Source organism: Streptomyces sp. NPDC007095, assembly GCF_040634475.1.
Taxonomy (GTDB): Bacteria; Actinomycetota; Actinomycetes; order Streptomycetales; family Streptomycetaceae; genus Streptomyces.
The window spans coordinates 1-106,978 of record NZ_JBEYFS010000008.1; the positions used below are offsets into that span (position 1 = coordinate 1).

Consider the following 106,978-nt stretch of genomic DNA (forward strand, 5'->3'; position numbering starts at 1 on the left):
CGTGGAGCCGGTCGGCTTCGCGGGCGGTGTTCCAGACCAGGTCGGCCAGTTCGCCCAGTGCGGTGCCGCGTTCCTGCCGCTGGTGGCCGAGGAGCTGGTAACCGTCCTCGCCGAGGGCCCTCCGGAGGGCCGCTGCTCCTGGTGACAGGCCGGTCTCAGCCAGCGGGTCTGGTTCCGAACGGGCTGGCGCGGCGGGAGCGTTAGCGCGAGGGGCGGTGCTTTGGATGCGGCTGGAGGTACGGGTCATGGTGATACGGGTCCTTCCCGTTGCGCGGATGAGGTGGAGGTCAGAGGGTTTCGCCGTAGCGGCAGGTGCTGGTGTGGCCCTGATCGTGGGTGAAGGTGTCCGGCAGCGTGTCCGTGTGCGGGAGGTCCTCGGGCGTCAGCGGCGCGCGGGCCAGGTGAGTGCCGAGGTCGGCCAGGTGCCGGATGGCGGCGAGCGGAACCTGGCCGGAGCATTCGGGGCACGGGCCGAGGAGTTCGAAGGCTTCGTCGTCGTAGATCGGGAAGCGGGCGAGGGAGACGTACTTTTCGCTGGTGTCGGGGCAGGTGGCGGTGGCCAGGACCGGTTCGCCCGGGGTGGTGCGGCGGCGCAGCCAGTCCGGGGCGGTGGTGATCTGGTCCAGCCCGAGGCCGAGGGCGGCGGCCAGCCGTACCGCCGTGCGGGCGTGTTCCTCGCCCCGGTAGCGGCCGTGCGGGCTGACGGCGGTGTTGTGGCGGGTGAACACGGCGGCGGCGTGGGCGCGTTCGGCGAGCGAGGTCATGGGAATCGGTCTCCTTCGCGGTGGAGGTCGGGTGCGGCGGGGGTGCCGCCCCGAGCGGTGCCGGGGCGGCGCGGGGGGTCAGGGGGTGGTGGTGGCCAGGGCGGCAGCGGCGGCCTTGCCGATCGCGGCGGCGACCTGGGCCGGGTCGGTGAGTTCGAGCACGGTGGCGCCTGGCAGGGGGTGGGGCTCGGGGGCGAAGGCGAGCCAGAGCACCGCGCATCCCGCCGCGCGCAGGGCGGCGATGCGTTCGGCGGCGGGGGCGGCTTCCTCGGGCCGGTAGTAGCCGTCGGAGGCGATCACCAGCAGGCGGCCCGCGCCCGGTGTCGTGAGTCCGAGCCCTGCGCTCAGGGCGTCGATGGCGTCGGCGAGACTGTGGCCGCCGCCGTCCGCGTCGAACTCGGTCACCCTCGCGGGGACCCTGCCGGGCACGGTGATCGCGGTCAGGGCCCGGCGGTAGGCGATCGTGGCGCTGTGGGAGTCGGGGTCGGTGAGGGCCGCGGCTTTGGCGACGATCCAGGCGGCCGAGGCGATCGGTTGGGCGGCGGCGCGCATCGAGCCGGACACGTCCACCGCGATGCCGACGCGCAGCGGCGGGGTGGGGCTCTGGCGGCGCTGGGTGCGGATCCAGGGCTGGGCGGTGGGCGTGGCACCCGCCGCCTTCTGCGCGTCCCGGGCGAGGGCGCCGCGCAAGTTCAGGCGTCCGGGCGGGGCAGCCGAGGCCGTGACGGTGACCGTACGTTCCCGGTAGGCCGCTGCCCGCAATGCCCGCGCGAGGTGCCCTGCCGCCGTCTTCTCGGCGGGCGTGGGCGCCCGCGTGCCGGTCACCGGTGAGGCGGCCCGGCGGCCCCTGCCCCGCTGGCTCTGGGGGGTGAACGGCCGCGCCCCGGGCGCGAAGACCTTCTCGGCCGTCTTCTCCGCCTCCCGCTGCTGGGCGGCCCGGTCGGCCTTGGCGCGGGACCGGGCGGAGCGGGCCGCATCGACCCGTGCCTGCGCCGCCCGGTGTCCGGCCTCGTTCGCCCTCACCGTGGCGGCGACCGTGCCGATGGCCTCGGCCAGTTCGCCTGTACGCCCGGCTCGGGGGTCCGGGGCTGGTTCGGGCTGATCGGGTGGGGCTCCGAGTGCCTGGCACCATGCGCGGGCGTGTTCCAGCATCGCCTGCCCGTCCTCGTCGGTGGTGGTGTGAGCGGCCGTCCAGATCTGGGCGAGGGTTTCCAGCAGGTCCTTGCCGAGGATGCTGGTCACGGTGTGTTCCAGGGGCTGGGTCTCGTCCGGGTCGAGGATTCCGGCGTCCCGGCGGGCGAGGATCAGAGCTGCGGCGTACGCAGCCTGCCACCGGTCACTCGGTGTCTGGGCGGTGAAGTCCCCGAGGACCAGGGCGTGTACGGCGCTGCGCAGAAACGTGCGGTCGGCGGGGCGGCGGGAGAGGTGGGCGTGTTCGGCGCGGGATTCCTCCAGCATCTGGGCCGCCGCATCCAGGGCCGTGCCGCGCAGCGGGGGCGGGGTGGTCCAGCGGCTGTGCGCGGCGTGAGCGGCCTCGTGGGTGAAGGCGCCCCAGGCTACCGGGTAGTTCTCCTCGTCGCCGGGCCGGGTGGGGTCGATGGTGGCCGGGTTCAGCGGGGCGAAGAGGGCGGCGTCGATCTCCAGTTGCACGGTGACCGGGTAGAAGGCCGCCGGGGCGCCGGAGCGGGTGCCGTGCTCGCAGGTGACGATCACGTCCTCCCGTCCGGCGAGTTCGGGCAGCCGTTCCCCCAGGGCGGCAGCGATGCGCAGCCACTGCCCGGCCTGCGGGCCGGGCCGCGGTTCGTATGCGGGGCCGCCGTCGTCCTCCCAGCGGGTCAGTGCCTGTTCGGCTTCGGTCAGTGCGGGCGAGGCGGGCAGGAGGTGGGCGGGTGCGGGCATGGCGGTTCGATCCCTTCCAGGAGGAGGTGGGGGTGGGGGTGGGGTGTCGGCCAGGGCCGGAATAAGGGGGAGGCGCGGCGGGGTGCCGGGGGTGAGGGTCAGAGCTGGCGGCCCAGGGTCAGGGCCGTGACCGGTCGGCCGATCGCCTTGGTCACGATCTCGGCCACCGTGTCCCGGTCCTCCAAGGGGGCTACGCCGACCAGGTTGGCGAAGGCCGCCTCGGTGCCGAGCACATCGGCGATCTTCTGGAAGGCGATCAACTCCCGTAGCTGCGGCGCCCACCCGACCTCTCCGGCCTGCTGGCTGACGGCGAGATGGCGGGCGATCCGTACGGCCGTCCGGTTGATCTTCAAGGAGGCGGCGAGGTCGTAGTCCGAGCCGACCTGGACCTGCACACTGAACCGGCTCGCGAGGGCCTCGGTGAGGACCGCCCCGTGCACGCCCGGGTTGTGCCCGGCGATCACGTAGAAACCATCGGCGGCGCTGATCGCTTCGCCCTTGTGCGCCTTGACCTGGATCTGCCTGCGCCCGTCCATCGCCGGATACAGGGCGGCCAGCACCTTCGGAGAGATCAGGGTGGCGTCGTCGAGGAGCAGGGCCCGGCCTTCCTGCATCGCCGTGACGAGCGGCCCGTAGACGAACTCGTACCCGCCGTTCGTGTCCTGCGTGTACTCGCCGATCAGGTCGCCGACCGTGGTGTCGCCGTCCCCGGCGACCGTGATCAGGTCCGGGAAGGCCGCCTCGATCAGGGAGGTCTTCCCGGTGCCCGGCGGCCCGTACAACAACACCGCCACCTGCGCCTCCCGCAGGCGCCGCAGCGCCTCGACGTCCGGCAACTGCGCCAGCGCCCTGGGGTGGTACTGCTGCCCGTTCGGGCGGGTGACCGGACCGGGCCGCCCGGTCGGCGGAGGAGCCGCAGGCGCCTGCGGGGCTGCCGGTCGCGGCACCAAGGGCGTGCAGCTCGGGGCGGGCGGCAGCGGTACAGCATGCTGCGCTGCGGTGGCCGTCGCCGAAGTCGACCGATACATACGCGGTTTGGAACCGGACCGCTCCGCCTCACCCCGGCACACCAGCGTCTCGCAGGCATTGCCGACCGCCCCGCCCGAATGCCCCAGCCTCCTCGCCAGCTCCGTCACGGTGAACTGCGCGCCCGGGCTCGCGACCAGGATCTGCGCGATCCTCGCGCGCAACTCCCCCGGGCGCGCCTTGGCGCCCATGCTGGACGGAGCCCCTGCCGTCGCCGTCGCCGCTGCCGCTGCCGCTGCCGGGGAATTCGGCAGATTGGCGGCGGACTGCTGCGGCGCGGAGCCGGGAGGCGGAGGCGTGGCGGTATTCGTCATCACAGGAGCCCTTTCACCGATTACCAGAGGCCGACATATTCGAATTCGAAAGTGGCCACTTTTGGACACACTCCACCCGTCATTCTTTTCCGAGTGGACCCCGTGGGCAGGTTTTCCATTCCTACCCCTTCCGGGAACAATTCAAATATAGCTCGACCCGCACCCCACCTGAAGCGATATTCCGGCTTGATAATGCTGGAATTCTCGCGAATTCACGACGGGAATTCAGGAGAATTACGGAATGCGCGACGCCTTGCGTCGTGCGCCGCCGCCCGCACGACCGATCCCCAGGCGCCCGCACCTGCTGACATCCCCGAAATTCGAGTGCGCGCGCGAATGCACGGCCCCAGGCACGGCGCCCGGCGCCCTCGGCTGCGCCGGGGTGCCGCCACGCCTCAGGCGTGAACCCAGGCCAGGGCCTCGGGCCGGGGCCGGCTGGCCTGGGAGTGAAGGCTTGTAAGGAAAAGGAAGGAAGGAGAGGAAGAGCTTGTCAGCCGTAGACGCGAGAGGCTGGGGAAACACCACATGCAGGCAGGTACACGGAAACAGGGCCGGGCCATGACGGTGGGCAGATCGGGACAGGTTCGCGTACCGATATGCAGGCTGGCCCGTTCCGCGATGGCGGATCGGGCCGTGACCTGTGCCTACGTACTCCCCAGGGTGCTCCTGTGCAAGCAGGACAGCGGGGTGGATCCCCGTGGTGGGAGGGCAGTCTGGACGGGTGGGAGGACTTCAGCGTCTGGCGGCCTGGCCGCGTCCCGGTGCCCGGTGTGCCGGTTGACGGCTCTCGTGCAGGAGGGCAAGCGTTGCGGGCTCGGGTTCGGCGTCGATACCGGCGAGGCGCTCGGTGAGCAGGCCGAGGGTGCGGTGGGCTGCGTCGTCGCGGCCCAGGGCGAGCTGGAGCTGGATGATGCGCCGGTAGACGCGTTCGTTTTCGGGGTCGAGGTCGGCGGCCCGGTTGAGGAGTGCGAGGGCCGGTTCGGGGTCTGCGGAGTGCTGCGCCGTGTGCTCGGCGAGCAGCATCAGCGCGTCCAGGGCGCGGCGGTGCAGCGCTGTACGGAGGCCGTGTGCCCACAGGTAGTCGGCGCCGTCGCACAGCGGCCCGGCGTAGACGTCCGTCGCGTGTTGGAGTGCCTCTGCTCGCGCGTATGGGGAGTCGGCCGAGGTGGCTTGCTTGAGGGCGTCGGTGAGGGCGGCGACGTCAGTGGAGATGTATTGCGGGTCAAGGCGGTGCACCTGTCCTCTGAGGGCCACGAAGGCCACTTCCTTTTTTCCTGTCGCCCCGCGGAAGACGCGGCGGGCAGCGCGCCGCAGGTTCTCGATTTCCCCCTTCGCCTCGTCCGGGTCGTCGGCCAGTTGCATTTTCTCGGCGATTTCCTCACCACGTAGTCCGTCCCGGTGTGCGGCGAGCAGAGCAATAAATTCCCTGGTCTCCTCTTTCCTCGTGTCGGCGAGTGTGCATTCTTCGCCATCGACAAAAATTCTAAATCCGTCGAAAAGGCGGATATGCACCGTGCGGGTCGGTGCGGCCCCTCCCGGCTCGGCCTTGGCCGTGTGCGTCGACGGGCTTTCGCAACTCGGCGTGGGCGCAGGCGCGGGTTCCGGCTCCTCTGGTTCATCCCCGGATTCCGGAGGCGCGGGTTGGCGCCCGTGGGCCGCGTGCAGGGTGTCCAGAATCTCGGAGGCCGCCTCGGGCGCGAGGAGGAACATGATGCCCCTCGGGAGGGCGGCGAGGCTGCCGGTGGCGGTACCGTCGGCCGCGACGGTCAGCCGGTGCCCAGAGGCACGGCTTGGGCCGAGGGTGACAACGGCGAGCTGGCCGGAGGTGGCCCGTGCCGCGAGCGCCTGGAGGCGGACGGGATCCTCGTCTGCCCCGTCGACCAGAAGGACGTGGAGGGCGGGCATGCCGTGCGCCAACGGCTCGGTGTCCAGGTGCTGTTCGTGGCGAGCGTGCTCCAGCAGGGCGTGCTCAGCCGTCTCCAGAGCCTCGGAGGCGGACTCGGTAACCCTCCAGGCTGGGGTGAACTCGTCTGCCCCGGGCAGCAGCCGGTGCAAGGTGGCCTGCGGGACGACCAGTCGTACGGACGGCGGAGCGGGACGAAGGCGCTGCGCGGCGCCGGCGATGGCCATTGCCAGGTGGCGCGCGGCGCTCTCAGCACCCGGGCCGGCCAGCTGCACTCCCCCGGGTACGGCGAGGGCGTCGATGCGTACTTCGCGGCCGGCGTGCTCGGCGACGGTGACCGTGCCCGGCTGCCCGGGTTCTGCAGGGGCCGTACGCCTGGGCAGGTCCTCGGGGTTGTGATGCCGAGCGGCACGGGTGGCGAGGTGGGCCTGGTTGCTGCGGTGGAGGGCATCGCCCAGCAGCAGGTCGTCGTCCTCAAGGGGTGCGGCGAGAGCGTCGACACGCGGCGTACGGCGGCGGGCAGCGTGCCACCGGGCGAAGCCAATGGCCGCCGCGATGCCCGCCGCGGTGGTGACACCGATCGTGGACGCGATCCCCAGTCCGATGGCCACCGGGCGCTGCTCCTGCCCCCGGCGGCCATCCTGCTGCTGAGGGTCTGTCTGCCGCTGCTTGTTATCGCTTTCGCCGCGGCCGGAGGGCTGATGCCCCTCCGGCTCAGGAGCCGGAATCGACGGGTGTGGAGGCCGAGCAGGGGTTTCGACCGACGGCTGCGGCGGGCGAGGTGCGGGCGCTTCGTACACGGGCAGGTGCAGCCGCCAGCCAGGCATGATCAGGTCCGGGTCGGACAGCAGCCTGCCGTCGGATTGCCGGACGGCGCAGCTGAGTTGGTAGATCTTCGGCCAGAGCAGGGGGTCGCCGAGGTGCTGCTCGGCAATGTCCCACAGCGTGTCACCGGGTTGCACGATGTAGGTGACGTGCTCGGGCTCGGCGGCTCGCGCGGGGGGCACGTGCAGGGGCGCAACGGCCGCGACCGGCTCAGCAGCGGGGTTCGTGGCAGGCACAGTGGCGTGCGCGACGGGCAGACGCCACAGGCCGATCAGGGCGATGAGCAGGGTGCCGACGAGGAGTGCGGCGGCGGCCCGGTGGGCGGGCAGCGTCGCGGTGCGGCGCCGAAGAAGTGATGTATCCCGTACGAGTGCGGGCAGGCGCCGCAGCAGCCAGAGTGCCTCGCGCAGCATGGTGGCTGTGAAGTACGTCCAGCAGGCCCAGCCCACCAGCGCGAGGACCTGGAGAACGAAGGGGTCGCTGATCGGCTGCCCGAGGCGCCCGGCCAGGTCGTCGAACGAGGTGACCTGGCCGGGCCAGGGCACGCCGACGGCGACGACGAGGACGTACGGGATACCGGCCACGGCGGCGGCGAGTGCGCTGCCGCAGGTGAGGAAACGTACGGCAGCAGTCAGCCGACGGCCGGTGCGGCGAGCCGCATACCGTCTTGGCATCAGCGGCCGCCTTCCGCGTCTTCGCCCCAGGGGGTGGTGGCGCCGAGTTCGATGTGCGCGGTCGCGGACGCGGTGGTCGTCAGCCGCCCAAGGCCGATCAACGAGAGAACCTGGGTCTTCTGGATGTGGGTGACGCTGACCTGTACCTGGTCCTCGCGGACCTGCACGCGGGCAGCGTCGCCGACCGCAGCGACACGCCCGCGAGCGACTGCGGCGGCCGTCGCGGCGTTGAGCCGCATGCGGTGGGTGGCACGAAGGTAAGCGAGGTCGACCTCCTGGCAGGCGGCACGGGCAGCCTCCTGCGCGGTGTCGGCGGCGCGCACCTTGCCCGCCAGGGCGAGGCCGCCGTCAATGACCAGCCCGGCGAACAGGAACAGCCCGGCCACTGACACCACCACGACCGCGGTGACCTGCCCCGAGTCGCCGCGCAGCGCGTCCCGTCGGCTCTTGCGTCTCATGGCTCCACTCCCCGGTACAGGTCCACTACGGAGGCGGCCGACGCCGTAACATCCACGCTGCGCAGGCCCGGTACGTCGAGGGCGGCGCGGCAGGTCACCGTCACCCGCACCACACCCCCGGGGACGAAGTTGCCCAGCGCAGGATTGACCCGGGGGCCGGTGCACGAGGATCCGGCCCCGGCCAGGCTGCGCGTGGCCGCCCCGCCGGCCTCGGCCCGTGCCTCGTCGGCGGAGCGCGCCAGTGAGGCGGCGCGGGCCGCCTGGTGCGCGGCTTCGTCGGCGTCCAGGCGCGCGCCGACGAGCTTGCCGAAGGCGACGGCGACCAGGGCAAGCAGAATCAACAGCGGTGTCACCAGGACGAGTTCGGTCGTAGCCGACCCGGCGTCCTGTGATCTGCACGGCTGAGTGGGCAGGCGCATCCGGTCACCCCGCAGTCCATCTCTCGGTCGGTCCCACGGCGTGCCCGGCCACGCGCAGATGCAGGCCCGGTACGACCACGAGGACCTCGCCCTCCACATCCGCCACAACATTCGCGGCGCCGCGACTGACCTTCGCCGTTGGGTGCTTGAGCACCCGGCCGCCGAGCAGGCGCAGCGTGGCCGCTGCCCGCGCGTCTCCGGCCGCCGCAGTGGAGTCCTGAGCGCGGGCGGCCGCCAAGGCCCGGGAGGCGGCCGTCTGCGCGATGTGCTGGGCGTGCAGCGCGAGCGCGAACTGCACGATGAACAGCAGCAGGATCATCAGCAACGGCACCACGAGCACCAGCTCGGTGCTCACAGCCCCGCGGTCCGCCAGCCGCTTCGTACGCCGTCGGTATCGTCCTCTAGCCAAGGTCGATTCCGCTCGCCTTGGCGGTCACCTTGCCGACGATGATGCCGATGACCGCGATGCCCATGATGACGAGCAGGGCGGTGACGATGACGGTCTCCGTGGAGTACCCGGCGTCCTGGGCCATCCTCCTTCTGAGTCGCCGCCCCCAGCGGCGGGTCCGGGCGGCGATCGAGCGGACGTTCACAGCAAGCTCCGTTCCGTAGTGGGGATGTGTGGCCTACAGCCCGGCGAGCACGTTCTGCAGGGCGGGATAGCCGATGAAGACGAGGAAGCCCGCGAAGAGGACGACAACGGGCAGCGACATCCGTTCGGTCGCGGACTGCGCGGCGCCGTCGGACTCGGCCAGGCTCCGGGTGCGCATCGCGGCGGCCTTGGCCTCCAGCGAGATACGGACCTTGGCGCCTTCGCTGCCGGCGAGTGAGACCGCGGCCGCGAGTTCCGCCAGTTCCTGCACCCCGGTGCGTGCGCCGAGTTCGCCCAGCTCGTGCCAGACGTTCGTCCGCCCGACCTCCGCTGCGGTCAGGGCACGGCGCAGCTGGGCCGCGCCCCATCCGTGCGGATTGGCTCCGGCGTCGGCCAGGGCCTGGTGGATTCCGGCGCCGCCCGCCAGGGCGATGACGACGAGGTTGAGGAACACGGACAGGGTGTGGCGCAGTTCCTTGCGGCGCTGTCGGGCGGTGGCCCGTACCGACAGGTCCGGGGTGAAGAACAGCACCGCCCCGGTCATGAGAGAGCCGACGGCCGTCAGCTGCACGCCCAGCCCGCTCCCGGTCAGCGCCCACCACAGCAGCGAGGCGACGCTCGGCGCGAGGAACCCGGCGAGAAAGGCGGCGGCCTTCTCCGCCAGGAACCGCTCGACAGGCACCTCGGCGACCGCCAGATCCCGGCGCAGACTCCGGGTGGGCAGGCCAAGGGCCTTCAGCGTCGGCACAGCCCGCTGCCCGAGCCGAGACGCCCAGCCCTCGCCCTGTCCTGCCCCGGTCGCCGGCGAGGATACGGCGGGAGACCTGCCAAGGAGCGCAAGGGTGTCGGCAAGTGACGCACGGGGCGGATTGATGCCGTACACCGTCAGTGCCAGGAAACCGCCGAGCCCGAGCCCGAGGAGAATCACCGTCATCGGACCACCACCTCCCCGGCCGTGGGGCGTACGCCTTTGAGGACCCGGGGTTCCTCCTCCATGGTGGCGATCTTCATCAGCCACCAGAAGGCGACCGTGAACAGGCCGCCCACCAGCGCCAGCACAAGCTGCCCCTCGGCGCTCCCGTACGGGTCCAGGTAGGCGCGGTTGAGGACGACCAGCCCTGCGGCCATGCCCAGGGTCGTGCACGTGATGACGCGCACCGAGGTTCGCACCCGACCGCGCCCGGCCTCGGTCTTCAGCCGCATGGTCACCTGTTCCCGAGTGGATGCCGCCAGCTGTCCGAGCAGTGCGGCGAGTTGGCGGGCCTGCCGTTCGGCGGCCATGACCAGCGCGGCGGTGACCATGTCGCAGGTCGCGTCGTCCACCTCGTCGGCGAAGACGCGCAGTGCCTCGCCCAGCGGCTGCCCGTCGTCGATTCGGGCCGAGAGGCGGGCGGTCTCCTCCCGCAGGGCGGGCGGGGTGACGGGCGCGGTGGCGAGGATCGCCTGCTCCAGTCCGGCCGCCGCCGACAGGGTGTCGCGCAGCATCTCCGCCCAGACCGCGACGGCTTCCAGCTTGGCCGTACGTGCCGCCGCCTGCCGGTCTTGTCCCAGCAGCCGCGGCAGCGTCAGCACGCCCACCAGCGCGAGCAGCCCGGCAACCGGCCAGCCGGTGACCGTCCCGGCCAGGAGGGCGGCCACCGCCGCGGCCAACCACTGCCGCCCGCTCGCTTGGAGGGGCAGCCGCCACTGCCGCACGGCGCGCCGGGCGTGCGTGCGCGGCAGAGCGCCGTACACGATGAGCCAAACCGAGAGCGCGAGCCCCGCTCCCAGCAACAGGCCGATGAGCGCACCGTGAGTCATGGAGTCCTCCACCGCTCGCCACGCAGCAGCGCCACGTCCAGTCCGGCATCGACCAGCTCGTCGAAGGTCTCGGTACGCACCGGCGCCCCCGGCACAGCCCGCCCGTCGGGTCCGGGCTTGTAGACCTCGTTGGAGACGATCTGCGTACCGTCCGCGTCCACGACCTCCCGGATGGAGTCGATGGCGCGCCGCCCCTCCGCGTCCCAGCCCACGTGCACCACGAAGTGCACGGCCGAGGCGACCAGCAGGTTCGTCGCCTCCAGCGACAGCCGCTCCGGCGACTGGGCGGCGTACGCGGCAAGCTTCGTGAACACCCCGCGCGAGGTAGAGGCGTGGATGGTGGAGAGGGAGCCGTCGTTGCCCTGGCTCATGGCGTTGCACATCGGCACCACCTCCGGCCCCCGGATCTCCCCGACGATCACCCGGTCCGGAGACATCCGCAGCCCCCAGCGCACCAGCTCCGCCTGATCGACGACGCCCTCGCCCTCCAGGTTCGCCTCACGGGCCTGCAATGCCATGACATTCGGGTGCGCCACCGTGTCCTCGTGCAGGCCGAGTTCGAAGGTGTCCTCGATGGTCACCAGCCGCTCGTAGGTCGGGATCACCGAGGCCAGGCCACGGGCGAGGGTGGTCTTGCCGACGTTGGTGCCGCCCCCGATGATGATGTTCTTCCGGGCCAGCACCAGCGCGGTCAGAAACGCCGCCAGCCGCCGGTCGCACACGCCGAGGCGGTCGACCAGGTCGTCCATGGACACGCGCTTGAAGCGATGCCGACGGATCGTCAGGCCCACCCTGTGCGAAAGCGCCATCACCGCGAACAGCCTTGAACCGTCCGGCAGACAGACATTCAGGCTCGGCGAGCCCCGGTCGAAGCGCCGTTCCTCCAGACCCGAACGGGCCGCGATCTGCCGTACGAGATCGACCAGTTCACCATCGGAGGCAGCCACCGGACCGCGCTGCTCCTCAGTACCGTCGGCATAGCGGACGAAGACCTGGTCCGCGCCGTTGATCTGGATATTCTCGATCCGCTCGTCCCCCAGCAGCTCCTGCAGCGGACCGAGCCCGAACAACGCCTCCATCACCAAGCGCTCGATGGCCTCCCGTTCGTCGTCACTCAAGGCGGGCTTGCCCACCCGGAGCCGGCCCTGGTTGTGGGAGGCGATCTCATCGGCGAGCAGCTTCCTCGCCAGCGTGCGCCGTTCACCGCTGCTCTGCACCGGCAGTCCGGCCTCGCTACGGGAGTGCGCGAAGCCCGTCAGATTCGCCGCGATGTTCTCCCGGAACTTCTCGGCGGCCATGCCCTGGTCCATCACCGCGTCCCACCCTTCTCCAAGGACCGCAGCGCCCCGGACCGGCCGAGCAGCGGCCTGGGCAGGGCGCGTGAGCCGAGCTGTGCCAACTCGCCGCACAGCCCCCCGCGCGATACGCCGCTGTCCGCCCCAGCCAGCTGCCGGGCCAGGACGAACACGGCCCTGGCCAGCGGCGAACGGCGCCAACGCCCTTCGGCCACACGCGCGGCTCCGGCGAAGGCGTCTGCGGCCCGGACGTCCCAGGGCAGCAGATGGATCTGATCCCGCTCCATCTCCAGCGCCTGGGCGATGTCGGACTCGGAGTAGCGGCACGGCCCCACCACGGCCAGCTCCGGCCGGGCCCCTTCCAGCCATTCGGGGCGAGCGGCCACATGAGCCAGCGCGTCCGCGCTGCCCCGGGCCACCAGCACCAGACGGTCCGCCGCCCGCGCCAGCTCCCGCGACGCAGCGGAACCGAGGTGCCCCAGATCGAGCAGCACCATCCCCTCACTCCCGGCATCACCCCGCAGCGCAGACGGGCACGCCGCGACCTCCGCGACGCTCGCCACGGCCTGATCCGCTCCGGTCGGAGCCACTACCACCCGCAGCCCGCCGGCGACCTCCTGCGTACAGCCGTCCAGGTCCCTCTCCGGCCCGCCCTGCCGAGCCCCGGCCGCCAGCGCGAGCAGCCCCACCATGTCCGACAACCCGAACCGCACAGCGAGATCGCCACCAGACGCATCCGCCTCCACCACCACCGGCCGCGCCCCGCCGTCCACAGGCCACGCCGCGGCCAACGCCAGAGCCAGCGTGCTCGCCCCCGCCGCTCCCTTGAGTGAACCCAGCGCCACGATCTGTCGCATCAGGAAACCGCCTTCACCGACGCGCTGAGCACCGCGACCCTCGGGTCACTCATCTCCGCCACCCGGCGCACCGCCCCGGCATCCACGAGCACAGTCACCGCGCCCTTGCCGGACGCCGACTCCGGCCGCCCCACCGCGTTCACCACACCCAGCACCGGATCCGGCGCCTGCGCATCCGCGTCACCCGCCGTACGCCCACCCGGCGGGACGCCGGGCACCAAGGCAACCCGCTGCCCGGCCGCCAAGCCCGCGGGCAGCATCCCCGGCTCCACACCAACGACGACCAGCGCCTGCCCATTCGGCGGGAACCCAGCCGCGTCCCCCACCAGCCCGGGCGCGAGCAACTGCCCAGACACCAACGGCACTACGGCCCGCCGCCCGATCACCGCATCCCGCTGCCCAGCCCGCACGACCTGCGTGGCGTCATCCACACCCAGCCGTACGACGCCCACATCGCGCGCCTCGATCACCTCACCCGCAGCAACCGGACGCACCACGGACAGCACCGGCTGCCGCTCCCCGGCGCTGCCCACCGTCCACGCGACACCGCCCGCACACGCGATGGCCCCGGCGACACCGAGCGCGACCAGCCCCGGCCGCCACCGCCGCGGCGCCCCCACCGGCCCGCCACCCGCAGGAGGACCCTCGGCCGACTGCCGGGGCGGCCGCAGCCGCGCCCACGCGCCATTCGCACCCGCCGGCCTGGAAGAAGACAAAGAGGTACCCACACTCCACCTCACTCGATCAAAAAGAACTCGCCCGGCGCCGCTCCCCGGCGCCCCTTACGCCCACCCCGCCCGGCGTTCAGGCCACAACCAGCGCCTGCGCCTCAGCCACCCGCAACGGCATCTCGGCCTGGGTCTGCAGCCCCGGAATGAGCCCCTGCTGACCACCGTCGTGCCACTCCACATCCCAGGCCACCGTCACCGACACGGTGTACGCGTCCTCCGGCTGCCGCACCGACGAGCGCACGTAGGTATGCCCGCAGTCCGGAGACCTCGAATCCGCCGCGTACTTGCGTGAGTACGGCGTCCCAGCGCCCTCACACACCACGCTCTGGCCATCACCCATGAGCCACGTCGCCGTACGCGGTATCGCCGTGGCCGTCACCGTCACCCCAGGCACCGTCGCGGTCTTCGACACCGGCCGCCACATCGCCCGGTCCAGCCACATCCACGTCGGCACCCGCACCAACTGCGCATGCCTCTCATCGGGATTGGTACGGATCACCGGGTCGGGGAGCACCAACTCCCTCACCACCTGCTGCGCGACAACCGCAGGATCCGGCTTCGCCGCTTTGTCACCGTCCTGCGCCTTCGGCTTCGTGCCGTCGAAGCGAGGGAGGATACCCATCCCGTTGCCGAGGTCGTACTCCCAGCCGTCCGATTCGACCGTCGGGGGCCCCTTCGGGCCACCGCCCCCACCGCCTGCCGCAATCCCGTGCGGGGAGGAACCCTTCGGTCTCCCGGCGCCCGCCGGACGCGCGTCGCTTTTCGCGCCGACGCCGCACTTTCCGTGCCGACACTTCACACCCGTGGTGACATCCAGGTACGAACCTCCGTCGTCCGCCCGGCTCGAACCAGGGGACAACCCGACAAGTAACGCCACCGTCACGGCAACAGCCTTGGGAAGCGATGGAAGGCCGGACCTCAGTCCAGGCATGATCCCGCCTCCCCGGTGTACAGCTCGGAGACCCACCACTTGCCCGAGGCGAAGACGACCGTGGCCGTCGTGCGGTAGTGCCCACCAGGCATGCCACCAGCGGATCCGCTCGGCTTGAGCTGCACCCACTTGGACCCGTCGACGCAATCCGTCAGTTCGACCTTGGTCCTGCTCAATTTCACGACCGTGGGAGCTACGCTCGCCGCTCCCTTACCCGTCACACCGTTCTTGCGATTCTGCTCCATCATGTACTGCAACAGACTCAGAGCATCGCCCTTGGCGTGATCATCGAGACGGGGGTGCTTCGGGTCCGAGGTACGGGAGGCCTCGGCGGCGTCCATCCACATTGCCCGGTATGCAGCGACCGCCTCGCTCTCCGCCTCACCTGTCGAGGAAGGCGACGGCGAGGTCAGGTCCTTCGAAGCCTGCGAGCCCTTCTCACCCGCCGCACGAGGCGCACTCTGCGTGCACGCACCCACCCCGAACGCCAGGACTACGGCGGTGGAGATGGCTGCCGCCCTGCCTACTCGATCCGTTCTCACATCTCCCCCGCTCCCACCTGCCACGCGTCACGCAGTGTGGTCGATCCGTCACTGGCTCACCCGTCATGCCCCAGGATTCTGGCGAGATAAACCGGATCCGGAAGATTCGCATCCCTTTCACTCGTACGGTGCGAATACCGTCGCAATCTCAACGCTTGGCGTCACACCAATTCACCCGCACGAGGGCCGAGTTAGGGGTGTCAGAGCACCCACAGCGGGGCAAGGCGGCCTGCCGCCAGTTCAACGGATCGACGGACAACGACGCCCAGCCGCTGCGCAACGCGCCTCGAAGTCCGGAGGCAGCCAGCCTCCGGAGAGCAGTCGAGGGTATGCAGCAAAGGCTGCATGCGCAGCGAGGGCGAACATCAACGACGCCCAGGGGTTTGAAGGCGCACGGCAAAGTACCCACCGCCGTACTTCTCCTGGAACGAGCACTCAAAGACATCCGGCGCGAAACAGGTCCACCGAGTCCAGCCCGGTCCACCCCAGATCCAGCTTCCCCCCGGTGCCTCCGAAGAAGGCCCCTCTGTCGGTAACTGTCACCTCACCGGGCCCCTCGGGGACCCATCGCGGCTGTGCATCCGTGATGGCCCAGCGCCTCCGGGCGGCGTTGCCCATGGCCGAGCCGACGAGGCTCCCGATCACGAGCGCCGGTCCGCCGAGGGCCAGCACATTGTTGTGCGCGTACGTTCCGTCGCCGAACGGACGTCAGGTTAAGCGGACCGCATGCCCTACAGCCAAAGGCACTTCCCCCAGCCCGAGTCTGGCCGTAGTGGGGATCGGCGGGCGATCTCCAAGTCGGCCCACGACCAAGTCGTAGACAACGTGACAGGCGTAGAGCAGGTGGTCGTCAGCCACGGTCCAAGCGACCGGCTCCCCAGCGCGCGGGCGCACCGCGTACGGATTGGCGTCCACGACTCCTCCTACGACTCGACCGTGTCAAGGATCCACATCGTAGGAACGATCAACGGACTCCAGTGCTTCGTCGCGACCACCGTCATCCGACCGCGTTACGGTCGCCGTACGGAGCAGCGGCGCGTTCGCCGGGATAACCATCCACGCGGTCTTCGTACTTCTTGTACCCCTGGTGAACCCCCATGCGCCCTTGGTGAGTTCATGGACGATGTGCAGACCGCGCCCGCGTTCGGCCAGCAGCGCGCACAACGCCTCCAGGCCACCCCCGCGATGCTTCTCCGCCGGGGAATACGGCCGGGCCGCCGGGAACGCGGAAAGCTTCGGGATACGCGGATCGTGATCCTCGATTTCACAAATGACCTCGGCGACGGTACGGCGCAACCGCATCTCGTACGGCCCCACCGCATGCTCGGTGGCATTGGCGACAAGCTCCGACACGGCCAGCACCACGTCGCTGATCACCTCGCCGTCGTAGCCGAGCTGGTCGAGGGCACAACGGAGAGCCACCCGAGCCTGCGCCGGGGCGTCAGGGGTGCAGTTCGTCCAGCGCCATAGGACGCTTGAAGCGGCGTCCGAGGCGCGGTGCGCGGTCATCGCCGCCCTCCCCGAGCCGCGTGGCGTCCCCGTACGACGCGTCGGTGACGGCCACGCCCGGGACGTACGCAATCACGCGCTTCGAAGAGCGCGAACGGGCCGGCCGTAGGCACGAACGGCAGCAACAACACGGCGGTGAACAGAATCGGCGCCACGACAGGGACCTCCCGGCGATCGCGATTGGGACGCGACCACCACACCGTGGATCCCCGAAGAGCGGACCACCCCTCTCACCAGGAATTTCAAGCACTTCCCGCCGCTCCGAACAGCCTCTCCTAGCGCGAAACCTGGCCAGCTGAGGCCAATGTTCGAGCGTATCGGCGGCGCCTGAATCGTGGCTCTGGAACTGGGAGCGGTCCAGGACCACTTTTCAGCCGTCGCCGACATCCGAGGTGGTCGAGGGTCGCAACGCCTTCGATCCCGGCGAGCGATGGGCAACTGAATGGTGGCGGTCGTCCCTCCGGGTAGCCGAAAGTCTGCAACCGCGCTGCCGTCCGCACCAAATAGCGGCCGTCCTCCGGCAGACCGCAGGATCGATGGCGCATAGGTGACCTTGACCAAGCTCTATGAGGCTGGTCCGCTTGGTTAGTTCGGATGTCTTTCTGGGGGTTGCCTACGTGTTCAGGTCGGCTCTGCATGCGCTGTTCCGGTCCAATGGCCGGAGAGCGGGGCTCTTTGGGTATTGCGCAGCCGACCTGGTGACACGCTCGTGAGAACTAGGCGCGACGCAACGATCGCCGTCGTCGCCGGCGGTGGCGCGGTAACCACGATGCTCGTCGGCCTGGTCACGAACGCAGTGTCCGCGCAGTCACATTGGCCCTCCTGGCTGGCCTGGTTACAGAAGCACCCCTGGTTGTCGTTCGTCATGCTAGGGGTGGTCACGGCCGGGCTGACGACGTTGCTCGCTGCGTTGGACGATCGCCGGGCACCAGGGCAAAGCCCGGAGCCGACGGTCCGTCCGGACGACGGGTCGGGTCCGCCCGGGGCTGCGCTGGTGTTGCGGTCGCTGCCGCGCGACACCGCGGCGTTTACCGACCGGTCGGCCGAGCTGGAGTCTCTGGTGGGCTCGGTGCGTACCGCGCAGGAGACCGGGGAGGCCCTGCTGGTCCACGTGATCGACGGGATGCCCGGGGTTGGAAAGACGACCTTTGCGGTGCATGCGGGGCATGTGCTTGCCGAGCGGTTCCCCGACGGGCAGCTCTTCGTGAACCTGAACGGGCACACAACGGGGCGTAGCCCGGTGCAGGCGACCGAGGCTCTGGGCTCGCTCCTCGCGGCCACCGGCGTTCCGACGCAGCAGATACCCGTCGGTGACGACGCCAGCGCGATCATCGAGGCACGGGCCGCCATGTGGCGGAGTCAGCTGGCGGGCAAGAAGGCGCTGCTCATCCTCGACAACGCCGCCAGTTACCGGCAGTTGGAACCTCTACTGCCCGGCGGGACCGGCTGTCTCGTGCTGGTGACCAGTCGTAAGCGGCTGGCCGCGCACGAGGAAGTGGTGCTGGCGGTGGAGGCGTTGCCGCCCGATCACGCGGTTACCCTGTTCGTACGGCTCAGCGGGCGGTCGGCGGACTCGCTCGACCGGGAGGTACTCGCGGAGCTGGTGCGGCTGTGCGGATACCTGCCGTTGGGCGTGTCACTGCTCGCCGCGCGAATACGGCACCATCCGTCCTGGAGCGCCGAGGACCTGCACGAGCGGTTGGTGGCAGCCCGGGACCGGCTGGGAGAACTGCGCGCTGGGGAGCGTGCGGTCGCCGCGACGTTCGATCTGTCGTATCGGGACCTCGCGCCGGAGCGCCAGCGCTTCTTCCGGTGCCTCGGTTTCTATCCGGGTACGGAACTCGATGCGTATGTCGGGGCCGCGCTTGGCTCGGTTTCGGTGACGGTGGCTCGCCGGCAGCTCGACGCGCTCTACGACGACCATCTGATCGACGAACACCCGGGGAGCCGTTACCGGCTTCACGATCTCCTACGCGACTATGCCCGCGGTCTCGCTGACGAGGGAGACAGCATGGACCACGTACAGGCTGTTCAGCGTGTGTGCACCTACTACCTGGCCGCTCTGGCCGTCACGAACGAGCACATCGTCCGTGGCGGCGCCATAGTGCCGCCTCCACCGGACGACGCGGAGCGCATGGAAACTCCGGTCATGGAATCCCGTACGGCGGCCCTGAGTTGGCTGGAGAACGAGCGGCCCAACGTCCTGGCCTGCATCCGGCAGGCGAACGGGCTCGCCCTGCACGACCTCGTAATCCGTCTGGCCGCGGCCATGGCACCCTTCCTGCGGCAGGCCGGGCCCTGGGACCAGGCCGTCGGACTCCACCGGACGGCCGCCGAGGCCGCCCGGCACACCGGCGACCAGCAGGCGCTGGCTGGCGCGCTGGCCGAACTCGGTGTCGTACGGCGCTTCATGGCCTCCTACCGCGAAGCGACCGAGGCCCTGAACGAAGCGGTGACGCAGTACGACGCGGCCGGGGACCGGCGAGGCAAGGCGGACGCCCTGAACCAGGTGGGCATCGTCTGGTACCTGACCGCGGACAACGAAGCCTCGGCCCGCGCCCAGAGCGAGGCGCTCGCCCTCTACCGCGAGCTCGGGGACCGGCTCGGCCAGGCCAACGCCCTCGCCGACCTCGGCATGGTGCGCCGCCAGACCAGCAACTTCGACACGGCCGTGGAGGCACAGTCCGAAGCACTGTCGATCTACCGTGAGCTCGGCGACCGGTACGGGGAGGCCAACTCACTGCGGGACCTCGGCATCGTGCACTGCCTGATGGGCGAGTACACCCTGGCCGCGCAGCAGCAGCGTGAAGCGTTCAACATCTACAAGGCGCTGGACGACCGGGTCCACCAGGCGTACGCCCTCAACGAGTTGGGCGTGGTGCAGCGACTCACCGGCGATCCCGACGGTGCTCGCGATGCCCACACCCAGGCGCTGGAGCACTACACCGAGCTCGGCGACCGCTTCGGCCGCGCGAACAGCATCCGCCATCTCGGGGTGCTGGACCGCCTGTCCGGCGACGTGCCGATGGCAATCCGTGTGCTTGAGGAGGCTCTGGAGGCGTATCGCGATCTCGGCAGCCGTGGCGGAGAGGCTGCCTCGTTGAGCGAGCTGGGGGTCGCCCGCGGGATCGCCAGTGAGCAGGACGGTGCTGTGGACGCGTTCAGGCAGAGCCTGGAGATCCTGCGCGATCTCGGCGATCGATGTGGCGAGGCGGGAGTGCTGAACCACTGGGGAGCGCTGCTGCGTACCTCTGGTAACCCGGCCGCGGGACGCGGGCGCTTCGAGCAGGCGCTGGGGCTGGCCCGGGGCATCCGCTGCCCGCTGGAGGAGGCACGGGCACTGGAGGGAATCGGCCGCTGCGACCGGGTGATCGACGGCCCCGCCCGGGCCGAGGGCAGGCTGCGTGAAGCGCTCACCATGTACAGGCAGTTGGGCGTGAGCGCGCTGGCCGACGACATCGAACGGCTCCTGGTGTCGCAGGCCGGATGAGCCGGATACGTGACCAGTTTCCGTATGTCGCGGTAAGTGGCCACTCTGCTACGTTCCGAGCCAACTGTCGCTTCAACCACCACCGTCGCACCGTGCCGGTCCCCGGCACGTCCATCACGAGGAGCGTTGAATGCCGCCCAGCACGACTGTTTTCTCCCCTTCGGCCTCCGGTCCAGACACCACGGAGTCCGCGCCCCGCCCCGAAGTCCTGGACCGTGTCGCCGCCCGCGTGCAGCGCCGTCTGGCGGCTGAGCGGGCCGCCTCGAACAGCATCGGGGACGGCGCCCACGCCGCCTCGCTGATCTGGCCGTGGCCGCTGTAGTCGCTGCTGCTTGATGACGCCGACACCTCCTCCTACGCCGTTCCACACCTTCATCCTCAAAGTCGCCAATCGATGCAACATCGATTGCGACTACTGCTATGTCTTCAACTCCAAGGACCAGGCGTGGCGGAGCCTGCCCGCGCGGATGAGCACGGACGTGGCTCAGGCGGCGGCTCGGAGGATCGCCGAGCACGTAGCGACGTACGGGCTGCGGACCGTCCACGTCGTGCTGCACGGTGGCGAGCCACTGCTCGCCGGACCCCGGCACTTGGGGGAGCTTCTCCGCGTACTTAAGGACGGCCTCCCGCCCGACGTCGAGGTCCGTTTCGAGCTGCAGACCAACGGGACGCTCGTGTCGGAGGCGTGGCTCGACCTGTTCGAGCAGTATGCGGTGGCGGTGGGCGTCAGCCTCGACGGGCCGCCAGCCGCCAACGACCGGCACCGGCTCACGCGTACCTCCCGGTCGAGCGCGGCCTCGGCAGTGCGGGGCATCGAGCTGCTGCGGTCCCGGCCTGGGCTCTTCGCTGGGCTCCTCGCCGTGGTGGACCTGGCGAACGATCCCGTGGAGGTGCACGACTACCTGGCGTCGTTCGAGCCTCCGGTAATCGACTTCGGGCTGCCGCACGGGACCCACGATGCCCCGCCGGATCGGAATCATCCCGCCGTCCCGGAGTACGGAGTGTGGATGAGCCGCGTCTACGACGCCTGGCTTGCCCAGCCCCAGTACCAGCACAGCGTGCGCATGCTGGAGGACATCGTGGCGCTCAGCTCCGACGTGCGCGGCGCGGTGGAGACCCTCGGGCTTGCCCCGCCCGCCAGCATCGTGATCGAGTCCGACGGTTCCGTCGAGGGCGTGGACACCCTGCGCTCGGTGGAGGAGGGCGAGTCCTGGCTCGGGCTCGACGTCTTCGGCGACTCCTTCGACGCGGCCATCCACCACCCCAAGCTGCTGCACCGGCAGGAGAGCGGGACGGCCGCCCTCGCCGAGGAGTGCCAACGCTGTCCGCTGGTGACCATATGCGGCGGTGGATACCTGCCGCACCGTTTCAGCGCGGCACGCGGGTACCGAAACCCGTCCGTCTACTGCGCGGACCTGGCGTATCTCATTCGGCATGTCCAGGGTTCTCTACAACGGCACGGCTGGGCGCTGGGGACTGTTGCCGCCGGGTCGCCGTAGCCAGCATGAACAACCTCACAATCGACAGGAGTTGTCCGCCGATGACCGTGACGATCCGGCCAGCCGAGAAGAGCGATGTCCGGGGACTGGCCGAGCTGATCGAGGAGATCGAGCGGTTCTACGGCACAACCCAGGCCGAGATCCAGCCTTTCGACGAGCGCCAGGACCAGGTCGAGGAAGCCCTCTTCGGCTCACCCCCGCTCGCCTCCGCCCTGCTCATCGAGGACGAGGCCGGGAACATCGTCGGGCTCGCCGCGTATTCGTTCCTGTGGCCGTCGGCTGGGTCGACCCACTCCCTCTTCCTCAAGGAGCTGTACGTCCGTGACACGCTCCGCCGGCAAGGAGTCGGCGAACGCCTCATGAACGAGCTGCGCGCCATCGCTGCAGCGCGTCCCGGGTGCAGCCGGGTCGAGTGGATGACGGACCGCGTCAACCCCGGCGCGCGTGCCTTCTACAAGTCGCTCGGTTTCGCGGAGTTCGACGGGAAGATCGTCTACAGGGTCGACATCAGTAACGACCTTGGGGGAAATAGTGATCGTCCCGGTCGGGCCGTGACATGAGAAGGACCGCACGGGTTGGGTGAGTTATAAAGCTGACCTGAGCCCGTGCGGCCTGTTCCCATCCTGCCTTGTCCGGTGTCTCCCGCGCACATTTCGGCGAGTTGTTCGCCGACCTCGCCGGAGCGTGGGAAGCTGCCCGCCAGTCCGCGTGCGGCACGGGGTGGCCCGCGCCGACGGATGGAAGGGGCTGGGCGCAAGCCGAAGCTGGTCTTTATTGACCGGCTGCTGATCACCCTGGTCCATCTGCGCCACCAGTTGCCGCACGCGGTCCTCGCCGAGCTTTTCGCCGTAGACCGCTCCACCGTCTCCGAGGCCACCCGTCAGGCGCCCTCGGCGAGGCCGCCAACGCCGCCACCCGCACCGAGCCCTTCCTCGGCGCCCGCTACTGGCGCATCGTCAAACGCCGTGGCCACGCCAAAGCCCTGGTCGTCCTCGCCCGCTCGATCACTTTCGCTGCCGCGGAGCACATATCCCGACTCCGTGGACCATCGACTCGGCAGCCGGGACCGACTGACCGCAGGGCAATACACGTGGAGAGCCGGATGCGTGGAGACACACACGTCCGGTTCGGGTCGGCGGCTCGGGGAAACGGAACGACGGCAACGTCGTCACCGCGCCCCGAGCCGACCGCTCAAGGTCAGGAGGTCGTACGGCCGGAATGCCAGGACCGAGGAGACCTATTCTGGCATGAGCGCCAACTCCCGAGCCTGCTTCCATGCGCGCGAGTACGACGACGCGGCTATGACGTCGCCCCGCTCGCTAGCAGAGAGCCGACCGTCCTTCACTGTGTCGAGCTCCTTCAGGTGCTCGCGGAGCATCCGCACCAGCGGAGACGGTATCGGCACGATGCGCACCTCACGTGCCGCTCGCTGCTTCAGACCGACGCTCGCGGTGACCCAGCCGTCACCGACCTCGACCCCGGACACCGCATCCAGGTATCCGCGCCCGCGCTCAAAGGAACGGGGTCCGGCCAGCGTCTTGAGGTTCGCCTCGGTGATGCCGCGCATGGTCTTTTCCGCCTTGCTCTGGTCGTGCGTGCGACGGCGCCGGCCTAGGGGTGCCGCGGGGATACAGGCCCACGACTTCGGAGGGCCTGACCGCCAGCTCACCAGGTTCCAAGAGCGGTCGGCCGGTCAGTCACGGGCCAGGTCCACGCGCGTGGTGTGCGGGGGTCAAGCCTGGCTGACCGACAAGTGGATGCAGAGTCCCACCGGTCGGCACCGGACCGGGTCACCCGCGTCGAAGGAACCACTGCGCAGCGGAGGGTGGTCGGCTCAAGGCAGCGGGGTCAGAATCCCCCGGCGCTGCAATTCCCGGATGTGTTCGGCTGCCCTCTGCGGAGCAGTGCCGCCTGTGACGAGCACTCCCGCCTCCAGATTCCTGCGTACCCCGGATTCCGTGAGGTTGGCGCTGCCCACCAGCAGGATGCGGCGATCAGCGACGGCCAGTTTGGCGTGCTGCCGGGCATGCTCGTGCTCGCGTGCCGCGGGGGCCCAGTGCCAGAGTCTCAGGCCAGGCACCGAGGCGAATGCCGCGGCCGGCTCGGGTCCGCCGAGCAGTCCGGCCGCGCCTTCCCGGGTCTCGACGACGACATGCACGTCGACGCCGCGCGCGACGGCTTCACGCAGGGCGGATATCAGTGGGGGGTAGCGGCGGGCCGCGTAGGTCATGGCCAGGAGTTCGGAGCGGGCCCCACCGACGACCTCGGTAAGGACGCGTGCGGTCGCGCGTACCGGCACGCCCGGTGTGGCCGGTCCGCTCCACACCGTGCGCACTTCGGCTTCGTCCCTGCGCCGGGACCACCCCGCCACGAACCCACGAAGGTAGGCGGCGGCCTCGGCCGACGGGACGTGATTGCTCTGGGCTGCCTCGTACAGCGCCCGGATCGCGTCGCCGACGGCCGGGGCCTGGACCAGGAGCAGTGCATGCTCCAGGCCCCGGCCGCGAGCGAATACCCCCGCCAGGTCCTTGGCCCGGGATGGCCCTAGCAGGACGACGGCCTGCTCTGCCGCCGCCTCGAAGTCCCGGCGGCTCACGGCCGCAGGTTCACCGGTGTCAGCACCTGATCGGTGTCGTCGCCGAGTGGGACGAGGAAACGGCGGTCCAGGAAGCGGTTGCCGCGTTCGCAAGTCGTCTCGGAGACGAAGAGGCAGACGTGGCACGCCGCGCCGTGCAGGTAGTCCGCGGGGTCCTTCGGCAGCCGTTCGGCGCACAGCGGGTCGGAGGAGCAGCGGGCCGCGTCCTCCAGGGCCCTGCGCACGATCCGTTCGAAGTGGGTGTCCTCGGTGAGCGAGACGAGCCCGCCCAGGGTGCCCTCGGAGTCGGGGACGGCGGTGTAGATGAGGATGCCGGTACGGGTGTTCTCCTCGTCTCCGGCGTAGATACGTTCGCCGAGGCTCGCCGAGCTGTAGCCGCATTCGAGGGCGATGGTGCGGATCAGCAGGTGGGACAGGGTGTGCAGAGCTATGTAGCGTTCGCCGGGCCAGCCGCGCATGGGGTCGAAGGGGCCCGTGATGCGGTCCGACTTCCGGTTGCTGCGGAACCGGCCGAAGGCTTCCCGGTGCGCCGCCATCTGCGGCGACTTCTGCATCCGGTCCTCCCACTCGGCCATCAGGTCCTCGCGCACCCGCAGGAAGATGCCCTCACCACGGACCTCGCTGGCCGGCACCCAGTTCTGTGAGGTGCGGGAGAGCCGTACGAGGGTGGCGATCTCGTCCGACTCGGGGTCGGGGGCATCGAGCCGGGTGAAGCCGACCAGCGCGCGGGCCTCCCGAAGCCGCTGCACCTGGCGGACGTCCGCGAACAGTCCGTCAAGGGTCGTGGGGACGGTGACGCTCTCCATCGCGAAGTCGTCAGTGGGGTCGGGTATGTGCGGCGCGGCAAGGACGTCCCATTCGGGGCTGAGCAGGTCGGCCGCCACCTCGGTGGCCTGGTTCTGCTGTCCGGTGGCGCCATGCCTGCGGGCCTCGACGGCGGCGATCAGCGCGTCCGGGTCGTACTCCTTGAGGTAGGTGAACTGCGGCATGGCGGATAGGGCGTCGTAGACGGGACGGGAGGTGACGTTCTGCAATTCCACCCAGCGTTCCTCGACGAGTTCGGTCAGGTCCTGATTCCTGCTCGGCGGCAGGGCGAGGGCGCTGAGCGTCATCGGGAACCACTGGTTGGAGGCGCCCGCCACCATCAGGGTGGCCTCGCGGTCGCAGCCGTCACTCTCGAAGGCGGACAGGTGCGGGTGGCGGCCGCGGCAGGCGGGCAGCTCGGCGCGGCCCCGCTCCCCCATCGCGTCGCGGATGTTGCGCTTCTCGCCGCAGGCGACGCATTCGAGGGTGACGTTCGCCGCCTGGTTGCCGCCGTGGTCCTTCATTCGCATCAGCGGTCGGGGGCTCTTCGCGCACAGATTGCCGCGGTGGACGAACATCGCGTACGGGAATTCGTCCAGGTGCCCGTTCGTGCAGACCAGGGTGAAGCGGGCGGTCACGGCGAGCGGCCGGCCGAACTTGCAGTCGCTGTGTGCGAACTTCGCCTCGTGCGGGGTGCGCGGATTGTTGTTGAGGAAGGTGAAGGCGTCGGCGTCGATGGGGGCGAGGAGGTTGCACGCGGTGCAGCGCAGCCACTGCGGGAACGGCGTGACGGGGACACCGATGCCCTGTGCGGCCCAGTCCTTGGGAGCGCCGTCCGCCCCCTCCATCCAGGGGGCGGAGCGCAGTTCGCTGATCTGGGCCCGTCCGTAGAGCTGGAGGGCCCGGTTGACGGCGGTGCGCAGCCGGGGTTCCTCGATGAGGTAGTCGTCCGGAAGGAGCCCGGTGTGGCTCCAGGATTCCAGTCCCTTGACGAGGACGGAGAAGTTGGGCAGGTCGACGAGCGCGCCCACGCCGGCCGTGTACATGAGGTGGCTGGGGCGTGCCGCGCCCACCCGCCGGTAATAGTTGCCGCTCATCGCCGTCCCTTTCCTGCCGCCTCGGCAGCGTCCCCGTACTCGTCGGCGTCGACCTGCGCGCCGCCATCGCCACCCGTGCCCTCGGGGTCCTTGCCGCCGGCGGCTCCGAAGTGCCAAGCGGGACCACCGTTGGTGGGCTGGTCCACGAAGTTGCCGCCGCCCGGCAGCAGCAGGTTGAGTTCGTTCTCGGTCTCCCGCATGGACATGGGCACGGTGAGTTCGTCCCAGCGTGAGCCATCGGCCCGGTGAAGAAGCCCGGTGACCAGGGTGTCCTTCTTCTTCTCCTTGCGGTAGCCCAGGACGCCGCCGCTTTCGCGCCGTTCCTCCCATCGGTCCTTCAGCGCTTCGATGCGCTCCGTCAGGTAGTCCTGGGCGCGCTGCCCGCCGACGCGGTCCGCCCGTTCCAACAGCCGCTGTTCGACCTGCTGGGCGAGTTCGCCGTAGAGGTCCACGTGCTGGGCGTCGGTGTTGCGGGAGTGCTCGTACGCGGCCTGGCGCAGCGCCGCGATGTACGTCGGCGCCGTGCCCCGATCAAGTGCGCGGCGCGTGAATGGCGTGACCGACAGGGCTTCGACCTGGCGGTAGAAGGTCGCGTGGTAGTGCGCGAAGTCCTCGAAGTGCGCCAGGTCGCGCGGACGGGACCAGTTGTAGAGGGTGACGACCAGTCCGGGGCGGCGCGCGTCCCGGCCGACGCGGGAGGACGCCTGGATGTACTCGGCGGTGTTCTTGGGCTGACCGACGACGAGCATCAGGCCGAACCGGGAGACGTCGACGCCGACCTGGAGCATGGAGGTAGCCAGAACGACATCCACGGCCCGCTCCTGCACGGGCGTCATACGGGCACGCGGCTCGCGCTTGTCCCGCCGGGCCGCCACGTATTCGGCGGCGAAGGCCTTGCGGCGCTTCGACGTGTCCCGTTCCGGGTCGAAGGGGGACTCCAGCCGCTTGAGGGTGGCGCTGATGTCTGCCGAGGAGATGCGGGAGGTCAGTTCCTGGATGGTGAGCATCCCGGACTTGGTGGGAATGCGGTCCGCGATCGTGTCGTGCCCCTTGCGGCCGCCGTTGGCGCGGACGCGGGTGGCAATGTCGTCGTCGAGGTAGCGGCGCATGCCGGCGAGTTCGCGGGTGGCGTTGAAGTAGCCGACTAGCGTCATGTACGGGTCGGCGGCGGCCCCGTAGGTGTCGAACTGCTCCTGTCCGGCGAGCAGCAGGATCTCGGCGACCCGGATCTCGGCGGCCTTGAGCCGGGTCCCGTGCGCGCACACGCCGAGGTAGCGGCGGCCGGGGTTGTCCCGGGCGAGTTCCACCTGCCGGGAGAAGAAGGTGTCGCCCACGTCGAGGACCTGTGGTGGGAAGACGGCGACCTGTCGGGCGAAGACGCCGCGCACCTGCTCGGCGGCGCGCTTGGTGGTGGCCGTGGACGCGACAATCTTCGGGCCGACGTCGTGTCGTGCGCCGCCATCGTCGGTGTACGACCAGCTGCACAGCTGGTCGATGGCGGCTTCGAAGAGCCCGACGGTGGTGCCGAGCGCGCCGGAGATCAGGTGCAGCTCGTCCTGGATGATCAGGTCCGGGGGCCGTAGCCGGGTGACGGGCTGGGCCGTCACCGCCTCAAGAGCCGTTCCCTTGCGGGTGTGGCGGCTGCGGCAGCCGGTGCGCTCGTCGAGGTCGTCGTGGCGGTAGCCGTGGCGCGGGCACCACTCGGTGACGCGGCCGAACAGCAGCCCGGCGTAACCGTTCCACGGCAGCTGGGCGAACTTGTCGACGGTCGCGATGACCATGGCGGGTGCGAGGCGGTAGATCTCCTCGTCGACGGTGAGCACGGGGATGCCCTCGCCCGGCGAGCCGAGCCGGGAGAAGGGGCAGCGGTCCTCGCCCTCGCCGCGCGGGCAGTACAGCAGCACGCGGCGCCGGTCGGGGTCGTAGTCCATGTTGGAGTGGGCGGTCAGGCCCTGCCCGCACCAGGGGCAGCTGAGGACCTGGATCACCCGCGCGTGCTTGTCGTTGGCGCTCTCCCGGGCCCCGGCGATCTGCTCCTGCGCCTCTCCGAACCAGTTGGGGGACACCGAGGTCCCCACCCACAGTCCGATACGGAACGGGGTCGCGCCCCAGCGCCGGTCGCGCTCGAACTCCTCGCGACGCAGCACTTCGCAGGCGCTGATCAGGGCGGCTGCCCGCTGGAACTGCTGGGCCGTAAGCAGCCTCAGGGTGTAGCGCATGAGGACGGCGACGCCCGCACTGCCGTCGCGGGCCTCGGCCGCGCTGCCCACGATGCCCTGGAGCCTGCGCAGGGCGAAGGTGTACGCGGCGAGGCCCAGGTAGGCCTCGGTCTTGCCGCCACCGGTGGGGAAGAACAGCAGGTCGACGAGGGCCTCGCGCCCGGTGCCGCGGTGCGGGTGGCCTGGCGCGCTCAACGAGGCGAGGTTGAGCAGGACGAAGGCGAGCTGGAAGGGCCGCCAGGCGGCCGCCTCCTTGCCCTTCTCGTCCACTTCCTGGTGGGCCCGCCGGTAGGAGGCGGGATCGTCCTCGTGTCCGGCGCGCCGGGCGGCGATGGCGGAGTTCCGCCGCTGGAGGGCCATCGCCCGGTTGGCGAACCGGAACGCTTTGAGCGCGTCGTCGTCGGTGGACAGGACGTCGATGCCGAAGGCGATGCGGTGGCACACGTCCTCGGCCTGGTCGATGGCTGCCTCGGCGGCTTTGCGCAGGTCCTCGGGGAGGGTTACAGCCTGCTCGCGCTGTGTCTGGAGCCAGGTGCCGTAGCCGTCGGCGAGCGGAGCCAGGGCGGCGCTCAGTTCCGCTCGGCGTCCGGGCACGGCGAGCTCCGCGAGCTCGTCCATGCCGAGTTCCAGCCCAGCCAGCAGCGGCTGTTCGGAGACCTTGGGGGCGGTGGTGGCGCGCACGTCGTACTCGGGCAGCCAGGTGGTGACCAGCCGGTGGGCCCGCCGCTCCCCGTGGCGGACGGCGGCCGTGACGGCGACGTTGCGGCCGACGGTGTAGCGGAGGCTGTCGCGGTAGAGCAGCCGCAGCCGCCGCTCCTCCGGCTCCTCTGAGGCCCCGGCGGACCTGGGATCCAGCGGGTCGTCAATGGGCAGGAAAACGGCCGCCCGGTCATCAGGGAATGCAGTCACCTCAAGGCCGGTCTGAAACAGCCACTGGGTGTCCCTGCGGTCGGCGGTGCTCTCGGGGAGCCGGTTGACGAGGGCGACCTCCACGACACGCAGGTCCTCGCCCGCCGCCCCGGCCGGGCGTTCACGGACCTGTACGTCTAGGTGGATGCCGTGGGTGTCATCCCCCTCCAGGACGCGGCGCTGGTCGCCGGCCCGGGTGACCTCGATGTCGATGGGATGGTGTTTCACGGGCTCGCGGCCCCATACGCGCACCGGATTCGGGCTGGTGTCGACGATCCTGTCGGTCAGCGAGTACCGCCCCCAGCCAGCGGTGACGCTGAGCGTGCCGATCGACGCCGGAACCACGAAGGACAGCCCCATGGAGGAGGCCCAGATACGGCCCGCGGCCTGCGGCGTGAGGCGCTCGGGCAGTTCGCCGCCCTCGGCACCCTGCCCGTCGTCGCTGCCGGGTTCGTCGTCGCCGGTCTGCGCGGCGCTGCGGGCCATCTGCCGGGCGTTGTCACCGCCGTCCGGGCGGGGGCCGAGCATGCCCACGAGGTAGCGGTCGCGCGGCCCCGCCGACCGGTGCGGCAGTTCCTCGGTCTCCCCGTCCCAGGGGCCGAGGAGGTCCCGCCGGATGTACTTCACCAGCCCGTCGCGTACGTCGTACGAGTCGCCGGGGAGGAAGGTCTGCGGCACCTCGTTCAGCGGATGCGGCACGCCGGGTGCGGCGGGGGGCTGGGACGGCATGGTGATCGGGCCCTTTCTGGCATGACTGAGCCAACTGGGTGAGGCTACCGCGCGCAGTGCGGAGCAACACCGACATGAAGCATGTCGATTATTGACTCAGTTCACAATCGAATTGGAAAAGATCCTCAGAACAGGGTGTCGCTTCTGGGGAACAGCCCACCGTCGACGGAGTCATCCCACGCATCGTCCGCGTCCTCGGCCGAGGACTCCCCCCGCTCCCCAGCCGCCTGCCCGCCCGTCTCCGGCGCGATGAGGACCGCGAGCCTACGCGGGTCGGCCCCCGTCATCGCGTCCAGCACCCGCAGCGCCTTGCCGCGCATGGCCTCACGCAGAGCCGTGGGCATGGGCACGCTGACGACCCGCAGCACCCGGAACCCGCCGCCCGAGTCCCGCACCAGAAACCCGAGCCGGGCCCTCCCTGCCCGCGCCAGCACCAGCAGCTCGCACATCTCGTGTGGGTCCTCGACGTCGTACCGGAACCGCATGATCAGGTTCTGGGCGTGAGGGTCGTCCGGCGGGAGGCCGACGAGCATGTCGTGCGGATCGTCGAGCGTCCGGTGCCCGATCCGGACCTGCCCGTCATGCTTGAACCTCATGGCGGCGGCCGACTCGATGCCGCTTTCGGCGACATAGAGCCACCAGGGCTGGGACCCGACCGTGCCGCTCCAGCCGAACTGGGCGTCCTCCGAGTACACCTTGGCCACCATCGCCATCCACTCCGGGGCGACGGCCCGGGGGCGCTCGGCCGGCTTCAGCGGGGCGTAGTCCTCCTCGGTGAAGACCGGGGTCGGCAGCGTCCCGGACTCCGGGGCGCACCAGATGTCCGCGTACTGCCGCAGATACGCCTCGCAGCGCGCCGCATCCGCCGCACCGAGGGCGAGGTGCGCCCGCTCCAGCGGAGTCAGCCGTTCGGTGAACTCCCCGTCGAGCCATGCCAGGTACGCCTTTCCGGTGTCCTGGATGGACCGCAGGACGGCACGCAGGTCGGCAGGGAGTTCATCGCCGCCTTGCTCCAGGTTCCCTGCGGCGACCGCGGTCAGCGCGTCCGCGAGCGCCCGCTCCCGGTGGACCAGGTCGAGATGGGGTACGGCGGCGAGCTCGTCGGCCTTCTCGGAGGCGAACGCCTCGATCTCCTTGGCCAGCGACGGCCACCGGGTGACGAGCATCCGCGCGTACGCCGCTTCCTGACCCGAGGCGACGGCCTCCAGATGGTCGAATAAGCCGCGCCAGTCGCCGTCCGGCCCCTCGGCGGGCATCAGACCGCGCCGCCAGATGCCGTCGCTGTCCAGCGACCAGCGCTCCCGCAGCTCCTGATGGACGCGCGTCCAGCCCACCTCCTCGGCCCGGATCTCCGCCCAATGCGCGAGCAGCCCCTCACCGAGCGGCTCCCGCCACCACGAGCGCAGGAGCGGCACGGTCGGCTCACGCAGGGCGGTCCACAGTTCCTCGACCTCTTCCACCCGCTCGGGCGCGCGCACCCCCTTCGCTCCCGCCAGGCGCACCAGGTCACCGGTGACGAAGGCGATCTCCTGGCACTCCGTGTCCGCCTGTGCCACGCGGGCGAGTACCGTCGCGGAGACGAGATTTCGCGGCCCCAGGTCTTTCGGGACAGCGTCCGCCACGGCGGGCGACAGATCCTCCAGAAGCCATGCGAGTTCTTCCGCGATCTCGTCGAACCAGGCTCTGCGTAAGGTGCGGAACCGGGACATGTCTTCTCCCCCACTGGTGTCATCGGTCATTGGTTGCGCGCGGATCACTGCGGCACCGGCTCGACCGGCGTGCTCCCCGGCAGCCGCGCGCGTGAGTCCCTGCAACTCCCATGCGTACGCGCAGTGTTGATCGGGACGACTCGAACAGTACAAGGGCCGGAGAAAGCCATGCTGGTCACCATGGATGATCAGGCGAGAAAGTTCATGACGAGTCCGGGAGAGGACGTCGCCAGAGCAGCACGGCGAGCGGCCGTCGCCGCTTCCCGGCCGAACTGGCGACACAGGCCCCCTGGCACTCGCCCTCACGCACCGAACCCCTAAATCGATTGACTTAGTTCACACAAGAGTCCACCCTGGTGCGCGTCGCGTCGACCCCGAGGGCCCAACTCCCGGGCGCCGAGGCGGCATTGAGAGTACATCTCGACACACGATCAAGCGGAGGAAGTTGTGCCGGGCATGGGTGCGGACGAGGATCAGGCGAAGCAGTTCATGGCGGTCCCGAGGCAGGACGTCATCGCGTGGCTGGAACGGCAGGGGTGGACACGGCCGGCCGACGAGAACAGCAGCTCGGTCTGGACCGTCCGGGGCGGCGATCAGGACAAACTCTGCTACGTGTGCGACGACTTCGACGGCTACGGCCGGGATACGTACTGCGCCGAACACGAGGCCCCGGTGGCCGCCCTGGTGTACCCGGTGCGGGACCGCCGGGGCGCGGACGCCACCCTGCGCACCATCTGCGCCCAGGAGCGGATGACGGCCGATGAGCTCTTGCACGTCCTCACCCTGCGGGGCCGGCACGAGGCCCACCTGTACTTCACAGGCTCGCTGTTCCGGTTCCCGGCCGACATCGAGAACCTCTGGAGGGCGCTGGCCGACCTCACGGAGATCATGAGGGTCAGTTATGACGCCGCGGGTGCAGCAGACGCGAATGGTTCGGCGTACAGCCATGCCTCGTTGGTCGCGCCCGATCACGTGGTGTTCGGCTACGGGTACGGGGACGAGGAGGAGGACGAAGAAGAAGACCCGAAGGACCGTAACGGGGCATCGGAGCCCGAAGGGCGGTTCCGGGCTCCGGCCCGCAGGGCGGCGGAGATGCTCCGGACCACCCTGAGCCTGCTCCACCCGTCGCCACGGGCGACCTCGGTCGTCAGGCGGTACGCCACGGGCGAGCTGACGATGGTCGAGGTCGTGGGCCCAGAAGACTTCATGCCTGGGGCGGGCCCGGAACGCGAACTCTGGGACATGCTCGACAACTTCCGGCATGAGCACGCGTCATTCAAACACTGGCGGTTCGACTGGGGGCTCGACGGTCGTCAGGGCTGACCGGCAGGGCTCCGGTCAGGCCTCCGCCACCGTTCGACGATGCGTACGCGACGAGTTCGCGGGGGTAAGAGGAGGCCTGGCCGGCCTTGTCGCGGTAGTCCCCCCTGGCGTAACGGTCGTGCGTGACAGTGTCCAGGGTGGGCGGCGAGCACGGCTCAGAACTTGCCGGCCAGGTTGGACGCCGCTTCGATGCTCACCTGCAACAGGCCTTCCGCCGTGGCCAGGACCAGATCTCCGTCGACATGGGCGGCATCGTGTATGCGAAGCCCCAGGGGAATCCTCAGCGCCTCGGCTCCCGTCTCACAGTCCCAGAACCGGACGGTCCCGTCGCCATCACCCGTGGCAAGCATGGCTTCGTGGCCCGGGATCCGGCACGACTCCACGGCGGTCACACCGGGATGGGCGAACGGCTCCCCCACCGCCTGGCCGGTCATGACGTTCCACAGTCGCACGACCCCGTCCTCACCGCACGTGGCGAGGAGGGACTGCCCACCGAGTCCGACGAACGCCGACAGCGCCCGCACACCACCGGCGTGATCCGTCACCACCTCACCGGTCTTCGCACCGGTAACCGGATCCCACAACCGCACCACTCCGTCCTCACCACCCGTGGCCAGAAACGACCGCCCACCGAGTCCGACGAACGCCGACAGCGCCCGCACACCACCGGCGTGATCCGTCACCACCTCACCGGTCATCGCGCCGGTACCCGGATCCCACAACCGCACCACTCCGTCCTCACCACCCGTGGCGAAGACAAGCCCTTCATCGTCGTCCTGGACGACTCGGATCGCGGTCACCGCGAGGACGTCACCGTCGTGTTCGGTCCCTAGCTCGTCGACCTGCTCGCCCTCGGCCGGGTCGAACACGCGCAGCACCGCGTCGGCGTCCACGGCGGCGATCAGGGTCTGTTCCTCCTCGCCGCTGAAGGACGTCACCGTCCGCGTGATCGTCGCAGGTTCGTGGAAAGGCACGCCTGCCGGTCGGCCGCTGAGCGGTGCCCAGATCCGTAGGGTGTAGTCGTCGCCGCCGGTGGCCAGCAGGGGGTAAGCGCCGGACAGGGGCGGCACCGGCGACACGGCCCTGACCCAGTTCTCGTGGCCTGCCAGAGGCGCTGTCACCGGCTGGCCGCCGGCCGGATCCCACAGTCGTACGCTGTTGTCCGCGCCGGCGGTGACGAGCAGGGTCCGTGCACCGTCCTCGGCTGCCTCGACCAGGGTTCCCACCGCGAGGACCGGTTCCTCGTGGCCGGTGAGAGGCGCCATGGTCTGTCTGCCGGTGTCCGGATTCCAGATCCGTACCGTCCCGTCCTCACCTCCCGACGCCAGCAGCGTCTGTCCTCCCCGCCCCTCGAACGCCGCGACGGAGAAGACGGCTCCTTCGTGACCGGTCAGGGGATCGGTGGTTTCCTCCCCCGTGACCGGGTCCCAGAGCCGTACCGTCCCGTCGTTGCCCGCGGTGGCCAGGAGCACGTGCCTGTTCTGGTCGTCCGGGCCGGCGAACGCCACCACGGAGTAGACGTCGCCGACGTGGCCGGTCTCCACAAGCACTTCGGTCTCCTGGCGGGTGTCCGGGTCCCAGTCCGTCCCGTACTCGTCCAGGCCTCCCACCGCCAGTTCCTTGCCGGTCAGCGGCTCCCAGACGCGTAGCGTCCCGTCTCCTCCTCCCGTGGCCAGCAGCGTCTGCCCGTCGGCGTCCTCGAACGCCGCCACGGAGTGGACCCAGTCGTCGTGACCGGTCAGTGGCTCCCCCACTGTCTCTCCCCTGACGGGGTCCCAGATGCGTACCGTGCCGTCCGCGCCTCCGGTGGCCAGCAGCGTCCGCCCCCTCGGGCCCGCGAATGCCGCGATCGACTGGACGGCGCCGTCGTGCAGCGTCACCGGGTCCCCCACGGCTTCCCCCCGTGCCGGGTCCCAGATCCGCACTGTCCCGTCGTCACTGCCCGACGCCAGCAGCAGTCTCTGGGAGGCGTCCTTGAACGACACGACGGTCTGCACCGAGCCTGTGTGTCCGGTAAGACGCAAGTGCGGTGCGTGGCGCTTCAGCTGCCCCCAGCGCACGGACCAGGCCGAATCAGGGTCGGAAGACCTTCTGCCGAAGCGCTGCACGACGGTCTCCGGTGTGCAGCGAAGGCTCGCCAGCTCCCGCAGTCCTCGCCGGTCCCGGGGGTCCGCGGCGGCGAGCTGCTCCCACGCGAGCAGGACCCCCGCCACCGCCGGAGGCAACTCGAACCGCCCGAGGGCTCTGAGCATGACGCTGGCGACGACCGCCGAGGGGCTCAGCCGGTCGAGCAGTTGGGGGCGGTCAGCCAGGACCTGCCATCCGTCCGGTCCGGCGAGACCGGCATGGGTGGGCAGATGGTGCACGACATAGGGGTTGGGTCGTTGGCCCAAGACCAGGCCGTTCGGGGGTCCCGCCAGGTACCCGGTGATACGGCGATGCCGGTCGTCGTGCGCCGAAGGCGGAACCGTCCGAGTGAAGTGCTCGGAGAAGGTCCGGTGCGCCAGGCGGTACACGCTCTGGCTCGATTCCGTGTCCAGCATGAGGTACGGCGCGGCCGTGTCCCTCAGCTCCGTGATGTCGTCATCGGTGACGGCGACGTCAGGGCTGTCGGCGAGGGCCGTGGCGACGCCTGCCCACACGCCGTCGGCGATGGGCAGGCCGCGCCCTTGCGCCAGGGCGAGCGCTTCGAGCAGGAGGCGATTGCAGGGGGCCTGTTCACTCAGCCGCTCGACGGCTCGGGTGAAGAGCTGTCGGTGGTCGCAGGCGAGGAGGGGGGTCGGGTCAGCGGCCAGCTCGGGGTTGCTGATGACCTCGTGCACGGCGAGGCGACCGTAGAGGAATTCCTGGTCAAGATTGCTGAGGGCTTCCGCGGTGCTGTCGATCTGCGCAGGTTCGACGCCCAACCGGGCCCGTGCCGCGTGCAGTCGATTGCGTATGTACTGGCGCATGGCCGCGGGGTCGCGGGTGACGCTCAGTGTCTCGCGGTTGCCGTTCCGATCCGCTCCCAGTGCCTCCATGAGGTCGGCGTCCTCCGATGCCGGCAGATCGGGGCCTTCGGCCGTGGACCGGCGTGTGCCGACGACGACACGAACCCCGGGCAGGTCCGCCAGGGGGCTGAGTATCCGCTCCGCGATCAGCAGAGGCAGGTGTGCCTCGTCGAGCGCGTCGACCAGTAGCGTGAAGCGGACGCCGGCGCCGACCCTGGGGGTCTGTCCGCCGACCCCTCTGTCGACCGTGCGAAAGCAATCGACCAGCCAGGCGCACTGTTCGCCGATCGCCGCGTCGGGCGGAGTGCCGAGCCCGGCCGATTCGGCGATCCGCTGCACCACGCTCCGGGGCGTCGCCCCCGTCAGGTGAAGCACCGAATCGAAGACGTCGTAGGGAGGGACGCTGCCCTCGGGAAGAGGCACCAGCTTCTGATGCTCGATCAGGATGTCGGCGACCTTGCGCCGGGAGTGCACCACGACATGGCCCAGAAGCGCCGACTTCCCGGACCCCGCCGCTCCGGTGACGACGAGCATGCCCCGTTCCGCACTGTCGAGCCACGCGAGGATCCGGCGGCGCTCGTCCTCCCGGCCTTCGAAGTACCAGTTCTGTTCGCCGAGTTCTGCACCACTGGCCTTGGGGACGAAGTGGAGACGTTCGTCGTCCGTGAGTGTGTCGAGGACCTTCTCGATGTCGGTCACAGTGTCCAGGGAGGCCTGCATGCGGCCCGCCAGAGTGGGGAAGGTGCGGTGCAAAGCGGCACTGCCGTCGTCCAGACGCATGTGGATGGAACAGCCGTTCAGGTTCCGCTGGAGCTCCCCGACGAGTTCGTAGAAGCTGATCGTGTCCCTGGTGCGGAATGTACCGGTCAGCACGGTGGTCAGCACCCTGCGGAAGGCGCCGAGGGCGGTGCTCCCCTCCGCGGCCGTCGCGACCAGTAGGTAGTTGCGTGCCTCCCCGTCGTCCAGGGCCTTGGATTGCATCCGGTCCACGAAGTCACTGGAGGAGCACGCGTCGATGATCACGATGGCCCAGCCGGCGTCGACCTGACACTGCCGTGCCTTGAGCGACTGCAGCAGGTCCTCGGGCCCGATGCCGTTCTGAGTCAGCTCCGCGGGGCTGAGGGCGTGGGCGAGCAACGTCGTGGAGCCCCCGTTGCTCCACCCATGGCCGACCCAGTACAGAAATGTGTCACCGGTGACGTGGGGGGCCGACCACTCTTCAAGGCGTTGTCTGACAGCACCGACATCTCGCTCCTCCGCGGGGACCGGCCAGGGGTCGACGCGGGCGCCGAACGGTTCCAGCAGCGCGGCGACGGCCGCCACCTCGGGCTCCGTCTCCCGGTCGTCGTGGTGAACGTAGACACCGATGTCGACGGGAAAGAACTGCAGCGACCCCGAGGCATTCCCACCGTCCGAAACAGTCATCATCGGTCGCGTCTCAGTCGTCCTCGGGATCGACTGCCAGAACGAGCTGTGTGACGGGTGCGTTGCCTCCGGATTTGGCCTTGATCCGGTACAGACCGGGTGCGGGAAGGGTGACTTGAGCGCCGAGCTCACCGTCGTTGCGGCGGAGAGTCGCCCTCGCGATCTGCCGGTCGGTTGCCGCGTCGTGGACGGTGCACCGGGTCCCGGCGCTCGCGGGCCGTCCCGAGTCCGGCGCGGAACGCACCCGCAGCGGCCAAGGGCTGCCCGCCACAACGTAGTCGGGAACATCCAGGCCGATGAGGCCGTCTCCCAGCGCAGGACCGAGATTGTGGTCGTACTCGGTGAGCACGGCTCGCACGTACTCGATGGCGGCGCTGTCCTTGGCCAGGCCGCCGTGCTGCAAGGGGAGCCCTATGGGCTCGTTCGAGGCGAGGTGGGCCGCGTCCCGGTAGACGGTGCCGTCGCCTGCCCGGTCACGGCGGATGGGGTTGCGGTCACTGTCGCGGGCCAGTTCGCCGTCTCCGTTCCGCTCGAACGCGACGTACTGCTTGTGCACCACCCCGGCGTCGAGGCGCAGACTCTGCACCGTCGGCTGCGCGACACCGACGATCGCACGGTGTCCTGGGAGCGCGGGCGCCTGTTCACGCATGCGCAGCTGAAACAGTTGGGCTTCACGGGCGAGTTCCGCGTCGCCGCCCACGGCCACCACGTCGGCCGGACCGAGGCGGTGCACGTCCGCACCCACGTCGACGCAGCGGTAGTCCGGCAGCAGGTCGTGTACGCCGGGCAGTGTCGCCGAGAGGGCCTGCATCCGGCGTCGCAGCCGGGCGGGCAGCCGGCTGGAGCGGTCGCCGTTGAGGATGACTGCGGCCTTGACCGAGCCGAGGAACGGCGTGCCGAGGGTGACCACGGCCCTGGTCTCGGGGGCCAGGTCACTGCCCTGCGATGCGGCGTGGGCGAAGGCGGCCCGGGTGACCAGGCCGCCCATGGAATGGGCGACGAACACCAGGCGGGCCTCCCGCCCGTCCGGATGCCGGCGACGTTCCCGATCATGCTCGTCACTGGCGCGCCACTGAGCCAGATGACGGTGAGCGGCTTCCGCCAGCAGTTCTCCGTTGACGGCGACGGGCAGCCGCCAGTCGTACGGGAACTCGAGTACGGCCTTCGAGTCGGCGACCGTCCGCTCGACGGCGGCGAGCAGGGCGCTGTAGGGCTCCAGCCCTTTCAGGGACGGTGCCCAGGCGGGGAAGCGCGGAAAGCGCAGCAACTCGGTGGCTTCCACCCGGCCGTACTTACCGGCTCGCTCGTCCTCGTCCAGGTGCAGCGGATGCATACCGTCGTCGCGCAGCCAGGCGCCCAGCCACCGAGGATCACGCAGGCCCCACACCAAGCGCCCGGTGGTCGTGTCGCGCAGCGCGCTGCCCATGATTCCCGGCACCACGACCACGGCGTCATGCGTGACATCAGGTGACACGCCGGTGCGCTCGTTCCCCCCATACGTCATGCAGGAACGATATCCGGCAGACGCGTGCGGAGGACAGGAAAGCCGAGGACCACCACCGCCGACGATAGGCAGCGGCGGCGCATGGCCCAACATGGTTGTCAGAGCCAGCAGTTCCCCTTCCCATCACAGGCCGCCACGATGTCGTCAGCCATGACGGAGCGACCGGTCGACCTCGGCCCACAGCGTCTTGGTGTGGGGGTTCCGGGGTCCCGTGCCCCAGCGGTCGGCGAGGGCTTCCACGAGGAGCAGGCCGCGCCCCGACTCCTCCGCAGGTCCCGGCAGTTGGGGCACCCTCCCGGGTGCCGGAGGGAGCCTGTCCGGCCTGCTGTCGGTGACCTCGATGCGCACCGACTCCGACGTCAGCGTCAGGCGCAGCGCAAAGTCCCGTCCGGGCGTGCGGCCGTGCGTGGCGGCGTTGGCGGCGAACTCCACGACGACGGCCGCCACGGTGGACGCCGTACCGCCGTCGCGGGGGATCCCCCAGTCGTCGAGCTGCTGCACAGCGAGCAGCCGGGCGAGCCGGGCCCCTCGCCGGGTCGAGCTGAGCTGCACGCGGTACGAGGCGGCGGGGGCCTGGGTGTGGGGTGCGCATGCCGGGGTATCAATTTCTGGCTTCACACCGTAACCGTCCTGTCACGCACATACGCTGGCCAGGGCGAAGGCGCGTACCTGACCACGCTGTACGGGTCGGGTACGGATTGGTACGGGTCGCGGCCCGTGACCCGCGGCTCGGGAGCCGCGTTGGTCCGCGAAGGCACGGCGAAGCGTGGGGACGTGACGCACATGGCGAACAACAGCCACACAAGACGACGCGACCGGGACGACGACCGCCCTGCCATCTGGGTCGGCTACGGAAAGCTGGTCAAGCTCTTCCGCGAGCGGGCCAAGCTGACGCAGATGGAACTCGCCTCAGCGGTCGGCTATTCGTACGAGCAGGTGGCCTCCATCGAGCAGGGGCGACGGCCGGCGAAGGCGGAGTTCACGGAGGCGGCAGAGGAGGTGTTGGAGGCCGGTGGGGCGCTGAGGGTGTTGCAGGAGCAAGTGGACTTGGCCAAGTTGCCGTCCTTTTTTCAGGACTTCGCCCTCATCGAGACGGAGGCGGTCAGCCGGTTCGAGTGTGAACCGCTCCTGATTCCTGGGTTGTTGCAGACCGAGACATACGCGCGAGCCCTGTTCTCTCGTCATTGTCCGCAGCTGAGCGCTGAGACAATCGATCAGCACGCCGAGGCCCGCCTGAATCGGCAGAAGCTGCTGACGCGCACTCCGACGGCGGAGCTCTCCTTCATCATTGGTGAAACCGCGCTCACCAATCATGTCGGTGGGAGTGACGTCATGCGGCCGCAGCTGGACCACCTTCTACAAGCCGGGGCCATGCCGAACGTCGAGATCCAGGTCATGCCCGCGAACCAGGGCTTCTGCGCAGCGCTCAACGGTGCGTTCATCTACCTCGAAACTCTGGAGCACCGTCACTACGGCTACGTCGAGTCACAAGAGGTTGGCGTCGTGGTCAGTGAGCCGACAAAGGTGAGCGCCTTCGGCCTTCGGTATGGCAAGCTGCGCTCGCAGGCCCTGAACGTCACAGAGTCTGAGCGTCTCATCGAGCGTTTGGCGGGAGAAGCATGACGGCAGAGCTTGACGCACGCGAGCCGGTCGGGCTGAAGTGGTACAAGAGCAGCTACAGCGGCTCAGGGGGCGGGAACTGCGTCGAGGCAGCCGTCGCACCCGGCACTGTCCACGTCCGTGACTCGAAGGACCAGTCAGGTCCGATACTCAGCTTCCCTGTCACCCAGTGGACGGCGTTCACCAACTACGCGCGCGTCACTTCGATCTGAGACGGCGGCAAGTCAGAGCCAGCCAACCTCCTTGAGAGTCGGCACAATGTGTGTCACCACATAGAGCGAGACCGGCCCTGCTTCAGCCCCAGGATCAATCAGAGCACACAGCCGATGCCGCCTCCTGCCTCCCTGTTCAGGAACGGCACGGTTGATCGCTGTTTACCGAGCAAGAGGGAAAGCGGCTTGGGCATGGGCGGCACTTGCGGAGGCTTCGCGGTTACGATGTCACGTTCCCCGTTGCCACACTGCTGTCGTGAATCAAAAAATCGGGGCGCCCTTGAACCGCGAGCTTCCATTCTGCCCGATCGCCATGCGATTCCTCCTTCGATGGGGTCTCCCCATAGATTCCCGCAACTCCAGTAACACGAGCGAGAGTTAGAGACGCACCAAACCCAAATCCCATTACACACCTCCACTATCAAAGCTCACACCAGGATTCGAGACCGATCAAGAATCGGCCGACACCACGAACAAAATCCATACCGTTTGAGAACACATAATCCCTTTTCACGCCCACAGGTACTCCTCAAGTCCGAGCTGAGCCAAGGAACCGAGATCCTCGGTGCCGGGGATGTCTGTCAGCCGAACCAACAAACGGTCGTCGTCAGGCATGCAGTCGACGAAGGGAAGCGTGCGGGTGAGGACGTCACTCAGTGCGCTGCATGTTGCGGCCACATCGACGCCCGGCATGGCCACCAACAGATGGGTCTTGCCGTCTCGGGCGTCGAACTCGACGTCGATACGGCCGTCGATCGAGGCTGCGGCCTCACCGCACCAGTTCAGCACTTCCCGTACCGCGCCCAACTGCACTGGCAGAAGGTTCGGTTCCTCATCCATTAGTTCGTCGTTGAGCCGCACTGGGGTGGCCCGCGCCTGCTCCTGCCACCACCGGGCTATGACATCACGAAGGGTGCCCGTCTCCGGCTGGCTCATGGCCCGTCGTACGGCCGTCGCCGCGAACGTCGTCGCGATGGCCGAACTGTCGCCACCCGTCAGCCGTTCGGCCCGGGCGAGTGCCGAGCCGGTTCCCTTGCGCGCGTCACGCAATGCCGATCTGTAGAAACTTGCGATGCCCTCACGCGCATACTCAGGCACCGGGCCGACGAGCTGTTCGACCTCTCGTGTCCACGCGACGAAGGAGTCGATGTCCCCCGTGGTCAACAAAGCCACGCCGAGATCGCCTCTGGCTGCGGCCTTCGTACGCGTTCGGGCCTTGAGCGTAGACATGGCTCTCATCTGCGCCGTCAGCAGGAAACGTAGCACCTCGCGCTCGGAGGCGCTCCACTGGAGTTCTTCAACCGACAGGGAAGCGTCGAGGACGTCCAGGAGCTCTTGAGATGCGAGGAGCTTCGCCCGCGTCTTGTTCGAGCCGCCGTCCGCACCCCGCCAACGCAAGGTGCGGTCCCCCTGGCGCAGGATCAAGGTGCACCAGAAGCTACGTTCGTGATGTGCTCCGGTCTCGCTGTACTGCTCCTCGATGTGGACGCTGTAGGCCGAACAGAGAGCCTGAAGCTGGGTATGCGGATCTTGTGCGTTGTCGAGCGCGCCCAGCCAATGGTCCAGGACCTCCGGACGCCGCAGGAGCATGCGGGAGCCGTGCGTCCGCCAAGCCACGGCAGCCACCGCCTGTGCAGGGTTCTCGACGCTCTCAGCCGCTACCCCTGAGGTTTCTCCCCGGCCAAGCAGGTATCCCGTGCGCAGGAACAGGGCCTGTCCCAGTGCCCTGCAATCGGCGTTCGCCGGTGTGACGATCCGAGCTTCGTCATCCTCGGGGCTGAGCGTCCGGCTGAGGACAGCACGGGCTCTCGCTTCGGCCGCAAGGAAATTGAAGACGAATGAGCCATAGTTGGCCAGGAGCGCGTTGTCCCGCTGGCGGGCCGCCTCGACCTCGGCCTTGTGCTCGTAGGCGTACGAGGAGTGGGTGAGGGCTTGGGCCAGCCAGGGACGGCTTGCCGACGGAAGCTCGAACATCGTCTCGAGATCGGCCACCGCCTCGTCATGCTCCCTGTCGGCGGACCGGTAGGTGGAGGGATTCGGCTGGCGCACGGAACCCTCTGCGGAGGAGTCGCGCCACTGGGGCTCGTACATGTCGAGGAAGCTCTCCGCGGCAGCGCTCCGGGCCTTCTTCTTGGAAGCGGCCACGCCCCGTGCCCGGCGCCCACGGGCATCAACGGCCGTGGCGGTGAAGGATTGGTCGTGCTGCGGACCGTCGGCGACGTACGTCCAGCGCATCTCCTGGGCGGGAACGTACTTGTGGAGCGCAGTCATCGGGTCCAGGGCATTGACCGCAGGCGGGTCGAGGAGTGACGGGCACACGGCCCGCAGCAGCAAGCGAGCCGCGTCGAAGTGCCCGTGAAGAACCAGCACACCGATCACCTGGTACGCCACGTACTGGGAAACGGATGCGGCCTTTCCCTGTGCCTCGCCCAGTCCGAGCAGGACGGCCTTCGTCTTGGCGATCCACGAACCGAGTTCGTTCCTGACCAGGGAGCGGAGAGTGACGATGGCCTTGTTCTGAAGCCCCAGCTCATCAGGAGCGAACTTGCTCGTGTAGTCATCCGCAATCATCACGTCGGCTGCTGCTGCGCCGACCTTTCCTAGCATGGTCAGCGTCTCATCGCTCATGTCCGGGAAAAGGTGCGGGTTTTCGTAGAAGTAGCTGCTGTGGCACGAAGCGAGGGCGAGCCAGCGAGCCAACGCACTGTCCTCGCGTGCGTCGATCCCGTGCCGACGCAGTGTGTCCGCAAGCTCGGCGCTCAGCGGAATGGGCTTGCACTCCTGCGGCAGTTCACGCAGAGGGCGCCGGACGACGTCGATGCTGCGCAGGTCCCGTGGGGGACGGGCACTCGGCGCAGGTCGAGGTGCCTCACGCTGCGGCCTGCGGAGGGCGGGAGCAGTACGTCGGCGCACAGGAGCGCTTGAAGCGCGCTGGGGCGGGGGCGCACTGGTGACCGGAGCATGTTTCCTGGGCCGCAGACGCGGTCGAAGATCTTCAGACAGCCACGCCGGCAGAGCGCGCGGAGAGACCGCCCCGTCGTGGAACCACCGCACCGCATCGGTGGCCACATTCCAACGCTCCCAATCCTGGAGAAAGGCGTAGCGCCGTGCGACGCTCCGGATCTCCGAGCGTATGCGGGAATAGGGTACGTCCCGTCCGTCGAAAACATACGAACGGCGGCGGTTGGCGGCCTCGATGGCTAAAGCGATCCGGTGGACCGGCGTCACCATGGGAGCATCGCGAAGCGACACGATTCCCACCCAGCGGTTCACTTCCGTCCCCTCCCCTGCGCGTCTCTCCTCTGAGATACGAATGGTGCAGCCGTGCTGATTTCCATGGCCCCCCACAGTGCAGCGCTTCGATCACGCGGTGTCCGCGTCAGGCCGCGCCGATACGGTACGACCGGCGGTAGACACCGCTTACGGGCGTCAGTTGTCAGAAAAGAGCGTCATCGGGTGCGAACAGCCCGCCGTCATCGAATCCGGCGGAGGCCGACTTCTGCTCTGCTTTTTTTCGGCGGGCCTTCGCAGAGGGCGAAGGCATATCGGGGTACGTCTTGGGCTTCTTGTGCAGGCCGAGGAAGACCTCGTCGGCGTACGCCTGGTGGTTCAACTGGCGGAGCCGGTCAATGATTTCGATGCGGGCGAGCAGTCCGATCGTGTAGCGGGTGCCCTGGTCGGTCTCGTGGAAGCCGTGGTCGAGCGGGAAGGTTTCGTGGGTGGGATCGGCGGGCTGGGTATGGCCGGTCCCATCCAGCAGGTCATGCCAGCCGTACGCATCTACGGTGGCCCTATCGATCTCCTCGTGGATCCGGCGAAGCTCAACAATTCCTGCGTCCTGGCAGGCAGGATCATGCACTAGGTTGTACGTGTCGGTGAGGGATATATCGAGGCGAAGCATTAGATCCCGACGATATTCATCAAGGTTCTTACCCAAACCTCTGAGCTGCTGTGTCATTTCTGGCTGCACCAGCGGCCTGACAGCTGCAGTTGGAGTAAAGCGCAGATCTGACTTGATTGTTGAGCATCGGTCTGACGTCCACAAGTATTGTACTTCGCTTGACCTGAAAGCGAGCTGTGCATAGTCGTCACTCGTAAGGACTACGAGTGCGTGAGAAAACACTGCCTGTTTTTGCAACATGACAGGAATCTGCGTGGGACTGCTGAACGCAATCACGATGCACCGACTCAAGCCTGAAATCGCGGCAATCAGAGATGGCTGCCTTTCCGCATATTGCCACCATCTTGCTCGATAGACATCGCGATTGCTTTTCCTTCGCTCCGGTTCAACAAGCTGCGCGACCCGATCAAACGCCTTTCCATATTCCTTTGCCCTAGAGAGGTCCCAGTCATGGAAGTTAATGATCCACCGATCGGTCTCGTGAAGGAGCCGCTGATTTACATCTTGACCATTGAGGAAAGGAAATAGAATTTCCGAGTACTTAGAATCTTCGGCGATCCACGACTCGGCATCTGCTTTCGAGAGGGTGAAGCCCATCCCCAGCACATTAGATCCCTGGTATGAAAGACCAGCATTCCCGGCCAGCTCCTCCGCCCAGGAGGCCTGACGCGTGCCCGGCTTCAGGGATGACGAAATCCCATGAGGAGCGATGATGCCGTCCAGCACTGTAATTGCCTGATCTTCAACTGGGCCGACTGTGGCCCAAACGGCACAGTATTCCAACTGGGCAGATTTTGACGGCCAGCGCGCGCTTCTAACTGCACGTCGAATCTTCACTCCAGCATCTACGAGCTGCTCCAGTCCAACCTCTCGCGTGACAGCCTGAGCCAGTGAATTGGTGGCGATGATCCCTGCTTGCCCGCCACCATTGAGTAGTTTGTGTGCGCGCAGAGCGAAGTAGGCCACCAAATCAGCGCTACCACGCTTGCCGAGTGCAATGTGATCAACCAGGTGCTCTCTATACGCTTCGCCGAATGCTCCACGCAGTTTCTTTCCGCCCAGAAACGGTGGATTCCCCACAACGGCATCAAACCCACCCCTCTCCACAAAAACTTCCGGGAACTCCAGAGGCCAGTGCAGCGGCACCCGCTCCAAGCTCTCCTCCGGCAGCTCGCTCGCTAGCCACTCCCCAGCTTGTTGCCGAGCCTCCACCACTGCGATCGAGTCGTCCGCCACAAAGCCCCGCACGATTTCCCGCGCCACACGTGCCGCCGAGGGGAACAGGTCGCGAAGCCGTTCGCCGCCCTCCTCCTCGTACCAGGGCACCCTCCCCGAGGCGCACGTAGCAAGCGCCGCCCCCGCGATGAGGTCCCCCACCAGCCTGAGCCGAGCCGTCTTCTCCCTTACCTCCCGCAGGTGTTCGCGCTTCTGGCCCAGGGCCTCGATGCCGTCACCCTTTATCTCCGTGATGGCGTGCCTTTCGGCGATGACCGCAGCGACGAGGCTCTCCGTATCCGCGTCGGCACCGAGCAAGTCACCCTTCGCCAAGTCCAAGTGGACAGCCTTCAACTGCTCCAGCGAAGTGACCCCCAACAGCGAGTCCCCCGCCACCAGCCGGTCGTCCAGGAACGTGAACGGGCGCGTCGGGTCCATGGAGACCAGCCACAGCGAGAGCTTGGCCATCTCAACCGCCATCGGGTTGATGTCCACCCCATACAGGCAGTGCTCAATCACCTGACGCCGGGCCTCGATCACCACCGGGTCGGACTCCGCGTCCGCCGCTGTTACCCCGTCAACAGCCCTTCCCGCGCGGTACTTGACCGCCTCCTCGCGGCCTTCCCGCTCCCACGCCTCAATGAGCCGATCCGCCAAGTACCGGCAAGCAGCCACCAAAAACGCCGCCGAGCCCATCGCAATATCGGCGACCTTCAGTTCAAGGATCTGCTCGGCCGTCTTCGGCACCCATGCATCCCTGTCTGCCGTCTGGAGCGGCCCCGGCTCGTACACCAGCGGCTCCAGCGCGTGCAGCACAACTTCCTCCGCCAACCGGCGCGGCGTGTAGTGCGTGCCCGTGTTCTTCCTCAGCGAGGACTCCGTCACGAACAACGCGCCCGCCGGGATGACCACCGGCAGTTCCCGCAGATCCCGCCTGACGATGCCGAAGAACGGCAGCAGCCGTTCCGTCAGGTCCGCGTCGCGGCAGGCCGCGAGCAGCAGGCGGCGGGTCTCCAGGACGGTGGCCTCGTCCTTCGCCGGAGCGAGCAACTTCTCCAGCCTCGCCGCGCTCGCTGGTGGCTTGGGGTCCTTCCACTTCTCGTAGACCTTCTTCGCGAGGGACTTGACGTCCTTGACCGACGCCGCCAGGGACTCCAAGTCCCGCAGCGGCACCTCGTGTTCCACGCCATCCGGGCCGATGAGGCCCACCATCGTCTCGACAGCACGCCGGCCGTCGTACGAGAGCAGGCCCTCGTACACGTAGCCGATCTCTTCCACGCCCAGCGCGCGGAAGCTCAGCGTGCGGGTCTCCTTCAGCTTGCCCGTGCCGACGCGAACCTCCTGCACGGACTGGAGCATGTGCAGCACGGTGCGGTCGTCGATCGGCAGGAGCGGGGAGCTCTGCTCCAGCCAGGAGTAGGTGTCAGGGTCGAAGATCGAGCCGTCGTACGCGGGGAGTTCGAACTCCGGGTGGCTGACGCCACCGTGCACGGCGTGGAAGAGGGCGATGAGGCGGTGCCAGGCGGCGGTGGTGTGCTCCAGAGCCGGTTCGCCCTCGGCGTCGGCGCGGGACTTCAGCTCCGCGCGCAGGAAGCGGGCGGAGTAGGACCGGGCGTAGACCTCGTTGTCGGCGGGCAGCAGGCCGCGCTCCTCGGCGAAGAGGAGGAAGACGACGCGCATCATGACCGCGACCGCGCCCCGGTAGACCTCGCTCGCCCCGACGCCGCTCGCGCGCAGGCCTGGGACGCCGTGTTCCATGGCCCGGGCGTCGGCCCGTCCGATGGCGTCCACGAGCAGCTCAACCGCCTGCCGGACCTGGATGCCCAGCGCCTCGGTAACCTCGTCGCCCGCGTCGAGGCTCTTCTTCAGCAGTCCGACCAGGGTCTCGGACTCCGCGTACTCGAAGAACCGGCGGCGGCGGAGCAGGGAGACGAAGGCGCGAACGACGTTGCGTTCGGCTGCCGCGTTCCAGTCGATGGCGTCGAAGACAGCGGTGGTCGTGACGCCGCCGACAGGTGCCCAGACCAGGCACCACCAGCGGCCGTCGGTGACCAGGCCGAGGGGTACGTCGTGGTGGCGCAGCAACCGGGCGAGGCGGTCGGCGGGGCTGGCGGCCCAGTCGTCGCCCCAGTTGGGCCGGGCGGTGGGTGCGGTGCCGCTGGGGACGGTCATGCCGAGCAGGCGTACGCGCTTGGTGGCGGACTCGGTGTCCGGTTCGGCGGCGAGGTCGGTGCCGGGCTCGGTCAGGGCGAAGTCGGCGCGGACGCGGGCGCCGTGCTCCGGAACGTCGAGGGTGAGGCGGTCCAGGGCGAGGTCCTCGTCCTGGCCCTGGCGCAGAGCGAGCGCGTCGCCCCACTCCAGCAGGGAGCGCAGGATGTAGGCGGTCCACTCGTCACGGTCGGCGGTGGTGTCGGCCTGCCAGTCGGCGTGGCGGGCGCGCAGTCGGGTGCGCTGGTCCTTGTCGAGGGCGTCGAGCTGGGGCCAGGCCTGGAGCAGGACGGGCATCGTCAGGAAGGGGCCGGAGACCTCTGTGAGGTCGAGCCATTCCTGGTGCTGGCCCCGGCCGTCCATGGCCTTGGCCCTGGCGGCGGCGACTCCGCGGGAGGAGCCACGGAAGGAAGTGGCGGCAGGGCGGCTCATCGGCTGGCTTCCTTTGCGGGGATCACGAGGACGACTGCGACGGGGAAGAGGTGGGAACGCGGTTCGTGGTAGCGGGCTGCGATGGCGGCGAGTTCGCGCTCGCGTTCGGTGGCGAGGCCTTCGATGCGGGCCTGCCAGCGTTCCCGGTCCTCGCGGTACTGGCGCTGTTCGACGGTGGTGACCTCGCGGGTGCCGAAGAGGGCGATCTGCTCGTTGTCGTCGTCGCCCTCTTCTTTGAGCTTGGCGCGCAGGGTGGCTTCGAAGCGGTCCAGGGTGGCCTGGATGCGGTTCTCCTCCTCCGTGCGGCGGGCGGCCAGCGCCGATTCGAGGGAGGTGCCGCGTTCGCGGGCGCGGGCGGCGAGGGAGTCGTAGAGGGGCTTCTCCAGCCGGGGCCAGGCCTCGGTGAAGGCGTGCCGCAGGTCGGGGGCTGCCTCGGCGCCGTCGGTGAGGGCGCGGGCGAGGACGGCTCCCTGGGTGCGTACGGACTCCCAGCGGCGGAAGCGGCCGGTGTCGCCGAACCAGCCGCCCGCGTACAGGATCTCCTCGTGCAGGCGGGTGCCGTCGGCGCCGACGAGGACGTACCGGGCGTAGGCGGAGACGAGTGCGGTCTCGACGGCGGGGTCGTCGGTGACCACGGCGGTGACGCGGTGCAGGCCGACGGTGTCGGCGTTCCACACGGCGGCGGTGAGCAGGCGGGTGGAGAGGGCAACGAGCGGGTGCTTGAGGTGGGTGAGGACCACGTCGTCGCGGCCGAGGGCAGCAACCCCCGGGTCGAAGGTGACGGGGCGCTGCTCGGCGGGGCGGAGCTTGTGTGCGAGGCCGCGGGTGGCGCGTTCCCAGGTGCCGGAGAGCGGCGGGACCGTCCAGAGACCTTCCAGGTCCTCGCTGTAGTACGGGGTGAGGGGCTGCTGGTGGTCCAGGGCGAGCGCGGTGTCGACGACCCGTTTGATGTTGGAGGGGGTGAGGCCGAGGGTGTCGACGGTCTCCTGGTACTGCTCGGCGAGGCGCTTGGCCTGGGCCGTGACGTTCTGCTCGGAGGCCACGGTGCCGCCGGTGCGGCGGCCGGCGATCTGCTTCGGCTTGGCGTTGTCGATGTCGACGGGGGTGGTGTCGCCCGTCATGCGGCGCTGAACGGCGTCGGCGATGACAGCGTTGACGGAGCCCAGGTCGGCTTGGGTACGGGCGATCTTGCGGGCGATGCGGGAGAGGAACTCCAGGTCGGCCTCGTAGGAGCCGGCGGCGGCCTTCTCCCAGCCGGCGCCGATGAAGTGGGTGATCTCCGGGTCCTTCTTCTGGCCCCAGCGGTCGATACGGCCGATGCGCTGTTCGAGTTTGTTGGGGTTGAAGGGGATGTCGTAGTTGAACAGGCGGTGGCAGTGGTTCTGGAGGTCGATGCCCTCGCTGGCGGCGTCGGTGGCCAGCAGGATGCGGACCTTGCCCTCGTCGCTGGCGGGGTGGGCCTGGAAGCCGAGGCGGATCTGCTCGCGGTCGTCGGTGTTGAGGCCGCCGTGCAGGATGGCGACGCGGCCGCCGTCGGTGAGTTCCTGCTGCTGGAGCAGGTTGAACAGCCACTTCTGGGTGTCGCGGTACTCGGTGAAGACGACGACGCGTTCGTTGGTCCAGAACTGGCCGTCGGGGCGGCAGATGGCCTTCAGTTCCCGGATGAGTGCGTCGGCCTTGGAGTCGGCGGCAGCCTCGTGGGTGAGTGCCCAGCGCTCCATCTGCTGGAGCAGGGTCAGCTCCTCGCCGTCCTCCTGCGGGGTGAGGCTGGTGGAGCGGGTGAGGGCGTCGTCCTCGGCCTCCGCCAGGCCCAGGTCGTCGAGTTCGGCGACGAGTTCGGGGAAGTCCTCAAGCCACTCTGGGACTTCGGCGGCGGCCGAGCGGGAACGGGTCCGCGTGTCGTCCAGGTGGGAGAGGTAGACCTGCACGGTGTGCAGGAAGGCGGCCGGGGAGGAGAACAGCCGCTTCTTCAGCAGGAGGGTGACGAGGTCGGCGGCGCGGCGGCCGCCGCGGGCCTTCGGGGTCATCCGCCTGCGGCGCAGGTCGGAGAAGCTGCTCAGCAGGCCGTGGATCTCGCGCTCGGTGTCGGTGTACTCGACGGGGAGTTCGCGGGGGTCCTGGCGGGTGCGGAAGCGGGGGGAACCGTCGGGGTTGGTAATGGTGGACTTCAGGCGGCGGACGACGGTCTCCTTGCGGGCCTGCTCGTCGGGGTCCACGCCGCGGGCGAACTTCTGGTTGTCGATGAGCTCCAGCAGCGCGGTGTACGACTCGGGGTAGCCGTTGTGCGGGGTGGCGGAGAGGAAGAGCCGGTGCTCGAAGTGCGGGACGAGGCGCCGGATCAGCTTGGTCTGCTGGGAGTCGACGGCGTACACCTGCTTGGGCGCGGCGGGCGCCACATGGTGGGCCTCGTCGAGGACGAGCAGGTCGAAGAAGCGGCGCTCGGTCCCGTCGTCCTTCGTCTCCTGGCGGGGCGGGACGACCTCGTCGAGCAGGCGCTGCGCCTTGGTGCCGCGCAGCCACGGCAGGGAGACGATGGTGAGCGGGTGGACGCGGAACGGGTTGGCCGCGGTGCCGTGGGTGCGGCGCAGCCGGGCGCAGTGCTCGGCGTCGACGATCGTGAAGTCCAGGCCGAACTTCTCAGCGAGCTCGTCACGCCACTTCAAAGTGAGGCCCGCCGGGCAGATCACCATGACGCGGCGGGCCCGGCCGCGCAGTAGTAGCTCCTGGACGACGAGACCGGCCTCAATGGTCTTGCCGAGGCCCACGTCGTCGGCGAGTAGGAGGTTGACGCGGGGGGCGCCGACAGCACGCGAGACGGGTTCGAGCTGGTAGGGCTCGACGGCGACACCGGAGCGGAACGGCGCTTGGAGGGTCTTGACGTCGGCGGAGGCGACGGCCGACCAGCGGACGGCGTCGAGGAACGCGGCGAGGCGGGACGGCGGGTCGTACTGGCCGGTCGACGCATCGGGCAGGGAGCCGCGGTCGAGGATGCGCCTGCCGGGCTCGACCTCCCATATGACAGAGAGGGTGTCGCCGAACCGGCCGTCAGCGACGGACTGGAGGTGGACGAGCGTGGCGGCGCGACCGCTGGTGGGCGGGGCGGGCTCCACACGGGCGACGACCCAGCTCTGGCCTCGCACCTCGACGAGCTCACCGTCCCCGGGCAGTCGCTCCTGCGGAGCTGCCGCGCTCCGCTCCCGGTGAGCTGTCTGCGTCATCGGTGATCCGCCTCCCCTGTGGCCTGGCATACGGCCTGAATCCTACGCAAGACGGGGTGTCCACCCGGTCCCCGGCAGTAAGCTAACACCAGCAGCGACTCTGTGAACAGAGTTCACGCACGCTCTCAAGATTTTGCCAGCATTCGGTCAAGGCGGGCAATCAGGCTATCCGTCCGCACGTGCCGTTCGTCGTTGACCGGGAGAATTCGCTGCTGCTCGTGCCCCAGGGCGGTGAGCTGGTCACGGGCCTCGCGCAGCTTCCCCGTCCGGGCCACGAGCGAGCCGATCCGGAACCTGGTGTCGAACACGCTTCTGTCAGCGGCGCCGAAAACATGCTGTTGCACGGGCAGGAGGCCCTCGAACTCGTGCAGCGCCTCGTTGGTGCGCCCCAGCTCGGCCAGACACGTGGCCGCGCCGGACCGGCAGGCGAGCACATCCCGGTCGGTCGCCGGTCGACGGCGCCGGAGCGCGCCGCCGAGTGCGAAGTAGCCGTCGTAGGCACGGTTGAACTCCTCGGCCTTCAGCAGGAGATCGCACAGGGTGAGCCGCGTCGGCACGGACTCGGTGTCGTCGAGCGGACGGCCTGCCTCGAGCAGCCGCCGCTCCAGCGCGGCGGCGGCCCCCACGTAGTCGCCACGGGCGGCCTGGTCCAGGACCTCCTGGGGCACGGCGGCGGGCGCGGCCGAGGGTCCGGAGGGTGCCGGGCGGGGGACGGGAACCGGCCGCCGGGACGGGGCAGGGCCGGCGGAGGCGGAAGAGGACACGGAAGCGGAAGCGGACCTCACGGCGCGGGATCCAGCGGACGGTTGCCGGGGGGCGGCCCGGTCGGGCGGCTGGGCGAGCCAGGCACGCGCCGTGCCGTGGACCTCCTCCGCCGAGGGTCTGTCGTCGGGGGACTTGGCCAGCAGACGCATGACGAGGGAGGTGAAGTCCGCGGGTACGTCGTTCCTGAGATCCCCTAGTGGGGGCGGCTCCTCGTACGCGTGCCGGTAGAGGAGCGCCACGGCGGTCCCCGCAGTGAAGGGCGGCCGGCCCGCCAGGATCTCGTACAGCACACAGCCCAGGGCGTACAGGTCGCTCCGCTCCGTCGCGCGCCCGCCGTCCGCCTGCTCCGGCGAGATGAACCCCGGCGTGCCGAGCACTTCCTGGGTACGGGTGAGCCGGGGCTCGTCGGGATCGGGCTCCATGACCGCCGCGATGCCAAAGTCGAGCACCTTCACCGTGCCGTCCGGCGTGAGCATCAAATTGGACGGCTTCAGGTCCCGGTGCACGACGCCGATGCGGTGGGCGTGGGCCAGGGCGTCGGCCGTCTGTACGGCGACCGCGGCGGCGAGGTGAACGGAAAAGGGGCCGTTCTGTTTGAGGAGCCGGGAGAGAGTGTCGCCGTTCACGAGTTCCATGACGAGGTAGAGCCCGTCGCCGGCGTCCCCGTCGAGCCGGCCCCACTCGTGGACAACCGGCACACTCCGGTGCCCGATCCGGGCGGTGAGCCGGGCCTCACGCATAAACCGCTGCTCCATGCGGTCGAGATCGGAGCCGTGACCGCCCGCCGACAGGAACTTGACCGCCACGGGTCGGTCCAGCCGTAGGTCCCGGGCCACCCACACCTCGCCCATGCCGCCGCGGCCGAGGCGGTCCGCCAACTCGTAGTGGTCCTTGATCCGTCGTGTCACGCCGTACTCGGCCCCCTGCTCGGCTTGCGCGGTCACCCGTACGGCATATTCTCACCCCGCCGGTGACCGGGTCGTCACACCGGGTACGGGCCCTGCGGGAGCACAAACGGACGGCGCGGGTCCTCGGGGCCGAAGCCGCGCAGAGTGTCGGGTCCCGGCCGGGCGGCGGGCAGCCACGGTCCGAGCGCGCCGTACACCTCGGCGGCCGAGGCGGGCCGGTCCTCACGGTCCTTGGCCAGCAGGGCGAGGACCAAGTCCTGGAGAGCGTCCGGTACCGGCACGCCTGCTTCGGCGAGGCCGGGCGGTGTGTCGTGCAGGTGCCCGCGCAGGACGGCCATCGGCCGGTCGCGGGGGAAGGGCGGGGCTCCGGCGAGCATGTGGTGCAGCAGGCAGCCGACGCTGTACAGGTCACTGCGTCCGTCGAGGTCCGGATCCCCGGACAGCAGCTCGGGCGATGCGTAGAGGAGGTTGCCGGGCTGCTCACCGGTCGCGGTCAGCCTCGGACCGTCGTCCGCCATCAGCTTCACCAGGCCGAAGTCAAGGATCTTCACCACGCCGTCGCGGCGGACCATTACGTTCTCGGGCTTCAGGTCGCGGTGGACGAGACCGGCGGCGTGCGCGGCGGCGAGGCCGGAGCAGATCTGGGCGGCGACGGCCGCGGCGGAGGCCACGTCGAGTCGTTCCCGCTCGTCGAGGACCGTGCCGAGCGTCGCCCCGTCGACGAGCTGCATCACGAGCCAATGCGTGTCGCCGGTGACGGATGCGTCGTAGACGGTGGCGATGTTGGCGCTGTCGAGCGTCGCCGCGGCCTTCGCCTCCCGTACGAAGCGCCGTCGCACCCGTTCGCGGTCCTCGGCCTCCGAGAGGAGTTCCGCGGCGACCGTCTTGACCGCGACCGGACGCCCCAGATGCAGGTCGCGTCCGCGCCAGACCTGCCCCATACTGCCCCGGCCGAGCGGCTGTTGCAGTTCGTAGCGGTCGCCGAGCACGGCTCCCCGACGGATGTCGTGCACGCTCTCTCCCCGGCCGGTGATGGTCAGTAGAGTGATCGTAGTCCTGGGAGGGGCAGCCGGAGGGGGACGGGGATGGCGACGCTGGGTATGCACCGGGACTTCCTAATGGAGTTCGCGGCACTGGAGAAGCCCGTCCAGAAACGCGTCTTCGAGGTGTTCGAGAAGTTCGCGACGGCCACACACGCCGGGCTGCACCTGGAGAAGCTCACGCACCAGAAGGATCCGCGGCTGCGGACCATCCGCATCAACGACTTCTGGCGAGGCGTCGTCCTCAAGGCCGAGTCGGGTGACAGCTACCTGCTGCTGAAGGTGCTCCCCCACGACAAGGCCAACGACTGGGCCGCCAAGCACCGGGCCTCGGTGAACGGGGCGACACAGGGCATCGAGATCCGCAACGACGTCGGCCTGGAGCGGGCCACGGCCGGGCTCCGGGCCCGGGCGGCCGAGGAGCCCTCCCGGCTCTTCCCCACCTCGGAGTACCCGGACAAGGTGCTGCGCAGCCTGGGAGTGGACGAGGAAATCCTGCCGATCATCCGGCTGGTGCCGGACGAGACGCACCTGGAGGCCTTGCACAAGGTGCTGCCCGAGCAGCAGTACGACGTGCTCCTGGGGCTCGCCACCGGGATGGAACCGGCCGAGATCGACCGGGAGATCGTCCAGGCGTACGCCCGGGCCGCACCGCGGTCGGCCGACTCCTCCGAGGGGGACGAGCTTGCCATCGCCATGGCCCGATCACGCGGCCGGGTCGCCCTGGTTTCCGGGACCGAGGAGCTGCAGGAGATCCTGGAGCGGCCCTTCGACGCCTGGCGGGTCTTCCTGCACCCGAGCCAGTACCGGGTCGCGTACCAGGAGAGCTATGCCGGGCCCGCTCGCGTCACGGGCGGGCCGGGCACCGGCAAGACGGTAGTCGGCCTGCACCGGGCGTACCACCTGGCGCGGCGGCTGCCCGCCGACGCGCCCGACGGGTGCGTGCTGCTCACCACGTACACCAAGGACCTCGCCGCGGAGCTGGAGCGCTGCCTGGCACTGCTGGTCACGGACCCGGCGGTGCGCGCGAAGATCCGAGTGGTGAACGTCGACGCGCTGGCCAACGAGACAGTGCGGGCGGAGCGTGGCGGCGCCCCGCTGAAGCTGGTCTTCGACCAGAAGGAGATCACGGCCCGATGGGCGCGGATCGCCCGCAGGGTGGAGGCCGACTTCACGGATGTGTTCCTGGACCAGGAGTGGCGGCACGTAGTCCTCGCCCAGGCCCTCACCACACCGGAGGAATACCTGAAGGCGCCGCGGACCGGCCGGGGCAGTGCGCTGGGGCCGCTGAAGCGGCTCCAGGTGTGGCGGGCGGTCGCCGCGTTCGAGGAGCAGCTGCGGCAGGCAGGTGAGTGGACGTTCCTCCAGGTGTGTGCGGAGGCGGCGCGGGTCACGGACGGGCGCGAGGAGCGGCCGTTCCGGCATGTGGTGGTCGACGAGGCGCAGGACCTGCACCCGGCGCAGTGGCGGTTTCTCCGGTCCCTGGTGTCACCCGGCCCCGACGACCTGTTCCTCGCCGGGGACACCTATCAGCGCATCTACGGCAACCGCGTCTCGCTGCGCTCGCTCGGCATCCAGGTGGTCGGGCGCTCACACCGGCTGCGGGTCAATTACCGCACCACGCAGGAGATCCTCGCCTGGTCCGCCTCGCTGCTGACCGGCGAGGAGCCAGACGACATGGACGGGGCAAAGGAGTCCCTGGCCGGTTACCGTTCCACGATGCACGGCGAACGGCCGGAAACATCCCCTCACGCGGCCAAGGCCGAGGAGACCGCGGCACTGGTGACCCGGGTGGAGAAGTGGATCGCCTCGGGCGTAGAGGCGGAACATATCGGGGTGGCGGTGCGGTTCGTCCAGTTCGGCCGGGACATCGCGCAGGCCCTGGAACGGTCGGGGGTCGCGGCGTGTGTACTGGGCGCCGGGCGTGGCGGCCCGGGAGTGCGGATCGGGACCATGCACCGGATGAAGGGGCTGGAGTTCCGCTGCATGGCCGTGGCCGGAGTGAACGAGGGCACGGTTCCGATGAAGGCCGCGGTCACTCCGGTGGATGTCGACGCACAGCAGCACCAGGAGGATCTGAACAGCGAGTTGAGCCTGCTGTTCGTGGCATGCACGCGGGCGCGGGAGGCACTGCGGGTGTCCTGGCACGGCGAACCGAGCCCGTTCCTGGCACCGGTCACCGGCCCGCGCCCGTAGCGCCGAGCGAGTCTGACCTGCGTGAGGCCCCGGGGAGTCCCCTGAGCCCCACGCGCGCGATGGATGCGGGGCGTCAGAGAGTGCCGGGGTCCTCGTCCAGCATGCGGCGGGCCTCCGCGAGGGCGGCCGTGTGCGCGAACCACTCCAGCACCGCGCAGATCTCCTCGCTGTGCACGGCGAAGACCTCCACGGGGAAGGACGGACGCAGATCGAGCTTGGCCTCTGCCAGGTCGATGCCCTCGATGCCGTTCAGCCGGGTCATCAACTCGCGCCGCAGCGGCTCGTCGTCGAACGGGGGGCGCCGCTTCAGATACTGGAAGACGACTTCGACCGTCCCGGAGACCGGGTAGATCCCCAGTGGCCACAGCGCTCGGGTGTCGAGCGTGCCGCCGAACCGCGCCGTGGGGAAGCAGCTGGTCTCGCTCGCCCGGCCGTAGGCGAGGTGGCCGCCCTGTTGTTCCCAGAAGCGGAGCGCGCCCAGAACGCCTTCGGCGGTTTCCTTGGTCTGGTTGTCACGTAGTTGCGCTTCGAACCGGTCGGCCGCCGACTGCTGCTCGTCTTCAGTCTGTGGGGACGGCACGGCCTCCTCGGCGGTTTCCTTGCCCAGCAGGGCCGCCAGGTCGGCCGTCGTCAGCCGGTGGGAGCGGCGGGCCCGGCCCGCGTCGTCGAAGGGAACGCCCTCCGCCTCCAGGCGGGTTCGCGCATCCCCGGACTCCTGACCGTCGGGCCACCGGAAGCCCGCCGAGACGCGGCCGTCCGCCGTCAGTACCCGGTAGGCGCCGTGCAGGCCGGCCTTGGACGCCAGGTGCTGGCCCACCGGGACGGCATGGGTGCCGATGAGCGCCGCGACATCGCCGTACGTCGTCCACGTACCCGCCGGCATGGCAAGGAGCGCGGCCCGCAGCTCCTTCCAGCCGGACCACTCGTCGTCCCCGGGGACCGTTCCAGCGACGGGGCCAGGCCACAGCCGCACCGCCCGGTCGGCCAGGCCGGCGGCGCGGTCGAGGATTTCCGCCCTCCCCCACCGCTCCCGCCCGGCGATCTCCTGGTTCATGCGCAGGGCGCTGGAGTCCAGGATCTCCTGCTTGCGGCGGAACGGATGGTTCGAGAGCTTGGCGTTGTCCGCGGAGAGGGTCAGATTGCCCAGTGTGTGGACGAGCAGGGCATGGAGCTCGTCCGGGCCCTGTCCGTCCTCGGCCTCTTCGGCGAGCAGGTCGAACCACTGCTGGGCGGGGTTCTGCGGCAGTACGTGCTCGACGGTGAGACGCGCTTTGGCGTAGTCGACCGGCTCGCTCCCCCCGTAGCTCTCCTCCAGCCTGCGCAGTACCTGGAGCCGCTGGTTGCTGCGGCCCGCCTTGTAGAAGGGCCTGGTGCGGATCGCTTCGCGGACGGCGTCGTCGTCAGGCCAGACGCGCGCGCCCGTCTTGTTCTTCGACAGGATGCGGCGTACGGCCTCCGCCGGGTCCTCGTCCTTCTCCAGTTCCCTGGGCATCTCCATGAAGACCCGGTTGCTGCCTGTGGTGGAGTAGCCCGCGAAGAGCCGTCGCACCATGTAGCTCTCGGCGTACGCCAGTGCCCGGGCGGCCTGATGGGGCGTGGCCTGTCCACCGTCCACCCGGTCGAGCAGCTGAAGCGCCAGCGGGTAGTGGGTCTGGCCGCCCCAGCGGGACAGCCTTTCCAGCACCTCGCGCAACTCCGGATCAGGCTCCCGTTCGGGCTCCAGGATCCGCATCAGGCGTTCGGCCCGCCGGGAGAGGGACTCAATCTCGGCTTCGAGTGCCGCTTCGTCCGCGCTCAGGGGTTCCAGGCGCTTCTTCTGGTCGCGGTAGATCTCGCTCCGTTTGGCCCGGCTGTTGCCGGCCACTACCAGGTCGAGCCAGACCAGGAGTTCGAGGTTGGCCGGGCCGAGCAGTTCCTGCATGGGCAGCCAGCGGTTGCGGTAGACCGACTCGCCGCGGGTCGGCAGACACATGAAGAGGTAGTTGCGCAGCAGGTCGCTCTGGCTGAGTCCGACACCGGTGTTGTTGATCGACTCGAAGATCCGGTAGACGTTGTCGCCCTCGGCCGCGGTGATCTCGACGATCGACAGCAGGCCGCTCAGTACGGTCTCCACCGCGTCCGTCCACGCCTCACCGCCGCTCTCCTCACCCTCGGTCAGCGCGGCGAGGAAGAACCGGTAGGCGGCGCCCACGTTGCCGGGACCGCCCGCCTTGGGTGAGCTCTCGACACATGCGGTGAAGGCATCCCGGTCCGCCTGCGTCGGCAGGAGCCGGTAGTGGTCGTCACCGTTGCGGTACTTGTTGACGAGCACCAGGTCATGGATGCGGTCGGCCTGCCGTTCCGCGCCGCCGCGTTCCCGGTGGCGGTCGCGCAGCGCGGTGAAGGCGAGCATGAGCGTGGTGAGCCGCTGCTGGCCGTCGACGACGAGCCAGCGCTGCATGCCGCCGGCGGTGATCCGGCCTGGTGCCAGCACGACGGAGCCGAGGAAGTGCGCTGCGGGGGCCCGCCCTTCCAACTGCTCCTCGACCAGCTCCTGCACGTCGTCCCAGAGTTGCTGCAGCTGCTCACGCTGCCAGCTGTAGGTGCGCTGGTAGAGCGGCACCTGGTACTGCTTCTCGCCCTGGACGAGCTCTTTGAACGTGGTCTCCTGAGCGTGCACGCGCGCTTCTCCCCCTGGATGTCCCCGACCGGCTGCCCATTTTCCACGATCAGAGGTGCGCACGGGAGTAACCGGAAGATCTCGACTCTGAACGATGCGTTCATAAACTGAGTCAAGAGACACACACCCGTGTGCGCTGCATGCCCGGTACCGTAAGCCGCCGCACCGTCACGCACCGCAGGTCTGTACCACCCCCGGAGAGTCCGATGCCCGAGCCCGCAGAATCCCCCACAGTCTCCGTGCCCCTCGCAGAGGTCGCGCGGATCGCGGGCGTGGGACGTGCCGCCGTCAGCAACTGGCGGCGACGCCACGAGACCTTCCCCGCACCGATCGGTGGCACCGATGCGAGCCCTCTGTTTTCGCTCGCCGAGATCGAGGCCTGGCTGCACAGGGAAGGCAAGATCACGACGGCCGTCGAGCCTTTGGAGCGGCTCTGGCCGGAGTACGAGGCCCTGGGAGACCGAGATGCGATGGGTTTTCTCGTCGCGCAGGTCGGCCTGCGGCTCTGCGGGGAACCTGGGAGGCCGACCGACGGTCCTCCGGCTGCGGCAGGGGTGCTCGACGAGCGGCAGTCCGGTCTTCTGAAACGGACGCTCGAGTTGGCCGGAACGAAGGGCCCGGCGGAGACCTTCGGGTTCCTGCTGGAGCGGTGGCTGCGCACCCACGTACGGCAGATCGCGGTCACTCCGGGTCCCCTCGCCGAACTCATGACGGACATCGCTGCGGTCGTCCACGACGGCGCGGTCCGCTCGGTTCTCGACCCCGCGTGCGGCACCGGAACCCTGCTTCTGTCGGCGGGACGGCGATGGGTCGACTCGGAAGGCGGCTCAGGACTGGCCGAGCTGCGAGGGCAGGACAGGGACCCGGTGCTCGCATCCTTGACGCGGGCACAGCTGGCCGTCGCCGGCTACACAGGGGCAGCCCCACCGGAGATCACAGTCCTGGCCGCGGACACCCTACGCGCCGATGCCCATGCGGATGTACGGGCCGATGTGGTCCTGTGCAACCCGCCCGCGAACGAGCGTGACTGGGGGCATGCGGAGCTCGCGACGGACGCGCGCTGGGCCTTCGGTCAGCCGCCCCGCACGGAGTCGGAGCTCGCCTGGGTCCAGCACATCGCCGCCGTTCTGGCGCCGGGGGGTGTCGGGGTGATGGTGCTGCCGCCCGCGGTCGCTGCGCGGCGAGCCGGCCGGCGTATCCGGGCGGGTCTGCTGCGCGCAGGCGTGCTGCGTACCGTGATCGCCCTGCCACCCGGCGCCGCGCCTCCGCACGGGGTCGGCCTTCATGTGTGGGTCCTGCGGGCAGGCGGCACCGGTGAGGAGCCGGGGGCGTCCCCGGCCGAGATCACCTTGGTGGACACCGCGGCCCGGCAGAGCGGTCCTGGCGCCATGGGTGCCGGGGGCGTCGACTGGGTCCAGATCACGGAGCAGGTGGTGAAGGCCCTTCAGGGGGCGGGCGGACCGGGAAATGTGACGGTTCCGGTCATCGACCTGCTGGACGAAGAGGTGGACCTCACTCCGGCCCGGCACATTCCGCGGGGCCGTGCCGCAGACCTGATCGGACTGCGGCGGTCGTGGGCCCGGTTCGACGCCCATGCGGGCGAGCTCCGCGATGCGGCTGGTGTTCTGTCGGCGCTTGAGCCGGTCGACGCCGGTGACGTCGCCCCACTCATCACAGTCGCCGACCTGGAGCGCGCCGGAGCGCTGGAGATCCGGGGCGGGCAGGCGTTGCCCGAAGCCGAGGTGGAGCGGGGTGCGCGTCCGGCGGACGGCGCGCGGGTGCTGACCGGTCTCCGCCTGCCCGGGGGCCCGGAGCTGTGGCTTCCGGCGCGGGCGGTGACGGAGGGGGAGAAGACCGGCGCGCTGACCGTCACGGCCTCACAGGATGTCGTCGTGTCTATGCCGGCCCGCGATTTCGACGTCCATGTGGCCACCGAGGCACCGTCGGTTCTCGGGCCGCAGCTCTGTGCGCTGCGCGTGGACCCCTCGGTCCTCGATCCCTGGTTCCTGGCAGGCTGCCTGCGGGCTCCCGACAATGCTCGCCGGGCGGGCACGCACGCGTCCACGACGTCCCGTGTCGATGTTCGGCGGCTGCGGGTGCCCCGGTTCTCCCTGGAGGAGCAACGGCGGTACGGCGAGATCTACCGCAGGATCACGACGTTCGAAAGGGAGCTCCAGGGGCTGCGCCGGGTGGGCGGCGAACTCGTCCGGTCGCTCGGTGATCTGCTGTCCCACGGCCAGTTGCCGCGCGCCTGATCCGAGTGCCCGGTCGGCTGCTGGTCGTTGCCGGGACCGCTAAAGGGCGGCCAGACGGCCGTCGAGGGAGGAGACCTCGGCCCCGAAGCCCCGCTCGCCCAGTTCGAGGGCCACCTCGCGGCACCGGGCGACCAGGCGGGCGGGCGGGGAGGCGAGCCGCAGCGTCTCCGAGGCCGCCTCGTGCCAGCCAGCGAGTGCGCCCCGCAGATCGCCCTCGGGCACCTTGCATTCCGCGAGGCCGATCCGGGCTTCCAGCACCAGTGGTGCGAGGCGAGGATCCGCGCTGCCTCCGAGCGCCGCCACCACCTCCTCGTACAGCCTCCTCGCCCGCCCGGTGTCGCCGTCGAGGCGCGCCGCGTCCGCGCACACCAACTGCGCGTCCACGACAGCGGGTTCCCCAGGTCCCCACGCGGACACGGCGCGAGCGAGCACCGAGGCGAGTTGCTCGCACTCGGCGGCGGGTCCTGTGGAGTCCAGTTCAGCCCGGGCCAGGGCGATCCGCTCGGCGAACTCGCCCCGCCCCGGCCAAGAAGCGCGGCGGCTCCGGCCACGCAGGGAGCTTTTCGGGCGCACATGGCCGGCGTCCTCGGCGATCGGTCCCCCGCGCAGCCGGTAGCGGGCCGTGGGATCGGGATGCAGCTCGGGGTCGGGGCCGGGGTCGCCCGGCGCGGGCAGATGTGCAACGAGCGCCGCGAGGACTTCGCCGACCCCGGCCGGGCGGTCGGCGGGCGTCTTGCCGAGCAGGTCCCACACGAGTTCGTCCAGGTCCTCCGGGATCCCGACGTTGATGTCGCGGACCCGCGGAGGAAGGTCTTCGAGGTGCTGCGCGTCCTTGTTCCGGTCCGGTCTGTCCTCGAACGGCTTCTCGCCGGTGAGCAGCTCGAACAGCACGGAGCCGAGCGCGTAGAGGTCCACCGCGGCGGAGATGTCCTGCCGGCCGCGGAGCTGCTCCGGCGCCATGTAACCGGCGCTGCCCGGCGTGGCGCCCAGCGCGGTGTAGCGCGTGGCGTCGGGGTCGGTCAGGTGGGCGATGCCGAAGTCGAGCAGCTTCACCGCCCCGTCCGCGGCGGCGATCACCACGTTGCCGGGCTTGAGGTCCCGGTGCACCACGCCGTTCGTATGGGCGTGGCCGAGGGCATCGGCGATCTGGACGGCGATCGCGACGGCCGCGCCGAAGGGGAACGGGCGGCGCAGGTCAAGGAGTTCACGCAGGCTGACCCCGTCGACGTACTCCATCACGAGGTACGGCTCCTCGTGGTGGTAACCGCGGTGCAGCAGGCGCGGGATGGCGGGATGGTCAAGCTCTTCAAGGATCGCCCCCTCGCGCTCGAACCGCTTCATCAGCTCCACCCGGCGCCGCACCCGTTCGGCCGGGCTGAACCGGCCCTGAGTGTAGGAGTCGAGGCGCAACACCTTGACCGCGACCAGCCGTCCGGTGGCAGTCTCCGTCGCCGTCCAGATGCTTCCCATGCCGCCCTGATCGAACGCTTCCTCGATCCGGAAGCGACCGTCGAGGACTTCCCCGGTTTCCACCCATACCCCCGGTTCACCGCAGCACCATGCCAAGCACAGGATAGCGGTTCACAACACAAGCAAAGGCCATCACTTGACTTAGTTCACAGACGTACGCTTCCCTGAGGTCATGGGTTCCCTTCTCCAACTTCGCCGCGAGGGAGACAGCGTGACGCTTCATCAGCCTCCGCCCGGCACGGCCGGCAACACCCGGCTCATCCGGACCTCGCTGCCTCTGCTCCGCGAGGATCCGCAGGACTGCCCCCGGGGAAACGCCCTGCGGGCCAGGCCGCTCGTGGCGCAGGCACCGGAACGACCGCGCGGAAAGCCCCTTGAAGACTTCGCGCTGGGGCCGGTCATGCGCACCCTGGACCTCATCGAGTACGAGGGAATGGATCCGCAGGTCGCGCTGCGGCGGCTCAACGCCAGCACGAAATGCCATCCGGGTCACGCCAGTTGGGCTGGGATGGCGGTAAACAACTACCTCGCCGCACGCGAGGCGTCCGAAACTGACCGCCGAGCGCTCGGGCGCCCCGCGACGACCCCCGTGCGCGCGCAGTGGACCGCGATCGCCCAGTCGCCGGGCGATGCGCCGGACGAGCGAGGGGCGACGCGGTACGAACGCACCGCCTGGGGGCGACGGTACGCATCCGCGGACGGCTCGGAGCGCGAGCTGTGGCTCCTCTCCGTGAACACGGTCAAGAAGGACCGCCCGCATCCGGAGATCGCCGAAGCCGCCGCCGTCACCGCCACCGGGGTCCCCACGCAGGCCGCCTTCGGCGACATCCACCGCCCCCTCGCGGGCAGCACCGTTCCTCCACGGCAGGTCAGGGTGATCGGCCTCGGCTGCGGGGACGGCCGACACACCGTCCTCGCGGACTGGGACACCGGCCGGACGGCCCATGAGTTCACCCTGCACGCCAAGCCCGTACTGGCCCGCGTGGCCGAGGACGACCGGCTCAACCCCGGATCCGGGTGCGAGCGGTGCGAAGGGCTGACGGGTTGTGAACAGCCGCCCCGCGTGAACGGCCTGCTCGGCATACCCGGTCCGCGCCGGCCCCGCAAACGCCGCTCGGTCTCCGCCACCGACCTGCGAGTGCACTCCCGCTGTCCCGCCCAGTTCCACCTCACCCGAGTGCTTCACCTCCGGTCCGGCGAACCCGAGAGCGAACCCGTCCGAAGGGGGCGGGCAGTCGATGACTGGCTCAATGAGCGGCATCGCCAGAGGAGTTGCCGTGGCGCCACTCTCCCCGCCACTCTCCCGGGGCTCTCCGAGGCCGAACAGCCCCCTGCCCTCGCAATGCTCGCCCAGCACCTGCTCGATTGCCCCCTCGACGGACTTCCGCCCGATGAGCACGTACGGGTGCAGCCGCGCCTGACCGCGTACGACCCCGAGCTCGACGTGCTCCTCATCGCCGACCCCGACCTCCTCTACACCCGTTCCGGCGGATGGATCTGGCACGAGACGAAGACGGCCGCCCGGCGCCCCTGGGAGGGGCGGGAGCTGATGGAGACCTACCCGCAGCTGCCCTTCGCGGTCCTGCTGATGGCGGCGGGCGTGCCCGGTGGCGATCCCCGCCGGTCGCTGATCGAACTGGAGATGCTGTACGAGAGCAGCTCGGGCTGCGAGGAGATCGACCCCGGCGAGCCGGAGACGCAGGCCGAGGCCCGTCGCATCATCGCGGAGCTGGCAGGTCCCTGGGCCGTCGACGAGACGTACGCCCCGAAGCCGGGCGGTCACTGCGCCGGCTGCGAGATGCTCGGGCACTGCGTCGCCGGACGGTCCCACCTGGAGGCCTGGTGAGCGCCGTGTCCGCGGACGACGACGGCTTGCCCGTCCACGCCGCCGACTGGTCCGCCCACGACGGCATCCCGCTGATGCGCACACTGGCCTCGGCACTCACGGCGCTGGACGCCGAGACCGGACTGGACTCCTTCACTCTGCCGTACCCGGCCGAGGTCCAGCGCGCCCTGGACCGGACCGTCCTCGCCTGCCTGGAACGGAGTGCCGAGCCCCCGGCGAGCCTCCCCGACCTTCTGTCGTGGTGCCGGGAACGCCCCGTGGCCGACTGGCCGGTCGATCTCCCGCCCGATGCGGTGGGCCCCGGCGACCTGCTGCTGGACCCGGACTCCTCACGGCCGACCGAGCTGTGCCACGAATGGGCGGAACAGACCAGGGACAGCGCCCTCGTCCTGCGCGACCGAGAAATCATCCGGGCCGCGCTGCGTCTGTGCCGCGAATACGGGGAGGAGGAGGCGTACACCGAGTTCCGGCGGCTGCTGGTCACCCGGCCGGTGCTCACCGCCGCCGAAGAGTTCGCGGTGTCGGTGGATCACGTCCTCGACCCGGTCAAGGAGCTGCTGCGCCGCATCTACCAGCCCGTTCCTGACAGCTATCTGCGGGGCGACGCCTACGCGCTCTGCGGCCGCTGCCTGACCCTGCTGACCCCGCTGCTGCACGGCAGCGGCTGGTGGTGCGAGCGCGACCGCTGCCGCCGTCTCGGGCCGCCCCCAGTGGGACGCCGTATCCAGAAGGAGGAGGCCGGCGGGCTGCTCCAGCTGGAGCGGCCACTGCGTCAGTTCGTGACTGGCCCTGGACGGGCCGAGGTGGAGCTGGAGGCGCGGCTCACGGCTCTCGGACTGCGCGTGCGGATGTGGCCGGCGTACGACGCGTACGACGTGCACATCACCTTCGCCGACGGCTGGGTGTGGGCAGTCGATGTGAAGGACTGGGCCCACCCTGCCTTCCTCGGCCGGGCCGCACGGCCCGTGCCTCCGGAGCCCCGGTACGACGAGGCGTTCTGGGTGGTACCCCGGGCCCGGGCCGACGATCGGCCCGGCTATGTCGCCTCCTACGAGCGCAATCGCCCCGCGGCGGCCAGGGATCTGCCGCTGCTCACCGACACAGAACTGGTCGCCCGAGCCCGGGCCCGTATGAAGCGGACCGGGACCGGCCGCGCGCAGGAGGACCGCGATGCGTGACCGCGACGGCTGGCACAAGCCTGTCAGCCAAGAGCTCTCCCGGTTGTGGAGCGAGGTGCCCGCCGAACTGTCCGGGGTGAAACCCGGCCTGCTGTGCCAGGTCGAGCTGGCCCTGCGGCTGCTGGAACGCCTCTCCCCTCTGGAGCCCGCCCGGGGCGCGTACGTCCTGATCGGCGGCTATCCCTTCGCACGGGCACGCGGCATCGCGGTGACCCCGGAGCACGAGGCGATGCTCACCGCCGGCCGCCATCTGCTGTGGACGCTGCGCCGAGGCCGCACCTGGCACCAGGCCCTGGAGACGTACGCCGCCCTGCCCGAGCGGCTGCGCGCCTATGACGTCCCGGCCGACGACGCACCCGCGCGGCGCAGCGAACCCACCGTCGCCTCCGACCGGATCGCGGTGTACGACACCGCGCTCGCCGCCCTTCCCCCGCTGGCCCGCAAGGCGTTGCCGATCGCACCCGTCGGCCGGGCCACCTTCGTCGACCGGCGACGGCCCACCTCGGTCATGCTGCCGGAGCGCCTGCGGCCCGATCCGGTGCCGGGACACGCCCCGGAAGGGGGGCGTCCGGGGCGCGGTGAGCCGATCGCTCTGAAGCGGGCGGACCTCGTCGAGACCGCACGCTGGATGGACCGGATCGAGCGGCAGGAGAACGTCGAGAGCCCGGGGCACTGGGAGGAGCGGCTGTCCGAACTCCACATCGCGCCGCGCGACGCCGACCGGCTCGGTTTCTCCGAGGAGGGCGACCTGCGTCTGGACGGCCTGCTGCACCTCGCGGGCATGGTCGGGGCGGGCAAGTCCACGCTGATGACACTGATCGCCGTCTGGGGCGCCCGTCAGGAGCCGAAGTTGCGGACGACGATCGTCGTCGGCGATGTGGCGGAGCAGCTGCGGCTCAGCGCGCTGCTCCGCGACCTCGGTCTCGCCGCGACCCCCGTCCTGGGGCTGACCACGCGTGAGACGCATGTGCAACGGCTGCACCGCAGGCTGGCCTCCCGGGGCCTGGACAACCTCCTCGACCATGACGTGCCGGGCTTCGACGACCTGAGCACGGTGTGCGTGGTGAACGCACTGCGCGGCACCGAGGCGGCCGAGCCGCTGCGCTTCGCGGACGCTCCCTGCACCTCGCTGTATCCGGAGAAACGCCGGGCCGAAAAGGAGGAGCCGGACACCGTCCCCCTGCCCGAGCCGTACCGGCCGGGTCGTCCGGCCCGGCCGGAGCGAGCCGCCCAGCCGCACCCGCCGGAGGTCAAGGGCACTCCCCACGGGTGCCCCCTGTGGTACGCCTGCCCGCGTCACCGCTCGGCGCGCGAACTCGTCGACGCGCAGATCTGGGTGGCCAACCCGGCAAGCCTGGTGCAGACATCCGTGCCGCGGCACCTGGGCGACGAACGGCTGCGCCATCTCGAACTGGCCTGTCTGCGCAGCGACATCATCATCGTCGACGAGGCCGACTCGGTACAGATGAAGCTGGACGAGATCTTCGCCCCGTCGGCGACGCTGGTCTCGCCCGGCCCCGAGTCCTGGCTGGACCAGCTCCAGACGCACCGGATCGAGGAACTGTCCCGGCAGGGCCGGCTGCCGCTCACGGACCAGGAGATCGAGCGCTGGTCCGCCTCGCTGACGGTCGTGCACGCCGCCACCGACCGGCTGTACAAGCTGCTGATCTCCGACGAGGAGCTGCGCGAGTGGGCCGACATGGAGTACTTCAGCCCCTGGACCCTGCAGGAGAAACTGCTGGGCGCCTGGTTCGCCCCGGAGCGCACCCCCGGATCCCCCGACGGGGTGGCGGACGAGGCGGAGCTGTACGAGGCGTACGAGGACGATGCTCCGGAGCCGGAGTCGTCGGGCCCCGGTTCCGACGCCCGCCGCACAGAGCTGACGGACCTCTTCGACACGTTCCGCGACGATCCCCTGGGCGGCCTTGGGCCCTACGGAAACACGACGGACGATTTGGTGCGGCTGGTCCAGGATCTGCTGGCCACGCTGTCCTCCTCTGACACTCGCGCCCGCGTCCTCGCCGTACTGCGCCCGCTGCTCGCCGACAGCCCCGCCGCCGCACGGGCAAAGGACGAGACCTGGCTCGATCTCACCGCCCGACGGCTGGAGTTCATGCTGCTGCTCAGCGCCCTGAACCACCGCCTGGACCGGCTGGTCTTCCTGTGGCCGCAGGTGGAGGCCGCCCTGCACCTGGACTCGACGGGCAACGAGCTCTCCCGCCGCCCTCCCCTGGACTACGCGCCGCTGGTCCCAGAGGCCCCGATGGGCAACGTCCTCGGTTTCCAATATCTGCCCGACGACCGGGAAAGGGACGTCGACGGACGGCACAGCGGCACCCTGCGCTTCTTCCGCTGTGCGGGCGTCGGCCGTGAACTTCTTCTCTCGCTGCACGAGGTGGGAGCCGACCCGGGCGCCGGACTCCGGGGCCCGCATGTGGTGCTGATGTCCGGAACGAGCTGGGCCGGGTCGTCCACCCGCGCCCATGTACTCGCACCGGTCGGCGCCGTACTCAAGCCGTCTCCGCGCTCGCTGGAGGCCGTGAGCGAGTCTGTCTTCACCACGCACTTTCTCTACGACGACGAGGGCCGCCCGATGAGCCTGTCGGGCACCGAGCCGAAGACCCGGCCGGCTGCGGCGCGGGCGCTGGCGAGCAGGCTCGGATCCGCGGGCCGCGGCGGCGCCCCGAGCCCCCTTGAGCAGGAACTGGCGAAGATCGCCGACGACCGCCGACGGCGGGCGGTCCTGCTGGTCGGCAGCTACAAGGAGGCGAACACCGTCGCGGACGTGCTGCACGGCATGGAACGCTGGCACGGCCGCGTCCGGGTGCTGGCCGCCGATGACGCCGATCTGGATCAGGCGGTACGCGGGTCGGGGCCGACGTCCTCCGGATCCGACCGCGCCACCGCGCTTCGCCGAGGTGATCTGGCCTCCTTCGCCGAGGACCGCAGCGCGGAACTCCTCATCGCCCCGCTCATGGCGGTCGAGCGCGGCCACAACATCCTCAACGCCCAGCGCAACGCGGCCTTCGGCACGGCCCTCTTCCTGGCCCGGCCGCATCCGCGCCCGGACGACCTGGCTCTCGCCGTGTTCGCGATCAACGACTGGGCCACCCGTTTCGCCCGCGACGAACCCGGCCTGGCACAGGGCACGTTCAGCAAGCTGGCGGTCGCCGCAGACAGTCTCGACGAGGCGGGACTCGCGTTCCGTCATGTGGCGCGCGGCGAGTGGCGCAGGCTGCTGTCCCGCCGCTACATCTACTCGCGACTGTCCGACCCCGAAAAGCGGTCGTTCACCTGGGACCAGCTGGTGACGATCTGGCAGGTGATCGGCCGGCTGGTACGCGGTGGTGTAGCGGCCCGGGTGGTCTTCGTCGACGCCCGTTTCGCTCCGCGCACCGCCAGGCTGCTGTCCCCGGAAGCGGCAGCGTCCCCGCTCCCGCAGGAGGACGGGCTGCTGACCGGCCTGCGGGACGTCCTCGCCCCGTACTTCGCGGAAGGCACCGTGCCGCCCGACTGCCCCGATCCCGGCGATCCCGCGGTCGCCCGTCTCCTGTACGCGCCCCTCTACAAGGCGCTGCGGGACATCAACCACCACCCCTCCTGAACGAAGGGACACCCTCATGGCTCAGCGCTACGACTCCATCCGGACCGCCTCCTCGCTGCCCGTCTCCCGCGACGCCTCGGCGACGGGGCGGTACCGGGCTCTGCCCTTTCCCGAACAGTGGCGCGGCCCGCTGCTCGCGCTGTGCGGCGCGGGCCGCGACAAACCGCTGGAGACGGTTCCCACCTTCCGCATGGATCAGGTGATCCAGGCACTCGCACCCGATGTACTGGTGCGCCCGCGCCCGTCCCGGTACCGGGACGAAGGCCCGGACTTCTGGCTGTACGCCCCGGAGGACATCCCAGATCCGCTGCCCGACACGGCTTTCCGGGCTCTCGTCGGAGCCTGGCTGAAGGATCTCCGTCCGGAGCGCGAGTACCGGTCGCTGCTGAACGAGACCAGGGACGCCCTGTTCGAGGACCCTCCCGAGTGGCAGGAGGGTGTGGAGGTGGAACTGCTGCGCTGCCCGACCACCCCCGGCGGCACGGCCGCCCCGGATCCGCGCCAGTTCCAGCTGACGACGGACTGGCTGGCCCGGCGGCTCCTCGGCAAACTGGAGCCGTACGACTTCGGTGCGGGCCGGCTGCGCTTCCGCGCCATGCCACGCGGGCCCCGCGACCAGGGCGCCGAGCTGGTGTCGCAGGCGCTGGGGCACGAGGGCAGCCGGGGCACGGAGTGGTTCTCCGTCGTCCTGAACATCACCCTCCAGACGGTGCCGTTCGACCCGCTGCCCCGCTTTCACCTGCACACCCACATCCGGCGGTACGCCACCCGCGTGGGCGTCAAGTCGGGGCGGCTGTATCTGCCATACGGCCGCAGGAGCACGGTGCTGCTGCGGCCCCGTGTGCCGTGGCTGCCCGGAGCACCAGCGAGTGACCGGTTCGCGCTGGCTCGCCTCGGGTGGAACAAGGGCGGCCACGATTGGGTGGGCGGCGGCCCCGCCGGGATGCTGCGGAGCATGTCGCTGACCGAGTCGTTCCCCGACGCCGAGTCCGTTCTCACCGCCCCGGCCGAGTGGCTGGAGGACGGGATGCGGGCCGCCGTCGTGCACAGCACCGCGATGGGGTCGCACGAGGTGGGCACCGGTCTGATGCCCGACCAGCGTTCGAGGATCGTCGAGTGGGCCGAAGAGGCACTGCCGGAGCAGTTGCGTCCGGCGCCCGCGCTGGTGCGCACCCGTCTGTCGGGGAGCACTCCCGCCAATCCGCGCCGTGAGCCGTCCGAGGCGGCGAAGAAGGCTGTGGAGGAACGGCAGCGGACGGAGGCCCGCCGACAGGCTGCCGCCTTCGCGCTGCGCTGCCTGGCCCCGGACGCGGACCCCGGTGAACTGCCGCTCCTGGAGGCCGGGGTGCTCTGGCAGACGCCCGACATGCGAGACACCGCGGTGGCGGCCCTGATCGCCCATCTGGACCTCAAGGGGGACGGAGGTGCGCCGGAGGACGCGGGCGCCTTCGACGGCACGGTCGTGCTGGAGTGGCAGACTCCGGAGCTGACGGTACGGCTGCGTTGCCGCAAGCTCACCCGCTCGCTGGGCCACGACCTGACGCTGCCCGAAGGTTCCCGGCACTCACGGGAGGTGGTGACCGCCGCACTCGGTGCCCGGCGCCGGGAGATGGCAGATTTCGTCTCAGAGGACGGGCCCGTTTCCCTTCCGTCCCTCGCACTGATGGAGATCGACCGGGCCAAGGACTTCACCTCCCCCGACCACGACGCCAAGTTCGCTCTGCGGCTCGGTTGCGCGGACGCCGGTGTCCTCACCCAGTTCATGGCCGTCCCGAAAAAGGCCAAGGGCTACAACAGCGAGAAGAGCAAGGACTTCCGCGCGGCCAAGGCCTGGGACGACGGTCTTCGGCAGCTCGGCGTACGGGTCCATCCCGAGCACAGTCTCGGCGAGCGGCTCCCCTCGGGGATGCGGTACGCGGCCGTATGGATGGTCCGCAAGAACCGTCGCAGCCGTACGCGCTGGGCCGGGCACGTGCCGGTCGCGGTGCTCGTCACCCCGGAGGTGTCCGGACAGGGCCTGGCACGGGTGGAGGGCTGGGACGACGAGGCACGGGCCTGGGTGCCGTATCCGGTGATGCTGCTGCGGCTGACCAAGCGCGCAGAAGTACCGGCCACGGGCACGTTGCCCGCTCCGCACGGCGGCGACGGTCCCGTCTCCCGCCCGTCGTGGTGGGCGGACATGGCCGAGCAGCGCCGGGCCGCCGAGGAGTGGATCCAGCGAGTGCGCCGCTCTCTGCGCGGTACGCCGACGATGCTGCTGGCACACGGGCAGAACATGCGCTCGCACTGGACATGGCTGCAGGACAGCAAGGTGGTGGCCGACAAGTTCCGTGACGGTCACGCTCCCGCACGCCGTCTCGATCCGGACCTGCGCCTGGTGCGGGTGCGCACGTCACGCGGACGGGAAACGGCACAGTGGTGGGGAGTGAACCCGGACGGGGCGAACGGCCTTGCGGCCCATCTGTGGACGAACCCGAATACCGGCCCGGAGACGGCCTGTGTCTTCTGGTCCACCACACCGAAAGCGCGGACTTTCAAGCTGTCGGTGGCCGCCGACAAGCTCGCCCCCCGGGTGAACACCAAGGGGAAGCTGACGGTTGACACCGACAAGGCCGCGTGGAATCCAGGCCTTGTGGAGCTCACCGTCCTCGGCTGCCACACCGAGGACGGCGATTCTCCCGAGGCCCTGGCCCTCGCCGCGCATCAGCTGCGCCAGGCCCCCGATGTACCGGACGCACTGAGCCTGCCGCTGCCACTGCATCTCGCCGGTCTCGCGCAGGAGTATGTCCTGCCGACGCGTGCGGAAGAGGACGAGACGCCCTCGGCTGATGCTGCGGCCGATGCCGACCCGGACGCGGGGGCGGCCCCGGGGCTGGCGAAAGAACCGGAACCGCAGGACGAGCAGGAGCAGTTGTCTTTGTTCGACGCGTCTTGAGACCAAACTGCCAGCGGGCGAAGGGGTTCGGGTATCGGCAAGCCATGCCCGTCAGCAGCTCCCGGGCCTTCTTCCCCCGGTGGTGGGGTCGTTCGTACTTCGGCTTGGCCACCTACGGCTTCAACCGGACGATCGCCTCGATTACCAGCTCCGCCCGTTTGGCTTGTGCGCCTTCCCGTTGCCACGTCCCGGGTCCCCCGCCCGGGATTCGAACCTGCGCGAGGGCTCCAATGAAGGCTTGGATGCACTCATCGACCCGTCCCTGGGGCAACCGGCACGAGCCGGGACCGCCCCTCCACCCTCACCGTGCACAAATCCGCAGATCAGCGCTGCGGGCACGACCAGTCATGTTCTGTGGCTCCTGCCGGGGCGCCAGCAGTGTGACCAGCGCACCAATGCGTGGGATGAGTACCGGCTGGCCAAGGGGCTGGCGCTGTCCTCGCCCGCAGGGTGTGTACATCCCGTCAGTCCCAGGCGAGTTGGCCGCTCGGTGCGCGGGGGCGGGGAGCCGGTACGGCGTCGGTGTGGGTGATGCGGTGGGTGAGGGCGGTGTTGCGGCGCTGGGTGCGGTTGTTGGCGATCGCCCGCTCGACGGCCTCGCTCTGGCCGATGAGCATGACGCCGTCGCGGGCGCGGGTGACGGCGGTGTAGAGCAGGTTGCGCTGGAGCAGCATCATCCCGGCGGCGCTGATCACCGGGACGATGACGTAGGGGTATTCGCTGCCCTGGGAGCGATGGACGGTCAGCGCGTAGGCGTGGACGAGCTCGTCGAGGTCGGTGAAGGGGTAGGTGGCCGTCTCGTCGTCGTGGAAGGTGACCGTGAGCTGGTGGGCTTCGAGGTCGACGGCGGTGATGGTGCCGCTGCTGCCGTTGAAGACCCCGGCTTCGCCGCGGTGGGGGTTGTTGCGGACCTGCTGGATGCGGTCGCCGAGCCGGAAGGCGGTTCCGCCGTGGTAATGCTGGGGCTTGTCGTCGGCCGGAGGGTTGAGAGTCTGCTGGAGGCGCAGGTTGAGGTCGGTCATGCCGGCGATGTTCTTCTTGCCGGGGCACAGGACCTGGATGTCCTCCGGGCGGATGGCGAAGTGCTGCGGCATGCGGTGGGTGACCAGGTCCACCACGCGCTGGGCGATGTCCTCGGCGGTGGGTACGGGCCGGTTCCAGAACACCTTGGGGTCGTCGTGCGGGAGTTTGCCGCGCAGGATGCGGTGGGCGTTGAGCACGATCGCGGCGCTGTCGTCGTGCTGGCGGAAGACCTTGGTGAGCCGGGTGCGCGGGAGGTCCTCGACGTCGAGGAGGTCGCGCAGGACTCGGCCGGGGCCGACGCTGGGCAGTTGGTCGATGTCGCCGACGAGCAGCAGGTGGCAGCCGTCGCGGACGGCGGTGAAGAGGCGGCGGGCCAGGGCGAGGTCGAGCATCGATGCCTCATCGATGATCACGAGATCGGCACTCAACAGGACGCCGGCGTGATCGAAGAGGGAGTCGCCCTCGGGCGGCCGGATCAGCCGGTGCACGGTCATCGCCGCCTGGCCGCAGGTCTCTTCCAGGCGTTTGGCGGCCTTCCCGGTCGGGGCGGCCAGAGCGACGACCGCGCCGGCCTCGTCGGCGATCTCCACCAAGGTGCGCAGGGTGTGGGTCTTGCCGCAGCCGGGGCCGCCGGTCAGGACGGACAGGGGGCTGGTCAGGGCGGTGAGGATCGCCTGGTGCTGCTCGTCGGTCAGCCCAGCGGTCTCATGGCCAGTCAGCGCGGCCACGTGCGCCGTCCACGGGGCGAGGCCGACCAGCTCGGAGGTGGATCCGAGCAGCCGCCGTACGTGGAAGGCGAGTTGCGTCTCGTCACGGTGCCGGTGCGGAAGCATGGCGATCTCCATGTCCGCGACCGTGTCGGTGCCGTCCAGCACGGGCAGCGGCAGCGTCTCGGTGACCACCTCGCCCTGACCACGCAAGGCCTCCAGGGCGTGGCGCAGCACCGCGTCGTCGAGGATCTCCGCACTCGCCGGGTCGTCATCGCTCAGCAGCTGACGGGTACGGGCGATCAGTACGCGCACCGGCAGATGGCAGTGGCCGCTTGCTCCTGCCTGGTCGAGTTCGTGCAGCAGGGCGGCCTGGAGCCGGGCGTCGCTGTGCTTGGGGATGCCGACGGCGAGCGCGATCTTGTCGGCGTTGTGGAAGCCGACGCCGTGGACGTCCCGGCACAACCGGTAGGGGGTACGGCGGACGATGCGCATCGGGTCGTCGTCGGTGTCGGCGTACGCGGTGTAGATCTTCACGGCGAGCGACGGGGTGATCTGGAGCCCCTGCAGGAACATCATGATCTCGGCGATGGCCTTCTGCTCCTGCCAGGCCGCGGTGATCCGGCCCAGCCGGACCTGGCCGATCCCGTGTACCTCAAGGAGCCGCGGAGGCTCGGCATCGATGATCTTCAGGGTCTGCTCGCCGAAGACGTCCACGATCGCGGAGGCGAGGATCGGCCCGATCCCGCGGATCATGCCCGAGGCGAGATAGAGGCGGATCGCCCGCTCGTCGGCCGGCATCGTCCGCTCGCACCGCTCGGCCTTGAACTGCCACCCATGGCGCGGATGACAGGTCCATGCCCCGTGCAGCCGCAGACTCTCCCCGGGCCGCACCCCGAAGAGCGCCTTGCCGACCGCGGTGACGCTCTCCTCGTCGCCTCCTGTCACACCCAGCCGCAGCACCGTGCGCTCGTCATAGCCGACATACAGCAGATGATCGACCACGCCCTCGACCACATCCGGGGCGTCCAGCGGCACTTGCTCGGACACGCGCACCATCTCCAGGGGTACGTACGGCTACGGATCACATGATGCTGCCGGGGTACAGCAAGGTCAGCATGCGTCCCGGGGCAGCGGCTTGTCGCGCGCTTGGGGGACTCTCCTCACCCCAACGAGCGACAGAACCGCCAGGCCGAGGCCGTACGACCTGCACAGCAGGAGCGGCGGCCGGGCCGCCACGGGGCGGGCACGCCTCCGGCCGTCGGGCTCGCCGGTAGCCTGCTGCCATGTCCGCCAAGCGCCACCGCACCCCCGCGCCGGCCCCGCCCGCCCCCGACGCGGCAGCCCGGGAACTGGAACAACTCGCGGCCACCTACCCCGGGGACCGCGAGGAGATCCTGCTGGAAGCCGCGGACGCCTGGTGCGAGGCGGGCGAGCACGACCGCGCGCTACGGCTGTACGAGCGGCTCCTCGCTGACGAGTCCACCCACCCGCACCTGGTGGCCGCCTACCGCATCGGTGTCCTCTTCGACGCCGGACGTGAAGCCGAGGCCCGCGAGGCCGCCCGCGAACTGCGCGGCCAACATCCACACGACGCCCTGGCCTGGCACTACGTCGGCGAGAGCTTCGAGGCCGCCGACGACCCGCACACCGCCGCCGACTGGTTCACCGCCGGCATCACCCACGCCCTGGGCCCCACCGCGGACCTGACCGCCGACCTCGTCGAGACAGGGCCGCCCGGCCTCGACATGCTGCTCACCAGCCGCCACCGGGTACGCCGCCTGACCGGCGACATGCACGACGACTGGGACGCCATCGCCGACCAGGTCCATGCCCAAGGACCCGCCCTGCTGCGCGGCACCCGCTCCCTGGACGAACTGCACAGCCCACAACGCCTCTCCCCCGACGAGGACACCGACCTCGACGCTCTGCGCGCCGAGCACGCCCGGCTCACCGAGCAGATCCAGCAGCGCCGCGCCGCCCTCCACACGCCCGAGATGACCTGCGCGCTGTTCTGGCCACAGCAAGAGTTCACCCAACTCCTCGCACGCTGGCCCGCGTTCGCCGACGAATACGGCACCGACCACACCCACCACCTGCGCCGAGTCGAGCAACTCCTGCGCACCTACTCCGACTCCGGCCTGCCCCGCCTGGGCTCCGCCCGCGGCACGGTCGGCGACTTCACCGCCTACGCCCGCGACGAGAACCAGGACCCCGCCGCCCCGGGCCTGCGCGCCTCCTACGCCGCCGACCTGGCCGCGCGCGGCCAGGCCCACCCCTGGCCGCCGCCCCGCAACGGCCCCTGCTGGTGCGGCGCAGACCGCAAGTACAAGAAGTGCCACGGCAACCCCGCCCTCGCCTGAGCGGACGCCCACCCCCGATCTACCGGGATACCCCCCACCCGGCCGTCGCTCGCTCGATGAAGCCGGCAGCGACCTGCGCACCGGCTGCCGACGGCGCATGGTCGGGCCGCTTGCTCTCGCATGAGCCATGGGGGAAACGAAGCGGGCCGTTGCTAGCCCGCCTGAGCCTTCCTCAGGCGGCCTCCTCCAGCACCGAACATTCTCAGCCGCCATCACGTACCCGGCCGACCCACCCAGCAGCCGGGGTTCTCGGTGACGCACCCCTCTCGTGCTGTCGGGCAGACATCCGGCCGTTGGCGGAGCAGTGCGGCGAGACAACTCATGGGATAGATCACGCCACTTCGCGCGGTACTGCGTTGCGCCTGCAACGTGCCATACGAGAGGATGTTCGACGCACAGTGAGACGCGCGTGACACGCGGGAACCGTCTGACACACGAGGACGTCGTGACCTTCGAACAGGCGAACTATCGCGACGTACAAGGACGATTGACACGGGGGCGGGTGGATGAAGTTCGACATGGGGTCGTCGACCCTGGCGGATCTCGGTAAGAGCACGGTCGGCTCAACTGAGGACCTGGGCACGCTGATCCGGTGGCTGGTCCAGGCAGCGGAGCCGCTGGAGGGGAAGTTCAACGGCGCGGGCAAGGCCGCGTTCGACTCTTTCAAGGCGCATACAGACGAGATCACCAACGCGTTGAACGGATCCCTGAGCGCGATCCTGGGCGGCCAGGGCGGCATGGACACCGCGTTCGGCTCCGGCGATCTGGAGCAGGAGGACAACGCCCACCAGAACATGGGCCAGTCCAACTTCGACGCCGCCCGCTTCGGCGCCCGATAAACACGCACAGGGGGAGCTTGACCATGGGGCAGAACCAGGACCGCCGCTCGTACGACACCGGCGCCTCAGCCGAGGTGCAGGGCAGCCTGCAGGGCATCATCGGCCAGCTGGAGCGCGTCCTCGGTGACCGCGACCGCGCGGTGAAGGCCGCGATGGCCGACTTCACCGCCGACGGTGTGGCCGACGAGTACCACGGCAAGGAAGTCCGCTGGAACCGCGCCGCGAACGAGGTCCGCGACATCATTCGCCTCGTCCGCACCACGCTGGAGCAGAACGACGGCACTGCCCAGTCGACCATGGCCAAGGCTCGCGCCGCTGTCGACAACATCGGCTGACCGGGGGCCGACCGTAGTAAGCAGGAACGTTTCCACGGGGGTTTGGCATGTCGGGGTGGGACATCTCGTCGTCCGGCGTCGAGTTCGTGACCTCTCTGGTCGCGGACGCGATGGACGACGTGGCCAAGGACGTCAAGGCGTACGGGACGGACGTGGAGAGCGCGGCCACCTCGGCCGGCACGATCAGCGGACCGTACTGCGGGTCCGCGCCAACCGGTGCGATCGGCGCGGCGCTGGCCATCTTCGTCGAGAAGACCGCGGGTGACGTGCTGTTCCTCGGCGCGCGGGCGGCGAAGTCGGTGAACGGAGCCCGGGAGGCAACCGCGTACTACCTGGCCGGGGATCTCGAGATGGCCGGCCAGGCCGAGCACAAGGCGCTCGGCGCACCGAAGATCGATCTGCCCGGCCAGGGCGGCAAGGGCAAGGACGGCGGCGTCAAGTGATCGACCCGTCGGGCATACCCCAGTTCACCGGCGACTTCGACCTGCTGGACAAGGACACCTCCGGGCTGCGCGGCGACGCCATCGGGATCCGCAACGGCGGCATGGACGTCCACTCCCGCTTCCAGATGCTGGAGGCCTTCTACACCGCGCCCGAGGCCGACGACTTGTTCGCCACCACCCAGCCGGTGATGGACAAGGCGGACGCCTTCGCCGCCCAGCTGGAGACGGTCGCGGACGCGCTGGACACGTACTCCATCGAGGCCCGTCCGCTCGCCAAGAAGCTCGCCCAGCTCAAGACCGACGCCTTCGCGTTCGTCGACAGCGTCGAGGGCGACGACAACTGGACATACGACGGGGACAAGATCCACCGTCACCAGGAGCTCATGGACGGCGTCGCCGCCGCCGAGAGCGCCTTCCGGGAGGCCGAGCGCCGGGCCGCCACCAAGATCTCATCCCTCGTCGGCGGGCCGGAGTTCGTGGTCGACGACGGCCACCACACCGTCAACAAGAAGACGGTGATGTACGGCTACGACCTCGACGTCCTCAAGCACGCCAAGGACACGCCTTGGGGCGCCCCGGAGAGCGAGTCCCACCATGCGTGGGAGGTCGGCTACTGGGCCAAGAGCTTCTTCTGGGACGGCCTCGTCATCGACAACATCTGGGGCGGCATCAAGGGACTGGGCACCCTGGTCGGCTGGAACGGCTCGGACGCGGCCGGTGACGCCTGGGGTCATCTCGGGGACGTCGTCAGCGGTATCGGCCAGTACACCGCCAAGCCGTACGACGCGCTCATGGACTGGGCGATCGGCCCGGACAAGGAGAGCGCCACCGAGGTCCGGCAGAAGAAGGCCGCCAAGGACTTCGCCAAGTCCATGGTCGCCTGGGACATGTGGAGCGAGAACCCCGCCCGCGCCGCGGCAACGGTCGTCTTCAACGGCCTCACCCTCGGCGCCGGCCCCCTGGCCGTAGCAGCCAAGGGCGGGGAAGTCGGCGCAGTTGCCAAGGGCGCCGGGATCGCCGCCAAAGTCGGCGAGTACATCGACCCGGTCGCCGTCGGCCTCAAAGCGACCGGTAAAGCCATCAGCACACTGCCCAAGCTCTCCGACCTCACCGCCGGGATCCGCACCGGCATCGGCACCTCGGCCGATTCCCAGCGCATCCACAGCGTCATCGAACTCGGCGACGGCTCCAAAGTCGTCATCGAGGACGGCAAGTTCATCCCCGTCGACAAGCACGGCAACGTCATCGGGGACACGCCGCGCCAGGAAGCGGCCGCGGATGCGCGGTCCACGCCGGAGGGAACACCGACGCAGCAGCGGGAGCCCGTCGGAGTCGGCGCTTCCTCACGCACCCCCGGAGCCACGGCTCACGCGGGGGAAGCATCCGGCAGAGCTGGAGCCACACATCCCGTCGGTCCCGAGACCCCCAGGTCCGGCGCTGGGCCGATCAGCAACGGCCATGCCGGCACGGGGTCAGGTGGCCACGGAAGCGGTGGCCTGGACGACGTCGGCCGGACCGGCGACGACGCAGTGGGCGGCGCGGGCCACGCCGGCGACGAGGCCGCCCCGCCTGCGCACCATGCGGACGAGGGCACCGGGAACGGTGGCCACGGCGGAGAGCGGGAGCTGACCGCCGCAGAGCGGAAGGCGATCCAGGACGAGCACATCCGGAAGGCCAACGACCCAGACCGGACGTGGTTCAAGGAGCACTACGACCCATTGGGTCGCCGTAGGAACCTCTTCAACAAGGACGGCACACTAAAGTTGGTGGACGGCGTCGAGCTTCCCCAGCTGGCCAAGAACGCTGACAGCAAGTGGGTCGCCGCGCACGACTTGCCGAGTGGGCCATCCGAAATCAAGACAGGTCGGACACCGTTCACGCCGGACACAGTCGACCCCGCGCATCGACCGGACCTCGATAAAGCAGCGAGGAACCGCAAGGTGTCCATGAATCTCACCAGCGCGGAAAAGGCATTCGATGACACTCCGTCCGCCGCGACGAAGAAGGCCCTTGACGACGCACAGAATGCCTACCACCAGCAGCTCGGCGACGTGCCAAACAACAGCAAGATATCCGAGCGGCTCGGCGAGGATTCCGCTGCGCTGCACGTGGTCCCGAATGAGTTCCCGGACGCCAAGTGGGTTGAGCTCCCGAAGACGCCCAACGGCGCCGACATGTTCGACCAGCTGTACAAACTCGGCAACGGTGACTATCTCATTGTCGAAGCAAAGGCACCCAAGGGCGAACTGGGTTGGCGTAGAGGTGCCGGCCCAGCTCAAGGCATGATGGTCAAGCAGGGCACCAAAGAGTACGTCCAGACGATCATCGCCGAGATGCAACGTCGCGCGGGGCGCTCTCCGAAGGACGGTCGAATCGCACTCGAACTTCTCAAGGCGATGAAGACCAAGAAGCTGCAGTACGTCCTGGTGAAGGCCAACGAGAACACTGGTTCGTACGCTGGTGCAGCACTGGAACACTTCAAGATCAACTAGAGGATGGTGCAAGTGGTCACGAGCGTTCCCCGCCATGACTACCCCACGGACAACGCGGCAGAGGGCCTGTCGGTACTCAACGAGACCGCGAACTGGATCCTCGGGGAGCTTGACGAGCCGGACGACATCGGACGTGGCCAAGCCCTGAGCACCAGTCTGGCGCTGGCCCAGACGCACTGTGCGGTCGATCCCTACGCATCGAAGTTCGAAACATGGGAAGCATGGGTCACCGCCATGCAGGTCGGCTCCGCCCTGTTCGACTCGGCCACGGCGGCGGAGGGTCCTGTGGTGTGCCGCATCGGGAGCCACGGTGCGGTGAAGAACCTGCCCGCGACCGGCCCGACGTCCTACACGCACGCCGGAGCCTGGCTCACCTCGTTCTACCTGGCGGTGGTCTGCCGCGACAATGCCCGCCTCGAACGGCTGGCACAGGTGCCCGTAGCGTTCCTCCGCGAGTCCGGCGCGGTCTTCGACGAGTACATCTACTCCTGGGTGGAAACCCTCCAGAGCCTCTTCTTCGGTCGGCAGGACGTGGGAGAGAAGCTGGAATCCGCATTCCATGGCACCGACCCGGAGGTGGCACAGGTCGCCGACAAGGAGACGCTGCTGAAGATCCTCTATCCACCGATCAACCTCTTCTATCGATTCGTGAAGCGGGACTCGATGGAATTCAACGAGGCGCTGGTTGAAGCGCTCACCTGGCACAAGCAGTACTGGACAGGCGACGAGGCACGATCCGTGAGCAGCGACGGCCTCGTTGCCCTCGGCCCCCTTGCACTGGCCTGCATGGCCTATGACAACGACTTCCCCATCGAGGTCGAATCCGAGTACCTGCCGAAGGCACTTCTGCAGCGCAACTGGGTCGGCGAGTACGCCACCTGAGAACCTGTACGTAACCCTGAGAACTGAAACGGACAACGAATACCTGTGGCAGCCCAGGACTACGACAGCCAATTGCTGGAGTCGGTGTCGGTTCGGCGCCGGCGGCTGAGGGATGCCGTCCTGTTCGGGACGCAGCGGCAGCGGCGGTCGGTCGACGAGCGGCTGGGCAAGGTGTTCGCCGGGATCGTGGTCGCGGCGGTGTTGTGCGCCGGATGCGTGGGCTGGTCGTTCGTTTCGCACCGGGTCATCGGGAAAAGCCCGTACGGTCCCTCCGCGCCCTCTTCCTCGCCTTCCGCGGCGCCTTCGGCGTCTTCCACCCGATGACTCGATGATAGGTTCGAACGCGTGATATCTGCGGGGTCCCTGAGCCGTACGACGCCGAACCGGACTGCTTTGAGCCGGGTCACTCTGATCGGCGAACGGAGGCGGGTTGATCTCGTCCTGCCCTCCCAGGAACCAGTCGGGCTGCTCTTGCCCGAAGTGATGCGACTGCTGGACGATCGGGCATCGGCCCGGCCCGAGTCGCGGCATCTCGTCACCGCGGAGGGTTCGGCGCTCGCGCACGACAGCACGCTGGAATCGGCCGGGATTCCGGACGGCGCCGTCCTGCGGCTCGTACGGCTGGAGGACGCCCCCGCGGCACCCGTGGTGCACGACGTCACCGATGAGGTCGCTGACGATCTGAACGTTCGGACATGGCGGTGGAGCCCCGCATCCCGGCGCATCGTCGCCGGAGTCGCGACGGTCGGCTGGGCCTTCACAGCCGGCATCCTGGCCCGCAGCGAGTTCGCGCTGTCGGCCGTAGGCAGCGTGCTGGTGACCGTTGCCGCGGTGTCCGCGCTCGCGGGGGCTCTCTTCGGGCGGGCCGGGCAACGTGGCCTGGCCACCACGCTCCTCGTCACCGGGGGAACTCTCGGGGCGCTGGGGGCATGGACCCTGGCGGATGCCCATGCCTGGTCCGGCGCGGGGCGGCTGGCCGGCGTCGCGGTCGCACTCGTTGTGACGCTGCTCCTGCTGGGCTGGTTCACGGCACTGGGCCGCGGCGGCCTCGTCGGCGCTGCCGCAGTCGTTGGCTGTGTCCTCTGCTGGCAGGTGGCGGTCGCTGTCCAATCGGGCGCGGATACGTCAGTGGAACAGGCCCGCGTAGGGGCGGTGCTGAGCGTCGTCTCGGTGGTCGCCCTCGGCGTGCTGCCGCGGCTCGCGCTCATGGCGTCCGGCCTGTCCGGGCTGGACGACCGGCGGTCCAGCGGCGCGTCCGTCAGCCGGTATCAGGTGAGCACCGCCCTGACCGCCACTCATCGTGGCCTGGCGCTCGCCACCATCATCCTGGCCGCCTCGGCCATGGCGGCGGGGCTTCTCGCACTGCGGGCACCTTCCGCATGGACCGTCCTGCTCGCCGTGGTGGTCACGGTCGTTCTGGCACTGCGGGCACGTGCCTTCCCGCTCGTCATCGAGGTCGTGGCGCTGTTCGGGGCAGGTGCCGTGGTCGCCGTCCGGCTTGTCGGAGTGTGGCAGGAGCACTCCGGTGCGGTGGGGTCGTTGGCCCTGCTCGTCACGCTGGCCGTGCTGCCGCTGTTGGTGCTGGCGGTGCAGCCCGCCGAGCATGTGCGGATCCGGCTGCGGCGCTTCGGCGACGTGCTCGAATCGGTGGGAGTAATCGCCCTGCTCCCCCTCGTCATCGGGGCGTTCGGTGTGTACGGGCGTCTGCTCGACACCTTCGCGTAGGGACAACTCCATGGCTCAGGGAGGGGACTGGCAGCAGGACGTGCTGCGGCAGTTGGGGCAGCACGGTACAGCGGACGAAGCGGCCAAGCCCACCACCGAGCCCACCGAGCCCACCGAGCGGCCTCAACCGATGCGCCCAGCCCCGGAGCCGCCCACCGATACGGGTCCCACCGCCTCTGAGGGATTCCCTCAGCACGTCGCCCCGGCGCCGAAGCCGGAACCCGCTGTCCGGTCACCCCGTGATCCCCGGCTTCCCCTGCACACCCCGGAGTCCGTGCCGACCGTCGACCCCCGCCTGGCACACGCGCTGGGTCGCCCCCAACACGGCGATTCCGTGACCCGCCGCACCGGACGCACGCTCCGCAAACTCGCCACGTCAGCCACCCAGGACGTCGCCGAAGAGACACGCCTCGCTCGGGAGCTGCAGCAGCCGGTCACCACCGGCCGGGTCATCGCGGTCACGTCCATCCGGGGCGGAGTGGGCAAGTCGACCGTCTCCGCCCTGCTGGGCCGCACCTTCAACCACTACCGACACGACCCTGTCCTCACCCTGGAGGCCGATGCCGCACTCGGCACCCTCCCCGTACGGATGGGCGCCGAATCGGTGCGCTGGTCATGCGCAGACCTCGCGCAGATCCTCACCCCCGCGATGCAACTCACCGACGTCACCGGCTACTTGGTTCCCGTGACCGACGGTGGCTGGCTGCTGCCCGCGAGCCAGGGACGCGTCGGCGCCCCGATGGACGTCCGCACCTACCGCACGGTCACACTGGCGCTGCGGCGCTACTTCGCGGTGACGGTGGTGGACTGCGAGACCCTGCCCGGCGAAGTGGCCCGTACGGCGATGGACACCGCGCATGCCCGGGTGGTGGTCGCCCCGATGACCGCGGAGGGCGTCAACGGCACCCGGCAGGTCCTGGACTGGCTGGCCCAGCTGCCGCACTCCGCCCTGGCCGGCACCGTCGTGGCGCTGTCCGCGAGCTCCCCCGACACCACGCTCGACGAGAAGACTGCCACCGCGCACCTGCGAGAGACGGGCGTAGCCGTCGTACCACTCTCCCCTACGACCGACATCTGGCCCAGGGAGGCCCCATCCACACCGCCATGCTGGGCCAGGCCACCCGGGACGCCGCCGTCCGCCTCGCGGCGGAGGCGATGCACCGTGCAGTGAGGGTGCGATGAGCACGAGCCAGGCTTCAGGACCCGTTCAAGAAAAGGCCCGTCCGTGACCCAGCACCTCGTCCACCGACCCGCGCGCTCCACCCGCCCTCTCCCCCTCGCCCAGCCGCGCACCATCGAGCCGCCGCCGAACCTGCCCGAGGGGAAGATCGGCAACGCGGCGACCGCACTGCTGCCGATGGCCGGCGTCATCAGCTCGGTCGTGATGATGACCGTCATCCGCAACAGCCAGTTCGCCGCGCTCGGCGCGATCGTCCTGGTCTTCGCGCTGCTCGGCGCGGTGGCACTGTTCCTGTCCCAACAGGGGAAGGCACAGCGCACCCGGCGTACCCAGCGCGAGCGGTATCTCGAATACCTGGAGGAGCTGCGCGACGAGCTAGGCACCGGTGAGCGGGAGCGGCGCCGACAGTCGCAGTTGCTCAATCCGCCCCCGGAGGCCCTGTACGACCTCGTACGCGATCCGGCACGGTTGTGGGAGCGGCGCCGCCAGGACGCCGACTTCCTGCGGGTACGGGTCGGCACGGGGGACGTACCAGTGCAGGACCTGGCGGTCGGGCAGAACGGCGCGGGCGGGGTCATGACTCCGCCGGACCCGTTCATGCTCAACGAGGCCCGCGCCCTGCAGAACCGGTTCGCCACGGCGACGGACTTCCCGCTCACCGTGCCTTTGGACCGGGCGGGCAACGTCAGCGTCGTCGGGGACCGCCGGGGTGTGCTGCGGGTCGCACACGCGCTGCTGATCCAGACCGCGGTCACGCACGCGCCGGACGACGTGGCCGTCGCGCTCGGCATACCCGCTGAGAAGCTGGCCGAGTGGGAGTGGGCCAAGTGGCTGCCCCACGTACTGGATCCGTCCGAGCACGACGGTCCGGTCGCCGCCCGCCGGATCGCTCCGAGCCTCGCCCAGCTGGCCACGCTGTGCCGTCACGATCTGCGGGAGCGGGCGTCGTACGCGGCGGAGGTGCGGCGCGGACTGTCGGACCGAGGCGCGCTACGGATGGCCGGTCGGCTGCTGGTCGTCAGCGACGAGTACGGCGAGACGGCCGTCGAACTGCCCCGCCCGGACACGGCGGTTGATCTGCCGGACATGGGCGTGACCGTGCTGCACCTGCTGGAGCAGCAGGTGCACGAGCCGGATCAGGTGACGGTCCGCATCACCGTCGAAGGCGACCGGATCGCCGTGGAGGACCTGCGCGAGACGTCGACGGTGGCACAGGGCTCATCGGATGCCGTGAGCGTCGCGGGCGCGGAGGGACTGGCCCGCATGCTGGCCCCCATCAGGTTGTCGGCGGAGTCCACGGCCGAGGGAACCCCAGTCTCCGGGCCGGTGGACTTCCCCGGCCTGCTGGACATCGACGACCCTGCGGCACTCGACATCAAAAGACTGTGGGCGCCGCGCAACGAGCGAGCATTCCTGCGCGTACCCATCGGCTTGACGGACCGTCACGAGCCAGTGCTGCTGGACCTGAAGGAGTCCTCCGAACTCGGCATGGGCCCGCACGGGCTGTGCGTGGGCGCGACCGGCTCCGGCAAGAGCGAACTGCTGCGTACCCTCGTCCTCGCGCTCGCCGCCACCCACTCGCCCGAGGACCTGGCCCTCGTCCTGGTCGATTACAAGGGCGGCGCCACCTTCGCCCCGTTCACCGACCTCCCCCACGTTGCCGGGGTGATCACGAACCTGGAGAATCAAGCCGGCCTTGTCGAGCGCGTCCACAGCAGTCTCGCCGGTGAGGTCAAGCGCCGCCAGCAGGTGCTCAAGGATGCGGGCAACATCGCCGACATCGGCCACTACGCCGCCCTGCGCGCCACCCAGCGCCCGGACCTCGAGCCACTGCCGCACCTGTTCGTCGTCATCGACGAGTTCGGCGAACTCCTCACCGCGAAGCCGGACTTCATCGACCTGTTTCTGTCCATCGGCCGCATCGGCCGCTCCATCGGCGTTCACCTGCTCCTGTCGAGCCAGCGCATCGAAGGCGGCAAGCTCAAGGGCCTGGACACGTACCTGTCGTACCGCCTGGGCCTGCGGACCTTCTCCGCCGACGAGTCGCGCACCGTGCTGGACACCACGGACGCCTTCCACCTGCCGCCGCTGCCGGGCTTCGGCTATCTGAAGGTCGACACCTCCACCTACGAACGCTTCAAGGCCGGGTACGTCTCCGGTGCCCACCTCGGGCCCGTCCTGCGCGACAAGCTGGACGACGAACCGCTTGCCTCGCCGTATCCGACGTACAACACGCTCGGCGCACCCCATGAGGGTGCCGCGGAGGAGTACGCCGCCACCAAGCGCGAGACCGGGCCGACGGTGATGTCGGTGATGGTCGGCCAACTCGCGACCGCGGCCCCGCCGGTACGCCGGATCTGGCTGCCGCCGTTGCCTGACGCCATCACCCTCGACACCGCGGCCGGTCCCCTCGAAGCCGGCACGGAGGGCCTCAGGCTCGCGCACCGCGACGGCGCGATGCGCGTTCCGCTGGGCATCCTGGACGATCCGGCCAAGCAGTGGCAGCAGCCGTGGCTGCTGGACCTGACCGTCGCCGGCGGCCACACGGCCGTCATCGGCGGCCCGCAGTCCGGCAAGACCACCCTGCTGCGCACCCTGGCCCTCTCCCTGGCGCTCACCCACACGCCGTACGACGTCGCCGTCTATGGTCTCGACCTGGTCGGCGGCGGCCTGTCCGCGCTGGCCGGACTGCCGCATGTCGGCGGCATCTCGGGGAGGGCGGACCACGAGCGGGCAGCCCGCACGGTCGCCGAGGTCCGCACCATGCTCGGCCAACGCGAGGAACTCTTCCGCGCGTACGGCATCGACTCCATCGACCAACTGCGTCACCTGCGCGCCCAAGGAAGGCTGCCCCAGCTCGGCTCGACCGACATCGTGCTGCTCGTCGACGGATTCGGCGCACTGCGCGACGAGTTCGCCGAACTCGACGACGCCGTGGCCGACCTGCTCAAGCGCGGCGGCGGATACGGCATCCACGTCGTCGCCGGAATGCTGCGCTGGAACGACGTCCGCATCGCCACCCAGTCGATGTTCGGCACCCGCGTCGAACTGCGCCTCAACGACCCGGCCGACTCCTCCATCGACCGCAAGCTGTCCGAGACGCTCTCCCCCGACACCCCGGGCCGTGTCCTGACGGACGGGAAGCTGTTCGCGCAGGTCGCGCTGCCCCGCATCGACAACCGCCCCATCGCGGACGACCTGGCGTCCGTCCTCGAACGGTCCGCCCGCACGATCCGTGCCGGCTGGCACGGCGACGTCGCCGCCCCGGTACGGGTGCTCCCCACACGGCTCCCCGCGGCAAAACTCCCCTCATCGGCCGCCGAACCCAGGACAATCCCCATGGGCGTGGACCAGGACACGCTCGCCCCCGCGCTGCTGGACCTCTTCGGAAGCGATCAGCACCTGCTGATCCTCGGCGACAACGAGTGCGGCAAGACCAACCTGCTGAAACTGATAGCCCGTCAACTCGTCGACCGGCACGGAGACGAGGAGCTGGTGTTCGGCCTCTTCGACCCGCGCCGCGGCCTGCGGGGTGTCGTTCCGGAGCCGTACCGCGGTGGTTACGCCCACAACGCGAAGCTGGCCGCAGCGCTGGCCACCGGCATCGCCACCGAATTGGAGAAACGCCTGCCGGAGACCGCGGACCCGGACGCGGTCTGTGCGGAGCCCGCGTTCACGGGGCCGCGCATCGTGATCCTCGTCGACGACTACGACATCCTCACCAGCGCCGGCCAGCAGCCCCTGGCTCCGTTCCTGCCGTACATCTCCTCCGCCCAGGACATCGGTCTCCACTTCGTCATCGCCCGCCGCACCGCCGGATCATCCCGCGCCCTGTACGAACCCCTGCTGACCGCCCTGCGCGAGACCGGCGCCACCGCCCTCCTCATGACCGGCGACCGCACCGAGGGCCAGCTCTTCCCCGGCCTGTACGCCTCCGCGCAACCGCCCGGCCGCGGCACTCTTGTCCGCCGCGGCCGCCACCACCAACTCATACAGACCGCGCTCGCACACGAGGCGGACGAAGAGGCCGGACAGCCGTGACCAAGGACGTCATCGCCCTCACCCCGAAGATGCCGGACCTGCGCACACTCCTCGCGGGCCTCTACGCCGGCGGCCCCGACCTCGGCGTGAACACCCTGGCCGACGGCGCCGTCATACAGCTCTGCGCCCCCGACGGCCGCCCTCTCGTCTCGGTCGAGGCGCCCATCCTGGTCCAGGTCCCCGGGGAGACCACCCGCCTCCTCGGCATCAGTCCCGGTACCCCGGACAGCCCGGTGTGGTGGACCGAGGCCCGAGCCTCCACCGCCGTCGCGGAAGGGGGCCGGCTCGCGGGCTCCTTCGCCGGACGCCTCGCCACCGTCCTGGGCGGCACGGTGTGGCCCCCGGAAGCGTCCTCCACCGACGTCGTCCCGCTCACCACGGACATCTCCGCGGTGCCCGTCCCCGCCACGTCGGCGCCGGCGGTGGACGTACTCACCGCCAAGGCGGCCGTGGTCATCCAGGACCGCCCCCTCGTCACCATGACCAGCTGGCTCTCCGACGCCCTGCGCGGCGCGACCACCGACGACCGCGCCCTGCAGATCGTCACCCCTCCCACCACCCGCCTGACCCTGCCCACCCGCACCGCCCTGCTCGGCCATCCCAACCGCTGGGTCGTCCAAGACCCGGACCTCGGCTTCTACGACGGCCTCTCCGGCGCCGTGCTCCACTGGAAGGGCGGCACCTTCACCCCCGCCCTCGACGAGAACGGCACGGCCTCCGTCGCCGAAGCCTTCAAGGCCGGCTCCGACGCCGGCGAACGCCAGCTCATCATCTCCCTGCGCACCCTGCACCCCGCCGACGAAGACCTGGTCCTCGGCCGAGCCCTGGAAGCCGCCTGGCACACCCTCGCCGGCACCGCACCCGCCGGATGGAGCACCGCCGAGCCCGTCAACCTCCTGTGGTCCACCCGCCAGTTGACCGATCTCGCCCGTCGCCGCGCCCCCCGGCCGACCTGGCTGATCGCCGTCGGCCACCCCGACCGGCCGACCATCGCCACCGTCCGCGTCACGCGCACTCCCGCCGGCGTCGAGCAGGACATCACCCTCGCCCTCGGCCATGGCAAGGACGAAACCCCGCCCCTGCACGCCATCGAGCCCCTCGCTGAAACCCTCGCCGCGGAGCACGGCCTCACGAGCATGCTCACCTCACTTCGCAGCGCCCGCCGCGACCTGACCGTCCCCGCGCGCTTCGAGACCCCGCCCATCCCGGTCTCGTACACGCTGGGATCCGAATCAGTCAGGGACATCGACCTCGACAGGGCCCTCCGCCCGCCCCTCGACCTCGTCCCCACCCGACTCGGCCCCACGGCGCGACCTGCCGTGCACTACGCCCTCGGCGACGGCACCGACCCCCGCGCCTGGAACATGCTCGAACAACTCACCCAGCACCTTGCACAGGTCTCGTGAACCCCGACCTGGACGATTCGGCACGCGGCGGCCACCACACGACAGACGGGTACCACGCCAATACACCGGGTACGCCGACGGGGCCGACCCCGACCCGGGGATGACCCCATCTGACCTGCACGTCTACTAACGCATCGCCTCCGCGGTGTCGCAGCCGCTACACGTTGAAGCGGAATGTCTGCGGCCCGATCCTGACCTGCGGCGGAGCCCCACCCAGGTCTCTGACCTGGGATTTTCTCGTTGGCAGGCGTTGGCACCCGACGGCCGTTTACGGGTGTCCCGCGGACTGGCTGCGGACTGGCTGGGTACGCCGCGGCAGAGAAGTCCATGGCACACCGGCGGGACCTGCAACGAGACTGCGCGGGTGAGCGACTCCTACCCCTGCCCCTGCTGCGGACACCGCGTGCTGGACGCGATGCCCGGCTCGTACGAGATCTGCCCCGTCTGCTTCTGGGAGGACGACGGGGTCCAGTTCCGCTGGCCGACCATGGGCGGCGGCGCGAACAAGGTCTCCCTGATCGAGGCCCAGCGCAACTACCAGGACTTCGGGGCCTGCGACCAACACGGCCGGCAGTACGTCCGCCCGCCGGCCGCGGACGAGCCGCTCGACCCCGCCTGGCGCCCCATCGACCTGACACGCGACTCCTTCGAGGACTGGGAAGCCGAGGACCGAGCCCCGTGGCCCGACGACCGCTCGGTGCTCTGCTGGTGGCTGCCCACTTTCTGGCGCCGGGACCACCCATGACCACCCACATCGAGAGACTCATCCGGCAGCTCGATGACTCGACCGGCCCGTCGTACGACGCCCGCGCAGAGCTGATCGACATCGGCTCCGACGCCATCCCCGCCATCATCGACGGACTGCCCTCCCTCGGCGGCTTCGGTCAGTTGACCGCCATCGAAGTCTTCGAGGAGGTGGGCGATCCCCACTGCGGTCCCGCCCTCATCGGGCTGCTGAAAAGCGACAACCCGACCGTCCGCGAATGGGCGGCTATGGCCTTGGCAAGCCTGGATATCGACGGTGCAGTCGAGCCCCTGCGCCGCGCCTACCGCGCATGCCTGGAACGGGCGACGCCACCGGACTGGAGTGAGCCCGTCGGCATCCGCCCGCCTGGCTGATCGGTGTCGGCCGGCGGGCGAGCTTCCGCGAACGCATCGGCGACCTGCTCCTGGCCAGCGAGTTCTGCTTCTCCGGCAGCGCCTACTGTTTCGCCCTGGCCCGCTTCGGCACGCACGCCGACGCCGAGATCCTCACCTCCTACCTGGACCGCTACCTCCCCCGCACCGACCTCCGTTACGACCAGCCAGCCGCGCTCGACGCACTCCTGCGCCTCGACGCCTACCTCGGCACCCACCACGCCAACCACTTCACGGAGCCCGACGGCCTCTGGGACCAGTGGGTCAACGCGCTGGCCCACCTCCGCGACCACCCCGCCTACATCCCCGCCGAGCAGTGCCGCTGGACAGACCTCCGCTGTGCCTTCGCCAACGGCTGGACCCGGCCCCGTAGCCGCAGCCGCCTGACTGCGGCTACGTGAAGTCCGCGTACGCCATGTATCGGCCGCAAGTGCGGCACATGAAGAGGTAGCCGGTGGGCTGACTGTCCTTGTCCAGAGCACCCAGACAGCTGTCGACTCCCTCGGCAGACCACCCCCACGCGCCGGCCTCGCTGCGCAGTTCCTCCCGGACATCCGGGAACATGGCCAGCTCGGCCGCCCCCACTGCCCCCATGAACGCCGTACCGTCACCGCAGTGAAAGAACCACCGCGGGTCCTGCCAGGAGGAGAAGCCCGGCGTACACGCATCGACGGACATCACGACCTCAAGCGGGACATCGTCTCCGACCGGGTCACCGATGAAGTGCGCGTCGTACTTCGCAGCCGCGCTGCCATCCGCGATGCACCACGGGCACAGCAAGTTGGAAAGTTCCTCGACCGCGTGCACCGGGCCCGTGTAGATGAACCCCCGTGCCCTCCCGCAGCAGAGGCACATCGTGCTGGACGCAACGACCGCCCCGGTCGCCAAGGGGTCGGGGTGGTAGGGAAAACCGGGCAACTCCTCGGACATGCCGGTCACGCTACCTGCGCAGAGGAAGGTCGTATCTGCACCCGCCCTCGGTCCGAAGGCGGTCACGGCCGCAGCAGCCGAGCCTGCGGGTCATGGCAGACGAGCCCCATCGATTCCGCGAGATCGGCGGCGTAGGCCGAAGCCTCCTCGGCCATGCTGTACCGCATCGGGATCCGGCGCCATAGGACACTGCCCTTCCACACCGCGGACGTAGGGAGATCACACCGCCACGAGCCGGACCCGATCGCCGCAGAGCTTGACCATGTCGTCGATATCGGACGTCAACATGACCACGGGGCGGTGCTGTCGCAGCGCGGCCTCGGCGACCGCCGTATCGATCGCGTACGTGTGCCCGCGCAAACCGGCCTCCATCAGCAGCTTCGAGGCCGCCCTCGCCTCCTCGTCTCCCACCGGGACTACACGCAGTCCGGAGAGCACCCAGTTCAGGCGGGACTTGTTCGCACGGGCGTGGACGGCCTCGATGATGGTGAGTGAGCTGATCACGACCTCCATGCCGCGCGAGCGTGCTTCGGCGACCAGCGCAACCACCTGCTCGTCGTCGGCGAGCATCTTCGAGAGCCCCTCGCTGTCGAGGACCAGCGTCCCCTCGTGACTCAGCTTGCGGCGGGCCACTCGCCCTCCTCGGCGAACACCTCATCGAAGACCTGCCGCGCCCGATGACGAGCCTGCTCGGAGACCGGCCCCTTGCGGTTCTCGTAGTCCGCCAGATATTCGTCAAGGACCTGCCCGCGCAGCTCACGCTCGACCGCCTCGGCGATGAACGCGGAGAACTTTCGCTTGCCCACCCGTGCACGGATCGCCTCCGCAGTCCCCTCCGGCAGCGACAGGCTCACCCGCGTCGCCGGCCCTTCCCCGATGCTGTAGGTCGTCTCAGCCATAACCCAATGGTGTCAAACGAGTAGGAAAGGTGCTACGGCCGCACTCCGCGAAGCGCCGCGCGGCGCACACCCCAGCACAGGCGCCCCCAACTCACCCAGCACATTCCCAACACGGGAAAAGGCAGAGGCCCGACCCCGAAGAATCGGCCCCTTCCTGACCTGCATGTTTGCCAGATCAGCGACGTGGTGGTGTTTCAGCCGCTACACGTTGCAGCGGAATGCCAAGCACGAAGCTGCCACCTGCGAAGGTGCGGATCCGACGTAGATCATCCCAGCACCGTTCCAGCACGGGAGTGCCATGCCGGCGCCATGCGGCTCAGACGCACCTCGGCATCCCAACACTGCTTGCGTGCGGGCAGCCGCGCTTGCCCATATCGAGGGCTGATCTGGTGCACCGTGTCGAGAGGGGCCCTGATCGCTTTGCGCACTCCACAGTTCCCTCTCCGTCGTCGCCGGCGAAGCCGCGCGGACGACGAGCCGACCAGGGCACAGCCGCCGTGAAGGGGCCCTGGCCCTTCGGGTGACGTCGCTAGGCTTACCCCTTACGACGCCGCCCATGACCGGAGGACTCCGAGTGACGCCGACCGCCGCCAAGCCTGGCCCTCTGGCGCGGCGCGAGCACTGGTTCCAGCCGCGCCGTTCCGGTTTCCGGTGGGAACAGGAAGGCCTTGAGCACGTACGGCAGCTCATGCCGGACGCCGAGCCGTACCGGGCGTGGGCGACGTTCCGGTTCACCGGTGTCACGGGCCGGGTCAACGAGTGCGATCTGTTGATCGCCGTGCCTGGCGGCGTCTATCTGCTGGAGCTCAAGGGGCATCCGGGCCGGGTGGTGAACCATGGGGACACCTGGCAGTTCCACGACGACCGGGTGCGGACGCTGCGCAACCCTCTGCACCTCACCGACCTCAAGGCCAAGGAGCTGAAGGCCCAGCTGGAGCGTGCCGCGCGTGCGGCGGGGATTCCCGAGGGGAAGATCCCCTTCATCAAGCCGGCGGTCTTCCTGCACGATCCCGATCTCGTGAGCGGGCTGGACGAGTTCCAGCGCGCGTCGGTCTACGGACGCAACGGTGGCACGAGCGGCCTGCCGGGTATCTGGGACGGTCTGCTCGGGCTGCCGCCGGAGCGGGATAGCTGGCGTGTCACCCCGCAGGACAGCCAGCGGCTCGAGATGCTGATGAAGCGCATCGGTATCAGCCACTCCACCGCGCACCTGCGGTTCGGGGACGACTGGCGGCTCGCACCGCGTGCGCTGGACGCGGGCCCCGGCTGGGAGGACCGGCTCGCCGTACGCGACGACAGCCTGGTCAAGGAGAACGGCCGGGTCCGGATCTATCTGTCGGGCCAGGCGGCGTCGGCGGAGCAGCGCGGCCGGGTGGACCGGGCGGCTCTGCGCGAGTATCAGGTGCTGCAGGGCATCAATCACCGCGGCATCGTCCAGGCCGTGCAGATCCGCGAGCACCAGGGCGGCCCGGCGATCCTGTTCCGGCACGGGGAGTCGGACCTGCGGCTCGACGCGTACCTGAACGCGTACGGCGACCGGCTCACGCCCGCCGTGCGCCTGGACCTGGTACGCCAGCTCGCCGAGGCCGTCCGGTACGCCCACAACCGCTCGCTCTACCACCGGGCGCTGTCGGCGCGCTCGGTATACGTCTCCGCGCGCGAGGACGGTACGGAACCGGTGCTGCGGATCGCCGACTGGCAGACCGCCGCGAGGGACTTCGACACCACCTCGCATCTCACGCTCGGGCAGACTCCGCTGGATTCCGGGCTGGTCGCCGACATCGCCCAGGTGTATCTCGCCCCGGAGACCGCCAGGGAGTTCGCCGACCCGGTGGACCTCGACGTCTTCGGCATCGGCGCGCTCTCCTTTTTGCTGCTCACCGGCAAGCCGCCCGCCGACGCCCGGGGCACCCTGGTGGACCGGCTCGCCGCCGACGGCGGTCTCCATCCGTACGCGGTCTCCGACAGCGTCTCGGCGGCACTCGACGGCCTGGTCTTCCGGGCCACCGCCTCCGATGTGCAGAACCGGTTGTCGTCCGCCGAGGAGTTCCTGCGGCTGCTCGACGCCGCGGAGGCCGCCGACGCCACGGGCGGGCGGGGCGCGGTCGAGGTCACCGACCCACTCACCGCCAAGGCCGGCCGGCGCCTGGACGAGGAGTGGGAGGTCGTACGAGTCCTCGGAACCGGCGCGACCGCCCGCGCCCTGCTGGTGCGCCGCGTCGAGGAGGGGGTGCCGGACCCGGCGTCGCTGCGGGTGTTCAAGGTGGCCCTGGACCGGGAGAAGGACGCGCGGCTGTACGCGGAGGCGAAGGCCCTGCGCGAGGTGGGCGGCAACCGCATCGTCAAGCTGCTCGCAGCCCCTCGCGAACTGGGCGGACACACCGTCCTGGAGATCGAGTACGCGGGCGGCTTCCGGGCGGCGGACGACCGCGATCCGGTCAGTCTCGGCTCCCGGCTGCGCGGCGAGGGCCGGCTCGGGTACGCCCAGCTGGAGCGGTTCGGCAACGACCTCTTCGACGCCCTGGACAGTCTTGCCGCCCGCGGGGTGCGCCACCGTGACATCAAGCCGGACAACCTGGGCCTGTTCAAGCGCAGTGACGGCTCCTGGCAGTTGATGCTGTTCGACTTCTCCCTGGCCGACGCCCCCGACCAGGACCTCCACGCGGGCACCCGCGGCTATCTCGATCCGTTCCTCGGCGGCAGTCGCCGCGCCCGCTACGACGATCACGCCGAGTGGTACGCGGCCGCGGTCACGCTGCACGAGATGGCCTCGGGCGAGCGCCCGGTGTGGGGCGACGGCCAGGGCGACCCGCTGACCGTCCCGAAGGCGGAGCTCTATGTGGCCCGCGAGCTGTTCGAGTCGGCGCTGGCGGACGGGCTGGCCGGGTTCTTCCAGCAGGCCCTGCACCGTGACGTCGAGCAGCGCTACGACAGCCTCCGCCAGATGCAGGAGGCCTGGCGCCAGGTATTCCGCAGGGCGGACTCGACGCGCCCGCCCACCACTCCCGCGACGGTGGACACGCAGGCGGCGGACGTCGAGGACGCCCGCGAGCAGGCCGCCGCCGCGGCGGACCTGACGACCCCGCTGGACGCCGCGGGTCTGTCGCCGCGGGCCGTGTCGGTGGCGGCGGGCCTCGGCGCCGAGACGGTGGGCCAGCTCCTGGACATCCCGCCGCACACCATCTCCCGCGCCCGCGGCGCCGGCAACGTGATCCGCAAGGAGCTCAACCGGCGTCACCGCCAGTGGACCCAGGATCTCCGGAAGCGTGCCACGCCGAAGAAGCCCGCGCAGGTACCGGCCGACGCCCCCGTCGAGGCGCTGGAGTCGGTCGGGACTCTCGCGGCCCGGCTGGTTCCGGCCGAGGGCGGTCGGCGCGCGCGCCCCCGGCGCGACATCGTCCTCGCGACGCTGGGCCTGCCGGGTGTCGAGCAGGCTGGTGAGCTGCCGTCGTGGCCCTCCCAGTCGGCGATCGCCAAGGCCCTCGGTGTCAGCCAGCCCACTGTCTCAGGGAACCTGGGCGCAGCGATCGAGCAGTGGTCGGCGCTCGCATGGCTGGACAGGATCCGGGACGAGCTGGTGACCATACTGTCCGAGCAGGGCAGGGTGATGACGGCCCGGGAGCTGGCCACCGAGCTGCGCGTACGGCACGCGCCGCACGACGAGGACGGTGCGGAGGACCGGTCGGGACTCCAGGCGCAGGCCCTTGCCGTGGTGCGTGCGGCGGCCGAGATCGAGTTCCGCCGCGACGATGCCGCCGCGGCGGGAGAAGGCGACGAGGACGAGGTCTCCCGGTTCGCCATGCTGCGGCGCGGCAGTGAGGTGCTGCTGGCCCTGGTGGACCTCCCAGGCAGCGACGACCCAACCCCGGTGGAGCTCGCCGAGTACGCGACCTTGCTCGGCCGGGCGGCCGAAGACGTGGCGGCCCGCGATCCGCTGCCCGGCGGCGGCACGGTCCTGCGGGAGCTACGTGCCGTTCCTGCCCCTGAGGGGATGGCACCGCTGGCCGACACCCGCCTGCTGACCCTGGCCGCCGCGATGGCGGGCGGGGTCGGCGTCACACCGCGCTTCGAGCTGTTCCCTCTGGACCTGGGCCTCGACCGGGCGCTGCGGATCTCTCAGGCGGCCGCGGGGGTACGTTCCGGCATCGGGGTCGGCGCCGACGGTCTGCTGACCCGGGTGAGGGCCCGTTTCCCGGGCCTCGGCGCGCTCGCCGACGTCACGTACGTGGAGTTGGAGGAGGCGCTGTCCGAGGCGGGTTTCCCGCTGGTGTACGACCGGGACAAGCGACGCTTCTTCCCGCCCGCCCGGGACGCCGAGGAGAGTCGGCCCGCGTTCAGCGGGTCCGTGCTGACCAGCACCGGCGCGCTGTACAACGCCGCGCAGAGCGAGTTCGCGGAGGGCCGCGACCCACGCCGGGTGATGGAGGTACGGCTTCAGGAGGCCGTGCGCCGGGGCGGGTTCCTCGCCCTGACCGTCAGGGGCCTCGAACTGCCCGGCACGGCGCAGCGCCTCGCCGCCCGGTTCGACGTGCTGCCGGTCGACATGGACGAGCTGTTCCTGACCGCCCTGCGCGAGCTGGCCGACGAGCAACAGGTGAAGTGGGAGGCCCTGCTGAAGGCGGACGCCAAGTTCGCCGGCACCGGCCGGATCGGCGCCGCGCTGGCCTCGTACACCCGGCTCGCCGCCGAGCGCGTCGGCGCCCGGTGCACGACCCTCGCCGAACAGGCAGGCCCGCGTACGGTGCTCCTCGCTCACCGGGCCTCGCTCGCGGCCCGCTACTGGGAAGCCGGTGGCCGCGAACTCCTGGTCTCCCTCCAAGAAGCGGCCCGACGTCCCACCGCCGCACCGCACGGTCTGTGGCTGCTGGTCACCATGGACGACCCGGAGGCCACCCCGGCGCTCGACGGCCGCACGGTGGACGTGGTGGACCGGGTGAGCGAGTGGACGGTCCTGAAGGGGCTGTTCATGAGGGAGTTGCAGGGGCTTGCGGAGGCGGGCTGAAGGCTGACGCCGGATCAGCCGGACACCATATGATCTGCCTCGTGGGGGACGACGAGGAAAGCAAGAAGTCAAAGACGGACTACGCCTGCGCGGGGGAACGGCACTACGAAGATGCCTCCTATCTCCACGGCGACGGACGGCTGTTGAACGCGGACCATTTGTTCGGGCTCGCGGTGGAGTGCCTGATGAAGGCACTGCTGAAGCGGTTCGCCGGGGCGGACGGGGTCTCCATGAGGAACAGCGGGGGCTCCGAGAGTGACCGGCTCTGGTGGGACGACCCCCATGCCCAGAACCAGAACAAGAAGCGCAAGACGCTGGGGCATGTGAACGAAATGCTCCAGGCCCTCCCCTTGCTGCTCGGCGGTCGTCCCGGGCCGGCTCTCGACGAAGCCCTGACGAGGGTCTCCGCGGACTTCGAGGAGTGGCTCGTCGACGACCGCTACACCGACGGAACGCACCTCGACCTGGCGCTTCTGACCCGCCGCCAGGAGGCGGCGTCGCTCGCCCACGAGCTGCATCTGCACGTTCAATTCACCGGAAAGCTGCCATGACCCTCTACGACGCACCGGTCCGCTTCGACGAGGCGCGCCCGGCCGCCTTCGCCCTCGCTCACGAGGTCGCCGCGGAAGGCTTCGACGTCCTGCTGGTAAGGGATGTTCTCGGCAGGTTCTCCCTGGTGGTGGACGACGGCGAAGAGGGAGGCGAAGCGACCGACGAACAGGCCGAGCGCTGGCGGGAGTTGCTTGCCGGCCGACTGGGCCGCTACAGCGGGGAACGTCCGCTCGTACGGACCTCGGTCACTCGCCTGCCGAAAACACTGACGGCCTCACCCCGCACCCTGGAGGTCGTGTCGGCCACCGCCACAGCAGGCGCGGTCCGGTTCCTCGACAACACGGTCGTCGGCGAGGACTGGTCCCACGTCACCACTCCTTCCGCCACCGCGGACGGGGCGACCCGCACCCGCCGTACCGCCCTGTACGGCTTCAAGGGTGGCGTGGGCCGCACGACGGCGGCCTCCGTCCTCGCGCGTCGGCTCGCTGACGAGGGCAAGATCGTGCTCGTCGTCGACCTCGACCTGGAGTCGCCCGGTGTGGGCCCGCTCCTGCTCGCGGGCGGCAGCCTGTGCCGGCACGGTGTCGTGGACCACCTGGTGGAGTCGGCCCTCGGCAACGCGGAGGGCCTGGAGATCGTGACCCGCTCCGGGTACACACCGCGCAAACAGGGCGAGTTGTGGATCGCCCCGGCGCGCGGTGCGGGCACCGAAGGTGTCCCCAACGGGTATGTGGACAAACTCAACCGCGTGTACGCCGACGCGGACGGGGCCCGTTTCGCCGACCGGCTGGCCGCGACCGTCCGCGCCTGCGAGGAGGCCGTGGAACGCGGTGACAGCGGACGCCTGCCCGACGTCGTGCTGCTCGACAGCCGGGCCGGCATCCACGACGTGGCCGCCGTGACCATCTCGCACCTGTGCGACTACGCGCTGCTGTTCGGCGCGGACAACGACCAGACGTGGTCGGGTTACAAGGACCTGTTCGAGGCCTGGGCGGCGTCCGGGCAGGCCCCGGCCATCCGCAAGAAGCTGCGCATGGTGGCGTCGATGGTCCCGGACTCGGTGCACTACTCGAAAGACACCCACCTCGCCTCCTTCCGCAAGAACGCCCACGCCGCCTTCAGCGTCCTCTACGACTCGCTCGCGCCGGGCGAGATCGCCGGCGCCGAGGACGACGCGTGGGACCTGGAGGACGAGGCCGCACCCCACTACGCGATCCCGATCTTGTTCGAGCCGGGTCTGGTCGGCATGAACGTGCCCAACTCCCCGGACTGGCAGGAGCGTGCCTTCGTCCAGGCCGCGTACCGTGACTTCCTGAAACTGGCTGTCCCGCTGATCATGGCGGGCCCTGCGGAGCAGACCTCGGCGGGCTCTGATGAATGGTGGGTGGTCAGCACCGACTTCGAGGAAGACAGCCCATGACCGAGCCGCTGACCCCCGGCGAGTACCGCGACCTGATGTCGCGCGCGCTGGAGGGCACCGTGGACGCGGACACCCGGCCCCCCACCCCGCACACCCTGTACATGCCGGACGCGCACCGCACCGCGCTGTACGTGGACAGCACCGTGGTGCAGGGCGACCGGGGTGTCGGCAAGACGTTCTGGGCACGCTCCCTGCTCATCCCCGAGCTGCGCGAGGCGGCGGCCACCGAGTACCGCATCAACCGGCTGACCCGCCTGCGCGTCACGCCGGGCTTCGGCATGGACGTGGGCTCCCCGCACTATCCGGGCCCTCTGGTGCTGCCCTCGCTCCTCGCGGGCGGGGCGCTCCCGGAGGAGATCTGGTACGCCGTCCTGCTCACCGCCCTGGGGCAGCCCGAGCTGCTCAACGCGGCCGACTGGGCGGACCGCGTCGCCTGGCTGCGGACCAACGCCGGCCCGGCGGAGGCCACCCTCGCCCGGGCGGACGCGGAGGCTGCCGCCGAGGACACGGTGCATCTGCTGGTCTTCGACGGCCTGGAGCATCTGCACACCGACTGGGACACCCGCAACCGGATGATCGCCGAGCTGCTCCGCATCGCGATGCGGATGCGCTTCGGCACCCGCAACATCCGCCTGAAGGTGTTCCTGCGCCCCGACATGTTCGACGCGGCCAAGCAGCTCTTCCCGGACGCGTCGAAGCTGTCGGGCAACGCGGCCCGCCTGGAGTGGACCCGCGCCGACCTGTACGGGCTCCTCTTCCACCACCTGGGCAACGAGGACGACGAGGCGGCGGAGCGGTTCCGTCGCATCACCGGCGGCTGGCAGGAGCCCCCGACCCCGGGCACGCCGGTGCGGTACGTGGCCACGCCCGCCCTGCGCAACGACGAGAAGGCCCAGCAGCAGCTGTTCGAGCGCATCGCCGACCCGTTCATGGGCACCAACGTCCGCCAAGGCCGCCCTTACACCTGGCTGCCCAACCACCTCACGGACAGCAACGACCGGATCAGCCCCCGCAGCTTCCTCCGGGCCCTCGACGTGGCCGCGGAGACGACCCGCACCACCCGCCCCTCCCACACCCGCGCCCTGCACCACGAGGCCATCCGGGGCGGCGTACGCGAGGCGTCGGCTGTCCGCGTCGACCAGATCGTCGAGGACACCCCGTGGGTGAAGCTGGCGATAGAGCCTCTCAAGGGCTGCCAGGTCCCGATCGCCCAGGGAAAGATCATCAGCATCTGGAAGGACCGCGACCTGCCGCAGCTCCTGCGCGAGGAGTCGGCCCGCTACACCCAGGCCGACCGCCCCGAACTGGTCCGCACCGGCCCCCGCCACCCCGACGACCTGCCCCGCCTGGTCCAGGAGCTGGACGACCTCGGCGTCCTGCGCCGCCGCGACCACAACGTCGACAACTTCTCCCTCCTCGACCTGCCCGACATCTACCGCCTCGCCTTCGGCCTGGGGCGTCTCGGGGGGATTCCGCTCACGGGCCAGTAGGTGCGATGGGTCCACTCGGCTGTTCGGGCTGGCAGGATGGGCGGACCGGCGCGAGAGCACGCGCCGCGACCACGAAGCGAAGGAACAACCCCGGTGCCCTCCCAGGAAGCCCCTACGACCGCCGCGGCGACGGACACGCCGGCTGCGGCGCCGCTGGACCACGCCGCTCTGCTCAAGGATCTCCAGAAGCAGGTCGCGCTCCTGGAGAACGACCTGCGCGAGCGCGCCCAGGCCGACAGCGCGCAGGCCGTGGCCCTGAAGGCCGAGTACGACCGGGCCCTGCTGTCCGACCGCACCTCCGTCATGTACGAGACATGGCTGGAGGAGCGCGTGGTGCAGATCGCCGCCGCGTGGGTGCTGGCCTGCGTCTTCGTCCGCTTCTGCGAGGACAACGGCCTGGTACCGGACGCCCGTCTCTCCGGCCCCGGTGAGCGCCTCGCCGAGGCGCAGGACCACCACGACGCGTTCTTCCGGGAGAGCCCCGAGCTCAACGACCGCGACTGGCTCAAGGAGTCCTTCCGCGCCCTCGGCCGCGCGCACGAGATCGTCGAGGGCCTCTTCGACCCGGCGCACAACCCGCTGTGGGAACTCGACCCGTCCTACGACTCCGCGGCCCGGCTCCTCTCCTTCTGGCGCGAGCGCGGCCCCGACGGCCGTATCCGGTACGACTTCACGGACCCGTCCCTCAACACCCGCTTCCTCGGCGACCTCTACCAGGACCTGTCCGAGCACGCCCGCAAGACGTACGCGCTGCTCCAAACCCCGGAATTCGTCGAGGAGTTCATCCTCGACCTCACCCTGGACCCGGCTCTGGAGGAGTTCGGCCTCGACCCGGCGTGGAAGTACCGCCCGGACGGCTGGCGGGGTGAGACGTACGAGGAGGTCGACGAGAACGGTGACGTCACGCCCGTCATCCGCGGCCTGCGCTGCATCGACCCTGCCTGCGGATCCGGCCACTTCCTGCTCGGCCTGTTCCGTCGCATCCTCGCGGCCTGGCGTGAGGCCGAGCCCGGGACGGAGAACTGGACGCTGGTGCGCCGCGCTCTGGAGTCTGTCCACGGCGCCGACAAGAACCCGTTCGCGGTCTCCATCGCCCGGTTCCGTCTGCTCGTCGAGATGGTCAAGGAGTGCGGGATCGACCGCTTCTCCGCCGCCCCGTCCATGCCGATCCGTATCGCGGTCGGCGACTCCTTGCTGCACGGGCGGGAGGCGGGACGGGAGACCGACCCGACCTTCGACGACGTGGAGAGGGGGGAGACGTTCACGTACCGCACGGAGGATGTGGGGCAGTACGTGAAGGAGGCGGACCTGCTGGGGCGCGGCTCGTATCACGTGGTCGTGGCCAACCCGCCGTACATCACGGTCAAGGACAAGGCGGAGAACGAGAACTACCGGAAGATCTACTGGGCTTGCTCGGGGAAGTACGCGCTGTCGGTGCCGTTCGCGCAGAGGATCTTCGAGCTGGCGGTCCGGGCTGGGGGTGACCATCGGAATGGTGGGTTCACCGGGCAGATCACCGCGAACTCGTTCATGAAGCGGGAGTTCGGGGCGACGCTGATCGAGTCGTTCTTTCATGGGGGGCCGTACAAGGATCCGCAGACTCGGCGGAGGCGGGACTTCCCTGGGGTTGAGCTGACGCATGTGCTGGACACGTCCGGGGCGTTCATTCCGGGGCACGGCACGCCGACGGTGATTCTGGTGGGGCGGAACCAGGGGCCTCGGCAGGCTGTGCCGATTCGGGCGGTGCTGGGGGTTCGGGGGGAGCCTAGTCAGCCGAAGGATCCGGCGCGGGGGCAGGTGTGGCAGGCGATCGTCTCGCAGTGGCGGAAGCCGGGGGTGGGGCCTGCTGAGTGGGTGAGCGTGGAGGATGTGGAGCGGGGAAGGTTCGCTGGGCATCCTTGGTCGCTCGCTGGAGGCGGGGCCGGAGACCTGCTGGAGAGAGTCGAGGATGCGTCAGCAGCTCGCCTGGGCAGCATTGCCGAGTCCATCGGTATTACGTGCTTCACGCTTGAGGACGACTTGTATCTCATGCCCAAGCGCGTTGCGGTGACTGCCGGGATCCCCAAGCGATGGACACGCTCCATGGTCACCGGCGATCTGCTGCGCGACTGGAGCGGCGGGGACTACGAGGCTGCGCTGTTCCCGTACACGACGTCGTTCGAACCGATCGTCGTGGAGGGCGTCAGCCCCCTCCACCGCTTGATGTGGCCCTGCCGTACGAGCATTGCAAGCAACATGCTGTTCGGCGGAAAGACAAAGGTCGAGGGCGGGCTGAAGTGGTCGGAGTACGGAAGGCTGACGGTAAGCAAGCTGCGGACGCCGCTGACGATCGCATACGGCGAGGTCGCCACACACAACCACTTCGTGCTGGACCGGGGCGGGAAGGTGTTCAACCGCACCGCGCCGGTGATCAAGCTGCCCGAGACCGCGAGCGAGGAGCAGCACCTTGAGTTGCTTGGCGTGCTGAACTCCTCGACCGGTGGCTTCTGGATGAAGCAGGTTGCCCAGCAAAAGGGTGGCGCGGACAACAACAGCGGCGGCGGAAACCGTTGGGCCTTCGAGGCCTGGGAGCGCTTCTACCAGTTCAGCTCCACACGGCTCCAGCAGTTCCCCATCCCAGCCAACCTTCCCCTCCCCCTGGCCCGCCAACTCGACACCCTCGCCCAAGAGCTGGCTGCCCACGAGCCCTCTGCCCTCACCTCCTCCACCACCACACCCCCCACCCGCGAGGCCCTAGACGCCGCCAAGGCCGAACAAGAACGAATCCGCGCCCGCATGATCCTCCTCCAGGAGGAGCTGGACTGGACCGTGTACGGGCTGTACGGGCTACTCACGCCCGCCGAGGTCGCCCGGACCACGCTGCCCGGCGATCCGGCCGACCTCGCCGACGCCGACGTACCCAAAGAACTCAAGCTCGGCCAGCGGGCGTTCGAGATCACGCTCGCCCGTAGCGGGGCCGACACCGCGTGGTTCGACCGGCACGACTCCGCCGAGAACCGCACCACCGAGATTCCCCCCTCCCCCGACTGGCCCGAGTCCTACCGCCGTATCGTTCAGGCACGGCTCGACCTCATCGCCGACAACAAGGACATCCGGCTGCTCGAACGACCGGAGTTCAAGCGCCGTTGGTCCACCGAGTCCTGGAAGAAGCGCGAGGCCGCTGCCCTGCGCTCCTGGCTGCTGGACGCCACCGAGCGCGAGGAACTGTGGTTCGAGGAGCGCGACGGAATTGACTCACCGCGCCCGCTCACGATCTTCCAGCTCGCCGACGCCCTCCGCCACGACGAGGACGTCCAGGCCGTCGCCGCGCTCTACGCCGCCGACCACCTCGACAAGCGCGATGTCCCACTGTCCACGGTCCTGGCCGCCGTCATCGCCCCCGAGCACGTCCCGCACCTCGCCGCCGTCCGCTACAAGGAGTCCGGCCTGCGCAAGCGCGCCCAGTGGGAACAGGTCTGGGCGAAACAGCGCCAGCAGGACCAGAACGGCGAGCCGCGCGACATCGAGGTCCCGCCCAAGTACACCTCCGCCGACTTCCTCCAGCACAGCTACTGGTCGAACCGCGGCAAGCTCGACGTCCCCAAGGAGCGGTTCATCTCCTACCCGGGTTCCTCCCCGGACAACGACCCCTCCCTCCTCATCGGCTGGGCCGGCTGGAACCACCGCCACCAGGCCGAGGCCCTCGTCAACCTCCTCAACGACCGCCTGAACGTGGACGGTTGGCCCAAGGAAGACCCCCGTTTCGTCCCGCTCCTCGCCGGGCTCGCGGAGGTCATGCCCTGGGTGAAGCAGTGGCACGACGAGTACGACGACGAGTGGGAGGGCAACCCGGCCGAGGACTTCAGCAGCGCCCTCACCATGGGCCTGTTCGGCCGTGAGCTCTCCTGGGACGACCTAGCCGCATGGCGCCCCGAGAAGAAGCGCGGCGGTGCCCGGCGCGGGTGAACACGCTTGAGGGGGCGGGGACATACAGTCCCCGCCCCCTCGTACGCGCGCCGCTCGAGTCAGTCGCGCCCGGCCGCCATCCGCAGGAACGCGGTCCACTCCGTGGGGGTGACCGCGAAGACCGGTCCCGCGGCCCGCTTGGAGTCCCGCACGTGGACGAGGGTGCCCGTCCGGGCGACCTCGACGCACTGACCGCCCTCGCCGCTGCTGTAGCTGCTCTTCTTCCAGACGAGGGGCTGCGTCAGAACATCCGTACCGAGGTTCATGCCTCTCCCAGCAACTTCTCGATGTACGCCAGCGATTCACTCGGCGTCAGTGCTTGTGCTCGGATGATTCCATACTGCGCCTCCAGTTCGCGGACCGCTTTCCGCTCGGTGAGCAACGCACTGACGCTGGCCACTTCTGCGTAGGCGATGCGACGCTGCCCCACGGTTTCGATCAGTGTGAACGGCCCGCTGAGGCCCGCGTGGTCAGCGCGGGCGGTCGGCATGACCTGAACCTCTACGTTGCGGTTGTGGCCGATGAGCAGAATCTGCTCCAACTGCCCCCTCAGCACAGCGCTGCCGCCTACCGGACGGTGCAGCACAGCTTCCTCGATGACGAAGCTCATCAACGGACGCGACTTGCGGGAGAAGATCTCCTGGCGGGCCAGTCGGGCGGCTACTCGCTGCTCGATCGTCTCCTCGTCGAGCAGGGGCCGCCGCATCGTGAACACAGCCCGCGCGTACTCCTCCGTCTGCACCAGACCGTTCACGATGTGAGTGTCGTAGACGTGCAGTTCGACAGCCTCGGCTTCGAGCTGGACGTATCGCCGAGCGAAGCCCGGATAGCGCGCCTTCCCGATCTCCCCCTTCATCGCCGCCAGCACCCCACCCGCCCCCAGCACCCCATCCACCGCGTCCACCAGCTCGGGCTTGGGAATCCGCCGCCCCTGTTCGACCGACGCGATCAAGGCCTCCCCATACCCGACCCGCGCCCCCAGCTCCGCCTGGGTGAGGCCCGCCGCCTCGCGCAGCAGCTTCATCTGGCGGCCGAAGCAGCGCAGGAACCCGTTTCCCGAGTCCACACCGTCGGCAGCGTCCGCCGTATCCGCCACGTCCATCGCGCCCGCGTCCACCAGCTCCACACCCACCGCCCCCATCGCCCCCTCCGCCGCTGCCGATCGCAGCACCCCAACTACGCCCACACGCAGGCATCTTCACCACCGTACGGACATCGCCCCACCGTCACACCCCGATCACCTGGCGTTCTCCCATATGGGTGACCCGTACACCCCCGACAACCACCCCACCCACCCCCACAGTCCCCTCCCGTACCGTCCCCACCCCTGGTCGCCCCGACCCCGCCCGCGCCACTGTCGCCGTATGACACCCCCCACGGACACGACCACCGGCACCGCCACCCCCGCCACCCCCGCCACCCCCGCCACCGAGACCTTCGAGCTGCGCTTCACCTCCACCCCACGCGGCGCCCGCCTCGCCCGCCGTCTCGCCTCGCACTGCCTGGACTCCTGGGGCTGCGTACACGGCACCACGGTCAACGAGAACGCCGCCCTCGTCGTCGCCGAGCTCGCCGCGAACGCCGGTGCGCCATGAGGCGCTCTGTTGTATCCCCGGTTCAACCGGGAGGAATGAAGGGAGGTTTCTGGGTCTGATGGCTTACCCGGGCCCGA

At 69.8% G+C, this 106,978-nt stretch carries 67 protein-coding genes and 4 pseudogenes; 34 read left to right on the plus strand and 37 right to left on the minus strand.

The genetic code is table 11. The features are described from left to right. Positions 1-287: 287 nt before the first annotated feature. From ABZ656_RS04500 to ABZ656_RS04575, 16 genes are all read right to left on the minus strand, one after another. On the minus strand, positions 288-764 hold the full coding sequence (locus tag ABZ656_RS04500) for a hypothetical protein (RefSeq protein ID WP_360264410.1): 477 nt from the start codon (positions 762-764) through the stop codon (positions 288-290). 78 nt (positions 765-842) lie between these two features. Beyond that, entirely contained in the window at positions 843-2,663 is a 1,821-nt protein-coding gene (locus tag ABZ656_RS04505; protein WP_360264413.1) for a hypothetical protein, read from the minus strand. Between the two features lie 98 nt (positions 2,664-2,761). Beyond that, complete coding sequence (locus ABZ656_RS04510) at positions 2,762-3,880, minus strand: AAA family ATPase (protein ID WP_360264585.1); 1,119 nt, start codon at positions 3,878-3,880, stop codon at positions 2,762-2,764. Between the two features lie 855 nt (positions 3,881-4,735). After that, positions 4,736-7,405 (minus strand): BTAD domain-containing putative transcriptional regulator, encoded by a 2,670-nt coding sequence (locus ABZ656_RS04515; protein ID WP_360264416.1) that lies wholly within the window; start codon positions 7,403-7,405, stop codon positions 4,736-4,738. Next, the gene (locus ABZ656_RS04520; protein WP_360264419.1) at positions 7,405-7,863 is read right to left on the minus strand and encodes a pilus assembly protein TadG-related protein; all 459 of its coding nucleotides are present in this window, start codon (positions 7,861-7,863) and stop codon (positions 7,405-7,407) included. Before ABZ656_RS04520 ends, ABZ656_RS04515 begins: the two co-directional genes overlap by 1 nt. After that, the gene (locus ABZ656_RS04525; protein WP_360264422.1) at positions 7,860-8,282 is read right to left on the minus strand and encodes a TadE/TadG family type IV pilus assembly protein; all 423 of its coding nucleotides are present in this window, start codon (positions 8,280-8,282) and stop codon (positions 7,860-7,862) included. The genes ABZ656_RS04520 and ABZ656_RS04525 overlap by 4 nt, the downstream gene beginning before the upstream one ends. A gap of 4 nt (positions 8,283-8,286) precedes the next feature. Then, positions 8,287-8,637 (minus strand): TadE family protein, encoded by a 351-nt coding sequence (locus tag ABZ656_RS04530; protein ID WP_360264425.1) that lies wholly within the window; start codon positions 8,635-8,637, stop codon positions 8,287-8,289. Between the two features lie 46 nt (positions 8,638-8,683). After that, entirely contained in the window at positions 8,684-8,815 is a 132-nt protein-coding gene (locus ABZ656_RS04535) for a hypothetical protein (protein WP_282190007.1), read from the minus strand. A 93-nt stretch (positions 8,816-8,908) separates the two neighbouring features. After that, a complete protein-coding gene (locus tag ABZ656_RS04540) occupies positions 8,909-9,808 on the minus strand; it encodes a type II secretion system F family protein (protein WP_360264429.1) in 900 nt (299 codons plus the stop codon). After that, on the minus strand, positions 9,805-10,674 hold the full coding sequence (locus tag ABZ656_RS04545; protein WP_360264432.1) for a type II secretion system F family protein: 870 nt from the start codon (positions 10,672-10,674) through the stop codon (positions 9,805-9,807). Before ABZ656_RS04545 ends, ABZ656_RS04540 begins: the two co-directional genes overlap by 4 nt. Beyond that, the gene (locus ABZ656_RS04550) at positions 10,671-11,984 is read right to left on the minus strand and encodes an ATPase, T2SS/T4P/T4SS family (protein WP_360264435.1); all 1,314 of its coding nucleotides are present in this window, start codon (positions 11,982-11,984) and stop codon (positions 10,671-10,673) included. The genes ABZ656_RS04545 and ABZ656_RS04550 overlap by 4 nt, the downstream gene beginning before the upstream one ends. Beyond that, positions 11,984-12,826, minus strand: coding sequence for a hypothetical protein (locus ABZ656_RS04555; RefSeq protein WP_360264438.1), 843 nt, complete (start codon positions 12,824-12,826; stop codon positions 11,984-11,986). Before ABZ656_RS04555 ends, ABZ656_RS04550 begins: the two co-directional genes overlap by 1 nt. After that, positions 12,826-13,332 (minus strand): SAF domain-containing protein, encoded by a 507-nt coding sequence (locus ABZ656_RS04560; protein WP_360264441.1) that lies wholly within the window; start codon positions 13,330-13,332, stop codon positions 12,826-12,828. The genes ABZ656_RS04555 and ABZ656_RS04560 overlap by 1 nt, the downstream gene beginning before the upstream one ends. Positions 13,333-13,630: 298 nt before the next feature. Beyond that, a complete protein-coding gene (locus ABZ656_RS04565) occupies positions 13,631-14,071 on the minus strand; it encodes a hypothetical protein (protein WP_360264588.1) in 441 nt (146 codons plus the stop codon). A 404-nt stretch (positions 14,072-14,475) separates the two neighbouring features. After that, a complete protein-coding gene (locus ABZ656_RS04570; RefSeq protein ID WP_360264444.1) occupies positions 14,476-14,664 on the minus strand; it encodes a hypothetical protein in 189 nt (62 codons plus the stop codon). Positions 14,665-15,969: 1,305 nt separating this feature from the next. Beyond that, complete coding sequence (locus tag ABZ656_RS04575; protein ID WP_360264447.1) at positions 15,970-16,539, minus strand: ATP-binding protein; 570 nt, start codon at positions 16,537-16,539, stop codon at positions 15,970-15,972. Between the two features lie 682 nt (positions 16,540-17,221). Between ABZ656_RS04575 and haaT the strand changes: the two genes are divergently transcribed. The 5 genes and pseudogenes from haaT to ABZ656_RS04600 all read left to right on the plus strand — a co-directional run. Next, a complete protein-coding gene (haaT, locus tag ABZ656_RS04580) occupies positions 17,222-20,029 on the plus strand; it encodes a cyclophane-containing RiPP biosynthesis TPR protein HaaT (RefSeq protein WP_360264450.1) in 2,808 nt (935 codons plus the stop codon). Between the two features lie 130 nt (positions 20,030-20,159). Next, the gene (haaA, locus tag ABZ656_RS04585; protein WP_360264453.1) at positions 20,160-20,351 is read left to right on the plus strand and encodes a HaaA family cyclophane-containing RiPP peptide; all 192 of its coding nucleotides are present in this window, start codon (positions 20,160-20,162) and stop codon (positions 20,349-20,351) included. 13 nt (positions 20,352-20,364) lie between these two features. After that, positions 20,365-21,528, plus strand: coding sequence for an FxsB family cyclophane-forming radical SAM/SPASM peptide maturase (locus tag ABZ656_RS04590; protein WP_360264456.1), 1,164 nt, complete (start codon positions 20,365-20,367; stop codon positions 21,526-21,528). Positions 21,529-21,569: 41 nt separating this feature from the next. Then, entirely contained in the window at positions 21,570-22,088 is a 519-nt protein-coding gene (haaN, locus tag ABZ656_RS04595; RefSeq protein ID WP_360264459.1) for a cyclophane-containing RiPP N-acetyltransferase HaaN, read from the plus strand. 177 nt (positions 22,089-22,265) lie between these two features. Next, positions 22,266-22,352 (plus strand): annotated as a pseudogene (locus tag ABZ656_RS04600) (hypothetical protein); the annotation flags it as partial. Positions 22,353-22,768: 416 nt separating this feature from the next. Here ABZ656_RS04600 and ABZ656_RS04605 read toward each other — a convergent pair. The 5 genes and pseudogenes from ABZ656_RS04605 to ABZ656_RS04625 all read right to left on the minus strand — a co-directional run. Beyond that, positions 22,769-22,969 (minus strand): annotated as a pseudogene (locus ABZ656_RS04605) (site-specific integrase); the annotation flags it as partial. A 393-nt stretch (positions 22,970-23,362) separates the two neighbouring features. Then, entirely contained in the window at positions 23,363-24,124 is a 762-nt protein-coding gene (gene drmC / locus ABZ656_RS04610; RefSeq protein WP_360264462.1) for a DISARM system phospholipase D-like protein DrmC, read from the minus strand. Next, positions 24,121-26,025, minus strand: coding sequence for a DUF1998 domain-containing protein (locus ABZ656_RS04615; protein WP_360264465.1), 1,905 nt, complete (start codon positions 26,023-26,025; stop codon positions 24,121-24,123). Before ABZ656_RS04615 ends, drmC begins: the two co-directional genes overlap by 4 nt. Further along, positions 26,022-29,882, minus strand: a complete 3,861-nt coding sequence (gene drmA, locus ABZ656_RS04620; protein ID WP_360264468.1) for a DISARM system helicase DrmA — start codon at positions 29,880-29,882, stop codon at positions 26,022-26,024. The genes ABZ656_RS04615 and drmA overlap by 4 nt, the downstream gene beginning before the upstream one ends. A gap of 125 nt (positions 29,883-30,007) precedes the next feature. Then, positions 30,008-31,591 (minus strand): hypothetical protein, encoded by a 1,584-nt coding sequence (locus ABZ656_RS04625; RefSeq protein ID WP_360264471.1) that lies wholly within the window; start codon positions 31,589-31,591, stop codon positions 30,008-30,010. Between the two features lie 456 nt (positions 31,592-32,047). On the opposite strand from ABZ656_RS04625, the gene ABZ656_RS04630 reads away from it, so the two are divergent. After that, the gene (locus ABZ656_RS04630; RefSeq protein ID WP_360264474.1) at positions 32,048-32,914 is read left to right on the plus strand and encodes a hypothetical protein; all 867 of its coding nucleotides are present in this window, start codon (positions 32,048-32,050) and stop codon (positions 32,912-32,914) included. Positions 32,915-33,069: 155 nt separating this feature from the next. Here ABZ656_RS04630 and ABZ656_RS04635 read toward each other — a convergent pair whose 3' ends face one another. The 3 genes from ABZ656_RS04635 to ABZ656_RS04645 all read right to left on the minus strand — a co-directional run bounded on the left by ABZ656_RS04635 (position 33,070) and on the right by ABZ656_RS04645 (position 39,451). After that, the gene (locus ABZ656_RS04635) at positions 33,070-37,332 is read right to left on the minus strand and encodes a hypothetical protein (RefSeq protein WP_360264477.1); all 4,263 of its coding nucleotides are present in this window, start codon (positions 37,330-37,332) and stop codon (positions 33,070-33,072) included. A 10-nt stretch (positions 37,333-37,342) separates the two neighbouring features. Then, the gene (locus ABZ656_RS04640; RefSeq protein ID WP_360264480.1) at positions 37,343-38,833 is read right to left on the minus strand and encodes a hypothetical protein; all 1,491 of its coding nucleotides are present in this window, start codon (positions 38,831-38,833) and stop codon (positions 37,343-37,345) included. 144 nt (positions 38,834-38,977) lie between these two features. Next, on the minus strand, positions 38,978-39,451 hold the full coding sequence (locus ABZ656_RS04645; protein ID WP_360264483.1) for an ATP-binding protein: 474 nt from the start codon (positions 39,449-39,451) through the stop codon (positions 38,978-38,980). 165 nt (positions 39,452-39,616) lie between these two features. On the opposite strand from ABZ656_RS04645, the gene ABZ656_RS04650 reads away from it, so the two are divergent. Together ABZ656_RS04650 and ABZ656_RS04655 are read left to right on the plus strand one after the other, a co-directional pair. Next, positions 39,617-40,456, plus strand: a complete 840-nt coding sequence (locus ABZ656_RS04650; RefSeq protein WP_360264486.1) for a helix-turn-helix transcriptional regulator — start codon at positions 39,617-39,619, stop codon at positions 40,454-40,456. After that, positions 40,453-40,665, plus strand: a complete 213-nt coding sequence (locus tag ABZ656_RS04655; RefSeq protein ID WP_360264489.1) for a DUF397 domain-containing protein — start codon at positions 40,453-40,455, stop codon at positions 40,663-40,665. Before ABZ656_RS04650 ends, ABZ656_RS04655 begins: the two co-directional genes overlap by 4 nt. 510 nt (positions 40,666-41,175) lie before the next feature. Here the strand turns inward: ABZ656_RS04655 and ABZ656_RS04660 are convergent. The 5 genes from ABZ656_RS04660 to ABZ656_RS04680 form a co-directional block, all read right to left on the minus strand. Further along, entirely contained in the window at positions 41,176-43,365 is a 2,190-nt protein-coding gene (locus ABZ656_RS04660) for a putative dsRNA-binding protein (RefSeq protein WP_360264492.1), read from the minus strand. A 736-nt stretch (positions 43,366-44,101) separates the two neighbouring features. After that, positions 44,102-48,421, minus strand: coding sequence for a DNA methyltransferase (locus tag ABZ656_RS04665; RefSeq protein ID WP_360264495.1), 4,320 nt, complete (start codon positions 48,419-48,421; stop codon positions 44,102-44,104). Next, the gene (gene drmD, locus ABZ656_RS04670; protein WP_360264498.1) at positions 48,418-51,639 is read right to left on the minus strand and encodes a DISARM system SNF2-like helicase DrmD; all 3,222 of its coding nucleotides are present in this window, start codon (positions 51,637-51,639) and stop codon (positions 48,418-48,420) included. Before drmD ends, ABZ656_RS04665 begins: the two co-directional genes overlap by 4 nt. A gap of 125 nt (positions 51,640-51,764) precedes the next feature. After that, complete coding sequence (locus ABZ656_RS04675) at positions 51,765-53,348, minus strand: protein kinase (protein WP_360264501.1); 1,584 nt, start codon at positions 53,346-53,348, stop codon at positions 51,765-51,767. Between the two features lie 38 nt (positions 53,349-53,386). Continuing rightward, a complete protein-coding gene (locus ABZ656_RS04680) occupies positions 53,387-54,325 on the minus strand; it encodes a serine/threonine-protein kinase (RefSeq protein ID WP_360264504.1) in 939 nt (312 codons plus the stop codon). A gap of 72 nt (positions 54,326-54,397) precedes the next feature. Here ABZ656_RS04680 and ABZ656_RS04685 point away from each other — a divergent pair, with 72 nt between their 5' ends. After that, positions 54,398-56,548 (plus strand): UvrD-helicase domain-containing protein, encoded by a 2,151-nt coding sequence (locus tag ABZ656_RS04685; RefSeq protein WP_360264507.1) that lies wholly within the window; start codon positions 54,398-54,400, stop codon positions 56,546-56,548. Between the two features lie 73 nt (positions 56,549-56,621). On the opposite strand, the gene ABZ656_RS04690 is transcribed toward ABZ656_RS04685, so the two are convergent. Then, entirely contained in the window at positions 56,622-59,207 is a 2,586-nt protein-coding gene (locus tag ABZ656_RS04690; RefSeq protein WP_360264512.1) for a DUF262 domain-containing protein, read from the minus strand. Between the two features lie 206 nt (positions 59,208-59,413). Between ABZ656_RS04690 and ABZ656_RS04695 the strand changes: the two genes are divergently transcribed. Then, entirely contained in the window at positions 59,414-61,462 is a 2,049-nt protein-coding gene (locus tag ABZ656_RS04695) for an N-6 DNA methylase (protein WP_360264515.1), read from the plus strand. A gap of 39 nt (positions 61,463-61,501) precedes the next feature. On the opposite strand, the gene ABZ656_RS04700 is transcribed toward ABZ656_RS04695, so the two are convergent. Next, positions 61,502-62,995, minus strand: a complete 1,494-nt coding sequence (locus tag ABZ656_RS04700; protein WP_098893849.1) for a serine/threonine-protein kinase — start codon at positions 62,993-62,995, stop codon at positions 61,502-61,504. A gap of 148 nt (positions 62,996-63,143) precedes the next feature. On the opposite strand from ABZ656_RS04700, the gene ABZ656_RS04705 reads away from it, so the two are divergent. The 4 genes from ABZ656_RS04705 to ABZ656_RS04720 are packed head-to-tail and all read left to right on the plus strand — an operon-like array spanning position 63,144 to position 72,495. After that, a complete protein-coding gene (locus ABZ656_RS04705) occupies positions 63,144-64,778 on the plus strand; it encodes a PD-(D/E)XK nuclease family protein (RefSeq protein WP_360264519.1) in 1,635 nt (544 codons plus the stop codon). Beyond that, the gene (locus ABZ656_RS04710; protein ID WP_360264522.1) at positions 64,775-65,956 is read left to right on the plus strand and encodes a hypothetical protein; all 1,182 of its coding nucleotides are present in this window, start codon (positions 64,775-64,777) and stop codon (positions 65,954-65,956) included. The genes ABZ656_RS04705 and ABZ656_RS04710 overlap by 4 nt, the downstream gene beginning before the upstream one ends. Then, entirely contained in the window at positions 65,949-69,560 is a 3,612-nt protein-coding gene (locus tag ABZ656_RS04715; RefSeq protein WP_360264525.1) for a hypothetical protein, read from the plus strand. The genes ABZ656_RS04710 and ABZ656_RS04715 overlap by 8 nt, the downstream gene beginning before the upstream one ends. Positions 69,561-69,576: 16 nt before the next feature. Beyond that, positions 69,577-72,495, plus strand: a complete 2,919-nt coding sequence (locus tag ABZ656_RS04720; RefSeq protein WP_360264528.1) for a DUF3962 domain-containing protein — start codon at positions 69,577-69,579, stop codon at positions 72,493-72,495. A gap of 464 nt (positions 72,496-72,959) precedes the next feature. Here ABZ656_RS04720 and ABZ656_RS04725 read toward each other — a convergent pair whose 3' ends face one another. After that, positions 72,960-75,275, minus strand: coding sequence for an ATP-dependent RecD-like DNA helicase (locus tag ABZ656_RS04725; protein ID WP_360264531.1), 2,316 nt, complete (start codon positions 75,273-75,275; stop codon positions 72,960-72,962). A gap of 236 nt (positions 75,276-75,511) precedes the next feature. Between ABZ656_RS04725 and ABZ656_RS04730 the strand changes: the two genes are divergently transcribed. The 14 genes and pseudogenes from ABZ656_RS04730 to ABZ656_RS04795 all read left to right on the plus strand — a co-directional run bounded on the left by ABZ656_RS04730 (position 75,512) and on the right by ABZ656_RS04795 (position 91,469). Further along, on the plus strand, positions 75,512-76,588 hold the full coding sequence (locus tag ABZ656_RS04730; protein WP_360264534.1) for an SEC-C domain-containing protein: 1,077 nt from the start codon (positions 75,512-75,514) through the stop codon (positions 76,586-76,588). Between the two features lie 506 nt (positions 76,589-77,094). Continuing rightward, positions 77,095-77,427 (plus strand): hypothetical protein, encoded by a 333-nt coding sequence (locus ABZ656_RS04735; protein WP_054236766.1) that lies wholly within the window; start codon positions 77,095-77,097, stop codon positions 77,425-77,427. 23 nt (positions 77,428-77,450) lie between these two features. Beyond that, positions 77,451-77,762, plus strand: coding sequence for a pore-forming ESAT-6 family protein (locus ABZ656_RS04740; protein WP_060900774.1), 312 nt, complete (start codon positions 77,451-77,453; stop codon positions 77,760-77,762). A gap of 47 nt (positions 77,763-77,809) precedes the next feature. Beyond that, positions 77,810-78,205, plus strand: a complete 396-nt coding sequence (locus ABZ656_RS04745; protein ID WP_360264539.1) for a DUF6507 family protein — start codon at positions 77,810-77,812, stop codon at positions 78,203-78,205. Further along, positions 78,202-80,697, plus strand: a complete 2,496-nt coding sequence (locus ABZ656_RS04750; RefSeq protein ID WP_360264542.1) for a hypothetical protein — start codon at positions 78,202-78,204, stop codon at positions 80,695-80,697. Before ABZ656_RS04745 ends, ABZ656_RS04750 begins: the two co-directional genes overlap by 4 nt. A gap of 3 nt (positions 80,698-80,700) precedes the next feature. Continuing rightward, positions 80,701-81,579 carry an immunity 49 family protein gene (locus ABZ656_RS04755; RefSeq protein WP_360264545.1) on the plus strand — a complete coding sequence of 293 codons (879 nt, stop codon included), beginning with the start codon at positions 80,701-80,703 and terminating at the stop codon, positions 81,577-81,579. 45 nt (positions 81,580-81,624) lie between these two features. Continuing rightward, positions 81,625-81,903, plus strand: coding sequence for a hypothetical protein (locus ABZ656_RS04760; RefSeq protein ID WP_266641340.1), 279 nt, complete (start codon positions 81,625-81,627; stop codon positions 81,901-81,903). A gap of 69 nt (positions 81,904-81,972) precedes the next feature. Then, entirely contained in the window at positions 81,973-83,304 is a 1,332-nt protein-coding gene (eccD, locus tag ABZ656_RS04765; RefSeq protein ID WP_360264548.1) for a type VII secretion integral membrane protein EccD, read from the plus strand. A gap of 10 nt (positions 83,305-83,314) precedes the next feature. Continuing rightward, a pseudogene (locus ABZ656_RS04770) lies at positions 83,315-84,486 on the plus strand (hypothetical protein). A 43-nt stretch (positions 84,487-84,529) separates the two neighbouring features. Beyond that, positions 84,530-88,525, plus strand: a complete 3,996-nt coding sequence (gene eccCa / locus ABZ656_RS04775) for a type VII secretion protein EccCa (protein ID WP_360264551.1) — start codon at positions 84,530-84,532, stop codon at positions 88,523-88,525. Continuing rightward, positions 88,522-89,931: a DUF6177 family protein gene (locus ABZ656_RS04780; RefSeq protein WP_360264554.1), complete on the plus strand. Its 1,410-nt coding sequence runs from the start codon at positions 88,522-88,524 to the stop codon at positions 89,929-89,931. Before eccCa ends, ABZ656_RS04780 begins: the two co-directional genes overlap by 4 nt. Before the next feature lie 364 nt (positions 89,932-90,295). Further along, the gene (locus ABZ656_RS04785) at positions 90,296-90,676 is read left to right on the plus strand and encodes a CPCC family cysteine-rich protein (protein WP_101400448.1); all 381 of its coding nucleotides are present in this window, start codon (positions 90,296-90,298) and stop codon (positions 90,674-90,676) included. Continuing rightward, entirely contained in the window at positions 90,673-91,050 is a 378-nt protein-coding gene (locus ABZ656_RS04790) for a HEAT repeat domain-containing protein (RefSeq protein WP_360264558.1), read from the plus strand. Before ABZ656_RS04785 ends, ABZ656_RS04790 begins: the two co-directional genes overlap by 4 nt. A 44-nt stretch (positions 91,051-91,094) precedes the next feature. Continuing rightward, the gene (locus ABZ656_RS04795) at positions 91,095-91,469 is read left to right on the plus strand and encodes a DUF6000 family protein (protein ID WP_360264591.1); all 375 of its coding nucleotides are present in this window, start codon (positions 91,095-91,097) and stop codon (positions 91,467-91,469) included. Here ABZ656_RS04795 and ABZ656_RS04800 read toward each other — a convergent pair. The 3 genes from ABZ656_RS04800 to ABZ656_RS04810 form a co-directional block, all read right to left on the minus strand. After that, a complete protein-coding gene (locus ABZ656_RS04800) occupies positions 91,462-92,064 on the minus strand; it encodes a CbrC family protein (protein WP_360264561.1) in 603 nt (200 codons plus the stop codon). The genes ABZ656_RS04795 and ABZ656_RS04800 overlap by 8 nt on opposite strands. 153 nt (positions 92,065-92,217) lie before the next feature. Continuing rightward, on the minus strand, positions 92,218-92,631 hold the full coding sequence (locus ABZ656_RS04805; RefSeq protein ID WP_360264564.1) for a DNA-binding protein: 414 nt from the start codon (positions 92,629-92,631) through the stop codon (positions 92,218-92,220). Next, entirely contained in the window at positions 92,613-92,897 is a 285-nt protein-coding gene (locus ABZ656_RS04810) for a hypothetical protein (protein WP_360264567.1), read from the minus strand. The genes ABZ656_RS04805 and ABZ656_RS04810 overlap by 19 nt, the downstream gene beginning before the upstream one ends. A 556-nt stretch (positions 92,898-93,453) precedes the next feature. Between ABZ656_RS04810 and pglW the strand changes: the two genes are divergently transcribed. From pglW to pglX, 5 genes are all read left to right on the plus strand, one after another. Then, complete coding sequence (gene pglW / locus ABZ656_RS04815) at positions 93,454-97,899, plus strand: BREX system serine/threonine kinase PglW (RefSeq protein ID WP_360264570.1); 4,446 nt, start codon at positions 93,454-93,456, stop codon at positions 97,897-97,899. A gap of 41 nt (positions 97,900-97,940) precedes the next feature. Beyond that, positions 97,941-98,450: a hypothetical protein gene (locus tag ABZ656_RS04820; RefSeq protein WP_358574881.1), complete on the plus strand. Its 510-nt coding sequence runs from the start codon at positions 97,941-97,943 to the stop codon at positions 98,448-98,450. After that, on the plus strand, positions 98,447-99,871 hold the full coding sequence (locus ABZ656_RS04825) for an AAA family ATPase (RefSeq protein ID WP_360264573.1): 1,425 nt from the start codon (positions 98,447-98,449) through the stop codon (positions 99,869-99,871). The genes ABZ656_RS04820 and ABZ656_RS04825 overlap by 4 nt, the downstream gene beginning before the upstream one ends. Continuing rightward, positions 99,868-101,361: a hypothetical protein gene (locus ABZ656_RS04830; protein WP_360264576.1), complete on the plus strand. Its 1,494-nt coding sequence runs from the start codon at positions 99,868-99,870 to the stop codon at positions 101,359-101,361. The genes ABZ656_RS04825 and ABZ656_RS04830 overlap by 4 nt, the downstream gene beginning before the upstream one ends. A 93-nt stretch (positions 101,362-101,454) precedes the next feature. Beyond that, positions 101,455-105,306 carry a BREX-2 system adenine-specific DNA-methyltransferase PglX gene (gene pglX, locus ABZ656_RS04835; protein ID WP_360264579.1) on the plus strand — a complete coding sequence of 1,284 codons (3,852 nt, stop codon included), beginning with the start codon at positions 101,455-101,457 and terminating at the stop codon, positions 105,304-105,306. Positions 105,307-105,365: 59 nt separating this feature from the next. Here the strand turns inward: pglX and ABZ656_RS04840 are convergent, their stop codons facing one another. Next, complete coding sequence (locus tag ABZ656_RS04840) at positions 105,366-105,572, minus strand: DUF397 domain-containing protein (RefSeq protein WP_360264582.1); 207 nt, start codon at positions 105,570-105,572, stop codon at positions 105,366-105,368. Then, entirely contained in the window at positions 105,569-106,408 is an 840-nt protein-coding gene (locus tag ABZ656_RS04845) for a helix-turn-helix transcriptional regulator (protein WP_360264594.1), read from the minus strand. Before ABZ656_RS04845 ends, ABZ656_RS04840 begins: the two co-directional genes overlap by 4 nt. A gap of 262 nt (positions 106,409-106,670) precedes the next feature. On the opposite strand from ABZ656_RS04845, the pseudogene ABZ656_RS04850 reads away from it, so the two are divergent. Then, positions 106,671-106,889, plus strand: a pseudogene (locus ABZ656_RS04850) (ATP-binding protein); the annotation flags it as partial. Positions 106,890-106,978 lie beyond the last annotated feature (89 nt).

Excerpts from the sequence above, each read along its gene's own strand:
- ABZ656_RS04500 (WP_360264410.1), bottom strand. The coding sequence starts at position 764 with ATGACCTCGCTCGCCGAACGCGCCCACGCCGCCGCCGTGTTCACCCGC.
- ABZ656_RS04505 (WP_360264413.1), bottom strand. The coding sequence starts at position 2,663 with ATGCCCGCACCCGCCCACCTCCTGCCCGCCTCGCCCGCACTGACCGAA.
- ABZ656_RS04510 (WP_360264585.1), bottom strand. The coding sequence starts at position 3,880 with ATGGGCGCCAAGGCGCGCCCGGGGGAGTTGCGCGCGAGGATCGCGCAG.
- ABZ656_RS04515 (WP_360264416.1), bottom strand. The coding sequence starts at position 7,405 with ATGCCAAGACGGTATGCGGCTCGCCGCACCGGCCGTCGGCTGACTGCT.
- ABZ656_RS04520 (WP_360264419.1), bottom strand. The coding sequence starts at position 7,863 with ATGAGACGCAAGAGCCGACGGGACGCGCTGCGCGGCGACTCGGGGCAG.
- ABZ656_RS04525 (WP_360264422.1), bottom strand. The coding sequence starts at position 8,282 with ATGCGCCTGCCCACTCAGCCGTGCAGATCACAGGACGCCGGGTCGGCT.
- ABZ656_RS04535 (WP_282190007.1), bottom strand. The coding sequence starts at position 8,815 with ATGGCCCAGGACGCCGGGTACTCCACGGAGACCGTCATCGTCACCGCC.
- ABZ656_RS04540 (WP_360264429.1), bottom strand. The coding sequence starts at position 9,808 with ATGACGGTGATTCTCCTCGGGCTCGGGCTCGGCGGTTTCCTGGCACTG.
- ABZ656_RS04545 (WP_360264432.1), bottom strand. The coding sequence starts at position 10,674 with ATGACTCACGGTGCGCTCATCGGCCTGTTGCTGGGAGCGGGGCTCGCG.
- ABZ656_RS04550 (WP_360264435.1), bottom strand. The coding sequence starts at position 11,984 with ATGGACCAGGGCATGGCCGCCGAGAAGTTCCGGGAGAACATCGCGGCG.
- ABZ656_RS04555 (WP_360264438.1), bottom strand. The coding sequence starts at position 12,826 with ATGCGACAGATCGTGGCGCTGGGTTCACTCAAGGGAGCGGCGGGGGCG.
- ABZ656_RS04575 (WP_360264447.1), bottom strand. The coding sequence starts at position 16,539 with ATGACCGCGCACCGCGCCTCGGACGCCGCTTCAAGCGTCCTATGGCGC.
- haaA (WP_360264453.1), top strand. The coding sequence starts at position 20,160 with ATGCCGCCCAGCACGACTGTTTTCTCCCCTTCGGCCTCCGGTCCAGAC.
- ABZ656_RS04590 (WP_360264456.1), top strand. The coding sequence starts at position 20,365 with ATGACGCCGACACCTCCTCCTACGCCGTTCCACACCTTCATCCTCAAA.
- haaN (WP_360264459.1), top strand. The coding sequence starts at position 21,570 with ATGACCGTGACGATCCGGCCAGCCGAGAAGAGCGATGTCCGGGGACTG.
- ABZ656_RS04615 (WP_360264465.1), bottom strand. The coding sequence starts at position 26,025 with ATGAGCGGCAACTATTACCGGCGGGTGGGCGCGGCACGCCCCAGCCAC.
- drmA (WP_360264468.1), bottom strand. The coding sequence starts at position 29,882 with ATGCCGTCCCAGCCCCCCGCCGCACCCGGCGTGCCGCATCCGCTGAAC.
- ABZ656_RS04625 (WP_360264471.1), bottom strand. The coding sequence starts at position 31,591 with ATGTCCCGGTTCCGCACCTTACGCAGAGCCTGGTTCGACGAGATCGCG.
- ABZ656_RS04630 (WP_360264474.1), top strand. The coding sequence starts at position 32,048 with ATGGGTGCGGACGAGGATCAGGCGAAGCAGTTCATGGCGGTCCCGAGG.
- ABZ656_RS04635 (WP_360264477.1), bottom strand. The coding sequence starts at position 37,332 with ATGATGACTGTTTCGGACGGTGGGAATGCCTCGGGGTCGCTGCAGTTC.
- ABZ656_RS04640 (WP_360264480.1), bottom strand. The coding sequence starts at position 38,833 with ATGACGTATGGGGGGAACGAGCGCACCGGCGTGTCACCTGATGTCACG.
- ABZ656_RS04650 (WP_360264486.1), top strand. The coding sequence starts at position 39,617 with ATGGCGAACAACAGCCACACAAGACGACGCGACCGGGACGACGACCGC.
- ABZ656_RS04655 (WP_360264489.1), top strand. The coding sequence starts at position 40,453 with ATGACGGCAGAGCTTGACGCACGCGAGCCGGTCGGGCTGAAGTGGTAC.
- ABZ656_RS04665 (WP_360264495.1), bottom strand. The coding sequence starts at position 48,421 with ATGAGCCGCCCTGCCGCCACTTCCTTCCGTGGCTCCTCCCGCGGAGTC.
- drmD (WP_360264498.1), bottom strand. The coding sequence starts at position 51,639 with ATGACGCAGACAGCTCACCGGGAGCGGAGCGCGGCAGCTCCGCAGGAG.
- ABZ656_RS04685 (WP_360264507.1), top strand. The coding sequence starts at position 54,398 with ATGGCGACGCTGGGTATGCACCGGGACTTCCTAATGGAGTTCGCGGCA.
- ABZ656_RS04695 (WP_360264515.1), top strand. The coding sequence starts at position 59,414 with ATGCCCGAGCCCGCAGAATCCCCCACAGTCTCCGTGCCCCTCGCAGAG.
- ABZ656_RS04715 (WP_360264525.1), top strand. The coding sequence starts at position 65,949 with ATGCGTGACCGCGACGGCTGGCACAAGCCTGTCAGCCAAGAGCTCTCC.
- ABZ656_RS04720 (WP_360264528.1), top strand. The coding sequence starts at position 69,577 with ATGGCTCAGCGCTACGACTCCATCCGGACCGCCTCCTCGCTGCCCGTC.
- ABZ656_RS04730 (WP_360264534.1), top strand. The coding sequence starts at position 75,512 with ATGTCCGCCAAGCGCCACCGCACCCCCGCGCCGGCCCCGCCCGCCCCC.
- ABZ656_RS04735 (WP_054236766.1), top strand. The coding sequence starts at position 77,095 with ATGAAGTTCGACATGGGGTCGTCGACCCTGGCGGATCTCGGTAAGAGC.
- ABZ656_RS04740 (WP_060900774.1), top strand. The coding sequence starts at position 77,451 with ATGGGGCAGAACCAGGACCGCCGCTCGTACGACACCGGCGCCTCAGCC.
- ABZ656_RS04745 (WP_360264539.1), top strand. The coding sequence starts at position 77,810 with ATGTCGGGGTGGGACATCTCGTCGTCCGGCGTCGAGTTCGTGACCTCT.
- ABZ656_RS04755 (WP_360264545.1), top strand. The coding sequence starts at position 80,701 with ATGGTGCAAGTGGTCACGAGCGTTCCCCGCCATGACTACCCCACGGAC.
- ABZ656_RS04790 (WP_360264558.1), top strand. The coding sequence starts at position 90,673 with ATGACCACCCACATCGAGAGACTCATCCGGCAGCTCGATGACTCGACC.
- ABZ656_RS04810 (WP_360264567.1), bottom strand. The coding sequence starts at position 92,897 with ATGGCTGAGACGACCTACAGCATCGGGGAAGGGCCGGCGACGCGGGTG.
- pglW (WP_360264570.1), top strand. The coding sequence starts at position 93,454 with ATGACCGGAGGACTCCGAGTGACGCCGACCGCCGCCAAGCCTGGCCCT.
- ABZ656_RS04825 (WP_360264573.1), top strand. The coding sequence starts at position 98,447 with ATGACCCTCTACGACGCACCGGTCCGCTTCGACGAGGCGCGCCCGGCC.
- ABZ656_RS04830 (WP_360264576.1), top strand. The coding sequence starts at position 99,868 with ATGACCGAGCCGCTGACCCCCGGCGAGTACCGCGACCTGATGTCGCGC.
- ABZ656_RS04840 (WP_360264582.1), bottom strand. The coding sequence starts at position 105,572 with ATGAACCTCGGTACGGATGTTCTGACGCAGCCCCTCGTCTGGAAGAAG.
- ABZ656_RS04845 (WP_360264594.1), bottom strand. The coding sequence starts at position 106,408 with ATGGACGTGGCGGATACGGCGGACGCTGCCGACGGTGTGGACTCGGGA.